Source organism: Corynebacterium intestinale (assembly GCF_023574125.1).
In the GTDB taxonomy this organism is placed as follows: Bacteria; Actinomycetota; Actinomycetes; order Mycobacteriales; family Mycobacteriaceae; genus Corynebacterium; species Corynebacterium hesseae.
This window is the reverse complement of sequence record NZ_JAMKFF010000005.1, coordinates 56375-171717: the sequence shown is the minus strand read 5'-3', so window position 1 is coordinate 171717 and position 115343 is coordinate 56375. Positions and strand designations below refer to the sequence as shown.

Genomic DNA, 115343 nt, shown 5'->3' with positions numbered 1-115343 from the left:
ATCAGAGTCCTTGGACTTATCAACGGTCGGGTCAGACTCATCCTTGTTGGACTTGCCATCACCGTCAGCGTCCTCGTCACCATCATTGATGCCATCACCATCGGTATCCGGGTTATACGGATCGGTACCGGCAGCCTTCTCATCAGAGTTGTTGACGCCATCACCATCGATATCCGGGTCAACGGCATCCGGGATGCCGTCGTTATCGGTGTCGTTGGTCAACGGGCCATCAGTGATGTCAGCCTCGCCGTCCTCCGGATCCTTATCGGTAACACCGGTATCGCCAAGGCCGTCGCCGTCCTTGTCTTCAACCGAGCCCTCCGGAACCTCAGACTCATCTTTGTTCTTCTTACCGTCACCGTCGGTGTCCTCGTCACCATCATTGATGCCGTCACCATCAGTATCCGGGTTCAGCGGATCAAGGCCAGCTTCCTTCTCATCATCATTGGACACACCGTCGCCATCAGCATCCGGGTCCTCAGAGTTCTTGATGCCGTCGCCATCCTTGTCGCCTTCCGGACCATCCTCATCATCCTTGTCGATGATATCCGGGATGCCATCCTTGTCCTTATCGGTGACCTTGTCGGAGTCAGCATCAGACTCTTCCTTGTTCGGCTTACCGTCACCGTCGGTGTCTTCATCACCATCGTTGACGCCATCACCATCAGAATCCGGGTTCTTCGGATCAGTTCCGGCAGCCTCTTCATCCTTATCGTTGACACCATCATTGTCATCATCGGTGTCCTCAGAATCCGGGATGCCATCACCATCAGTATCCGGATCAGCGATCATGTGCTCGGTCACGGTGAGCTTGAACTCATCCGTAGCTTCCTTGCCATCCTTAGTGGCCTTGACCTCAACATCGTAAGAAGTCAAGTCAGCATCCGCAGGAACCTCACCCTCAATGGCCTTAGTCTCCGGGTTGTACTCCAAGAACTCCGGCAAACCAGTAACCGAAACCTCAGAACCCTCAGTGGACTTAACCGGGATAGACACCTTCTCGCCACGCTGAACCTTGGTATCCGGCACAGCATCAACGCTCACGGAAGAATCACCAGGTACCACCGTATCCTCAGTCACCGTGACAGTGACATCAACAGTATCGGTGGACTTATCCGGGTAGGTCACAACAACCGGGACAGTGATCTTCTCACCAGGCTTGGCATCCGTCGGAACCTTAACGGTGACCTCACCGGTGTTCGGATCAACCTTTACATTGTCCTCCGGCAGCGGCTTCTCCTCACCGTTCTTATCGGTGTACTTCGGAGCCTTGTCCTCAGACTCATCCGGAGCATACGTGGCGTCCGGAGTCTCGGTGTCGTTACCCTCGTTGTCCTTGAACGTCGGAGCATCAACCTTGACATCATCACCAGGCTTACCCTCACCAGGCTTGTAACCAGGCTCAAAGGTCTCGTTATCCTTTGCCTCAAGCTTCTCTGAAACCTTCAGAGTCACTTTATCAGTGTGGCCCTCACGTACGGTCTCAAGCACTGGGTTGCCTGCCTCGTCGACAGCAGGCTTTCCTTGCTCATCAACCTTCTGCTTTTGCCAATCATAGGTGATCTTGACGTTGTCTTTAACGTCGTCCGCAGTGGCTGCAGTCGGCTTGCCGGTAATCTTGCCATCTTCAAACTTCAGGCCTTCCGGCAATCCTTCGACCTTAATATTGGTTGGAGTTACGCCTTCCGGCAAGCCTTCAATCGCTTGGGCAACATCAATAGGGCCATAGTCCTTGTCGACTACGCCCGCCTCTAGAGGAGCATCCGTGATCGTTACCGGCAGGTTGTACTTCCGCTCGACGACCTGAGGTTTTTCACCTTCCTTGTCTGCAGGCACAGTGATTGTCTCAGTGACCGGCACTTGGAAGGTACCCGACTTCGTCGGAGTACCAGACAAAGTACCATCCTCAGCCATCGTCAAACCATCCGGCAGCTCCTTGGCTGCAAACTTAGAAGTCACACCTTCCGGAAGGTTTTGCGGAACTTTCTGCTCGTACTTGTCACCAACAGAGCCCGGTTCAACCTTCTTATTCAAGACAGCAATGGAGTCGGACGCAGTTACACGGCCATTAACCTCGAGCTCCACACGAAGTGTCTGCGAATCCATGTCAGCAGGAATGTCAAAGCTGCAAGCATTTGCTTCCTCAATGGTCTTCACATCCTCACAGGTCTTGAGTTCGTTGCCCTTCTCATCGCGCCATACCACGCGTACGGGGTTACGAGGATCAAAGACTCGTGATACGTCAATGTCTGCCTTCTGGCCTGGCAGCGCAACCTCGCCAGCATCCTCACCATCAAGTTTGGTGATCTCGATTTCATCCACAAAGTTCACTGCCAGCGGCTGGTGAACGTTATAAGCCAAGTTACGGTCCGGGTTGGTCGGCAGAGGCTGCTGGAGACTTGGGTTATTCGAGAAGTTCGTCATCGACTGACGCGGGTGCTGGAATACATTTACGCCCCACGGGTTATACGCAGGGTGAACAGTTCCATCCGGATTCTCAACGTACTGGTAGATGTTCTCTAGAGTCTCACGAGTCATCTCCACATCTTGTGGGACATATGCACGGTAAAAACCGTCCTCGTTCGTCTCAGCTACAATCGTTGCCGCAATGAACTTGTCGCGATTCTCCTTTACAGAGAACAAATCCTTCGTCAACTTTGCACGCTCGTCAACGTCCTTATCCTTAAAGGCCTTGACCGCTTGAATACCATCCGGTGTCAACAGCGTGGTAACAACCTTGTAGCCCTCAACGAAGTGCTCACCAGCTGAGTTCGGAGATTGGATCTGGCCCGCAGTTTCCTGAGCTTCAAGCCATGCACGCCCCTCGACGTATCGCAGGTAGCTAGGCTTATCCTTAGTGTAGCCAGGCTCCACCGGAATTCGCTTCTTCTGCTCATCCGTGGAGTAGTCAATCCACTTCTGTGAATCATTCTTGTCTGCGGTCATATAGTCGACTGGCTCTTCGTAGGTGAAAAGGCCCGCAAACTGAAGATATCCAGCTGCACTCACGGCACCATTTGCATCGTTCGAAGGCTTAGTGAAGCCAGGGTACCGACCAGGGAAATTGTAGAGTTGGCGAAGCTCTCCGCCGCTCAAACCAGTTTGACCTTCGGCAACCCAAACTCGGGCCTTCTTAGAAATGCTGTAGGTATGCTTCTTTCCATTCACATCAACCCACGAACCAGGAGCAAACGCAAAAGTACCAGCACCCGCTCCGGCCGAATTACTGCCAGCCGGCAATGTATGCGTCTTTGCCGAATAAATCGGGCTCACGGCGCCGTCACTATCAATCCACTGCATTAGCACCTCAGTGCCTTCCGGCACGTGAGCCTTGAGGTTGCTCTGAGCATTCTGGTAATTAGCACCACCAGACTGATAGGCGTGGCCAATGTATCCGTCGGCACCGCTCTGGTCTTTAATTTTGCCGTATTGACCACCATCTGTGATGTACCCAAGGTCGATTGCATCGGCATTAATTGCTTTTCCAGTCGAAGCCGGAGCATCGGCAGCAGGCTGGGTTTCCTGCGCGTTAGCAACAGCGGCGAAAGAGGATGCGGGAGTTACTGCGTGGACGAAGGGGCCCACCATAGCAATAGAGAGCGCAGCGGCAGCAATGGTAGTGCCGCGGCGGCGTACAGCAGTACGCTTTATTTCCTTCTTGTTCATGGCAAGAAGTCCTTTCCTTAAGACTTGAAAGAATTGATCACGCTAGGGAAACGTGACCGCGTAAGGGGCAAAACCGGCTTACGCAACCGAGAGCCGCTCAACTATTTCTCCCTGAATGAAGGTCAGAGGTTCCAGGGGTGTATGAACAAACTCTTTTTCTATGTTATCTCTGTTCACGAGTTAAAGAAACCGTACGGCTAGCTGAAAACTTCATAAACGCCAATTGCTATCAACAGTGCGACAGAAATTCACTCCCACCTGCCCCTTTCCGCGCAAGCGCGATAAATCTCACATGGTGTTAAATAAATCACATTGTAACACTAGTAACATTTTCTCAGGAATTTACGCCCAAAGGGGGTGTTTTGGACAGTGAGATGCTAGGGAGGGGTTGGATGGGGCGTCGCCAAGCAGGGCATAGTGAACACACAAATATCCTCATAGAAACGCGAAACCGCCCCGCTCCTCCCTGACACGGGAGAAGTTGGGCGGTTGTTGCGCGGCACCATCGCGGTTAGGCGGCGCCTGAGGTTCGTTCGTCTTGGACTGGCTGGTGACTTACTGGTCCTGCATGACGTCGTGGCGCACGATGGTCTGGTCACGGCCAGGGCCGACACCAATGTAGGAAATGCGGCAGCCGGAGAGTTCCTCCAGACGCAGGACGTAATCCTGCGCCTTCTGCGGGAGATCCTCAAAAGTCTTGCAGTCAGTGATGTCCTCGTCCCAAGCCGGCATGGTCTCAAAGATGGGCTCAGCGTGGTGGAACTCAGACTGGGTCAGCGGCATCTCGTCGTAGCGCTTGCCGTCGACGTCATAAGCCACGCAGATGGGGATCTCACCAATGCCGGTGAGCACGTCCAGCTTGGTCAGGAAGTAGTCCGTGAAACCGTTGACGCGGGTGGCGTAGCGAGCCACCACGGAGTCGTACCAACCGCAGCGGCGCTTGCGGCCGGTGTTGACGCCGATTTCGCCGCCGGTGGTCTGCAGGTACTCGCCCCACTTGTCAAAGAGCTCAGTGGGGAAAGGACCAGCGCCCACGCGGGTGGTGTAGGCCTTGATGATGCCCAGGGAGGTCTTAATGCGGGTAGGCCCGATGCCGGAACCGACCGAAGCACCGCCGGCCGACGGGTTCGAGGAGGTCACAAAGGGGTAGGTTCCGTGGTCAACATCCAGCATGGTCGCCTGGCCGCCTTCCATGAGGACGTGCTTGCCAGCATCCAGGGCTTGGTTCAACTCAAGTTCGGCCTCAATAACCATCGGGCGCAGACGATCGCGGTAGCTCAGGAAGTACTCCACAACCTGCTCCGGATCGATGGCCTTGCGGTTGTACATCTTCACCAGCATCTGGTTCTTAATGTCCAAGGCGGACTCGACCTTCTGGCGCAGGATGGACTCATCAAAAATGTCCTGCACGCGGATGCCGATGCGCGCAACCTTGTCGGCGTAGACAGGGCCGATGCCACGGCCGGTGGTACCGATAGCGCGCTTGCCCAAGAAGCGCTCCTGCACGCGGTCCAGGGTCTGGTGGTAGGGCGCCACGAGGTGCGCGTTGGCGGAAATCTTGAGGCGCGAAGCGTTAGCGCCGCGGGCTTCGAGGCCATCGATCTCATCGAACAGGGCCTCCAAGTTAATGACCACGCCGTTGCCCAGGACCGGGGTGGCGTTTTCAGAAAGAATGCCGGCGGGAAGGAGCTTCAGCTCATACTTCTCGCCGCCGACCACGACGGTGTGGCCGGCATTGTTACCGCCGTTGGGCTTCACTACGTAATCGACCTTGCCGCCGAGGATGTCGGTAGCCTTGCCCTTGCCTTCATCGCCCCACTGGGCGCCGACGATGACGATCGCTGCCATGTTGGTGTCACTTCCTATTTATTGAAGTCAAATACGCACCTACTTTACCCGGCATGGCGGTACGACGGTGGGTTTGTGACATGGTCATCAGGAATTGATGCGGTGTCGGTACGGGTGGGCTAGACGTTTTCGGTGTTTTCATCGTCGGTGCTGCCGTCGCCTGAGCCCTCCTCATCGAAGTAGATGGTGTCATTGGTAAACATCAACCGCGACTTGTCCGGGGTGCTGACGATGATGCCGTCATCGACAACAGCGATTTGGGCTTCAACATCACCGATGCCGATTCGGTAGAGCCCGTTGCCCTCGATCTTTGTGCCGTTAGTTGGGATTTCATCGTCATACTGAGTGAACTCAGTACTGCCCTCTAGAGGCAGGAAGGTCACCAGGTTGAATTCCATACCCTCCGGCATTGGGGTCTTACCACCTTTGATGGACCAAGTCCCGCCGTCGCCATGCGCACAATCAATGGCGTTGTTTTCTTCAATGATGCCGCAGACCATGTTCCAGCCATCGGCGGAGATGGTGAAGAGCTCTTCGCCGCGGAGGTCTTCTTCATCCTTAGCCAAATCCGCGGACTCGGTTGGTTCCGAATCCACGTCGATGAAGAAGATGTCCGAATCCACGCCGTCGAAGGAGGTTTCCATGGACGGCGCCTCGGTTCCTGGGCGTTTGTATGCCTTTCCTTCGACGCCAACGACGTCGCCTTCAGTCTTGGACTCAAAAGTGTAGCCTTCGCCGTCTTCCTCCACCTCGAAGGACGTTGACGTGATGTAGAGGGCATCCTCGTCATAGACCTCACCGTTGACGAAGAAGACAGGAACCTTGACGTCCTCCCCATCAAACTCGCCCTCCAGCACCGCGTAGCTGAGGAACTTGCAAGCGTCGTATTCATCTTCGCTGACGCTCACGTCTTCAAGTTTTTCAGTCGAGCCTTTCACGTAGGCTTCTTTATTCTCGAGGACCTTGCTTAACTCGGTGTCCTCGAGTTCTTTCTTCTCGTCGCAGTCAGCGTTGGCGCTAGAGGAGGACGTGCTACTCGATGTCGACGTGGCCTTCGACGAAGTAGGCGCCGCCGAACTCGCCGTGGACTCGGCGGCAGCCTCGGTGAATGCTGGCTCCTCGGCTTCCGTCAGTGCACCGCCGATGAGGCTGCACGAGCTCATCAGGAGCCCGGCGGTGGATACAAGTGCAAGAGTTGTCATGCGAGTGGACATGGTGCTTACCTCCGGCTGTTAGGGGCTTAAGAATTGATTGCTAAGAAGTTGGGCGTTGCCTTGGAGCCTACTGGCGTATTGTGATGTGCACTACTTTTCTGGGGAAAGCTCCACTGTCTGCACGCCGCGCATGGCGTGTTTTAGCGAAGCTCTTTCCACGCTTCTATGCTTCTTGTATGATCTGTGCGCTTGTAGACTGCGGCGGCCACTTCACCGACGCCCATACCACTGCCCTCGTCGAGGCCTCACAGCGCGGAATGCGCGTCGAGCACTTCCGCTTCGCAGAGGTTCCCAGCCGGCAAGAGTTGAAGGCTATTGATGCCCTGGCCAGCGAGATTCTCCCGGAGGATCCCACTCCTTCGCTGGATGAGATTGCCGCACAGCCAGACGTGAGCCACCTCGGCGCACCAGGGCCAGCGCCCCAGGCACCGTTCCTGCGTGAGCCACTGCGCATTGTGGTCATTGGCAGCGATGCCGCACTGAGCGCCGTGCTCACTCGCATGATGCGGGCGGATTACCTGTGGGCCGAGGTGGGCTACGTTCCAACTGGGGAGCACTCCACCGCGGCGATGAATTGGGGCTTAAAAGCTAGCGAAACGGGCCAGGGCCGCCAGGGTCTCGGCGACCAAGGAACAGTGATGGAGGAGGCGCTCTCCTTTGCCATGACCGCACCCGTCAACCCAGTGCCGCTCATCCGCAATGATGCGGGCCTCGCCGTGGCGGGTTCGGCAACGATTGCTGAGTGGTCAAACGAGGAGATCACTGGTGAGATCATCGTTGACGATGCCGTGCTGCTGCGCGCGGACCGCGAGAAGGATGTCTTCGGTGCCAAGCTCGTGCCGATGACGGATGCGCCGGGCATCGTGGCGGCGAAGGCGGTGACAAGTTTTGAGGCGGACGTAGCACCACGCCGTGGGTTCTTCGCGCGCCTGCGCAAGCCTGTCCAGCCAGGGCAACTGGACCCCGCCAGCGTCGTGCAGGGCCGGGCGGTGCAGGCAGGGGGACCGGCGCTCAGCGTCAGCGTCGATGGAGTCCGCGCCAAGAGGCCGGTCAAGCGCGTGACGTTCTACCGTCACCTGCGGGACCTACAGATAGTGCGGCCCTAATCCTCTTCCTCGCCTCCGAGCAACCGCACTCAACTACAGCGCCACTATCCGGGAAAACCAGCACGATTCTCGCGGCGAAGGTAAAACGAAAGGAGGATTCGGCCAGCATTACCTTTTCGGCACTAGGCTCGAAACCGAATCCTCACCGCATGCGCATTGTGCAATGCACCTAGGCGGTCTGCGGAAGACTCTACCACTCTCAGCTCCCGAAAGAACAAGCCCATGCCACTAACGCACAAAATTTCTTGGGTATCTGATGCCAGATTCGCCCCATACCTCGAAGAATGCGGCACGGCGGAAGAGGCATGGAAGCTCTATGAACTCAACGCGCAAATCGCAGCTGCGCTGTCTGAAGTAATTCATCACACAGAAGTCTTGCTTCGAAACGCTATGAGCGATTCACTTGCCGACGCTCACCCATTTGACTTCGGCTGGAACCAAGATTCTTTCGATATTTCAGCGCTATCAACGAAGCTAGCTAAGAAGTACAAGCGTCCTGTCACCAAAGACGACATCATCGCGCATCTGAACATGGGGTACTGGGCTTCACTTCTTTCCACGAAATCCGATGCCAATGAGGAAATCTGGAGAAAATACCTTCGAAACGCATTCCCAGGCCAAGGTAACAGGAAGATAGTTGCAGCCCTGTTGACAGACCTCAATATCCTTCGAAACCGGTGTGCGCATCAGGACTCACTTCTCAACGTGGATCCAACCGTAGAACTAAAGAAAATTCTTAGGCTCGCCAGTTGGATAGACCAAGATGCAAGGCTATGGCTAGAAAACCTCGAACGTGTTACCAAGCTGGCTGCTCAACGCACGCCAAAACTCAACACCGCCATCTTGGGGCATGCCGACAATTCTCTTTTCACCTTTTATCAAAGGGTAGGTGCCGTCATCCTGGAAGCCTCTACGCCTCTTGCACAAGTGGACTACATCGGTTTCTACTTCAGCCAGAGAATCGTCGGAATCTTTCCAAAGGTCTTAGACATTGAAATCGCTTCTAGCTGGAATAAAAAGACTTCAGATGCGCTTAAGAAATCATCCGACCCCGAGGAACAACGTCTCGGGAAAATTATGAGCTACGCACTCTCTAATCCATTCGTTAAGAGCTACCCTCCAGAGAATACGTACAAAGTTTATCACCTCAGTGGGTCTAAGCATCCCTCAACTCTCACTACCGCTGAAAAGCAGGACATCGTGCACGAGGCTAGCGGTCGTGGCTCCGCATTTGTGAAAAGACCTCGGTACTTTCAAAGCAGTTCGCTATTGGCCGCCAGGGTCACTTCTGATTTACCCTCACCGAGCAAATAGCTCGAATTGCCTCCAAAATTCTCACTGCCCGAGTCTCAAGCCCTAGTCCTCTTCCCGCACCTCCGGCGGGTAGGCCGGGTGCTTCGAGGTGGGCACCAGCTGCGCCACGGCGGACTCACGCGACATGCCGCACACCATGAGCAGGTCCACGATGACGGAACGGGTCTGGGCCAGCACAGCATAAGCGGAGAGCACTGCTTCCTCGCCGGCGACGTCCATCGAACAGCGCGCAGCCAACTGGCGCAGGCGTTTGACTATCTCCGGAATAGCATGCGCCTCATCCACGCGGCGCTCATGCGCAGTTTGGTGGGTATAGAGGTCAGAGAGCTCCATCGTGATTTCGGCTAGCTCGTCGATAAGCTCCACTTGCTCGGCTGTGGCCTGGTCGCCGTCCTCGGCGAGCACGAGGGCGCGGCGGGACAGCACGCGGGTGCCGCGGACCACGTTATCGACCGGTGTGAGGATACGCTCCAGTGAGCGGACGTTGCGCTGCGAGCTCCACAGGAAGGGCGAGAGCTTTGCGGTCTCCGCGCCGCCTTTGGTGGCGTTGAGCATGTTGTTGATGTCGTCCTGCGTGCCGCGCACGGCATCGCGGGCCTCCATGATGGTTTCTGGATCATTGTCCGCAAGGCCCCTGGAGACATCGGAGAGGACCGAGGCCGTAATGCCCAGGACCTTCGAGACTTCCGAACGGCCCGCCCGCAGGGGTGAGGAGGGAATCAGCACGATCATCGTGAGGCCGATAACCGCGCCGATGATGGCGTCGATGGCGCGGGAGAGCCCGCCCATTTCTTCCGGCGGAAGAATGGTGGCGATAAGGATGGCGGCGATGACGATCTGGTTGCTCACCAGCTGCGAGCCCGTGACGAAGGAGCCGATCACCAGCGCCAGACCGATGATGATGGTCATGTGGATGGGGCCGGTCCCGAGGGCGTCGACAAGCAGCGTGCCCACCAGCACGCCCACGATGCCGCCGATAGACATGTCGACGGCGCGCTTGAGGCGGTCACTTCCCGAAAGGCCGAGGATGATGATGACGGCCATCGGGGCAAAGAAGGGCTGCTCGTGGCCGAAAAAGTCATGCGCAACATAGAACGCCAAACCGGCACCGAGGGTGCTCTGAATCATGAACACCAGTCGGTTGCGAATGCGCGTGAAGCGCGACTTCAGAGATTTATCCACCAACCGCAGCTGCTCGCGGGTAGTCCTGCGGACGCGTTTGGCTCCCGGTGACGAATTCGACGATGACTCTTGCGCTTCCATGATTCCGGTATTTTACGCGTTCTGCTGATGGGGTTGGGGATGCAAAAGCCACCCCTCAAGGGTGAGGGGTGGCTTGTTGAGATGTGCTGAATCAGCACGGCGTCCAGGAGGAGCCGGCGTCAGCTGGGCGTTGGTTTACTTAGAAACGGTCTTGCCCACGGAGTGCAGGTCGGTGCAGGCCTCAACCACGCGGTCAGCCATGCCCTGCTCAGCCTTCTTCATGTAGGAGCGCGGGTCGTAGACCTTCTTGTTACCAACCTCGCCGTCGATCTTGAAGACGCCGTCGTAGTTAGCAAACATGTGGCGGGCAACCGGGTTGGTGAAGGCGTACTGGGTGTCGGTGTCCACGTTCATCTTGACAACGCCGTAGCCCAGAGCCTGCTCAATCTTCTCCTTCTCGGAGCCGGAGCCGCCGTGGAAGACGAAGTCGAAGGGCTGGGAGCCTTCTTCCAGGCCGAGCTTCTTCACGACGGTCTTCTGGCCCTCATCCAGGACCTCCGGGCGCAGCTTCACGTTGCCCGGCTTGTAGACGCCGTGGACGTTGCCGAAGGTAGCGGCCAGCAGGTAGCGGCCCTTCTCGCCGGTGCCGAGGGCATCGACGGTCTTCTCGAAGTCCTCCGGGGAGGTGTAGAGGTTTGCGCCAGCCTTGGCCTGAACACCGTCCTCTTCACCGCCGACGACGCCAATCTCAACCTCGAGGATGATGTTGGCGTTGTGGGCCTTCTCGAGGAGCTCCTGGGCAATCACGAGGTTCTCATCGATCGGGATAGCGGAGCCATCCCACATGTGGGACTGGAAGAGCGGAAGCTCGCCGCGGTCAACGCGCTCCTGGGAGAAGGCGATCAGCGGGCGCACGTACTCATCCAGGACTTCCTTCTGGCAGTGGTCAGTGTGCAGCGCAACGTTAATGCCGTAGTGCTTTGCAGCCTCGTGAGCGAAGGCAGCCAGTGCCTTGGCGCCGGCAACCTTGTTCTTCACGGACAGGCCGGAACCGAACTCGGCGCCGCCGGTGGAGAACTGGATGATGCCGTCGGACTCAGCCTCGGCGAAGCCGCGGAGTGCGGCGTTGATGGTTTCGGAGGAGGTGCAGTTAATTGCCGGGAATGCGAAGCCGCCCTTCTTGGCGGTATCCAGCATCTGGTTATAAACCTCAGGGGTTGCAATAGGCATGAAATTCCATCCTTTGGAGTTGCTGTGCAGTAAGCCGTGCCGTCCCACATCCAGCGAAACAACACGTTCCAACATCCAAGTATGCCTGTTATTGTGGTTTTCCGCCGCGAGAAGCGGTGTGACCTCACTTAAACCCCGGCTCCCACGGGCTCAAACAGCCCTTTGAGCTGGGCATATTCTGCCGTCAGGCGGATTCTGACTTGTACTTCACAATTCGGGTGCAGGCTTCCAACAACATCCAACCGGACAATTGAACGGACAAATCGCGCTCAGCCACGCGGATAATGCCCACCTTTTGGCCCAAGGAGGAAGGCCCAAAACCGTAATTGTGGGGCAGCTTCGCATCCGCGGTCCAGTCGGAGCCGAAAATGGGCAGACCATCCACCTCAAGGCGGTGTTCCCACACGGATTCCGCCGAGGCCGTCACCAGCCGCGCGGCCAACTTCTTCGTCGCGCGGTTAGCCGGGGAATCACCCGGCAGGCGCACCGCCACGTCAGCCAGGTAGCGGGCAAGGATGCCTTTGAAGAGGCCACCGTCGCCGTCGCCAGTCTGCCAATCAATGACACCCGTATACGTCGCCATTCCCGTGGCCACCGCCTGGACGAGGCCGCGGATCCGGGTGGTGTAGTCCATCATGTCCGCGGCGAGCTCGGCCTCATGAACGGTGTCGATGTCCTCCACGGAGCGCAGGCCCGTCTGCTTCCGCAGCGCCAGCACAATCTCCAAGCAAGCACCGAGCACCACGCCCTGGCAGTAGGGGTGGATATTGCGGACGATTTCCTGCCCGTCCATGCGCATGCGGATGCCGTCCATGACGAAGCCATCGTCATCGATGAGGTGATCGTAGATCCAGTCCACGATGTGGCGGGCCTCATCCACGCGCCCCATGCGGGCGAGCATGATAGCGCCCGGCCCGTTGGAAGGAACGTTGAGGAAGGTCTCGCCCTCGCGCCACGGCAGCACGCCCACCTGGGAATCGATGCCATCGCGGATGTTGTGCTGCAGGGTGCCCAACTTCTTGTAGGGGCGCTGCTTCTTCAGTTCACCGGCACGGGAAATAGCCAGGGCCATCCAGGCCTTGTCGTCGTAGTAGCGGTTCTTCGTCAGCGCGCGGAGGTTGCGCACGTGGATGCCGCGGATGGTATCGGAAATGCGCGCGCGGCGGGCCTTGGTGTTCTTGCGCAAGGCGGCGTCGACAAGACAGTCCAAATAGTGCGCCTGCCACCAATAATGCCAGTGCACAAAGAGCGATTCTTTGGTGGTGGGTGGCCAACTCACCACGGCAAGGTTGGTACGAGGCAAGCCCCACACGGCTTGCGCGTGGCGCTCATTGATGGCTGTCTCCGCGAGGTCAGCGCGGTGGGACCATTTCTCTAACACTGTTGTCTCATCATTCTTAAATGTGAATTCGTTACCTAGATGTAAACACAGTGCGCGGGATCTCACCAAGCTTTTGATAAATCCGCATGCTGGCGAATCCACGCATGCATGGCGATGCCTGCGGCCACGCCCGCGTTGATGGAGCGAGTCGAACCAAATTGCGCGATGGAACAGGTCATCAGCGCCGCATCTTGTGCCTCCGGGCTCACCCCGGGCCCCTCCTGCCCGAAGAGGAGCAGGCAGCGCTCGGGCAATTCCGCGGTCTCCAGTGGAACGCACCCGGGGGTGTTATCGATGGCCACGACGGTGAGGCCTTGGTCGGCGGCCCAGGCCATCAGATCGCTGACGTTCGCGTGGTGCATGAGGTGCTGGTACCTGTCAGTCACCATGGCGCCGCGCCGGTTCCAGCGGCGCCGGCCCACGATGTGGACGGTGTCGACAGCAAAGGCGTTGGCGGTGCGCACCACGGTGCCGATGTTGGAATCGTTCTCGAAGTTCTCGATGGCGATGTGCAGGGCGTGCCGGCGCTTATCGATGTCCTCCCGGATCGCCTCGCGCGTCCAGTAGCGGTAGGCGTCGACGACGTTGCGACGATCCCCTTCCGCGAGCAGCTCGGGATCGTACTTCTCCGCCTCCGGGCCCTGCGGGATCGGGCCCTCCCAAGGGCCGACGCCGTGGCGGCCCTCATTCCATTCGGTAGGGCCCTTGGCTTCCGCTTCGTCCTCAGGCTTAGGCAAGGCCGAGGTCCTCAAGACCCAACAGGTAGCGGTACTCCAAGCCCTCGGCGGCGATGGCATCGCCAGCGCCGGTGTTGCGATCCACCACGGTGGCCACGCCGACGACCTCAGCGCCCGCCTTGCGCAGCGCCTTCACCGCGGTCAGTGGGGAGTTGCCGGTCGTGGTGGTGTCCTCGACGACGAGCACCTTCTGGCCCTCAACGTTAAAGCCCTCGATCTGGCGCTGCATGCCGTGCTTCTTGGCTTCCTTGCGGACGACGAAGGCATCGATATCGCGACCGTCAGCGTGCATGATGGCCAACCCGACCGGGTCCGCGCCCATGGTCAGACCGCCGGCGGCGGCGTAATCCCAGTCGGCGGTGAGCTCACGCAGCAGCGCGCCGATAAGCCGCGAGGCCTCGTGCTGCAGGGTGGCGCGGCGCAGGTCCACGTAGTAATCGGCCTCCTTGCCGGAGGACAACGTGACTTTGCCGTGGACGACGGCCAGCTCCTTCACCAGCTCTGCTAGGCGTTGCTTCTTCTGCTGATCCAGGCTCATCGCTCGCTCCTTAAAATCTGTGGCTTTATAGCCTTGAAAAATCCGCCCTGTAGTTTACCCTCTTGCCGCACGGTTGCCCGCGACTAGTGCTGGTGCCGGGATGGCAGGCCTAGTCGAAGATGGAGGAGCCGCCGTCGAAACGGCGTGGGAGGCGAGCCTGGTTATTTTCGGGGGCGGGGTGTTCGTGGCCGTCGGCAATCGCGTCCACCTCGTCCGCACCCAAGCTGGAATGGTCGATGGTGCCGCGGGCTTCGCTGGTGGTGCGGCTCGGCATGACCACCGGCTCGGTGGGGCGCTGGATGGTCGGGGTGTCGAGGGAATCATCACGATCCGGAACTGCCGTGGGCCCGGTCGGCTCCGGTTGCGGGGGCTCCGGGATATCGCGGCTCGGGTCGAGCTCATCAACGCGCAGCACTTGGGCAGCCTCGGAGCGCGGTGGGAGCACGCGGGCGGAATCGGCGAGCGTGGCCAGTGGCTCGAGCAGCTCTTCCCACTCTGCGCTGCGCGCCTGCCGGGTGGTCTGGGCAAGCGCCCACTCCCCCTCCATCCACACGGCGGTCACCTCGGCGGGAAGGCGGCTCAGCGCGTCGGTGACGCGGGCATCGATGAGGCGCTGTCCCACGCCGGCGTCGGTGGCGAAGACCTCGAAGCCTTCCTCCTCACGCACGTACACCAGATCCTCAGAATGGTTCTCCGCTTCCTCGCCTGCTCGGCGGAAATCCACAACAATGTCGGAGGCCGCGCCGGTGCGCATGGCCATGACGGGGATTGAGCCCATGTCGAAGAGCAGCGTCTCATGGCCGCGGACGCTTCCGGCCACGATATCCCGGGGTTCCTGGCCGCGGGCGGCGGCGCCGCGGGTCCACTCATCGGCCAAGTAGGAATCGTGCTTGATGTATTCCCAGCCGCGCTGCTGGCCAAAGGCCTTGCGCTCGCGGCGGGCGCTGCCCGGCACGAGGTGCCTGGCGCGCTCTGCGCGCTCGGCAAAGCTGTGCGCTGGTGCCGGTTCTGCGCTTGCTTCTACGGCCGGCTCTGCCTCAGGCTCTGGGGTGGTTTCCGGCTCGGTTGCGATGGCGGGCTCTACTGTGGGCTCGGGTTCTTCGGCGTGTACAGGTTCGGCCTCGGGCTCGGCGGCTTCAGGGGCCACGGCATCGGCTGCGCCGTCGGCGGAATCGGTGGCAATAACGTCGGCAGAGGCGTCAGTATCGGTGACGGTGTCGGTTGCTGCGTCACCGGCGGAGTGTGCGGCACGCTGGCGCTGATCCAACCAGAGCACGATGAGACCAGCCGCGAGCGCGAGGGCGGCGAGGGATAAGAGTACGAAAGGCATCATTGACCGACTCTAATCGCCCGGCGCTCCCGATAGGCGCTGGCACGCTGGTCACGCGAGGATTCTAGACGTGGTCGCGGTCGCCGCGCTCCACGGGATTGGCCGGGTTGGCCGACCACTGTGACCAGCCGCCAACGAAGTGGCGCAGGCCGGTAAAGCCCACGTGCTCCAGAACGGCAATGGTGAGCGCGGAGTGGTTGCCGGAACCGGAGTAGATGATGGCGCCGTCCACGTTCTCCTTGGTCACGCCGTGCTGATCAAGGATTTCCAGGATTTCTTCCTTGGACTTCCACACGGTGATGTCCTTCGTGTGGAACAGACGCTCGGGCAGGTTGACCGCGCCCGGGATATGGCCGGCCTTCAAGTCGAGGTTCTCGCGGCGGCCGGCGAAGCGATTGCGCGTGCGAACGTCGAGAAGCAGGCCCTTGTGCTCCTTGACCTCATCGATGGTGGCCGTGGGCATCGAGCCCGGCTTCCCTTTAAGGTTCGAGGTCATGCCCAGGTTGCCCGGACCGGTGAGCGTGGGCATCGCCTGGGCGCGCCAGTTGGACAGGCCGCCGTCGAGAATGCGGACATTCTGGATGCCCGCCCAGCGCAGCGTCCACCACGCGCGGCCGGCGAAGAGGCCGCGGCCTTCGTCGTAGACCACGACCTCGCTATCCTCACGCAGGCCCCAGTGATCGATCCACTCTTGAATCTTCTCGGCCTGTGGGAGTGGGTTGCGCCCGACCTTGGAGCCCGGCAGGCCCACGAAGGCTGACGCGGCGTCCGCGTACTGGGCGGTTGGAATGTGAAGGGAAGAAAAAAGATTGAAGGCCTCGCCTTCCCCTGGAGCCCAGAGGGAAGCGAGGATGGTCGTCTTGTCACCGCGGTAAATCTTCTCACTCAGCTCGTGAGGGGAGATCAAAATGCTCATGCCCCCAGATCATAGGGGCATGAGCGGGTGCTGGCGACCGGTGAGCGCGGTGAGCACTTATCGTGCTCACCGCTTAGTCGGCGGATTACGCGGTGCGGGCAGCCAGGTCGAGGTGCTCGCCGCCGTCGGCAACGTCAACGTGCACGGTATCGCCGTCCACGATGTCACCGGCCAAGAGCTTCTTGGCCAGCTGGTCGCCGATGGCCTGCTGGATCAGGCGGCGCAGCGGGCGGGCACCGTAGGCCGGGTCGTAGCCGCGCTCCGCCAGCCACAGCTTGGCGGCGTCGGACACGTTCAGCGTCAGGCGGCGGCCGGACAGGCGCTCGGCCAAGCCCTTGAGCTGGATGTCCACGATGCCGGTGAGCAAATCCGAAGTCAGCGGCTCAAACATCACGACATCATCGAGACGGTTGATGAACTCCGGCTTGAAGCTGCGCTTGACCGCCTCCATGACCTCTTCCTTGGTGCCGCCGGCACCCAGGTTCGAGGTCAGGATGATGACCGTGTTGCGGAAGTCCACGGTACGGCCCTGGCCATCGGTCAGGCGGCCCTCATCGAGCACCTGGAGCAGCACGTCGAAGACGTCCGGGTGGGCCTTCTCGACTTCGTCGAAAAGCACCAGCGTGTACGGGCGGCGTCGCACCGCCTCGGTGAGCTGGCCGCCGGCGTCGTAGCCAACGTATCCCGGAGGGGCACCGACGAGGCGGGCCACGGAATGCTTCTCACCGAACTCGGACATGTCGATGCGGACCATGGCGGATTCATCGTCAAAGAGGAAGTCCGCCAGAGCCTTCGCCAGCTCCGTCTTACCCACGCCGGTCGGGCCCAGGAAGAGGAAGGAACCGGTCGGGCGGTTCGGGTCAGCCACACCGGCACGCGCGCGGCGCACGGCGTCAGAGACCGCGGTGACGGCCTCCTTCTGGCCCACCACGCGCTCACCCAACACGGCCTCCATGTTGAGCAGCTTCTCGGTCTCACCCTGCAGCATCTTTCCGGCCGGGATGCCTGTCCAAGCGGAGACGACCTCCGCGATGGTATCCGGAGTGACCTCCTCAGTGAGCATGGTGTTGTGCTGCTGCTTCGCCTTCTCCTCGGCCGCAGCCAGCTCCTTCTCCAGCGGTGGCATCTTGCCGTAATTGATCTCGGAGGCCAGGGCTAGGTCACCATCGCGCTCCGCAATCTCGGCCTGGCGGCGCAGATCCTCCAGCTGTTCCTTGATGGTCTGCACGTCATCGATGGCCTTCTTCTCATTGGCCCAGCGGGCCTTGAGCTCGCCGAGCTTCTCGCGCTCATCGGCCAGCTCCTGCTGAAGGGCTGCCAGGCGGTCCTTCGAGGCGGCGTCCGACTCCTTCTTTAGGGCCAGCTCCTCAATTTCGAGGCGGCGGACGATGCGCTCCAGCTCATCGATCTCCTGCGGGGAGGAGTCAATCTCCATGCGCAGGCGAGAGCCGGCCTCATCGACCAAGTCGATGGCCTTATCCGGCAGGAAGCGGTTGGTGATGTAGCGGTGCGAGAGCTCCGCGGCAGAGACCAGGGCTGAGTCCTGGATGCGCACGCCGTGGTGCACCTCGTAGCGCTCCTTGAGTCCACGGAGGATACCGATGGTGTCCTCCACGGAAGGCTCAGCGGCGTAGACCTGCTGGAAGCGGCGCTCCAGGGCGGCGTCCTTCTCGATGTACTTGCGGTACTCGTCGAGAGTGGTAGCACCGACCAGGCGGAGCTCGCCGCGGGCCAGCATGGGCTTAATCATGTTGCCGGCATCCATGGAGCCTTCACCGGTGGCACCGGCGCCGACAATGGTGTGCAGCTCATCGATGAAGGTGATGATCTGCCCATCGGAAGCCTTAATCTCATCGAGCACGGCCTTGAGGCGCTCCTCGAACTCGCCGCGGTACTTCGCGCCGGCGACCATGGAGCCGAGGTCCAAGCTCAGCAGGGTCTTTCCCTTGAGGGATTCCGGGACGTCACCCGCCACGATGCGGCGGGCCAGGCCCTCCACGATGGCGGTCTTACCCACGCCGGGCTCACCGATGAGCACCGGGTTATTCTTCGTGCGGCGGCTAAGAACCTGGACCACGCGGCGGATCTCCTGATCGCGGCCGATGACCGGGTCAATCTTGCCCTCGCGGGCGCGGGCGGTTAAGTCAGTGGCGTACTTCTCCAGTGCCTGGAACTGCTCCTCGGGGTTCTCCGAGGTCACCTTGGCCGCGCCGCGCACGGAGGGGAAAGCGCCCTTGAGTGCGTCATAGGTGGCACCGCGGGAGGTCAGCAGCTCGGCGGCATCCGACTTGGAGCCCGCAATAGCGGCGAGCAGAACCTCGGTGGAGACGAACTCATCACCGAGCTCGCCCGCCAGCTCCTGAGCGCGGGTCAAGACGTTGAGGGCGTCGCGGTTAAAGTTCGGGTTCGCCATGTTGGCGCCCTCGGCCTTTGGGAGGGCGTCGATAAGCTGGCGCGCCTCCTTCAGCACCGTCTCCGGATCCACGCCGGTGGCTTTGAGCACCGGGGCGGCGATGCCGTCCTGCTGCGCGAGGATGGCTGCTAAGAGGTGTGCCGGGCGGATGTCCGGGTTACCGTTGGCGGAGGCCGTCTGCAGCGCTTGCTGCAGGGCCTCCTGAGTTTTAGTGGTGGGGTTAAAAGAACTCATTGTTGTGTTTCTCCGTTTCTACTGTTTGTCCAAACCTTCCCGCGACAACAGTGGCGAAGGAAGCTTCACTGTCTATAACGCCACAGAACTTGAGTCTGTTCCACTCAACTAGAACTTTTTTAAAAACCCGCTTCTACTCCAGGTTGATCGGCACACGCTCAAGTTTTCTTTTCCCTCTGTAATGGCGTGCCTATATTGACACACCGCCTATCCTGGCACGCCGTGGGCACAAGAAAACCGACCCCTCTGCCCTGCTGGATTCAGCAGAACGGAAGAGCCGGTGTTTATCTACGTTTATCTACGATTAAACGGGCTAGATAGTCTGCGGCTGCTTGCCGGGAAGATCGTAGGCAAAGGTCGCTAGGACCACGCCCGTCACAAAGTAATAGATGGACCACTTTTCCTCGAGGTCGATACCACGGAACTCACCCATAGAAGCTAGGTGGCACATGCCGTCAGCACCGGCCCACAGGGTGAAGTTCTTGATATAAACCAGGCGATCCTCCGGTTCGTACCCGGCCTCCCGCAGCGCTTCGCGGGCAAAACGCATCAACAATGCGAAGGACACACCCATCTTGGTCTGTTCCTCGCCATCCGCACTCAGCGGCACCACGGACCCAGAGGCAGCGGCGATGCAGGCGCTATAACGTTCGGGGTAGGTCACCGCGTAATCGAAGTAGGCCACCGCTACGCACAGGAGCTTGTCGACGGCCGATGCATCCTCCGGCAGCTGCTCTAGGAGGTAGAGGCTGCGGGCTTCCAGCTCACAGTCGGTTTCCTGATCCACGGATTCACGCAGCACGAAGTCATTGTCCACCAACGAAGCAATGAACACATCGGAGACCTCGAAGTACTCGGCCACGTTCTCGATGGTCACTGCCTTCAGCCCGTCGCGCGCCGCCAGCTGGATAGCGCGTTCCATGACGGCCATGCGCGCGCGTTCCGCAGGAAGCTTCTGTAAATCCTCAATCGCAGAGATATCGAGAGCTGGATCGCGGTCCGGAACAAAGCCGGCGAGCATCGCACGGTAATCCTGCATAGGATCACGCAGGCTCGACATTTCTAGCGACTCCGCCGCCTTGAACAGCGTTCCGATGAGCGCCTTGCATACCTCGCGCAGGTTGAAGCGCCGCACCACCGAGTGTTGGTGCCGCAGTACGCCGAGAACACTGAGGTGTGCCATGCCATGAACAGTGGCCAAGGTAGCAACGCTGAGCTTTGCCACCGATTCGAAACACACATCGCTTCCAACCTGGATTTTTTCCTCCGTCGCGATGAGCGCGATGGTTTCATAGATCAGGTCCAAGGTCCGGTTATAGGACAAATTGCCCTGCAAGAGAGCCTGCCATTCGTCCTCGAAGACATAGGCCTTCTTTTCAAAGAGGTAGCGAAACAGCTCCGGCTCACGCTCGGCGTACTCGTAATAGGCCTCAGTAAAAGTTGTCAGTTTGGTAAAAAGATCGGCGTAGCCTGGGGCCGCATCGAGCGTTTCCTCAAGAAACTTGACCTTGCGGTCAGTCACATATTCGGGGATCGCCCGCACGATGGCCTCGCGGTCAGGAAACTCCGCAAGCACCTGAGCAGCACTAAGCTCCGCCAGCTTGGCCACGGATTCGACGGAGATGGCCTCATCTCCCTCCGCAGCTCCGATATGAAGCGCAGACTCGAGTACACGCTCACGAAGTGAGTCTTCATAAAGAAAATGCATACGGCTTCCTAAGTTTGCGCTCACATAGAGGAAGAAAGGTAGACACTGGGCGAGCGCCACGCTAATAACTCCTTAATTTTACCCCTATCTTCAGTTAAAGAGCAATGTGTTCAACAAGCTCTCCTTCAGTCAAGTCACACCCTTACCAATAAAACAATCCCCCAGGCCACGACCTGGGGGATTGCGTGCGAAGGGTTTGGCGTCTACTTCGATGAGCCGACGTGCCCGATGCCTTCCTTGAAGATGGTGCCGCGCGGCGGCATCATTCCGGTGAACTTGAACACGAGGTAGATGACCACCGCGATGCCCAGGGAGATCCAGCCAAAGCCAGCGGTGAAGCCGTACATAACGGACAGCGGCGCGATGATGGTCCAGGAAATCTCGAAGGGGCCAAAGCCGATGTAGGCCATGCCGTACTCCGACAGCGTGCCGGACTTGAGCTTGGGGTCCACGATCTTGAGGATCGCAATGCCGGTAGCCACGGTGGCCGTGGCCCAGCCCCAGCCGAAGATGCCGCGCTCAATCCAGCGCTCACCGAAGAACTCGGCGGGGAACCACATCAGGAAGAAGATGCAGTAGATGGTGCCCAGGACGAAGAGCAGCAGGAGGGCCTGCCAGTAGGCTGCGACAGCTGCCGGCACGATGGCCGCCACGCCAAAGGCAATGAGGTAGTCAGTCGCCGCACCGGAGACCGAGCTCACCGTGTCCTTATCCAGGTAGTCCTTAGCACCCACCATGTTCATCACGGCGCGGAAGAGCAGGCCCACGACCATGGACATGGCAAACAGCGGGATGGAGACGTTCTCCCAGATGGAGGCGATGCCCTTGTTAATGCCGTAGGCGGTCATCACGGTCAGGGCGATGAAGCCAACGTGGAGGGTGATGGGCTCGATCGCGGAAGGGTTCGTCGTCGCGCGGCCCAGCGAGGGGCGATCCTCCAGGCGCGAGATATAGCCGCGGCGCAGCTCCTCTGGGAGCTGCTTCGGAACGTGCGAAACCTTGCCCTTGCGGATGCCCCAGTTACCCGCAATGATGCCGCCGACGATGGCGGCCAAGGTACCCACGGTAGCGGAAGTAAAGCCCAGCGAGGAGGCTGCCTCAGCGCCCACACCCTCCAAGGCACCGCCGACGGCCGCGGCGGTACCGAAACCGCCGGTAAAGCCAACGGGCAGCATCATGCCGAACCAGTCGGGCGTGTCGAAAGTAGGCTTAAACAGCAAGAGGCCAAGGATGATGAACAGGCCCCACTGGCCGGTGAACATCATGGTGGAATAGCCCCACATGTTGCGAGCGCCCTTGCCCATGTTGCCGCCCATCTCCATGGAGAAGGCCATGGAAGCGAAGACCACGGCGATGAGCAGCGAAGTGTAATCACCGAGGTTCTCGGAAAAACCGATCCAGCCCAAGACATTGGGCCCCAAGATCAAGCCGAGCAGGCCCGCGGTGATGGGGGCAGGCAGCAGCAAGTCCTGGAATACGAACTTGATCTGGTGGCGCAAAACGTTGCCGATAACCATGAGCAAGGAAATCCAGCCCACGTCGGTCATGATTGTGTACGCAGAGAAATCTTCCATGCGAGATCTTCCTTCCATGCCGCGCATCGCGGCATCCTTGAGACGAGACTCACCCACTTTCGGGAAATGAACCGTAGATTACACTACAACTCCCTCCCCGCTTTGCCACCCCTGACGTATAACCCTAGGGGGTTTTGGCGCTACCCCCAGGCGCTAGGATGGGCGGGCATGAGGGAACTGGGTGAGCACCTGCGCAACCATGCCGAGGACTATCGCGATGCAGTACACAGGCACTTTTTTGCCACCGTGGCCGAATCCCGCCAAGTCTTTGCCCTGTCGATGAAGGACACGCACCCCTCACTGGCCCCCGCGCTGGCGTGGGTGCTGGAGAATGTGGAGGACGGTGGGGTTCGGGGGGACGTCGCCAAGCGCCTAGCGCAGATGGGGCGTGATCATCGCCGCCACGGTTTCCCCCCTGAGGTGTATCCCAAATTCGAGGCTTCCCTGGTGCAGGGGCTTACGGTGCTGGGGCTGACGCCGCACCAGCACGACGTGGCAACGCGCACCATTTCCAGCGTGTGTTCAATCATGCGCAGCGCCGCCCAGGAGGCGGATGCCGCCGGCACTCCCCCTGCTCACAGCGCCCAGGTCGTGGCGGTGGACAAGCCTAACCGGAACACCGCTGTGATCCGTCTGGAATCCGGCATGGCGCTGGACTACCGCGCGGGCCAGCACGTACCGGTGACCTCGCAGCTCACGCCCGGTACCTGGCGCCCCCTGACCCCGGCGGCGCCTTCCGATGATTCAGGGCAGCTGACATTCCACCTTGCGCTGGCGGGTGAGGCCTCCTCGATGCTGGCGAAGGCCCAGCCGGGCGATTGGTGGACGCTGGGCATGCCCGCCGGTGAGCCACCGCAGCTCGATTCCGAGACCACTCTCATTTCCTTCGGCACCGGGTGGGCAGGCGCCCGGGCGCTGCTTCTCGACGCCCTGGGGAGCACCCTCCCCTCCGGGCTCGAGGTCTATGCCGTGGCCCCCTCGCCGGGCGAGCACTATGAAACGGAGTTTCAGGCCAACCTGCAGGCCCTGGTTCCGGAGCTCACTCTGCGGCACATCGTTCGGGATTCGCAGGATCCCTGGCTGCTCGGAGCACGGCCGCTGGCCGCCGGGTTCAACCCAGTGGTGGCCAATGAACCGATGGAACCGGTGCTCGCGGCGGGAACGGACCGCCGCTTCGTGCTCATCGGTCCTGCCGATCGCATCGAACTAGCGCGCGCGGCGCTGCTCGACGGTGGCGTTTCGGAGGAGGCAATCACCACGGATAGCTGGCAGCGTGGCCACGAGTGGGCGGCCTCCGCCGCGGAGCTTGACGGGTGGGGCGATGACTGGGAGGCCTGGGCGGCATGGAAGAAGTCCCAGTGGGCCTAAGCGCTAAAGCGCTTAGGCGTGCACACGGAGCTTAGTCGTGCACACGGAGCTTAGGCGTCCAGAATGGGGAGGGACTCACGAACCTTCGCCACGGTGTCTGGGTCCACCTCGCCGTAGAGGATCTCCGGCTCATAACCAGCCTCGGCGAGGCGCGTGCCATCCGGCGCCACGAGGACGGAGTGCCCGATGCCAGTCGGCCCGGAGGCCTCCCCCGCCTTCGCCTCCCCACCGGGGCGAGCCTGACCCGCGGCCAAAACATAGGTCGTGGAATCGAGCGCGCGCGCCGCGCTGAGCAGGCGCCACTGCTCCAGCTTGCCCGGGCCATCCGCCCAGCTGGTGGGCACGACGATGAGCTGGGCACCCTGGCGGGCAAGCTCCTTGAACTGCTCGGGGAAGCGGATGTCATAGCAAGTGGCGACACCTACGGTAAGCTCCCCGGCGTCGAAGACAACAAGTGACTCACCGGGCCGAACGGTATCGGATTCCTTGTACTTGAAGGCGTCGTAAGTGTGGATCTTTTCGTAGCCGCCGAGCACTCCGGGGCCCGCGATGAGCGCGACGTTGGCCACGCGGTTAATGGTCTTCTCTCCCCGTTGGACGGTATCCGCCGGGGCGAACATTCCCAGCACCACGTACACGCCGAGTTCTTCTGCCAGCGCGCGCACGGCGGTGGCGGTGGGGCCATCGAGACCCTCCGCGTGCGTATCGAGGCGCCCGGAATCAAAGCTCTGGGTGGTAGCTTCCGGCAGGACGATAAGCTGCGCGCCGTTGTCCGCGGCTTCCCGAATCTTGTCGAGGGCTGCGGCGAGGTTGTCCTCAACGTCTCCGGTACTGGTCAATTGAACTGCTGCTACCTTCATGCGGCCCACGGTAGACGAGCCCGGACTAGTTATCCACAGATTTCGCGGATCGCGACGGCCGCCCTTTACGGCAATAGGAGAGCTGGCGCAGTCTCGATGCTATGAACCACCTCGACATTGACCGGGCTGCCCGCGAGCAGATCCGCTACCTCTTCGGCCATGCCTGCCCCGCCGCGTTTCCGTCCTTGCAGGAACCTCCCCGTACCGCCCGCGCCCTTGCGCTCCTCGGCGCCCAATGGGAGGACGCCCGGCGGGCCAGCGAAGAAGCTCGGAGGACGCAATTGGAAGAGCTTGACCATTTCGTGGGGTTGGCCCACGGTCTTGATGCAGAGCTTTCCTCACGTTTGGGAGGAGCGCAATGAGCGCGGCCGGGGCGCTTCGGTTGGAAGCGTTAGGGATGGAACGAAACGCATCTGAGCTGGAACGTTATATAGCTGCGTCGCACCATCATTGGGTAGGTCTAGCGATTTCTGGCGTTGGCGCCGATGCCGCGCGGCGTTCCTTGCACCGCGCCAGCGACAATCTGGTGAATCCCGTGCAGCAGATGCGCCTTGCCGCGCGCATTCTGAGCCTCTACGCACCACTGCAGGAGAGAATTGAACAGCTGCGCGCACGCGCTGTGCGGCTGGCTTCGGTCCTCGCTTTTGCAGAACCCGCCAGCGTGGCGCTGGGGCAGTTGGACGCGCTTGCCGACGTCCTCGATTGGGCCTGCGCCCGCCAACTCACCGCCCTGTGCACTCCGGAGCTGGCCCAACCGCCAAGCCGTTTGGAGGATTTCGGCGACCTCTCGCTGACCGAGTTGCACGAGCTCCAGCTGACCATGGCCAGCGAGGAGGTTCGCTCTCTGGCCGCGGCTAACCCTGATGTCACCGTGCTCGAGGCCAGCCCTGGGCGGCTGGTGGCGCTCGTGGACCCAGAGAACATCGGCACACAGGCCGCCCAGGTCAGCACGTTTGTGGGCGGGGTAGGTTCTTCCGTTACAGCAAGCTGGCCCACTGCGGTGGAGCGCGCACGCGCCATCGCCTGCGCCACCCATGGGCCTACGGTGGCGTGGATTGGCTACTCCGCCCCGCCCACATTGTCCCGCGCGGCACACGAAGACCCGGCGCGCCGCGGGGCCGCCGAGCTAGGCCGCTTCCAACGCGCCTTGCGGCAGCGCTTTCCTCGGGCTCAGCACATCCTCATCGGCTATTCCTATGGCTCGGTGGTTGTAGGTAAGGCCGCGCAGCAGGACTATGTTGCGGATGACGTCGTGCTCGTCGGCAGCCCGGGCGCCTCGGCGGATAGAGCGTCGCAATTGCATGGCAGGATCTGGAGCACGCGGAACACCGAGGATCCCATCACGATTACCACCGGTCCGCATGGTGGCATCCATGGCCCCGATCCCACCTCCCCCGCCTTCGGTGCAACACCTCTGCCAGGTGCTAGCGGACTTCCGGGCGATCATGGCTCCTATTGGAAAGACCCCGCATTCCTGCGGGGTCTGGGCATCATCGCACGACGCTATTAGTAGGCAGCCACGTGGGGTTGCTGCCTTTTAGAAGAGGCCGGCGTGCTCCTCAGAGTAGGACACCAGCATGTTCTTCGTCTCCTGGTAGTGGGACAGCATCATGAGGTGGTTCTCGCGTCCGATGCCAGACTCCTTGTAGCCGCCGAAGGCGCTGTGCGCCGGGTAGACGTGGTAGTGATTCACCCACACGCGGCCGGCCTGGATTTCTCGCCCGGCGCGGTAGCAGGTGTTCTGGTGGCGCGACCACACACCGGCGCCAAGGCCAAAGTTGGTGTCGTTGGCTATCTGGATGGCTTCCTCGAAGTCCTTGAACGTGGCCACGGAGAGCACCGGTCCGAAGATTTCCTCGCGGAAGATGCGCATGTCATTGGTGCCGCGGAAGACGGTCGGCTCAATGTAGTAGCCGTTTTCCAGGCCCTCCACCTTGTTCACGTGGCCGCCGACGAGAGTTTCCGCACCCTCCTTCGGACCCACCTCAAGGTATTCGGTGATCTTGTCCATCTGTTCCTGGGAGGCCTGCGCGCCCATCATCGTTTCGGTATCGAGCGGGTGGCCAATCTTGATTTTCTTTACGCGCTCCACCGCCAGTTCTAGGAATTTGTCCGCGATGTCTTCGTGGATCAATGCGCGGGACGGGCAGGTGCAGACCTCGCCTTGGTTGAGGGCGAACATGACAAAGCCCTCCACGCACTTCTCCAGGTAGGCATCGTCCTTGTCCATGATGTCCGCGAAGAAGATGGACGGTGACTTGCCGCCGAGCTCCAGCGTGACGGGGATGACCTTGTCCGCGGCGGCCTTGTTGATGATCTTGCCCACCGGGGTGGAGCCGGTAAAGGCGATTTTGGCGATGCGCTCCGAGGTGGACAGGGCCACACCCGCCTCTTCGCCGACGCCATTGACGATGTTGAGCACGCCCTTCGGCAAGAGATCCTCAATAATCTCAATGAGCAGCAGAATCGATGCCGGAGTTTGCTCGGCTGGCTTCATCACGATGGTGTTACCTGCAGCCAGCGCCGGGGCAATCTTCCACGCCGCCATCAGCAGCGGGAAGTTCCACGGGATGATCTGTCCCACCACTCCCAGCGGCTCGTGAAAGTGATAAGCCACGGTGTCCTGGTCGATCTGGGACAGGCGGCCCTCCTGTGCGCGGATGGCGCCGGCGAAGTAGCGGAAGTGATCAACAGCCAACGGGATGTCGGCGGCGAGGGTCTCGCGTACGGCCTTGCCGTTTTCCCAGGTTTCCGCGACGGCGATCTTTTCCAGGTTTTCCTCGATGCGGTCCGCGATGCGGTGCAGCAGGAGCGCGCGCTCCGCTGGGGTGGTCTTGCCGAAAGTCTCGAAAGCCTTCTCCGCGGCATCGATGGCCAAGTTGATGTCTGCTTCCTTACCTCGGGCCACCTGGCAGAAAACCTCACCGGTCACCGGGGTGATGTTGTCCATGTACTCACCATCGACCGGCGGTACCCACTCGCCACCGATGTAGTTGTCATAGCGCTCGCGGAAGTTGACGATGGCATCAGGGGTGCCTGGGTTTGCGTACAAAGTCATGTGCCTAGTGCCTTTCTCATGGATTCAGTACCGTCACGGTGGCCGCACGCACACTCGCATCTACACGTGACGGGCGGCACAACGCTGGACGCGAGTGTAGCGATAAGTATTGCCAAACTCACGTTTTCAATGAGGAAAGCTTTTGGGGTCGTTGCCCAAAGGCGCCTTGCTGCCAAAGTTTTAGCCTCTGCCGCAATTTTGAACAAGAACTTTGGCAACAACGGCACTTTTTAGGCGAAGAGCACGCGGCCTCAGGCCGAGCAGGGCTGGCTGGGCCCCAAAACAGGAGAACCCCCTCCCACAAGGGAGGGGGAAGTGCCTAGCTGTCGCGGCGTCGGTTGCGACGCGGCTTCCACATCACCACGGATGTCGAACGCGGTACGTGGACCAGCTCGCCGCGCGATGGCCGCACCTGGCTGCGCAAGCGCTCAACTTCGGCCTGCAACTCATCACGCTCGGCGGCGAGGCGGTCACGCTCCGCGGTCAGCTCGATGATGGACTTGATACCAGCCAAGTTCACACCATCATCCTGCGAGAGCGTCTGGATCTTGCGCAAAAGCTCGATATCGCTCTCGGAATAGCGGCGCCCACCGCCGGAGGTGCGGGCCGGGGAGACCAACCCCATCCGGTCATACGTGCGCAGGGTTTGAGCATGCATGCCAGACAGTTCCGCAGCCACGGAGATGACGTACATCGCCTTGGGCTGCGCCGCATCGCTTCGGTTCATCCTGTCTTTGCTCATCACGCACCTCCTCCTAGCGGGCTACCGTGTTGCCGGCCCAGCCGGCGCGCGGATCGAAGCCCGAGTCCTTCTCCGCCTGCGCGTAATTGCGCAGCGCCGAGGAGGCAGCAGCATCCAGGGTGGAGGGCACCGTAACTTGTACGGTCACCATGAGGTCACCGGCCTTGCCGCCGCGCTTGGCCACACCGCGGCCCTTCACTCGCAACGTGCGGCCGTCGGGAGTGCCCGCCGGTACCTTCACGCGCACGGGTGAATCGAGGGTCGGCACCGTAATGGTGTCGCCCAAGGCCAGCTCCGCGAAGGAGACAGGGACGGTGACGTGTAGGTCATCGCCCTCCCGGGTGAAGACCTTGTCGGGTTTTACCGTGACCGCCACGAAGAGGTCACCAGACGGCGTGCCATTCGGGCCAGCTTCGCCCTGGCCGGCAAGGCGTACCTTCTGGCCATCGATCACGCCTGCGGGGATGCGCACCGTGATCGAGCGGGTGCGGTGCACCGTTCCGGAACCGGAGCAATCAGCGCACGGGTCCTCGGCGCGCTGGCCGGTGCCATCGCAATCCGTGCACGGCGCCGAGAAACCGAAGGTACCGCGCTGCTCAGAGGTGAAACCGGTGCCATCGCACGTCGAGCACGTCGTCAGCTTGCCGCTCTTTGAACCGGAGCCGTGGCACGTGGTGCAGGGAGCTTCGCCGCTGAGCTGCAGCGGGATGGTGGTTCCCTTTGCTGCCTCGCGGAAGTCGAGGGTTATTTGCGTTTCGACGTCGGCCCCCCGCGACGGCCGAGCTGTGTGGCCAGCACCACCGCCGCGGTTGAAAACGCCACCGAAGATATCCCCAAGACCGCCGCCTTGAGACGCTCCTCGAGCGGATCCTCCGAAGATGTCCGAGATGTCAAATTCTTGCGCACCCGGTCCACCCATGTGCGTGGATCGAAACCCGCCGGGAAACCCGGCGCCTCCTCTCCGTCCAAAGCCACCGCCGCGCATCATGGCCTTGAACTGGTCATAGTCCTTGCGGGTCGCTTTATCTGAGAGCACGTCATAGGCCTCAGCCACCTGCTTGAATTTCTCCGCCGCCGCGGGGTTATCCGGGTTGGCATCGGGGTGGTTCTGGCGGGCCAGCTTGCGGTAAGCGTGCTTAATCTCTTCGGCGGTAGCGGATGAGGAGACCCCCAGATCCGCGTAATAATCCTTGTCTGCCCATTCTGGCTTAGCGTTCACTGGGCATCTCCTCCTTTCAGGAGAGTCGATTCATGGTTGGGTTTTAAGATTTTTTGCTAAGTAAAAAGCTAACTAAGTAGAGAAAAGAAGAGTGGCGCCAAGGAACATTGAGCCCTGACGCCACCTGCAATACCTATTCTGCGTTGTCCGAGCTATCCGGACTCTCAGCGGTATCGGCTGACTCTGCAGGGTCGGCGATAATCACCATGGCGGTGCGCACAACGCGCTCCCCCACCGTGTAGCCGCGGCGCAGAACCGTGCCGATGACCTGCTCGTCACCGGTGGACAAGTCCTGGACCGCTTCGTGCACCTCGGGGTCGAAGGCATCGCCCTCGGCGCCGAACGGGGTCAGCTGGTTCTTGGTCAGCACGCCCGTGAGCTTGTCCGCGATGGCCTTGAGCGGGCCCTCGTTGAGGTCACCGTGCTGGCGAGCGAGCTCCATGTCATCAAGGATTGGCAGGAAGTCTGCCAAGACCTTGGCCTTGGTGGTCTCGATCACGGCCTGGCGGTCGCGCTCGGTGCGGCGGCGGTAGTTGGTGTACTCCGCGTTGAGGCGCTGCAGGTCCTCGGTGCGCTCAGCGAGCTGAGCTTCCAAGGAGTTTTCCGCAACGGTCTCCTCACCCGCGGCCGCTTCATCGGTGATGTCGCGGGCGGCGTCCTCTACCGCGGCCTCTGCCTCAGCGGTGTTCGCCGTGGCGTCATCCACGGCGCCGTCGGCAGAAGCGGCCTCGGCGGCGGCAGCCTCCGCAGCCTCAGCGGAGGTTGCCTCAGGGTCGGTATTGGCCGGGTTGCCCGGGTCCTGAGGGGAGGTCATGGTTTACTTCTCCTTGTTCTCGTCGTCCTCGTCGACAACCTCGGCGTCGACGACGTTCGGGTCACCAGCGGCGTCGCCAGCAGCGGCACCCTCGGCGCCCGCCTCAGCAGCCTGTGCCTCGTACAGGGCCTTGCCCAGCTCCTGGGACTCGGTGCCGAGCTTCTCGACGGCCGACTTAATCGCCTCGATGTCATCGCCCTTCAGCGCCTCATCGACGGCATCGGCAGCCTCGGTCACGCGGTTCTTCAAGTCCTCCGGCAGCTTGTCGGAGTTCTCATCCATGAACTTGCGGGTCTGGTAGGAGGTGGACTCGGCCTGGTTGCGGGTCTCCTGCTCCTCGCGGCGCTTCTTGTCTTCCTCGGCGTGTGCCTCGGCGTCCTTGACCATGCGGTCGATCTCTTCCTGGGACAGGCCGGAACCATCCTGAATCTTGATGGTGTTCTCCTTGCCGGTGGCCTTGTCCTTAGCGGAGACGGAGACGATGCCGTTGGCGTCGATGTCGAAGGTGACCTCGATCTGCGGCACGCCACGCGGTGCCGGGGCAATGCCGCCGAGCTCGAAGGAGCCGAGCAGCTTGTTGGCGGAAGCCATCTCGCGCTCGCCCTGGTAGACCTGAATCTGCACGGAAGGCTGGTTGTCATCAGCCGTGGTGAAGGTTTCGGACTTCTTGGTCGGGATGGTGGTGTTGCGCTCGATGAGCTTGGTCATCACGCCACCCTTGGTCTCGATGCCGAGGGAGAGCGGGGTGACGTCGAGAAGCAGCACGTCCTTAACCTCACCGCGCAGCACGCCTGCCTGGAGAGCAGCGCCGACTGCCACGACCTCATCCGGGTTAACGCCCTTGTTCGGGTCCTTGCCGGTCATCTCCTTGACCAGGTCGGACACGGCCGGCATACGGGTGGAACCACCGACGAGGACCACGTGGTCAACCTGGGACAGGGACAGGCCAGCATCCTTGATGACCTGGTTGAACGGCTCCTTGGTGCGGTCCAGCAGATCCTGGGTGATCTTCTGGAACTCGGTGCGGGACAGGGTCTCATCCAAGAAGAGCGGGTTCTTCTCGGAGTCCACCGTGATGTACGGCAGGTTGATGTTGGCGGACTGGGAGGAGGACAGCTCAATCTTGGCCTTCTCAGCAGCCTCACGCAGACGCTGGACAGCGCGCTTATCCTTGGTCAGGTCAACGCCCTGGGAAGCCTTGAACTTATCGACGAGCCAGTCGACAATGCGCTGGTCCCAGTCGTCACCACCGAGCTGGTTGTCACCAGCGGTAGCCATGACCTCAACAACGCCGTCACCGATCTCCAGCAGGGAGACGTCGAAGGTACCGCCACCGAGGTCGAAGACCAGGATGGTCTGCTCCTGCTCGCCCTTCTCCAGGCCATAAGCCAGCGCGGCGGCAGTCGGCTCGTTAACGATACGCAGGACGTTGAGGCCTGCAATCTGGCCGGCCTCCTTGGTGGCCTGGCGCTGGGAATCCTCGAAGTAAGCCGGGACGGTAATGACGGCGTCGGTAACGTCCTCACCCAGGTAAGCCTCGGCGTCGCGCTTCAGCTTCATGAGCGTGCGGGCCGAAATCTCTTGCGGGGTGTACTTCTTGTCATCGATATCGATGGTCCAGTCGGTGCCGATGTGGCGCTTGACGGAGCGAATGGTGCGGTCAACATTGGTGACCGCCTGGTTCTTGGCGGACTGGCCAACGAGAATTTCGCCGTTCTTGGCAAAAGCCACGACGGACGGGGTGGTGCGGGAACCCTCGGAGTTAGCGATAACGGTTGCCTCGCCACCTTCCAGCACGGATACAACCGAGTTGGTGGTACCAAGGTCAATTCCTACTGCGCGTCCCATAATCTTTTCTCCTTGCGTGTTGGGGTTTGTTTTAAGTTGATAGTGCGCGACTCAACTTCTGCCGCGTCCAGTCAGCGACTCTAACAGAAGCGACACTCAAAGTCATCCAAACCTGAGCGCCGGTCACTCAACCTACACAACGCAGGCAAACTCAAAGTTGTTCCCGATCGACTCAACTTTTTTATTTATCGCCAACACGCTGGGAAAACAAACCCGGTTTGGCGGAGACTCACCCTACAGGGACGATTGCCGGCTCACCGTCCACATCTACAACGCGGACTGACAGCCCATAGAGTTCCTCAATAAGGGCAGGGGTAATGACCTCGCGCGGCACGCCCGCGTCCCGCACCGTTCCATCTTTCATCGCCACGACGTGATCCGCATAGCGCAATACATGCGCCAAATCATGAATGACCGCAATAAGGGTTTTGCTTCCTGCCAGCTGCCGCATCAGCCGCATGAAGGAATGCTGGTATCCAATGTCAAGCGCGCTCGTTGGCTCATCCAAGAAGAGCACAGGCGTTTCCTGGGCGAGGGCCATGGCCAACCAAGCACGCTGACGCTGACCGCCAGACAACGCCGCTACCTCGGCCGTCTCCAGTTGTTCAAGGCCCACCTTTGCTAGCGCACGACTAACGGCACGCTCGTCCTCCTGGCTCCTCCACCCCATAAATCCTTGGTGGGCGAATCGCCCGCGCGCAACCAGTTCCCTGACATTGATCCCTTCGGGAGCTATGGATTGCTGCGACATCACGGCGACGCGCCGAGCGTAGCTACGCCGAGAGAATGCGGCTGCATCTTCTTCGCCAATGCACACCGCGCCCGCGTTCGGCATTTCCAACCGCGCCAACACCTTCACCAAAGTGGATTTTCCACAACCATTGGGGCCGATAATGGCAGAAAATTTCCCGGCCGGAAAAGACACATCCACCGAGTCGAGAATTAACGGGGCAGTCCTCCCATAGGACATGCTCACCCCCTCAGCCCGCACGCTCGGCGCACCGTCACATACTTTTAGTTGGTTCACTTTACTGACCTTTCATTCCGGCAGATCGGGATTGCCACAGCAGCAAACCCGCCAGGTAGATGCCACCGGCGCAGACCGTAATAAGACCGGCAGGCAGAGTAATTGGGAAAAACAGCCGCTGCCCTGCTAAATCGGCAGCGAGCAAGAAAAGTGCACCGAGGACTCCAGAGAGCAACACCGGCGTCCTGTCTGGACGCGAGAGCAACCGAGCCATATGTGGGGCCGCGAGGGCAATAAATGAGATTGGGCCCGCTATCGCCGTCGATACAGCGACAAGAACTGTGCCAACCAGAACCATCACCACACGTGCACGACTCACGTTCAACCCCAACGCACTCGCCGTGCTATCCCCCAGGGCAAGCGCGTCACACCAGCCACGCAGCAGCAACCCAGCGACGCACGCCGCGCCTCCCAGCACCCCCAATGGAATAACTCGCGCCCAGGACACAGCATTCAATGTTCCAGCAGCCCAAGTCGCCGCACCTAGGGACTGCTCCAACTCACCACTAAGAATCAACCACTTGTTTATTGCTGAAAGGAAGAACGTCACTCCAATCCCCACCACAACCAGCCTTGCTCCCGTGAGCCTTCCGGCAAATGAAAGCCCCATGATGAGTAACGCAGTGATAGTCCCACCCACCAACGCGCCTAGCGCAATGTTGAATGCGGAGCTAAAGCTCGCCAAGGAGACCGCGATGACACCGGTATAGGCACCGGTATTAAACCCGATAATGTCGGGTGACCCCAGCGGATTGTGGGTGAGGATCTGAAAGATGGCGCCCGCTATGCCCAAACACATTCCTACGACAATCGCGGCAACCACCCGCGGAGCACGCCATTGCCACACGACGGTGGCTGCAAAGTCAGTGCTATTGGGATTCGTAGCCACGGACCACAACGCTGCACTATCCTGCCCGGCACCAGGCGAGAAGAGCGAATAGGCAGCAATAGCCAGCGCGACGATCACAATGCCCGCAAAGGACAAAACACTTCTCACGCTCACAATCACAGCCTCCTTCCAGCGCGATGGGACAGCGCAATCAATACTGGGGCACCAATGAGCGACACCGTGACGCCAGCCGGCAACTCAGCAGCAGTGAGGTAGCGGCCCACAATATCGGCGCCCAATAAAAACAAAGGCCCCACCACGGCAGCGGCGACAAGCTGTGCCCGCTCTTCGTATATCCCGCACAGCCTGACAACATGCGGGATAACTAGTCCAACGAACACAATCACCCCCGCCGCTGCGGTGGCGGTAGCAGCCAACACCGTTACCGCCGCGACAAGCCCCAAACGAGTCAGTTTGAGGTTAATGCCGAGACTCGCCGCAACGTCATCCCCCAGAGCAAGGGGCGGCAAGTGGCGAGCAAAGACAATCAGTAGCACCACGCCTACCACCAGTCCGACGAAGGCAATCACCACTGGCGTCCACGAAGCAACGTCAACGGAGCCCGTCACCCAAGCACGGATTCTTGCAAAGGCGTGAGGATCTATCAGGATCAGCGCGGAGGACAGGCCCTCACATACCGCCCCGATGGCTACGCCTGCAAGAATCAGTCTCAGCGGATCAACATCGCCCGCTCTGCCACGCCCGACCGCGGTGACCAGCAGCATGGTCACTGCCGCACCGATGATGGCTGCGAGCGAAAACGCAAAAGGTGATTGCCACCCCCACCAGCCCAGAGCAATGGCGGCGGCCAAGCTGGCGCCTACGTTAATCCCGAAAACTCCGGTATCTGCCAAAGGGTTGCGCGTCATAATCTGCAGAACTGCACCAGCGAGGGCCAAAGCACAGCCTGCGCAAACAGCAACGAGTGTACGGGGAAGACGCCTCTCCCACACGATCGAGGAAGCTATACCAGGCTGTCCCCGAAGGGCGGCCAACACGTCGCTGAAGGGAATGCTACGCGCGCCCAACGCCAGTGACAGCGCCACGCCGATACAGAGAATGGCAAGGCCAGCAACTACTACCCAACCAAGACGCCGGGTATTTCTCTTTCCGGCGCGCAACCCCTGCTCAATCACCGACACCACCCAAATACCTTCATATGCTCACGTTTCCTTAGCTCGACCTAATTTAGGTTAGGCTACCTTTTATGAACATTCGAAAGAAAATCGCACCCCGCACCCCTCTCCTCCGCCTCACTGCTGTTGGTCTTACCGCAGCGCTAGCGCTCACCGGCTGCGCCAGCCTCGAAAACACCAACTCAAACGCTGACGCTTCTAACCCTGCGTCCTCACCGTCCGGGAAAGAATCAGGAAACTCCAATTCAGCCTCGGGAAATGACTCCGTGGCCACCGGAGGCGAAGGCTTTGCCGGGGCGAGAGAGAAAAGCCAAAGCTTTGGCAGCGATGCAGCCCCTGGTCAATTCCCACGCACGGTCACGCATGCACGCGGAACGACCGAACTCAAAGAAAAGCCACAACGGGTGGTTGTTCTAGAAAGCGGCGAACTCGATTCCGTCCTAGCACTCGGCATGAAGCCAGTCGGCATGACCACGTCCAAGGGCCAGAATCCCGTCCCGGATTACATGGCCGACAAAGCAAGTGACATCGAAACGGTAGGCACGATCAACGAAGTCAATATGGAAAAGATTGCTTCGCTCAACCCCGACCTCATCATCGGCTCGCAGCTGCGCATGGATAAGCACTATGACCAGCTCAATTCCATCGCACCTACCGTTTTCTCGATCCGCCCTGGATACACCTGGAAAGAAAACTTCCGACTCATCGGCGAAGCCCTCGGAGAAGAGGAGCGTACCGAGCAAGTCATGGCCGACTATGACAAGAAAATCGAAGAAGTAAAGAAGGTCATTGAGGACGGACCAACGAGCGAAGACACCACCGTCACCATTCTGCGTTTCATGCCGGGCAAGGTACGCCTCTACGGGCGCCTTTCACTCATTGGAACGGTGCTTGATGACGCCGGCCTCGCCCGCCCCGCCAACCAGGACATCGAAGAGCTCGCTACGGAAATCTCGCCGGAGAACATTGACCAAGCGGACGCCGACTACATCTTCTACTGCAGCTACGGAGATCCCTCCGCCACCGGCCAAGACACCGCCATTTCTACCGCGGCGTTCCAACAGCTTCCTGCGGCCAAAGACGGCCATGCCATCGAGGTCAGCGACGATACGTGGGCACTCGGCTTGGGGCCTCTGGGCGCACAGAAAATCGCGTCAGATCTCGCGGACTATCTCAGCCACTAACACGGGGGTAGCACCCTCCCCTCAAAACAACACCTGTGGGATTGACTCACCCCAACTTAAGGGGCTAGCTTTCATGTAAGCGAGATGGGTTACACGTCTACGATTTCTGTGCGGCGGGCCATATCAAGGTCACCGATTTCTCGCTAATCAGGCCAGGCCGTTGCCTGGCTGCTCCCCACACGCAAGAAGGGTGGTCGCACATGAATGCTCACTTCATTAGGCAGCGTCGTTCTTCCGATCGGCCACCGGTTGTGTACGCCAGCGTTAAATAAGCACCTCTTTTCACACAGACTGAACGGCACGGCGCAGAGTATGCGCCCGTGTTGGACTAGAAAGTCTGCAGTTTCCGCTTTCCGCAAGGCCGCACCAGTGTGCCTTGAGACCCATAAAGGTTGTAATCCATGACTAACGATGCTCACACCCCCGTTCCCGAATCCACCGACATTGACGCCGCGCTGATCGCCGACGCCGCGGCCCAGGCCCACTCCTGGCTCGCCTCCACCGCCGACGAGCAGGATCCGGCCACAGAACAACTCGCAGACTTATTGCGCAACCCGGACGGGGTGGCCTTCACCATGGACTTCGTGGACCGCGTCATGCGCCCCGAGGATGACAAGGTAGCCGCCCACGCGCTGAAGTCCGTCACCACCACCTATGACGCGTCCTTCCTCGGCCTCATCAACGGCTCGCTGGTGGGCCTGGGTGGTTTCTTCGGACCGATCCTGCCCAACCTGGTTATGCCGCTGGCGCGCATGCGCATGCGCCAGATGGTCGGCCACCTGGTCCTCGACGCCGAGAGCGACGCCCTCAACAAGACCTTGGACAAGGCCGCCGAGTCCGGCGAGCAGCTCAACCTCAACCTTCTCGGTGAGGCTGTGCTGGGCGACGACGAGGCGCGCTCCCGCGCCGAGCGCACCCTCAAGCTCATCAAGAACCCGCGCGTGACCTACGTCTCCGTCAAGGCCTCCTCCATGGTGGCCCAGCTCAACCCGTGGGATATCGAGGGCTCCCTGGTCCGCCTCAAGGAGCGCCTGCGCCCGCTCTATGAGGCCGCCGCGCGCCGCCCCGATAAGGTCTTCATCAACCTCGACATGGAGGAATACCACGACCTCCACCTCACGGTGCGCCTGTTCACCGAGCTTCTCAGCGAGCCGGAGTTCACCAACCTCGAGGCTGGCATCGTCCTGCAGGCTTACCTGCCGGATACCTTCGACGCCTTGGCGCACCTGGCAGAATTTGCCAAGCAGCGCGTGGCCGAGGGTGGATCTCACATCAAGATTCGCATCGTCAAGGGCGCAAACCTCTCGATGGAGCACGTCCAGGGTGAAATCCACGGCTGGCCGGCAGCACCTTATGCCACCAAGGATGAGGTGGACGCCAACTACTACCGCCTGCTCGACTACATCCTGCGCCCCGAGTTCGCCGACTGCGTGCGCATCGGCGTGGCCACCCACAACCTCTACACCGCGGCTTTTGCCTACAAGCTGGGCACCAAGCGCGGTGTCATGCGCATGATGGATTCCGAAATGCTCCAGGGCATGTCCCCGGCCCAGCAGGCCGCGGTCCGCGATGCCTTCGAGGGCCGCCAGATCCTCTACACCCCAGTGGTGCACATGGAGGACTTCGATGTCGCGGTCTCCTACCTGGTGCGCCGCTTGGAGGAAAACTCCGCACCACAGAACTTCCTTTACGCCCTCTTCGCCCCGGAGGAGCAGGCGCTTAAGGACCAGGAGCAGGTCTTCCGCGAGGCCGTCGAGCAGCGCTGGGATACCTTCGCCGGCCCGCGCCGCACCCAAAACCGCCTGGAGGAGGCCGAGCAGGCTGCCGGCCGCCAGGCACCGCGCACAGGGCGCTTCGCCAACGAGCCAGACACCGACCCGGCCCTGGAAGCCAACCGCGAGTGGGCGCTCAAGGCCCTGGCCACCGACCCGGGTGAGCATGGCGTGGAGGAGGTGACGGATGCGGGGGTCGTCGACAAGCACGTGGCCCGCGCCGCCGAGCTCGGCGCCGAGTGGGGCGCGCGCCCTGCCGAGGACCGCGCCCGCGCCCTCGAGGCCGTGGCCGATGAGCTGGCCAACCGCCGCGGCGAGTTCATCTCCGTGGCCGCCTACGAGGCCAACAAGACTGTCACGCAGACCGACCCGGAAATCTCCGAGGCCATCGACTTCTGCACCTACTACGCGCAGTCCGCGCGCCTGTTGGAGAGCTACGCCGCCGAGTTCACGCCCCACCGCGTGACCGTGGTGACCCCGCCGTGGAACTTCCCGGTGGCCATCCCCACCGGCGGCATCGCGGCAGCACTCGCTGCGGGTTCGGCCGTCATCATCAAGCCAGCGCCGCAGGTCGTGCACTGCGCAAAGCTCGTCGTGGAGGCCTTCCGCGCCGGCCTCGAGGCACAGGGCCTCGACCCGGATCTGGTCCAGCTCGTCTTCACCGATGAGGGTGACGCCGGCTGCGCGCTCATCTCCCACGACGATGTCGACGCCGTCATCCTCACCGGTGCTTCCGATACCGGCAAGCTCTTCCGTTCCTGGAAGCCGGAGCTCAACATCATGGCGGAGACCTCCGGCAAGAACGCGCTCATCATCACCCCGTCCGCGGACCCGGACCTGGCCATTCAGGATCTCTACCTGTCCGCCTTCGGCCACTCCGGCCAGAAGTGCTCCGCATCCTCCCTGGTCATCTTCGTCGGCGCGGCTGGCGAGTCGCAGCGCCTGCGCTCGCAGCTTGTCGACGCCGTCAAGACCCTCATCACCGGCCCCGGCTACGACATCACCACGACGATGAATGGCCTAGCCGAGGCCCCGGGCGAGAAGCTGCTGCGCGGCCTGACCCAGCTGGAGCCGGGTGAAAAGTGGCTGGTGAAGCCGGAGAAGCTCAACGAGGAGGGCACCCTGTGGTCGCCGGGTATCCGCGATAACGTGCGCCCAGGTTCCTGGTTCCACGTCAACGAGTGCTTCGGCCCGGTGCTTGGCATCATGTATGCGGAGACCCTGGATGAGGCCATCGAGTGGCAGAACTCCACCGGCTACGGCCTGACCGGCGGCATCCACACGCTGGATAACGACGAAATCGATTACTGGCTCGAGCGCGTCGAGGTGGGCAACGCCTACGTCAACCGCGGCATCACGGGCGCGATTGTGCAGCGCCAGTCCTTCGGCGGCTGGAAGAAGTCCGTCATGGGCCCGGGCGCCAAGGCAGGCGGCCCGAACTACGTGACCCAGTTCGGCACCTGGTCCGAGGGTCCGCTGCGCCCCTTCGACGTGGACATCTCGCAGCCGGTGGCAGCCCAGCTGCGTGCCTTTGGCAAGCTGGAGCTCTCGGAAGAGGACACCGCTTGGCTGTGGCGCGCGGCAGAGCTCGATGAACTGGCTTGGCAGCAGGAATTCGGCCGCAAGCACGACCGCGCCGGCCTGGTCTGTGAGGCCAATGTCTTCCGCTACCGCCCGGTGCTCACCCCGCTCCAGGTGCGCATTGGCACTGATGCCGCGCTTCGCGACGTCTCCCGCCTCGCCCTCGCCGCCACCCGCACCGGCTCACCCGTGCGCTTCAGTGCCGCCCCGGAAAAGGCCGCGGAGCTGCGCGAGCTGGGCTTTGACATCGATGCCGTGGAGGCAAGCGCCTTCGCCCGCGAGGTTTCCGGCTTGGAATCCGCGCGCATTCGAACCGTGGGTTCTGTCGAGCCAGGCGTCTTTGAGGCCGCGGTGGAATCCAACTCCGTGGTCCTGGACCAGCCGGTGCTGGCCGATGGCCGCCGTGAGCTCCTTCCCTTCCTCCTCGAGCAGGCGGTCTCGGTGACGATGCACCGCTTCGGCATCATCCGCCAGGTAAGCAGCATCCGCGCATAGTTCGTTTCCGCGGCTCATGTGCAAAGATATAGCGTATGAGTACTACGCACGACGAAGAAAAGCCGCAGGCGGCGGACTCCTCCGATGAGGAGGCCGCTCTCCCGGTGTCGAAGACCGATGACAAGTCTCGCATCTTGGGGCGCGACGCCATCTCCCTGGCCAAGGTGTGCTTGATTTTCATCATCGTGGTCGCGGGCGTCGGCCTGGCCGGCTACCTGTTGAAGTTCATCTGGGTTGGCCTGTTGCCGGTCATCCTGGCCATCCTGGTGTGCACGGTGCTTTTCCCCGTGACCAACTGGTTGCGCGCGCACAAGTTCCCCCGCGCGCTGGCCTCCATCACCACGCTGTTGGGATTCTTAGCCATCATCGGCGGCGTGTTCGCGGCGATGGCCCCGGTGGTGTCCTCCCAAGGTGCCTCCCTGGTCAGCCAGGCCGAAGGCGGCTTAAACAAGCTCGTCGATATGGCCAAGGATCTGCCCTTTGAGATTGATGCGGCGAAGGTCCAGGAAGTCCTCGATGATGCCATCACCTTCATCAAGGGCCAAGCTTCCAACATCGCCACCGGGGTGATTTCCGGTGTATCGATGGCCAGCTCCATCGCCATGGCGCTCGCCATCATGCTCTTCGTAGCCTTCTTCATCCTCAAGGACGGCGATAAATTCCTGCCGTGGCTGCGCACCTACACCGGCTACTCCGCCGGCTGGCACGCCACCGAGCTGCTGACTCGCGTGTGGAACACGTTATCTGGCTTCATTCAGGCGCAAGCAGCCGTCGCGGCCGTCGACGGCATCCTCATCGGCCTCGGCCTCTGGGTTCTCCAGGTACCGCTGGCCCTTGTCATCGGCGTAGTTACGTTCTTCGCCAGCTTCATCCCGGTCATTGGCGCTGTCACTGCGGGCGCTTTGGCCGTCATCATCGCGCTGGTCTCCGATGGGCTGACGAAGGCCTTGCTCGCCTTGGCTCTCATCATCATCGTCCAGCAGGTGGAGGGCAACGTCCTCCAGCCGATGCTGCAATCCAAGGCCATGGGCCTGCACGCGGCAATGGTGCTGCTCTCCGTCACGGTCGGCTCCGCCTTGGCCGGCATCATCGGCGCCTTCCTGGCTGTGCCGGTGGCTGCCACCATTGCCGTGGTCTTCCGCTACCACCAGGAGATGGCCAGCCTGCGTGCCGGCGAAATCGAAGCTAAAAACATTAAGATTTCCACGGCGGAGGGCCATGAGGACGTCATGGAGCTCTACGAGAACCTAGAGGCCAGCGGCGCCCGCTAGCCACACAACCGGTGCATGGCTCTAGCCCTGGCCGTGCAACTGCCCTAGTTGCCAAACTTCTCCCCCACCACCCGCGGCGGGAGCGATGGTTTTGGCAACTAGGGCACTTTCCGTATGTGGGGTCTAATCCGCGGACACCGTGCCGAAGGCGGCGGCCAACTCCTCCGCCGCGCGGTCGAGCACCGAGGCCCACGAGCCATAGGATTCTTCGTTAGCGGTGTCCGAAACCTGCTTGAGAAGCGTGCACGGCACACCAAACTTTCGGCACACCGCAGCGATGGCGTAGCCCTCCATATCGCACAGCGCAGAATCCTGGGCAAGGCGCGTGCGGGTCGGGGTATCCGAAATAAAGGCGTCACCCGTGGCAAGCGTGGCGGTCGGCAGCTTACCGGAGGTCTCTAGCTCGATGACCTCCGGGAGCAGATAGCGGGAGACATCGCTGAGCACCTCCAGGTGAAAGTCGTGCTTGCGTACGTGGGAGATCTCGAAGACGCCTGAGAGATCGTCGCGAAGCGCGCCCGCAGTACCGATGTTGATGACACGCTCCGGCAACACCTCTGCCGACGCCAGCACCGTTGTCAGCTCGATGGCGGCGGGAACCGTACCAATACCCGTGATGAGCAGCGGCGCTCCCTCAGGAACATGCGTGGCTTCGGCATCCACGGCGGCGACGAACAGTGTACGACCAGACAGATTCTCCATGCCTGAGAGACTACCCGCTGACCCGAGGAATGCTCTCCGTAACTCTGGCCGGGGTCTCTGCGGCCTTTGTAGGGTCTGGAACCACACCGAGACCTCAGAAAGGAGAACACAATGTTCACACCACGAGTTTTCGCCGGAGCCGCACTACTTTGCTTCCCCCTCATTGCATGCAGCAGCCCAGAAGAGGTTCAGGCTAGCCCCGTCGCCGAAGTCTGCGAGGCTGGCAATGCCCACGCCGCATTCGCCGACAACATCGCCCAGGTTCCCCAGTGGAATGGACATGAATGGGCACTGGTTGATTCCGCCCACTTCGATCCGTGCGCGGAGCTGAGTTGGCAGACCATTTCCGTCGAAGGCGCAACTGCCTCCTCACCGCACCACATCATGCTCTTCCACTACGGCGAGTACATCGGCACCGCCACCGCCGAGCCCTACGCCTTCTTCCCCAGCGTCGAGCAAGTCAATGGCAGTGAGATTTCCGTGACCTACCACTGGCCGCAAGAAGGCGACGCCAATGCCGCTCCGACGGGCACCACGGAAGCAAACTTCCGCTGGGACGCCGCCCAGAACAAAGTCGTCATGAGCGGTGACGTTCCTCCTCGCTAAAATAAAACTAATCGTGCGCCTCACACGAGGCGCACTTTTTATGGAAGGAAAAATAATGCTCAGGCCTGCCTTTGTGGGCGCTATCCTCATCTGCCTCCCACTCGCTGCTTGTGCGCAAAGCCATCAGGACGAGGCAGAGACCCCTATGTTCAGTGCGGTCCACAACAGCTCGGCGAGCGTTGCCGCCGAAAGCACCACGGAAGAGGAGATAAGCCCTGAGCCGACGAGCAACGAGGCACCTTCCCCTACCCAGAGCGCGGACAAGTCGGAGTCCTGCGAGGATATTGACGCCGACGAGGCCTATCAATCAGGCATTGGCAGCATCGCGCCGTGGAATGACTACGGCTGGCAGCTTTCCTCTTCCGCCGGTTTCGACCCTTGCGCGGCTTTGAGCTGGCAAATTATCACCATCGAGGGTGCCACGGCCTCCTCACCGCACCACATCATGCTCTTCCACAAAGGCGAATACCTTGGCACCGCCACCTTCGAGCCTTATGGTTTCTTCCCCACCGTCGAGCGAGTGAGTGACGCTGAGATCGCCGTGACCTACCACTGGGCCCGCGAGGGCGAAACCACCGCCGGGCGCACCGGCGAAACGCATGCCGGATTCCGCTGGGACGAAGACCAGCAGAAAACAGTCATGAGAGGCGACGTTCCGCCAACGTCTTTGGGCAGTTAAAGACGTAATCAATCCGCCGCTTTTGCTCCCCCTTGTCCTTCTAAGAAGTTCTCGCACGCATTAGGCGCGATTTTTTCCGCTGATGTATTTTCGCACTATGAGCAAACAACAAATTCACCAGCACATCGCAGTTTTTGGTCAGGCTGGAAGCGGAAAGACAGTCCTTCTTTCCTCACTCTTTGGCCGCCTCCACGAGCCATCAGCAATCCGTAAGAACGGGTACAGATTCCTAGCGGAAGACTCCGCGCGCGGAAACAAATTGCTCCAAAAATACTTGGGAATGAAAGAGCAAGCCCAAGCTCCGATGCAGGATAAGTTTGTTTCCTCTCCATTCAGCTTTAGATTCGTCCCCGAGTCCCAACCTTTGGACGCGAAAAAGAAGACTTCGCACATTGGCATTACTTGGCATGACTATCCAGGCGAATGGTTTGAGTCCGAAGTCAACTCTGAAAGCGAAAGAAATGATCGGGCGCATACTTTCCGCCAACTGATCCAATCAGATGTCGCTCTGGTTTTGGTTGACGCACAAAAGCTGCTCGACCACCAAGACGAGGAAGAGCGCTACCTCAAATCACTATTCGGCACCTTCCGGAACACATTGCTGGGCATTAAATCCGACATCATTGCTGACAATGAACGGCTGGAGCAGTTTCCCCGCATCTGGGTTATCGCGCTTTCTAAAGCCGACCTCATGCCGGAGTTGGATGCGCACAGGCTCCATGAACTCGTCGTTCTTCATGCCGCAGATGAACTGAACGCGCTGCGAAGAGTTCTGGCAGATTTCGTCAACGGCGACGAGGCTCTATCCGTCGGAGAAGACTACATCGTCATTTCTTCAGCTGAGTTCAACAACGGCACTATTGATTTAGAAAAGCACAAAGGCGTCGATGCTTTGCTTCCGCTATCTACGATTTTGCCTATCCAACGCTACCAGCGGTGGAATGTATTGCGCCTTCTCCCGGCTGGCCTAGCAGACGAAAAGATCGTAAAGAGGGGGCTTGGCATAGCCCAAACGGCTCTTGCGATGCTTGACAAAGTAAACAAGAAGCCATTCAGTTTTCTAGCGAAGGCTCAAGGTATCGCTGGTCTGGTTGATCCCCTCATGTCTGCGGCCATTCCGGAGATTGCTAAAGCTCGAAAGGATGCGGTGGAAAAGCATGAATTTAGGGAATTGCTACTTACAGATTTCGTCATGAAATTGCGCGAGAGCATTGACAACAACATTCTCGAAAGGTCACCGCGATGGAAATAATCTGGGCTACGCGAGGCAAACATTGGGGCCATAAGTTCTTACTCGATGGCGGCTATAAGGACCCATTGCCGCCATATCTTGAGGCATTTTCGGGCTTTGAAAACTCCCGCCGCGTGTTTGAACGCTGCAATGGGCACTTGGCTTTAAGGTTTCCAGATCCAGAGGAGCGCCACGATGAGTCAGGCCGCTTGATTTACCACGACCTAGTTATCAGCGGCCATGCCATTACCGATGCCCACTCTTACGACGAAGCATGCTCTTTTATGTGGCCTTTGATTGCAGACGAATATAACAAGCTCTGGGATGCAGAAAACTAGAAAAGAATCTGGGCTCGTTAAACAGTTAATAGCCGCCGTGAATATCAAGACCTTATCCCCAGAAAAATGATGAAGATGACTGATGGCTGGAATTCAGCAGAATTCGCGGAGAAGATGAACTACCTGCTTAAGCGATACTACGCAGGAGACAACGGGCTTTCTCCGGCTGCAGTAGAACTTCGGGTGGTGTGGAGAACAGCGGGACTCGCCTACGCAATTTTCACGGTCTCGAATCCGAAAGGGATTGCGTATGTGGGACTGGAAATGACAGTTCTTCCGGGACCTGGGTCTGCCATGTCGGAAGAAGAAACCGCTATAGAAGGCTGGTTAGACCGATTAGCCGGGGATACCCTGGCCAGCACATTGGATTACAACGAAGATGACAAAATCCAATGGAAAGGAAAGGCCGCCGACAACACTCCAGAGTTTTTCTCAGAGCTAGGACCCGCTGTGGGAGAAGTGTTCTTCCCCACCGCCGGGCGCACCGGAGAAACGCATGCCGGATTCCGTTGGGACGAAGACCAGCAGAAAACAATCATGAGCGGTGATGTCCCACCGAATTAAACCCCTTATTGTGAGGGTAAATACGGCTATAGTGTGACACGGCTTCCTGTGAAAGCTGCTGTCTGCCGCCCCCGTTTTAAGGAGTTTTCTGCGTGACTAATAGCAACCCCTGGGCCCCGCCAAGCAACGAGGGCCCGGAACGTCCTGCACGCTCGGGAAGCATCGTGATCATCGCTGTCGTCGTACTCCTTGCGATCATTGCTGGTGTCACGTGGCTGTTAATGTCGCGCTCCTCTTCTGAAACCACAGAGCAGGAGGCCCTCTTTACGCAGGTGGCCCCGAGCACCAGCACAACAAATGCTGAGGCCACCACAACAAGCAGTGAAACCCGCACTACCAGCGTTAAGACGAGCAATGCAAAACCCGTGACGTCTAAAGTCACACCTCAGGATAGGTGCGGTACAGCAGCTGAAAAGACCAGGAATGATATTCCCCGCCCGATGACGCTGTTTTGCAATGACGACTGGCTCTACCTCGCCACAGAAAACAGCTCCTCTTTTTATCTCTATTCCTGGGGCGGCGGAGAATGGGTTCCTTATAAGAACGACGATGTCGATGACACCTCGTCGATCAAGTGCTGGGATTCCAACCGCCTCAGCGCCGACAATGTCCCGAAGCAAATCACGGATGGCATCCCTCTCTGCGAACAGAGCACCGAGGACAGCGCTGAGAGCACACAAGCGCAAGAGACCTGCGATGGCCGCTACATTCTCATCGTGGATTCCCTCCTCGTCCCTTATGGCGAGTCCCCGCAATCCGAAATCGACCGCGTGGAGGCCCACTACGCCGGAGTCAAGATCATGCCGGGAACAGCATGCAGCTCGCTGCGTTCGGAACACGAAGGCAAGCAGGTCTATGCGGCCTACTACGACGCCGGCCACAGCGTGGATGAGGTCTGTAAGCTCAAGGCGCGATACGGTGGCAACGCCCGTTCGCTCAATAACAATGCAGATTTCAGCGATCCCTGCTAACCCCTCGAAAGGACTTTTCGCCTCGTGGCACACTACAACCTCTATAACTCCCTCAACCTTGACCCTTCCGCTGATTCCGCGACCCTGACCTCGGATATCGAGCGCCGCCTCTCCGCGACTGACCCGTCCAACGCCGCGCTTTACGACGAACTCTCCACCGCCCACAGCATCTTCTCCCGCCAGGACCGCCGCGAGCAGTATGACCGAGCACTCGCGGATCCCTTCGGCCCCGAGGTGGACGTCGCCCGCATCCGTGAGATCGCCACGTCTGGCTCGGGCGTGCAGCTCATGCCCCAGCCGTCGACCGCCCAGGCTTCCGGTTCCTCCAACTTCAACGTTGATCTGAGCAACTTCTCCTTCGCCGTGGAGCCCTCCCGCCAGCGCGCCCAGTCGATTCAGTGGTGCATCGTGTGGGGCCTGCTGGCCTTCATGTGGATCATCTCCACTATTCGCGGCCTCGGCGCCCTCGCGGAGGTCGGCAACGCCAGCAGCGTCGAGCTCCTCTACGGCGCCGATGACTACGTCGACGAGGCCAGCTCCGCCGGTGCCTTCTTCTTCATGGTCGCCGGCGGCACCCCCGTCTACCTGATGATTGCGGAGTTCATCTGGTCCCTGCGCAAGACCCTGGGCCGCAAGCAGGCCGAGAAGAACGTTTAAAACGCCGAAACCCGCGGCCATAAAGCCGCGGGTCAGGGGGTATTAGCGCAGACGCTGGCCCACAAATCCTGCTGCCAACGTATTGCCGCTGGACTGATCGATGAGCAGGAAATTGCCCACCGCGCCGCGGGCGGCATAGTCCTCGACGGGAAGCTCCGCCTGCGTTTGGACGGTGATGTAGGCGATGTCATTGAGTGCTGCGGACTCCGGGGCCTCAACATCGGCCACGCCATCCAGGTCGAGGATGCGGTCCACCGATGCCACGCGCGCCTTGACCAATGCTGTGCCATAGCGCAGCTTCACCATCTGTCCCGCGCGCAGCTCCTTGTCTGTGAGGACCACCGCGGTGGCGGCGAATTCGCGCACCTCCTCCGGGCGCTGCGAACCGGCGATGAGGTCGCCGCGGGCCAAGTCGATGTCATCGGCCAGCCTAAGTACCACGGAATCCCCGGCGCGCGCCGCCTCATCGGAGCCAAGCGGGCCGTCGGTGGTATCAATCGCGGTGACCGTCGAGGTCCGCCCGCCCGGCAGCGTCACCTCATCCCCCACCGCCACGTGCCCGGCCTTCACACGCCCGGCATAGCCGCGGTAATCGGAGGCGTGCTCGCGGATGACGTATTGGATCGGGAAACGCAGGTCCAGATCATCGGCGCGGCCGGTGGCCACTGGGACGGTCTCGAGCGTTTCGAGGACCGTCGGGCCCTCGTACCACGGCATGTTCGTGGAGCGTTCCACCACGTTATCGCCCTTCAACGCGGAGATCGGGATGGCCACCGAATCGGTGATACCCAAACGCGCGGCGACCTCGTTGAACTCAGTCTCAATCGCACGGAAGGTGGCCTCGTCGTAGTCCACCAGGTCGATCTTGTTCACGCCCAGAATCACGTGGCGCACGCCCAGCAGCGCGGCGACGTTGAGGTGGCGGCGGGTTTGCTCGACGACGCCATTGCGGGCGTCGACAAGCAGCACCACCACCTGGGAGGTGGACATGCCGGTCACCGTGTTGCGCGTGTACTGCACATGACCGGGCGTATCGGCCAGGATGAGGGTGCTTATCGGTGGCGAAGTAGCGGTAGGCCACGTCGATGGTGATGCCTTGCTCGCGTTCGGCGCGGAGGCCGTCGACAAGCAGCGAGAGGTCCATGCCGTCGAAGCCGCGGTCGGCAGAGGAACGCTCCATGGACTCCACCTGGTCCGCCAGCACGGACTTGGTGTCATAGAGCAGGCGGCCCACGAAGGTGGACTTGCCGTCATCGACGGAACCGGCGGTGCACAGGCGCAGGGTATCGCGCTGTTTGAGCGCGCCGACATTCGGTGCGAGGGTAGTCGTCATCAGAAGTAGCCTTCCTTCTTGCGGTCCTCCATGGCGGACTCGGACAGTTTGTCATCGGCGCGGGTGGCGCCGCGCTCGGACAGGGTGGAAATGGAGATTTCCGCGAGCACCTCATCGGGCGAGGCGGCGGTGGATTCCACGGCACCGGTGCAGGACATATCGCCCACGGTGCGGTAGCGCACGGTGCGGGTCTCCAGCGGCTCACCCTCGCGCGGGCCGCCCCACTCGCCCGGGGTCAGCCACATGCCGTTGCGGTTAAATACCTCGCGCTGGTGAGAGTAGTAAATGGAGGGAAGCTGCAGGTTGCGCGCGCCGATGTACTCCCAAATATCGGACTCGGCCCAGTTAGAGATGGGGAAGACGCGGACGTTTTCGCCGGCCATCTTGCCGCCGTTGTAGAGGTCCCACAGCTCCGGGCGCTGGCGGCGCGGGTCCCAGCCGCCGAAGGAATCGCGGATGGAGAAGATGCGCTCCTTGGCACGGGCGCGTTCCTCGTCGCGGCGGGCACCACCCAGGACGGCGTCGTAGCCGCGCTCGGCGATTGTCTCCACCAGCGGCACGGACTGCAGCGGGTTACGGGTGCCATCGGGGCGCTCCTGGAGGTCACCGCGATCGATCCAGTCCTGGACGTGGGCGACGTGCAGGCGCGCGCCGGTCTCCGCGACGAGCTGATCGCGGAAGTCGATGACCTCCGGGAAGTTGTGGCCGGTATCGACGTGGATGAGCTCGAAAGGCACGGTGGCCGGCGCAAAGGCGCGGCGGGCGAGCTCGAAGACCACGACGGAGTCCTTGCCGCCGGAAAAGAGCAGGCCTACCTTGTCGAATTGCCCGGCGACTTCGCGCAGGATGTGGAGGGATTCGTTCTCTAAGTCTCTAAGGTGTGGTGAAAGAGTCATTATTCGTGCAACCCGCATTCTGTCTTGCCGTCAGCGAAAACGCGCCCGGAGCGCGCATCCTCGCCCTCGCCTACAGGGAAGGTCAACGGCGCGCAGCCGATGGAGCGGTAGCCCTGGAGGGTGAGGGGGTGGATGATGAGGTCGTGTTCCTTGATATAAGCGTCGGTGTCATCGAGGTCCCAGGTAACAATCGGGGAAATCTTCAGCCGGCCCGTGCGGTCCAGGCTCAGCGCCGGGGCGGTGGCGCGGTGCTCGGAATCGGCGCGGCGCAGGCCGGTTACCCATCCGACGTAGGGGTCCATGGCCATGTTGAGCGGCTCCACCTTGCGCATGCGGTTATAGGCCGCGACATCGCGCGCGTACAGGCGCGGGCCATAAATCTTGTCCTGCTCCTCGGGGCTCAGGATAGGCAGGACGCGCACGAGCGTCAGGTCCGCATAGCGCTTGGCGACGTCCCCCGCTACCTCCAACGTCTCCTTAAAGTGCCAGCCGGTGTCGATGAAGAGGAGGTCAGCGTCGAGGTGCGCTTGGTGCGCGAGCTCGGCGAGCACCGTGTTTTCCATGGACATCGTGACGGCAAGCCGGCCCGGCGCGTGCTCGGCGGCCCATTCGGTGATGGTCTCGGCAGAGGCGTCATAAAGCTTGTCGGCCCACTCCTCGACGAGTTCCTGGTTGCGCTGGGCCACGGCAGGCTCGAGCGGCGCGGTGTCGCGGGTGCCTTCGGGGCTAATGCTGGGATCGCGGTAATCGCCGCGGTCCAGCAGGTTTATCGGTTCGGTCATGACACCTCACATTAAAGGGAGGCGGGCGTGTGCGCAGCCCCACAGTGGGGCGCGGGGGCTGTGAGCTTGGGTACTAGGGAGAATAAAAATTAGCCAGAATGAACCGAGCGGACTAGATTTACAGACTAGACAGTCTATTTCTTCCGAACTGAAGGGGTTCTCATGCAGCGTGTCGCAATTGTCGGGGACAGCCCCGCCGCGCTCTCCACCGCCGAACGGCTCATCAGGGCCGGGCTGTGTGTAGACCTCTACTGCGAGCGCCCCGCACCCTTCGGTTTGCTGCGCCGCTTCGCCGGGCTCTCCGGCGCGGAATCCGTTGCTGAGCCGTGCCCGAAGGGGACAACGCCGCGGCTGCGGCTCATCGGCAACGTCCGCGTCGGAGCCGATATTTCCCACGCGGACCTCAACCAGCTCTCCGCCTCCGGGGACCGCCACCTTGTTCTGTTGGAGCTCATGGCCCGCGGCGTGGCCATCACCACGTGGGAGGGCCTGTGCCAGCCCACCGACGACGTCGAGGACTGGGCCGCCGTCACGGCGCGGGCCCAGCGCGCGCCGGTCTGCTTCTAGCGCGCTAGACGCGCTCGCGTCTAGCGGGATAGACTTGCGCGGTCATTGACCTTTGGCCTTTCCAGGCCGCTCACACGAAACGTTGGTCTATGGAACTCCTACGTATCCTCATATCCCGCTCGAAGCCGTATACCGGCTACGTCATCGCGGTGCTGCTTCTCCAAGCACTGTCCACCGCAGCAACGCTTTACCTCCCTTCGCTCAACGCGAAGATCATCGACAAGGGCGTTGCCCAAGTAGACATCGACTACATCTGGCACACCGGCGGCATCATGCTCATCGTGGCCTTCATCCAGGTCAGCGCCGCCATCGCCGCTATCTGGTTCGGCTCCCGCACCGCCATGGGCCTCGGCCGCGACCTGCGCTCCGAAGTCTTCCGCCGCGTCACCCGCTACTCCGCCGAAGACATGAGCAACTTCGGCACCGCCACCCTCATTACCCGCGGCACCAACGATGTCCAGCAGGTCCAGATGGTCTACATGATGATGCTCAACTTCATGGTTGCCGCACCGATCATGTCCATCGGCGGCATCATCATGGCCATCCGCGAAGACGCCGGAATGTCCTGGCTCGTCGCAGTTTCCGTCATCGTGCTGCTGGCCGCCATATCCCTCATCATCGTCCGCCTCATGCCGCTCTTCCGCTCCTGGCAGGAAAAGCTCGACGTCATGAACGGCACGCTGCGCGAGCAAATCGCCGGCATCCGCGTCGTCCGCGCCTTTACCCGCGAGGAGCACGAGGCCGAGCGTTTCCGTACCGCCAACCGTGACATCACCAACCTCTCCCTGAAGGTCGGCCAGCTGTTCATCCTCATGTTCCCCATCATCACCGTCATCCTGAACGTAGCCACGGGCGCGGTCCTGTGGTTCGGCGGCCACCGCGTCGACGATGGCCTCGTGGAAATCGGCTCACTGACCGCCTTTTTGCAGTACCTGCTGCAGATCCTCGCGGCGGTCATGATGGGCACCTTCATGGCCATGATGCTGCCCCGCGCCGTCATTTGCGCGCGCCGCATCACCGACGTCCTCGAGCGCGAGCCCTCCATCGTCGAGCCCGCTAACCCGCTCACCCCGGAGCGCTCCGAGGGTGTGGTCGAGTTCGACAACGTCACCTTCCAGTACGCCGGCGCGGAAGCGCCCGTGCTTCACGACGTCTCCTTCACCGCCACCCCCGGCACCACCACCGCGCTCATCGGCGCGACCGGTTCCGGCAAAACCACCGCACTCTCCCTGATCCCGCGCCTCTACCTCCCGACGAAGGGGCGCGTACTTCTCGACGGCACCGATATCGCCGATATGGCACGAGGGGACGTCGTCAAGCGTGTGGGCCTCGTTCCTCAGAAGCCGTACCTGTTTAGCGGTTCCGTGGCCTCCAACCTGCGCCTCGGCGCCCCGGACGCCACCGACGAGGAGCTGTGGGAAGCGCTGCGCGTGGCCCAGGCAAACTTTGTCGAGGACCTCGACATGCACATCTCCCAGGGCGGCACCAACGTTTCCGGTGGCCAGCGCCAGCGCCTGTCCATCGCGCGCATGCTGGTGGCGCGGCCGCTGGTGTACCTGTTTGATGATTCCTTCTCCGCGCTCGATGTCCTCACGGATGCCGCGGTACGCGACGCCATGCGGGAATACACCGCGGAGGCGACGACCATCATCGTGGCGCAGCGCGTGAGCTCGATCATGGACGCGGATCAGATTCTGGTCATGGACGCCGGGCGCGTTGTGGCCCGCGGCACGCACGAGGAGCTGTTGGAAAGCTCGACGACGTACCGCGAAATTGTGGAATCCCAGGAGGTGGCATAAATGACTGAGCAAGATAACGCGACGTTAGAAGCCGAGATCGAGGAGAAGACCGGCGAGAACGCGCCGCGCAAGGCCAAGAACTTCTGGCCCTCCGCCAAGCGTCTTTTTGGCCTGCTCGCGCCGTTCAAGGCGCAGCTTGTCGCGATTGCCGCGATGAACCTCGTGTGCGTGTTCCTCGCCGTGGCCGCGCCCAAGGTTATGGGCAAGGCCACCGACGTCATCTTCTCCGGCGTCATTTCCCGCCACCTGCCCGCCGGTATGACCAAGGAGCAGGCCATCGCCGCTCTGCGCGCGGGCGGGCAGGATAAGTTCGCGGACATGGCCTCCGCCATGGACTTGAACCCCGGCTTCGGCATTGATTTTTCCAAGCTGGGCACGATTATCGGCATCGTGATTGCGATGTACGTGGTGTCCTCGCTCTTCCAGTGGTGGCAGGGCTACCTTCTGAACTCGCTGGTGATGAAGGTTGTCTTCGATCTGCGCGAGCGCATCGAGGCGAAGATCAACCGGCTGCCGCTGAACTACTTCGATACGCAGTCGCGCGGCGACCTTCTGTCGCGCACCACCAACGATGCCGACAACGTCCAAACGGCCCTGCAGCAGGCCATTTCGCAGCTGTTTTATAACCTGCTCATGGTCATCGGCATCACGGTCATGATGTTCACCGTGTCCTGGCAGCTGGCCCTCGTGGCGCTGCTGGCGCTGCCGCTGACCGGTGTGGTCATCGGGGTCGTCGGCTCGCGCGCGCAAAAGCAGTTCAAGGCGCAGTGGAAAGCCACCGGTGACCTCAACGGGCAGGTCGAGGAAGCCTTCTCCGGCCACGACCTGGCGACCGTCTTCGGACGCATCGATTCCATGACGGAGGACTTTGATAAGCGCAACGAGGAGCTCTTCCGCTCCGCCTCGCTGGCGCAGTTCCTGGCGGGCATGATGATGCCGATCATGCAGTTCATCTCCTACCTGTCCTACGTGGTCATCGCGGTGCTCGGCGCGTTGAAGGTGGCCTCCGGCAACCTCACGCTGGGTGGCGCCCAGGCCTTCATCCAGTACTCCCGCGAGTTCAACCAGCCGCTGGGCCAGCTCGGCGGCATGATGCAGCAGGTGCAGTCGGGCGTAGCCTCGGCCGAGCGCGTCTTCGAGTTCCTCGACGCGGAGGAAGAACCCGCCGAGGAGACCACCTCCCGCCTGGGCGGCCGCGCGAAGGGCCTCGTCGAGTTCGATGACGTGGACTTCGGCTACGATGCCCCGCTCATCCAGGACCTTTCCCTCCGTGTGGAGCCCGGCCAGACCGCGGCCATCGTGGGCCCCACGGGCGCCGGCAAGACCACGCTGGTCAACCTCATCATGCGCTTCTACGACATCGATTCCGGCACCATCCGCCTCGATGGCGTCGACACCGCGCAGATGTCGCGCCACGAGCTGCGCTCGCAGGTGGGCATGGTGCTGCAGGACGCCGTCGTCTTCGAAGGCACCATCATGGACAACATCCGCTACGGCCGCCTCGACGCCACCGACGAGGAAGTCATCGCCGCCGCCAAGGCCACCTACGTGGACCGCTTCGTCCACGCGCTGCCTGAAGGCTATGACACAGTCATCGATCAGGACAATGGCGCGATTTCCTCCGGCGAGCGCCAGCTCATCACCATCGCGCGCGCCTTCCTGGCGCAGCCGGCGCTCCTCATCCTCGACGAAGCGACCTCCTCCGTGGATACCCGCACCGAGGTGCTTGTTCAGGACGCCATGAACGCGCTGCGCGCTGACCGCACCTCCTTCATCATCGCGCACCGCCTGTCCACGATTCGTGACGCCGACATCATCATCGTCATGGAGGAAGGTCGCATCGTGGAGCAGGGCACCCACGCCGAGCTTCTCGACGCCCACGGCGCCTACTGGCGCCTCCACCAGTCCCAGTTCCACGAGGACTAGTCGACGGTCACGGACATCCTCGGGGCCGAGAACGTGTCACCCGTGAGGTTCGCCAGCTCAAGGGTGACGTCGCTTAAGGAAAGGTGCTCCATGAAGGCGTCGGGAAGCTCGGCGTCCGGAGCAGGGGGAATTCCGAGCTGATCGAGGACGGCATTGATATCGCCGCTGGTGAGATCCGCCGTGACGGGCACGGTGCGCGCACCCTCGACGGTAGGCGTGGCGGTCAGCGAGGTCGCCACGATGCGCGCGGGCTCCACGGTGGTTATCGAACCACCGGTGGTGAGCAGGCCATCGCCGGCATTTCCGGGCAAGGTGATGGCCAGGTTGCGCACGGCAAGGCGATCGCCGGTGAGCTCGATAACGCGCACCTCCCCGTCGCGGGTGGGCATCGTGCCCAGCGTGGCTTTCACGTTTCCCGTTAGCGTGACCTCGTCCGCCTTCACGGTGGAAAAGTAGGGCTGCGCCGGGGCGACCTGCGCGCTCACGCCCGTCGCGCTCGCCGCAGCGACCATGGCGGCCACGAACAACACGCTCCGTGAGCGCGAAGGACGGTGCTTAAACATCGGTGGGCTCCCACGCCAGGGTGAGCGCGCCGCCAATGATGCCGAGCAGTGAACCGATGAGGAAGCCTCCCAAGTTAGAGGTAGGCAGCGCAATCACGGCCACGATGATGCCGAGCACTCCCAGATACGTCGAGGTGGCCGGGCGAAACCACGCTCCTAAGCCGAACATGACCAACAGCGCCCCGATGAGCAGCGTGGACACGCCCGACACCGTGGAAATCATGACCAGCAGGTCCGAGATATGCACGGTGAAATACGCAGGCGTGGCGATGACGATTCCCGAAAGTATGAGCAGCAAACCCGGGATGAACGGCCGCCCACCGCGCCACGCCTTAAACCGATCAGCAGCCATTTCCGCGGCCCCGTTCCACGGATACGCCCACGTTTTGTGCTGACAGCGTCTTGGCGCCGATGGAGGTGGCGCGGACGTCGTCGGCAGTCAGCGAAACCTTCTTTGCATACAGGCCCCACGTTCCGGGATCCGCGGTGGTGGACAGCTGGCGCGCATCGATGCCCACGTTCGCGTCCTCCATGACCAACGAGCCCTCGATGTCTGACGCGCCGACCAGCAAGTCGGTGGCCTCCACGCTGTTATCGCCTTTCGCCTTCAGGGCCAGCGTGGCCTCCCCCACCGCGGGCAGGTCCGTCGTGACGTAGAGGCATAAGTCCGAGGCCACCGCGTGCTCCAGCTTCAACCGGGCCGTCGGCACGTCCTCCTCGCCCTTCTTGTCACTATCCACGAATAGCGAGAAAGCCTCGCCCTCCAAGTGCCGCATGTTGACGTTGAAGAACGTTCCCGATAGCGCAAGGTTCGCTGTCAGACCGCCCTGCGCCACCGCAAACCCCGTTACCCCGAAAGCCGCAAAACCTGCGATGAGCCCCACCGCCGCCTTCGGCGCACTGATTCTTCCCATACACGTCAGCTTATTTCTCTGCCTCCGAAAACACTAGCTGAATGCTGACTCACTGATTTAGGGGCCGAGGATTTAAGGTAAGAGGCACACACAGCAGCAATTAAAGGAGCGCGCATGTTCGGCTGGGTTGCCATCGCCGCATCGGTCCCGGTGTGGCTGTACTTTTTCTACCGCCTCACGGCGCTGTTTCGGTTCATCCGCTCCGGCGGCCCCACGCAGCTGAACCGTACCGACCGCCCCGTGGCGCGCCTCGGCCGCGTCCTCACCGAAGTCTTCGGCCATACCCACTTCAAAGGCCGGCCGCTGGTCAACGCCGCGCACTGGCTCGTCATGGTGGGCTTCCTCTTCGGCGCCATCGTCTGGTTCGAGGCCTATATCCAAACCTTCGCACCCGATAAAGGCTGGCCGTGGCTCGGTACGTGGCCCGTGTACCACTTCATCGAAGAGGTCCTCGCGATCGGCACCGTGCTGGGCATCTGCTTCCTCATTGGCGTGCGCCTGAAACTCGGCCACACCGAGCGCGGCAGCCGCTTCTACAATTCGCAGGTCTTCCCCGCACGCCTGGTGGAGGCCATCGTTCTCCTCGAGGGCCTAGGCATGCTCGCCGTCAAGGCCTCCGCCATCGCCACCTATGGCGGAGGCTCCCCGTGGGCTGATTTCTTGACCATGCGTGTGGCGGGGACTATGCAGGCGTCGCCAAGCATGGTGCAGTTCTTTGCCCTAGTGAAGCTGCTGACGGGCCTGGTGTTCATCGCCTGCATCGCGCGCTATTTCCAGTGGGGCGTGATGTGGCACCGTTTCATGGCCTTCTTCAACATCTTCTTCCAGCGCAACGCCACGGGTGAAAAGGCGCTGGGCTCAGTGCCCACACCCGACCTGGAGGACCTTGAGCCGGGGAGCTGGAAGATGCTTCTCGACGCCTCCTCCTGCACCGAATGCGGCCGCTGCCAGGACCTCTGCCCCGCATGGAACACCGAGAAGCCGCTGAGCCCGAAGAAGCTCATGATGGACCTGCGCCAGGGCGCGCTGGATAACTACAACCCGCACGAGGGGCTCAACGTGCTGGCGATGGCGGGCACGATTGATGATGACGTCCTGTGGGCCTGCACCAACTGCGGTGCGTGCGTGGACCAGTGCCCGGTAGACATCGAGCACATCGACCACGTGGCGGACCTGCGCCGGTTTAAGGTACTGGCGGAGTCCGACTTCCCGTCGGAGCTGACCGGGCTGTTCAAGAACATGGAGACGAAGGGCAACCCGTGGGGGCGCAACGCTTCGGAGCGCCGCGCGTGGATCGACGAGGCGCGTGCCGATGGCATTGAGGTGCCGATTATCGGTGAGGACGCGGAAGATTTTTCGGACCTGGAGTACCTGTTCTGGGTCGGTTGCGCGGGTACGTATGACGACAAGGGCCGCGCCACGACGCGCGCGGTGGTGGACATGCTGCACACCGCCGGCGTGAAGTTCGGTGTGTTGGCTACGGGCGAGACCTGCACCGGTGACCCGGCGCGCCGTGCCGGAAATGAGTTCCTGTTCCAGGTGATGGCGGAGCAGAACGTCGCCACGCTTAACGACGCCTTCCGTGGCGTCCCCAAAGGCCAGCGCAAAATCATCACGACGTGCCCGCACTGCTTCAATACGATTCGCAACGAGTACCCCGACTTCGACGGCCACTTCGACGTACTGCACCACACGCAGCTGCTCAACCGTTTGGTGCGGGAGAAGCTGCTCGTGCCGGTGCCGCGCTCCCCGGAGAACCGCAAGCCGGTGACCTACCACGACCCGTGCTTCCTGGGCCGCCACAACAAGGTCTTCGACCCGCCGCGTGAGCTCGTGGAGGCGACCGGTGCGTCGCTGGCGGAGATGGACCACAACCGCGACGAGGCCTTCTGCTGCGGCGCCGGTGGCGCGCGCATGTTCATGGAGGAAAAGCTGGGCAAGCGCATCAACGAGTTCCGCTCGGAGCAGGCCGTGGCAACGGGCGCGGAACAGATCGCGACGGGCTGCCCGTTCTGCAACGTCATGCTCACGGGCGGCGTGAAGTCCATCGCGCCGGAAACTCAGGTCAGCGATGTGGCGCTCATGCTGCGCAGCGCCATCGCCCCCTCCGGCGACCTTCCTGCTCCGCGTGAGAAGGCCTTCCTCGATACGCCTCGCCGCCTGCCCGTGGAAGATTCCGACGCGCCTTCCCCGGAAGGACCCGCTGCGCAATCTGCCCCGACAAGCTCCCCGCAGGCCCCCACCGCTGCGCCGTCCGCACCAAGCGCTCCCTCTGCGCCCCAAGCTCCGTCCGTGCCAACCGTGCCTACTGCTCCAGCGGTTCCTTCCTCCCCTGGAGCTCCGATTGCACCGGCGGCTCCGGCTGCCCCCAGCGCTCCCGCTGCGCCGTCCGCACCAAGCGCCCCGCAAGCACCCGCAGCGCCTAGTGCCCCGGCTGCTCCTTCGGCACTGAAGCCGCCAACCGCGCCCAGCACTCCTGCGGCGCCGTCCGCTCCGACACCACCGGCGGCCCCCAGCGCACCCGCGGCACCAAAGGCTCCAGCCGCGCCCAGCGCACCTCAGGCACCCGCAGCGCCGTCTGCGCCCAGTGCGCCGGCTGCTCCAGCAGCGCCAAGCGCACCAGCCGCACCGAAAGCACCATCTGTGCCAGACGCGCCAGGGGTGCCGAAGGCTCCGGGGGCGTCGGCAAGCAAGGGCGACTAGTGCGACGTCGGCCACACCACCAACGCACGGGGTAGGCGTGCCTGATACCCCACAGGTACGCTCTACCCCATGCAAACTGACGTAACCTACGTCCTCGCCTCGGGCGAGACCAACTACACCAACTCGCTGGTGTCCTTCGCATGGATTATGGCGGTGGCGCTGTTGGCACCGTTGGTATCCCATGCCCTAGGCAAGAAGATGCCGGCCGTGGCGCTGCTCATTTTCTTCGGCATGCTCATCGGCCCATCGATGTTGGGCCTGGCCCATGAAGACCCCGGCATCGGAATGCTCAAGGAGCTTGGCGTTGGCGCGCTGTTCCTGCTTGCGGGTTTTGAAATTGACCTCGCCAGCCTGAAGTCGAAGGAAGCCGCGACGGGGCTGTCCACGTGGCTCATCTGCATGGTGGTGTGTGGCGTCGGCGCGTACTTCCTCATGGATGACATCCCGGGTGCCATCGTCATGGCAATTGCTTTGACGTCGACGGCACTGGGCACCATCACGCCGATGCTCAAGCAGGACAAGCTGCTTGGCACGCGGGTGGGCGATTCCGTGGTCATCCACGGCGCCATCGGTGAGGTTGCGCCGATTACCGCGATGGCGCTCCTTTTGGGAACGCGCTCCACGTGGACCACAATGTTGATTCTTCTGGCCTTCATCGCAATCGCGGTCGCCGTGGCCATCATGCCCTTTGCCATTACGACGCTCATGCCGTGGTTCAAGGACGCATTCATCTCCGGGGCGGGCTCCACTAACCAAACCATCATGCGCCTCATCATTTTGATTCTGGCGATTCTCATGGCGGTCACGGCGGTCTTTGAGCTCGATATCGTGCTGGGCGCCTTCGCAGCGGGCATCATCCTGAACCGCATCGTGCCCGATGAGTTCCATAAGGGCTTGGAGAACCGCCTCGACGTGGTGTTTTATTCCATGCTCATCCCGGTCTTCTTCGTGGTCTCCGGCATGGCGATTGACTGGAAGGTCATCGTGGACGAGCCCCTCAAGGTCCTCGGCATCCCGCTTCTTATCCTGGTGACCCGCGGCCTGCCAGTGTTCCTGCGCGAAAATATCCACCACACGGGCTCCGACGTCGAAACCACCCGCGAGCGCCTCCAAGTGGCTCTCTACGCGGCAACCGGCCTGCCCATCATCGTGGCGGTGATGACGCTTGCGGTGGGTTCGGGCATCGTCGATACAGAAATGGCCTCCATCTTCATCGCCGGTGGCGCGCTCACCGTGGCTATCTTCCCGTTCCTATCCGGCCTCGTGCGCGAAAAGGAGCAAGCTAAATAGGCTGTTAGGATGGCTATTGTGACTAATCCTTTCAGCATGCGGCTTTCCGACGCCGAACGGACCAACGCCGTCAACGACCTCGCCCAAGCCTTGGGTGAAGGCCGTCTATCGATGGACGAGTTTGAGGAGCGCACCGACGCGATAATGGAGGCGACGACCCGCCGCGAGCTGGCGGCCGTCTTCATGGATATCCCCACCAAGGCCAGCACGGAGCTCAAGATTTACTCCCAAGGTGAAATGGAGCGCGCCTACCAGGCTACGAAGAAGCCTCGACTGGCCACGGCCATGGTGGGCACGCTGGGGTTGTTGTTCGGCTCGATTGCATCTTTCGGTGCCATGTCCGGCGTCACCGCCGCGCTGACCGGAACGGGATTGCTCTTCCTCATCCCCGCGCTGTGGATCATGCTGTACGTGGCCAAGGTGGGCCCGGAATCCTGGCACCGCCCGTCGCCGCGCCAGATCGAGCGCCAGCGCATGCGCGAGCTCAAGGCCGCGGGCGCGGAGGAACGCGCGCAGATGCGGGCGTTGGAGCAGGCGCAGTGGGCGGAGAGGCGTCGTCAAGCAAGCGAAATCACCGGCGATGCGATGAATCTGGCCAAACGCAAGCTGGAGCAGTGGAACCAGAAGTAACATATCCGGCATGACACACAACCGGATTTTTGATCAATCCACCAAACTACAAGGCGTTGCCTACGATATTCGCGGCGAGGTTTCCACGGAGGCCGAGCGCATGGAGCTCGACGGGCACAGCATTTTGAAGCTCAACACCGGCAACCCGGCAGTGTTTGGTTTCGATGCGCCGGACGTCATCATGCGCGACATGATTGCGGCGCTGCCGACCTCCCAGGGCTACTCCACGTCAAAGGGCATTATCCCGGCGCGTCGCGCGATTGTGACGCGCTATGAACTGGAGGATTTCCCCAGCTTCGACGTCAATGACGTGTACCTGGGAAACGGCGTCTCCGAACTGATTTCGATGGTCACGCAGGCGCTGCTTGACGACGGCGATGAGGTTCTCATCCCCGCCCCTGACTACCCCCTGTGGACGGCGGCGACGTCGCTGGCGGGTGGCACGCCCGTACACTATTTGTGCGATGAGGAGGATGATTGGAATCCGTCCATTGAGGATATTCGCGCAAAAGTAACGGAGAAGACCAAGGCAATTGTGGTCATTAATCCGAATAACCCGACGGGTGCTGTGTACTCGCGTGAAACGCTGCAGAAAATCGTTGAGGTAGCACGCGAATACAATCTGCTGATTCTGGCGGATGAGATTTATGACCGCATTCTTTATGACGGCGCGAAGCACATTTCGATTGCCTCCCTGGCGCCGGACTTGCTGACGATCACGTTTAATGGCCTGTCGAAGGCCTACCGCGTGGCCGGCTACCGCGCCGGCTGGATGGTGCTGACGGGCCCGAAGTCCCATGCCCGCGGTTTCATTGAGGGTCTGGATTTGCTGGCGGGCACGCGCCTGTGCCCGAATGTACCGGCGCAGCACGCGATTCAGGTCGCACTTGGTGGGCGGCAGTCGATTTATGAGCTCACCGGTGAGGGTGGTCGCTTGCTCAAGCAGCGCAATGTCGCATACGAGAAGCTCAACGAGATTCCAGGCGTATCCGTGACGAAGCCGATGGGCGCGTTGTATTGCTTCCCGCGCTTGGATCCAGAGGTCTACGAGATCCACGATGACGCGAAGCTCATGCTCGACATCCTGCGCGCCGAGAAAATCCTCATGGTGCAGGGCACCGGCTTTAACTGGCCCACGCCGGATCACTTCCGCGTGGTCACGCTGCCGTGGGCTTCGCAGCTGGAGAACGCGATTGAGCGGCTCGGCAACTTCCTGGTGAGCTACCGCCAATAGCCCTGCTTTCCGCGATCGGGCGGGCGCAAAGAGACGCACTCGGCACAAAAGCGTGCGCGTCTCTCCTATCGGTCGGGCGGAGCGGGACTTCCCGGCTCAGAACGTGTGGATGTCGGAGATTCGGCCGGCTTTGCGGTCTGGGCACGACGGCTTGTGCTAGGCCCCGCAACGGTGCTTACTGTGTCTTGACGGTTTTCGTGAATACGCTGGGCGCGTGGTGCGCGGTGCGGATGTACCGGTTCCCGCGGATCGCGGGGGCCGGCTGGCACCCACTTAACTTTGCCGTTTTCCCGCACGATACGGCCACGGCCCGGGAGACCATTGATGGCGTTGTGATACTTGCACAGCGGGGTGAGGTTTTCGGGGTTTGTCTCGCCGCCGTTTCTCCATTCCTTGATGTGGTGTATCTGGCAATAATCAGCCCCACACAAGCAACGGCCCCAGGCACAGGTTGGTTGTTCCCCACTTGCCATGATGCGCTGCTTCTCCGAGGCAACCCGCTGGGTGCGGTGAAGTTCCACGGGGCCTTTGACACGGTCGACGAGCATGACGAGTCCTTCTTCGGCGAACTCGCGCTCGATAAGTTCTTTGCCCGTAATCTTGGCGCCGTTGGATAGCTGAATCACGATATCCCCAAGGTCAGGCGCCGCGGTATCAGCGCCAAGTGTCTCATGGTTGGTGGATTGGGTTGCAGATGACGCTGGCTGGCCGGAAAGAGGAGCGTTCGGGTCCGCAGAATCGGGGCGCGGCGTGGACGGGTCACCCAAGCGGCCCAAAATTCTGGCGTACTCGGGAAGCTCCATGACGGCGAGGGTCTGGGGAACGGGGCGGGCAAGGCGGCCCTCGTGAAACGCAGCCGTAAACGAGCCGACGGGATCGTCTTCATCAATGTTGGGACGCAGGTCCTCGATAAGCGCGGCCGGGGCGGTGAGCGTGAGCTTGGACAGCTCCTTACCCCGGCGAATTGTCACGCCAGGCTTCGGCGCGGGCGGCGGGTTGAGCTCGCGAAGGCGCTCGCGCGCATAGCGAGCCACGGCCTTCTCATCGCCAGAAATCCCGCACAGCTCAATGCGCAGATCCCATGCCTCGCGCTGTTTCTTCAGCCGCCCAGCGAAGCGCTCAATGAGCAGCAGGGTGGGCAGGTCGTGGCCATTATCGCGAGCCGCTGCAATAGCGCGCGCTTGTTTGCGGGTGAAGGAGGTGGAGGCAAAGTAGACGTCGAAAAGCGCCAGCAGAGAACGCGCCACGGACTCTGGACCCCACGCCCGCAGCTGCTCAAAGCTGAGCCCCGCAACGCCGGCGACGAGCTCGATGCCTGCCGCCTGGCTGCGTAGATGCGCTTCAACAAGGTTCATGCCAGCAACGCTAAACAACCCACCCGCGCCTCACAACGGCAAAGCCTCCAGCCTGTGGATAACTTGTTGGACGCATCAACATTAGTTTTCTTTTTCTTGATAACCATTCACAATAGTAGGCATGACTAATCCGTGGCGTACGGGACTTCTCGGTTTCCTGGTACTTGCAGCCCTCGCAACACTCACCGGCCTGCTTATTCTCCGCCCCACCAGCGCGCCGACGGAGCACACCAGCCCGGACTTCGACAAGACCTATGCCCTCAACCAGCCACAGGTAGAGGGCACGGTCGCGACTGTTGATAATCACCTGTGCAGCGACCCGCACACCGGGCGCGCTTTCGACGAGGCCCCGCTCATCCCGGCAGCAGGCGATGACACCTCGTGCACGCGCGCGCTCATCGAGCTGACCACCGGTCAGGATGCGGGCCGCAAGACACAGCTGGTGTTTTATGGAGTCGCCGGCGAGCCAACGCTAGCCGTGGGTGAGGACGTCATGCTCTCCCGCTCAGACGACGGCACCTATGCCTTCGCGGACTACCGCCGCGGCGGCAACCTCACTTTGTGGGCCATCATCGCCGCCATAATCATCATTGGTTTTGCCGCCTGGCACGGCCTGCGCGCGTTGCTCGGCCTGGGTATTAGCCTGGCCATCGTCTTGTTTTATCTCATCCCCTCCCTCGTGGAGGGCCACGCACCGCTACCCCTCGCGCTGGTCACGTGCGCGGCCATCATCTTCATCGTCGTCCCGCTTGTCCACGGCGTGAACTGGAAGTCCGCTTCGGCACTGGGCGGCGCACTGGTGGCGCTGGGTGTTGCGGGGGCGATCGGGTGGGCGTCGATAAGCAGCACAGCGCTTACTGGTGCCAGCTCAGAAGAAAACCTCAAGCTACTGCTGTACATGCCTGGCGTGCCCATTGTGGGCGTGCTGCTGTGCGGGTTCATCGTTGGCGCGCTAGGCAGCCTCAACGACATCGCGGTGGCGCAGGCCTCCACTGTGCGCGAGCTGCATGCCGCCGACCCCACGGCGGGACCTGGTCAACTCTTTGCCTCTGCCATGAAGGTGGGCCGCGACCACATCGCCTCCATGGTGTATACCATCGTGTTGACCTATACCGGCGCGGCGCTGCCGCTGCTCATGCTTATCACGGCGGCGCAGCGCCCGGTGGGCCAGATTCTATCCAGCGACCTTGTGGCTACCGAGGTCATGCGATCCCTGCTCGGCGCCATGGCGCTGACCTTGGCGGTGCCGCTGACCACGGCGATTGCGGCCTTTACGATGCCGGAAGGACGCGGCCGAGTGCTTCCACAGTCCAGCCGGCCGCGCGCCAAGCATCGACGTTGAGAACGTTGCGACCGTCGATGATATGACGGCGGGCCACGAGCTCGCCGGCCTCCGCTGGGTCGAGGTCGCGGAACTCCTGCCACTCGGTGGCAAGGATAACCAGCTCGGAATCCTTAAGAGCCGCGCTTGCCGACGCCACGTAATTCAACGTCGGGAACACCTTCTTCGCGTTCTCCATACCCTGCGGGTCATAAACCGTCACGGCGGCTCCCGCCAGGGAGAGCGAACCGGCCACGGAGAGGGCCGGCGAATCGCGGACGTCGTCCGAGTTGGGCTTGAAAGCACAGCCCAGCACGGTGACGCGGTGTCCCAAAAGAGAGCCGTTGAATGCCTGCTTGGCCAGGTCCACGACGCGGTCGCGGCGGCGCATGTTGATGGCATCGACCTCGCGCAGGAAGGTCAGGGCCTGGTCCGCACCGAGCTCACCAGCGCGCGCCATGAAGGCACGGATATCCTTGGGCAGGCAGCCGCCGCCGAAGCCCAAGCCCGCGCCGAGGAATTTGCGGCCGATGCGTTCGTCGTAGCCGATAGCATCGGCGAGCTTGACCACGTCGGCACCGGCAATCTCGCAGATTTCAGACACGGCGTTGATGAAGGAGATCTTGGTGGCCAGGAAGGCGTTGGCGGAGACCTTGACCAGCTCGGCAGTCTGCAGGTCCGTCACGATGAACGGGGTGTTCTGCGCCAGGGGCTGGGCATAGACCTCGCGGGCAACCTCTTCGGCGTTACTTACACCGTCGGCGAGCCCTGCCTCGCCGACGCCGAGGACGATGCGGTCCGGGGTGATGGTGTCCTTGACGGCGTAGCCCTCGCGGAGGAACTCCGGGTTCCAGGCAATCTCCACGCTGGTGCCCTCCGGGGCGAGTTCATCGGCCATTTTCTGCAGCTCCGCTGCGGTGCCCACTGGGACGGTGGACTTGCCGAAGATGATGTGCTCGCCCTTGAGACGCGGCACGAGCTCCGTGATGACGGACTTCACGTAGGTTAGGTCCGCTGCATAGGAGCCGTGTGCCTGCGGGGTTCCTACGCCGAGGAAGTGCAGGTTGGCGAATTCCGCGGCGTCGTCATAGCTGGTGGAAAAGCCCAGGCGGCCGGACTCGATGTTGCGCTCGAGCACCTCCGGAAGGCCGGGCTCATAGAACGGCACACGGCCGTTCTTGAGGGCTTCAATCTTGCTTTCATCAACATCTACGCCGAGCACCTCGTGGTCGAGTTCCGCCATGCAGGCAGCGTGCGTCGCACCCAGGTAGCCGGTACCAATCACAGTCATACGCATAACCGGGAATTTTAGGCGCGGTTGACCAGAAGCGCGCGGCGAGCACGAAAAGTTTAACGGAAGTTCAGATAGGACTTCGACGGCGTCGGCCCGCGCTGGCCCTGGTACTTCGACCCCAGTGCGCCGGAGCCATACGGGGCCTGCGCCGGCGAGGACATCTGGAAGATAGCCAGCTGGCCCACCTTCATCCCCGGCCACAAGGTAATGGGCAGGTTCGCGGTGTTAGACAACTCGAGCGTGATGTGTCCGGAGAAGCCCGGATCAATGAATCCGGCCGTCGAGTGCGTCAGCAGGCCCAGTCGCCCCAAGGAGGACTTGCCCTCCAAGCGTCCAGCCAAATTCGCGGGCAGGGTGAATTTCTCCAGCGTTGCACCAAGCACAAACTCACCCGGATGCAGCACGAAGGCATCCCCCTCAGCCACCTCTACCTCGCTGGTGAGGTCCGGCATCTCCTGCTTGGGGTCGATGTGCGTGTAACGCGAGTTATTAAACACGCGGAAGAACTTGTCTAGGCGCACATCGATTGAGGAAGGCTGGACCATCGCTGCGTCATAAGGCTCAATGCCCAAGGCATCAGGCCCCTCTGAGTCGATGGCGGCACGAATATCACGATCAGAAAGAAGCACGGCACACAGTCTACCTCTCCACTGGGCCTTTTATGGCCTCGGGCGGCGGCGGTGCTAAGCTTTACAACGATGCACAATCTGCATTGCGCCGACGTAGTTTAGTGGTAGAACATCAGCTTCCCAAGCTGAGAGTGCGGGTTCGATTCCCGTCGTCGGCTCCACGTATTTTCCCAGTTCATGGACTAATTTCATACCTACAGGATGGACCATGACAGCCCCTATCTTCACGCCCAAAACCACAGCGGAGCTTCGCGCTGAACGTGAGCATGTACTTCAAGATCTTGCGCCCCGCACAATCGATGAGCTCCGCGAACAGCGCGCGGTTGATCAAATTTTAGCCATCGACGAGGCCACTCTGAATCGGTATGAAGCCCTGTGCTTCGTTATCGGCGACTAGACAGACACGTTTTCTCTCAGAGCTACATCGTCCCTAGCCTGAGATTCAAAAATTACCCCCACGTCAATACCAGGGCGTGCGGTAACAAACCCCACAGGCAGGACACAATGGGCAAGCACGAACCAGCGGAAATCAGCGACGCACCCAAGAAGAAGGGCGTCAACCCCAACGCCATCATTGCGTTAATTCTGATCCTCGTCGGTCTCGGTGTCTTGCTCTACCCCGTCGTGGCCACGCAGTGGAACAACCACACCCAATCCCGCGCCGCCGAGGAATACGCCAAGCTGGAGAAGCAAGCCCCGCCAGAAGTACTGCACACCGCCTGGGAGGAGGCACAGGCCTACAACGCCCAGCTGGGCCAAATCAGTGTGGAAGACGCTTGGACCACCACCGATGACGAGAACTCTCCCGAGTACCAGCGCTACCGCCAATACCTGTCTGTGTTGTCAGAGACCGATGCCATGGGTCGCATCGTCATCCCCTCCATCAATTCCGATCTGCCCATTTATCACGGCACCTCAGAAAAGGCACTCTCCCGCGGCGCTGGCCACCTCTATGGCACGGACCTACCTGTCGGCGGCGTAGGTGACGGCGAGGGCCGGCACGCAGCACTTTCCGCTCACACGGGCCTACAAAACGCCACGCTGTGGGACAACCTGACCAAGGTCAAGAAGGGTGATGCTTTCTATATCGCCGCCGGCGGCGAGAAGCTCAAATACGAGGTGCACGATATTCGCGTCGTCGAGCCTGCAGACACCAGCTCGCTCCACCGTGAGCCTGGCCAGGACCTCGTTACGCTCATTACCTGCACCCCATACGGCGTAAATACCCACCGCTTGCTCGTCACCGGCCACCGAGTGCCGATGGATCCGGAAGATGAGGCTGCGTTCAACAGCTCGGGTGTTCACTGGCAGTGGTGGATGTGGGCCATCCTGGCTGCCGCTGCCATCATCGTGCTTCTGCTCATCTACTGGTGGCGCAAATATGTCAGCACCGCTAAGGATGCCGTGCTTGACGACGACCCGCAAGAATCCTAACCGCCAATGAAAATGCAATAAGGCCCGCCCTTCCCTGGAAGAGCGGGCCTTTTCTAAAAGTAACCGCAAGCGGTGGTTCTATACCCGGCGGCGTCGCAAAGCGAGGCACCCTGCCGCGACAATTGCGGCGCCAGCGAGAGCCCACAGGCCTACGCCCTCACCACCGGTCTTGGGCAGTGCACCCTTGGTGATGTCAGCGACCTGAAGGACGCCGATCTTCTTCACGCAATTGGCAGCGGTGTCGGACTCTGCGCACCTATTACTCGTGATCGCGGTCTTTCCGGAGAGCACCTTAATGACTGCATTGCCATTCTGATCCCACTCCGTCGAGAACTTGATTGGCGCGGGCAGCAGATTATAGCCGTTCGGCGCCTTCGTCTCGATAAGGTAGTACACGCCAGGAGCATCCAAGCCTTCGAGCTTCACGCGGCCTGTGGTGGTGGTCGTGGACTGCTTCACCACGGGGTTAGCATCAGTGTTGACGCTGCCATCTGTGTTTAGCTTCAGGTTACCGTCAGCGTCAGCGCGGTGAACAGTGAACTGCGCGCCGCCAAGCAACCCGTCGGTTTGGATCTCGTCCGGGTTGTCCGGGTTATAGCTCGCCTTTTCGAGCAGGACGTCCATCGTTTCCTTGGTCTCCAGCGGGATACAGTCAGTATCCTTCCAGCCGCCCATTTCTGCCTCGTTCATGAGTCCAAAGTTGGGCTCGTGCAGGCCATCCTTGATGTAGCAGCGGGTGTTTCCTGCAGGTTGGCTCGGGTACCCGGCGGGTACAGAGGTGCTGTCCAGTTTTGAACGATCCAGCTTGAAACGCACCGTTATCTCATAGACGTGCTGCCCAGTGCTTCCTTCAACACCCTTGGGTTTAATGATCTTCGGAGTGTCATTCTTGTTGAGCTCAAAGGGGCCGGCACCTTGGTACGCACGCGGCTGGCTGGTCTTGTTGAACTCGTCCTTGAAGATCACAGTGGCCCCAGTAACCGTGGCAGCACCAACAAACCTCGGGGTGTCCGTGAGCTTGCCGTAGATCACGTCGTTGGTGTCGAAGCCAGGTGCGTCCGGTGCCTCAACTACGACGTTGTACTTCGCGGTATATTCATTCGCTGCACCAGGAACAGGTTGCGGTGTGCTGTCGACAGCAACCTTATTGAAACAGGCTTCAGTAGCGACGTTGTCATCTTCAGCCGGGCTCGACTCCCCGTCCGTGGCCTGGAAAGCAACCTTGTTCGGACTACACACCGTCTTGAGGTTGCCGTCCTCATCCTTACGAACTGGAGCGGAGACAACGAACTCTACCTTCGCGTGGCCAGGAAGGGTACCAACGTAGCCCATCATGTACCGAGACTCACCAGCTGTAGCTGACGGCAGGGTCATTCCGGCATAAATACCGGTTCCCGGCGCAATCTGGTCAGGTCCTGGCATATGACCGTTAACCTGGGTAGATCCTGCTCCAAATCCCTCGAATTCCGCAGTTGGACCGGAAGCGTTCACACCATAGTGAGTATCCGTTGGTAGGTACTCCCAGAATGTGCCGCCCGAACTGGTGTTATCCGTGGTGTTTTCCACGGAGATGGTCCAGAAAGTACGCACCTCGCCGTTTACCACCTTGGTCTCCGAGCGTTGCTTCTTCACCGCAATGTTTGATTGCAGCCCTGGCGGTGGCGGAACTAGGTCGGAGGCCGCGTCCGTGTTAAATGAAGCAGGCAGGTTGTTCATTATGTTGACCAGCTCGAACGTCGGACTACCGGAATCCGGATTACTGATTTTCAACTCAAAGCCCAGCTGATTCGCATTCGCACTACCCGAGCCAAAGCCCAGGTTTCCATTGGAGTAGGTCCACGCCTTGCCCCAAGAAGCAGAGGGGTTCGAGATCGTGCGCCCATCGAAGGTCTTGATGCCGGTGAGATCCCAGGTCCTGATGTCGCCGGTCTGTGTGTCAATGCGTTCAAGGATAAGCTTGTCGCCTGCCTGAGCCTTACTCTGGAAACCCCACATATACTTCTGGGCTTGCGGGAGCACCGCCCAGTCCTCCGAAAAAGACCGCTGGTTTCCGAACACACGTTCAGCAGTGACTTTGTCGACGTCAACCTTATAAAGGTGCCGAGTACCAGAGGTAGACGTATTGCCCACGAAGAATCCCTCGCTGGTGTACACGCCAGCGTTGAGGACATCCCGGTCGCCGCTCGTTTCAAACGGGGTACCGGTACTTCCGGCCTTTAAAATAGGCCCAAGATTATATACTTCACCGGTTGCCGGATTGATCTGAAGGAGATTTCCTGCCGGGTAGCAAGGATCACCATTTCGGCCGCGACTCTGGCTCACCGCATAGAGCCAGTTATCACTCGAATCAAAGGCTAGAGCATTGTACACCCAGGGAGTGGACTCTCCCACCTGGCGAAAGTCTCGGCCTTGGTTGACTTGACGGCTCAGAATGGAAGTGTCTCGGCGAAGATCCTTAGGTTCACTGGTTACAACGTAGACAGGGCTACCGTCGGCAAATTCAGCTGGGGTGAGATCGCGCTTTGGCTGTCTGCTTGTGACCGGATCTTGGCACTCCTCTTTCGCAGGAACGGTGAAGGAAGCTGTAAACACTGTATTGGCTGGCCCGCGGTGAACACCCTTAAACTGAATCTGTGCGGTGCCACCAATAGTAATCTGCGGCAGGGTGACTTGGTATTCCTTGGCGCTAATCCTTTTGTAGGTCACCTTCGCCTCATACCAACCTCCGTTGGCACCGGTGTAATAGATCGTCAGGTCATCAGGGTTAGTCGATAAATAACTGTTAACGCTGGATTTGAGGGTAACCACCGTGCCTTGCGGAATGGACAGCTGGCCGCCAAAAAGCTCACCGTCCGGAATCTTAAAGTTCGGGATATAGCGGCTTCCCTTGAGCACGTATCCATCGTTTACCATCGTGATGGTGCGGTCGCCTGCAGCGTACGGGGTAATGTTCGGCGCCGCCATCAGACGGGCTGGGGCCGCGTCAACGTCAGCAATATCAAGCGGCTCAGTCACCTCCGAAGGGGCTTCTAAGGCTTCGCTGGATTCAGGTGATGACGTGCTGGTAGTCTCCTCGGCTACTCCACGCACATCAACGGACATTCCACGAAGATCGGATTCCTCTGCGATCGCCGGAGTCGTCAGTGAGAAAGCTGCGCCTGCGGGCACATCGACGTTGAGTCCGGTGACGCGGAAAGCTACTGCATTGCTCGTCGTATCTACAACGAGGTTGTCGCCTTCGCGAACGGGGATCTCCTCACCGTCGATTGTCAGCGTGAATGCCGCGCCTTCGAATTCAAGCTGCGAAACCTTGGCACTGAACTCCAGCTCCTCCACCGTTCCGCCATCGACGAAACGGCCTTCAAATGTAGCGCTGTCGCCAGCGGGAATGCTCAGCTGGTCTGCGGAATCAAGCTCGGCACGCAACGCTGTGGTTTGTGCCTCGGCGACAGCGCCAACGAAACCTGGAAGAGCAGCCGGCGCAGCGACGCTAAAAACTAGGGCCAGCACTGCAGCGAACGCCCCTACGACGCGCCAGCGATACGCTACCGGCTCGACCAGATGAGAATCTGTCCAGGACATTAGCGTCCCTCGCTTTCTGAATTCTTCCTACGGCTAAAGGCAATCATTACGAAACCAGTGGCGATCAACGCCAACGCTGCGGCAACCACGCCGAGTACCTGTGCACCGGTCATCGCCAATGAGCCACCATTGCCTGACGGCACTGCTGGGGTTGAGGTCTTACCGGCACTTGGAGTTCCCGGTGGCGTTGTCTCGGGTTGGTGCGGCGGCTTGCCTGGTTTAGTCGGTGGATAGTTCGGAGGTGTTTGCGGGGTATCCGGGTGTGACGGCGGAGCGCTCGGAGTAGATGACGACGTGGTTGGCGTCGGCGTTTCACCCGGTTTGTGGGTCTTAGCCACGATTACTCCTGGTACCGGATTCGGGTTATCCACCACGGTGTGGAACGGAACCGCCAGCACAAACGGGTTGATCTCTCGGTAGGAATCATCCGGCGCTGTAGACGTCACCACATAGAAGCCATTAGCTAGACCATCAAACGTCACCTCGCCATTGGCATTGGTGACCAGATCCACGTGCACATCGGTGCGCCAATCACGAACCTCGTCGAGATTCGCGTTCCGTACGCGGGCTGCGTCGTCAGCGTTGGTCGGGTCCAAGCCGGCAAGCCGGGCCAGATGTATCGTGACTCCCTGAATCTTTCCTGAAGGTGCCTGACCATCATCATCCGGATTGCCCTGCGTGAGCCGAACAGTCACCGTATCCGAGTCCACGGTCTGCTCCGCACCAGTAGTCTGCTGCCCGGCAACCTGTACCGCTTCCGCAGCAACCATGCCCGGCCCAGCAAATGCAATTGCACACGCTACTCCGACGGCAACCGTTTGGGCCGACCATGCATTTGTCAACCTCTTCATCGCCTTACTCCCGCACGCTACTTTCTTTATTAATAACTTCTTGTGCTCCGGCAGCCGCCTGGTGCCGTCGCAGCCACCACACCAGCCAGCAACCAATGACAATCACTGCAGCCAACAGTACGTACATCCACCATTGCCAACCCGGGCCGTGGGAGCCATCAAATACCGACTCTTCCCCCGGCTCCATGGGAACCTGATGTCCACGTACCAACAAGCGATGTGTGTTGATCCCGTACGGGGTACACGTAATCAGCGTGACGTAATCCTGATCGGCGACTGGCCGTAGGCCATCAACTTCACTCGGCAGAACCACTTGAATGCTGTCGACGACGTACTTCAATTTGTGGCCAGCAACCTGGATGTAGAACACATCTCCCTCGGTGGCAGAGTCGAGGTGATCAAACATCGTCGAATTCGCTAGGCCCGTGTGCCCTGTGATGACGGAATGGGTTGCTGGACCGCCTACTGGCAAATCAGAACCATATAAATGTCCTAGTCCACGCTGCAGTGTCTTATCCGCGGTGCCATGAAACACCGGCAGATCGACGTCTATTGCTGGAAACACGAGGCGAGCCATCGCTTCGGTCTCACCCAACTGTTCCAGGTAAGCCTCATAATCGGGATTATCTACACCGATACGGTTCAGCCACGGATCCAAGATCGGACCCGACGTATGCTCCTCGTTGTATGCATGTGCAGCATCCCACACCGAATCCTGCACCTGCGCCGGTGTCTCTTTATCCAGTCGCGCATATTCCTGCGCCACTCTTGAGGCGTTCCAATTGTTCCATGCGGTCGAGACCACTGGGTATAGCATCACCAACAACCCAACGACAACGATTACCGCCGGAAGGACTAGGCCTCCACGGCGCCTGTGCCGTCGGCCTGCATTTTGGCCTACCACCGTAGTCAACGACCCGCACCACCCAAAACAATGCCCCACGCGCTAGCGCAGCGCGACCGGGATTACAACGAAAGAGAATGAAGGGGACTGAAGTCTATACCTAGCCCAGTCCCCTCACTGGGTCGAGCACCATATTTTGATTACCCGACCCGCAGCGCCGACCATCATGGACAGTCTGCGCCACCGGAACTACGCCCGGCTATTAGTTGCGCGCGGTACGACGAGCGAACCAAGCACCAGCAGCAACAATTGCTGCGCCAATAGCAGCCAGGATGCCCACACCGGCGCCACCGGTCATCGGCAGGTTCGGAGTGTCCTGCTTAATGTTGTCAATCTCGGACACGAGGGTAATCTTGTCGTCACCGTTCAGTTCACCAGTCTTCGCGATGTTGTCGCGGGTGAAGTCAATCTCAGTAACGTTTTTCTTCGGCAGCGCATAGCCGGCCGGAGCCTTGGTCTCCTTCAGGCAGAACTTCTTGGTTGCCGGAGCAACCTCCTTGTTGTCCTCGAAGTCGGTGACATGCAAACCATCGATGGTGATGGTGCCATCCTCACCAGTGGTCCACTTGTTCGCACCGTTAACCGTCAGCGGGTTCTCGAGCTTATCCTGCGCGGAGGCACATCGGTAGAGCTCGAACTCCGCACCTTGCAGGACCTTGCCGACTTCCTTGCCATCCTTCTTCACAACCTTGAGCTTGCCGTGATAGGTCACGACCTCGTTGGTCTTGTTTTTGACCTCATTGCCGGTGTTCGGGTTGTTGAAGATGACGTCAGCCTGGTTCTTCAGCTCAGTGGTGGCACCGACTTCTTTGCGCTTGACGTCGAAAGTCAGGGACAACTTGTCACCGGAGTTGACCTTAGCCAGGCCCTGCTCGGTCAGGGTGACGACGAGCTTGTTACCGTTTTCTGCGGGGTTGTTAACGGTGTAGTCACCGGTCTCAAGAACGGTGTCGCCGGCCTTGACCTCAGTGACCTTCTGGAAGTCAAGGCGCTTGTCCAACTGATCCTCGAAGCGGAAGGCAGTCAGGCTCTTGCCTTCGCCCCACGTCGGAGCGTCGGCGTTAATGGTGTAGGTGTATGCGTCCTGGATGTTCTTATCCGCATCCTTGACGGTCTTTTCAGTCTTGGTCTCAGTGTTCTTCGGGTAGGCCACTACGTCGTAGTTCCAGGCATCGGAAGCCTCATTGACCATCGGCACCGACACGATGAACGGAGCACCAGCAACGATACCAGCCGGGGCCTTCGTCTCTTCTACCAAGTAGATGCCCAAAGGCAGATCAGTGAAGGATGCTTTGCCGTCAGCACCGGTGGTTACCTCCTTGGTGTCCTTGCTTTTATTGGCGTCCGTGACGTCAGCAGCCGACTTCGGGAACTTCGCCCAATCACCGTTCTGCAGGTCGTAATCAAGCTTGGTGATCTTGTAGGTCACACCAGACAGTGCCTCACCCGGGACGCCCGCCATTTCCTTACCAGTGGCCCGATTAGCGGTTTCGGCGCCCTTCTTCTTGTAGAGGGTGATCGAGCCCTTCTTAGTGAAATCGATGTTTGCCTTGTTCACGGCCCCCTGCTCAGCGCCAGGGTTCTCCTGGGCCAGTGCACCCGGAGCGGAAACGCCCAAAGCGAGTCCGGCGATAGCAGCGAAGGCAACTGAACGAGCGGTACGAGAGATCTTGTTCACGGAAACTGGTCCTTTACACGAGTTCTGAAATGAGACACCACGTCTCATTAGCTGTGTGCAATCCATTCCCCACGGTTCACGCACCATGACCTGACCCGTTGCTAAGATTCTTTCGCCTGCCGAGAGCAGTTTTCAGGTGGAAACGCCTACGCAGGCCCCAGACTTAACTTACGATGGCCTGTGGATTACATAACTAGATTCTATACCCAGCACCTGAGGAAAAGTCCCCGACTAAAGCTCCCCCCCCCCCAGAAATTCAGCCAGATCGCTCAAGGTTCCGCCTCATCCACACTAGCGTGAATACCTCTTTCGCAGGTCAACAACCGTTTTTGAAATCTCATATAGGTTCGCGTGTAATTGAACACATTACCCGCTTAAGAGGGTAAACCTATTCGATTTTACACCCGCCACATAGCAACCCCATCACACAGAAGAATGGCTTTCTGGAGAGCACCCTCCAGCGACAGTAAAATAACCATTAATACTGCCAATATCAGCAGACAATCCAGAACTTTCAGCATCCCGACAAAAGGAAGTATCGCCAAGAAGGCCCAGGGGTATTCCGAAACCATTCAGATCCTCAGTTTTCAACAAGCCACACGACTGAAAGTTAATAGCGTTAAGATTCTCTGGAGCAGCTCTCTACGAAGCGTCAGCCTCGGATGCTGCGCGAAGCAGCGCAGCATAGGCACCACCGCGGGCCAGCAGCTCAGCATGGGTGCCGCGCTCGACCACTTCGCCGGCATCGAGGACGACGATCTGCTCCGCATCGCGGATGGTGGACAGGCGGTGCGCGATGACCAGGCGGGTGGCGTCCGCTCCAAGGACCGCCTCCTGGATGGCGCGCTCCGTCTCGTTGTCGAGGGCGGAGGTGGCCTCATCCAAGATGAGCACCCGTGGTTGGCGCAGCAACGTGCGGGCAAGCGAAAGGCGCTGCTGCTCACCGCCGGAGAAGCGGTAGCCGCGCGAGCCCACCACTGTGTCCAGACCTTCCGGCAGCGCGGCGATGACCTCGTCCACGCGCGCGGCGTTAAGCGCCGCCCACATCTGTTCCTCACTCGCATTCGGCTGCGCGAAGAGGAGGTTCTCCCGCACCGTGCCGTGAATCAGGTAGGTCTCCTGGGAGACCACGCCAATGACCTCCGCGCGCTGCTCAGGTGGAATATCGCGCAGGTCGACCCCGCCCAGGTGCACGGTGCCTTCGGTCGGATCGGCAAGGCGCGCAAAAAGTGCGGCCACCGTGGACTTGCCGGACCCGGTATGCCCCACTAGCGCGGTGGTGGTGTGGGCGGGGATGGAAAGGGAGACGTCGGAAAGCGCGTCGGTGTCGGTGCCGGGGTAGCGGTAGGAGACGTGCTGGAGGGTGAGGGAGGCGTCGGCAAGCTGGGCGGGCTGGGTGGCCTCGGTGAGTTCGGGCTCCAGGTCCAGGTACTCGAAGATGCGGCTAAACAGCGCCATCGACGCCACCCACTGCGCGCCCACGTTGAGCAGGCCGGTAATGGGACGGAAGATCTGGGTCTGCAGGGTGGAAAAGGCGATGAGCGTGCCAATCGTAATGCCCGGGCGCAAGCCGGCCGCCAGGTAAATCAGGGCCGGCATCACGCCGAAGATGATTTGCGTCAGCGCCATGCGCCAGCGCCCGGCCAACTGCGATTCCAGCTCCAAACGGATGAGGGAGCGCGAGGTCTTCTCAAACGCGCCATAGACCCGCTCCTGCGCGCCCAGCGTGGCCGCCAGTCGCATGCCGGAGACCGACAGGTTCTCCGAAATGGTCTGCTGCAGCGTCGCCTGCGCGCGGCTGTTTTTCTCCATGAGGCTGCGGCGCAGAACGGCGGCGCGGCGGGTCAGCCACACTGCAGGCGGCAGTACCACCAGGGACAAAAGCGAGAGGGTAGGCGAAAGCGCCACCATCGCCACCAACGTAGCCACAGTCATGGTGAGGTTGCTGGCCACGGATGTCGCGGTTGTGGTCACCATGCCGCGCATCGCCGCGATGTCATTGGTCAGGCGCGACTGAATCTCACCGCCGCGGTTATTGGTAAAGAACTGCAGCGACTGGCGCTGCAGGTTGGCAAAGACCTGCGTGCGCAGCTCGTGCATGATGGTGTGCCCCACCCGCGCCGACAGAAAGGACTGGATAACGCCGATGGCCTGGGAGACCACGGTGATGGCCAGCATGCCGCCCACCAGCCACAACAGCAGTGCGGTGTCGTGGTTGGGAATGGCCTCGTCCACGGTGCGGCGCACCAAGAAAGGCTGCACCACCGTCAGCCCAGACGTCGCGATGATGAGCGCTACCACCACAAGCAGCGTGCCGCGGTGGGCTGCGAAAAGGCCGGCGACGCGACCAAACTTCACTGGGTGCTGGGCCAGCTGATCGACGTCCGCCGGGTCCTTCACCGCGGTGTGCATCGGCCGGGTCATGGCTTAACCGCAGGTAACGATGGGCTGCGGGTCATAGACCGTGGTGGTGGTCTCCCGGGAAATCTCTTTGCCGGAAAGATCCTTAATAATGCGCGTATCGGAGGTGGTAAAGCCCGGCGCGCCGGACGACGGCGAGCAATCCTCGCTCACCGATTTCCGCTGCGGCTCGGTCTTGGCCCAGCGCCCATTGTTGACGGACTCCACGTCCACCGTCTTCACGCCCTTGAAGCGCACGGTGATCTCGTTGCCAAAGCTGGTCTCGATGCGCACCGGGTGGTTGGATGTGTTCTTAAACTGCAGGTCAATCGCACCCTCATACACGGTGGCCTCACGGCCCGCCGGATAGCGCGAGATGTAATAGGAGTGCGGGGTGTGCGCCACGTCTTCCATGCCCGCGAAGTAGGCCGCGTTGTACAAGGTGGTGGCGAACTGGGAAATGCCGCCGCCCACGGCCTTGCCGGCGTGACCATCGATGATGATGCCGGATTCCACGTAGCCCTGCGCGGTACCGCGCGGGCCGGTGTAGCCGTTGAGGGAGAAGGTCTCGCCCGGGTTAACCACGGCACCGTTGACCTGCTGGGCTACCAGCCGGATGTTGGTACCGGATGCCCCGGAGAAACCACCGGTGGAGAACTCGGATACGGTGTCATCGAAGGTAGCCTTCTCCGCCATCTCCGTGGTGAATTCCGCGGGGTCCGGCTTGTAGTCGGCGTCCCATTCGCGGTCATCCTCACTGCTGACACGATCCTCGAAGCCCTCGAGGGTCTTCTCCCAGTCGATGATGGAGCCATCCACCGAGGGCGTGATCTGCTTGTCGTTGCCGCTGAAGGAAATTTTGGCGTTGGTGCCGGGCACCTCGGAGCCTTGCATGCGCTCTTGGAAAAGCTCGCGCGCGCGGTTCTTATCCACCTTGAGGCGTAGCTCGCCATCCTCCGCGGCGATGGAGACGAACTGGGAAATCTCCGGCTTGCGCAAGGTGCCGGTGGTGTTGTTCTCGCCCTTCAGCGTGAGCGGGTTATCCAGCGCGCGGGCGGCATCCCCGGTGCGCATGGCCTCAATCGCCTCATCATTAATCTGAGGCTCCACCACCATCGGCTCGACGTCGACGCCCTCGGGGTCGAGCCAGTGCTTCACGACGCCCTCGTGCAGCACTCCCTCTTCCACCGCCTGGCCGAGCTTGGGTTTGGTCTCTTTGAGGGAGCCGTCGATAAGCTCCAAGTTTCCGTCTTCCGGCTCGATCTTCAGCTCGTTGCCCACGCGCTCGAGTTGGCCGGAGAGCTGGTTCTCATCGATGTCCACAGCCACAGGGATTTCCTGGGTGGGCTTAATGAAGCTGTACAGGCGCGAGAGGGGGTTCAGGGAAGCGTCGGGAATGCCGTCGACGGCTTTCTGATAATTCAGGCTCAGGCCGGAGTCCTGGGGGATAAGCTGCGAGCTTTTCTCCCCGGCGCGGATATCCACGGGCTGGGCCGCGACGTCCCCGAGTTCCTGCTCCAGCTTCTCCACCGCAGCGGTGCGCTCCATGCGGGAGATGTCCACGCCGCCGACCGACGTCGCGCGCGGGACCTTGTGCTGGTTAGCCATGACGTCCCACGCATAGGCGATGCCGGCGATGAGTATCAGGCCGACGAGCACGCCAAGGGTCACCTGGAGCCCCTTGCGTCGCTGTTGGCTGTGTCCGATTGCCTTTTTCACGTGTACGAGATTAACGGCTGCCAGCTAGTTTTTACTAGTCGCCCTCTTGCTGGGCCACCACGTCGGCGGCCGCGTCGATGACCGCGTTGATGTCATCGTCGGTGGACCACAGCGGCATATCGGCCCCGGCGGTGAGGGCTGCGGCCACGGCCTCCGGCACGCTGAAGTTCTCCGAGATGGAGGCCATCCCTCCCAGGTCATCGGTGTAAATCGTGCCCTCGAAACCCAGTTCCTCGCGGGCCAGCTGGTAAGCCCGCGGGTTGAGGGAGGCGGGCTCGTCCCCTAACCCAGGCACCACGAGGTGGCCCATCATGAGGGCCGCTTCCGGGGCTTGCGGGATTGCCGTGTGGAAAGGCACGAACTCGTGTCCGTACAGTTCTTCCAGCGGCGGGGTAACGGCCTCACCCAGGTGTGTGTCCCCGGAGGCACGCCCGTGGCCCGGGAAGTGCTTGAACACGGCCTTCACGCCGGCGGCCTGCAACCCGCGGGCAAAGGCCGCGCCATATTCGCCGGCGGCCTGTGGGTCGGTGGAGAAGGCGCGGTCGCCGACGACCTCCAGGTCTCCCCCATCCACATCGAGCACGGGGGCGAAGTCCACCGTCACGCCGTGGGAACGCAGGCTCTGTCCAATCTCCGTGGCCAGGGCCTCGACCTCCTCCGGGCTATGGCCTTCCGCCATGGCCTGCGGGGAGGGGTAGTCGCCCAAGATTTCGGAGAAGCGCTGCACACGCCCGCCCTCGAAGTCGATGGAGACCTCGAAGTCGCGGCCCATCTCCTCGCGCAGGGCGTTCACTCCCCGCGGGCCATCGCTCAGCAGCTCCGGGTCGGCCCAGCTCGGGATGAAGAGTCCACCCACGCCGGCCTCCAGCTTCGCGCGCGCATCGTCATAGTTCAGCGCAGGCGGCATGAGCTTGGCGGCGGCACGGGCGCGGACATCCTCGGGCGCGGCTTCCTGTGGTGTCGCGTCACCCGACGCGGCGCTCGGGGCCGCGGCGCTGGATTCGGCAGGCGGGGCGTCGGAAAGCTCAGGCTCCGTACTGCACGCGCTCAGCGCGCAGGTTGCGCTCAACAGGAGGGCGGGCATTACTTTTTTCATGCACACCAGTGTGCCTGAAGCACCCGCGCGGGCAACAACCGGTTGTTAGGATGGTCACATGAATAACGGAGAGACCATGCTCATTGCCTATGACGGCTCCGACCGCGCCGACCGCGCCCTCGAGTACGCCGCGCGGCTCCTGCGCCCCACCGACGTCGAAATCCTCACCGCCTGGGAGCCGTCCGCACGCCAGGCCGCCCGCGCGGTCAGCCGCACCGGGCTGCACCAATCCACGGTCTCACCGGACAGCGTGGAGGATGACCCGGCCTATGAAGAGGCCCTCGCCATCTGCCACCGCGGTATTGCCAAGGCCGAGTCTCTTGGCCTGCGCGGCCATGCCCACCTGGTGGAATCGGTGACGACGATTCAGAGCGCGATTGTTGACGCCGCCCACGAACTCGACATCGACGTCATCGTCACCGGAACCCGCGCGCTCACGGGCTTCCGCTCACTGTGGAATAACTCCACTGCGGAGTACATCGTGCGCAACGCGGGCCTGCCGGTGTTCATCGTTCCGCCGGAGAACGATGAAGAGGACGACGACGCCGCGGAGAGCCACTCCTAAAAGGCGGCATCGAGCTGCTAGAATCTGGCGCCATGGCATTCGACAGCGATTCACTCAACAAGCGCACCCTGGGCCCGGCCCTGGGCAGCGCGGTCGTTGGCGTAGCGCTGGGGGTCGTGACCATCCTGGGCATCGCGCAGTTCTCGCAGGCAGATGCCGTGCCGAACGATAATTCCGTCAAGGCCTCCGACGCCGTGATGGGCGGGCCGGAGTACGGCTCCCGCAAGTAGCGTGCGCGCACGTATCGGGGGGCTTTTCTTTTTAGCCCTCGTGGTTCTGGTGCAGCCGTGGGGGCTGACCGCTGCTGATACCAAGCACGATCTGGTGGCCAACCCCGCGCATTTCTTGCGCTGCGCGCTGCATGCTTATACCGATACTTTCACGCTGGGCCAGTTGCAGAACCAGGCCTATGGCTACTTGTTCCCGCAGGGTTTGTTTTTCCTGCTGGCGGACCCACTGCCGGATTGGATAGCGCAACGTGCGTGGTGGTTCCTGGTCTTAGCGGTGGGCTTTCTGGGCTTCTTCCGCGTTGTCCGGACAGTGCTTCCCACCGCGCCGGGCTATGCCGCGCTGATGGGCAGTCTGCTCTATGCGCTCTCCCCGCGCACGCTGACCACGCTGGGTGCGATTTCCTCGGAGACCTGGCCGGTCATGCTCGCGCCCTGGGTGCTGCTTCCCTTCCTGCGGCCGGGCCGGCTGTGCTGGCGGGATGCCGCGCCCTCGGTAGTGGCGGTGGCCTGCATGGGCGCGGTCAACGCCACGGCCACGCTAGCGGCCTGCCTGCCGGCGGGTGTGATTCTGCTGTGGCGGCGCGCGGGCAAGGCCGGCCTGGTGTGGTTGGCCGGATGCGCTGCAGTGTCCGCGTGGTGGATTACCCCGCTGCTCATCCTGGGCCGCTATGCCCCGCCTTTTACGGAATTCATCGAGTCCGCCGGCGTGACCACGCGCTGGCTCAACCTGGCGGAAATCCTGCGCGGCACCACGAGTTGGGCGCCGTTTGTGGATACCGAGCGCGTCGCCGGCAACGAGCTGGCCACCGAGCCGGTCTTCGTGCTTGTCACCGTGGCCGTGGCCGCCCTGGGTCTTATGGGCCTGGCCCGGCTGCCGCGCGAGTGGGCCTTCATGCTGTTAGTGGGCGTGGCCGTACTGGGCACGCATGCCGCGTGGTACCTCGACGCGCTCGATGGCCCGCTGGCCGCGCTGCGCAACGTGCATAAATTCGACCCGCTGGTGCGCATCCCACTGGTACTCGGCGTGGCCGCGATTGCTGCCAGGGTGAGGCTGCCGCGTTCGGTGGACTTGGGGCGTCGTGAAGCAGCGGGCCTTCTGGTGTGCCTCGTGGTGATGGGTGCGACTGCTCCCGCGTGGACAGGCAGGCTGTTGCCCAAGGGCGCGTACGAGGAGGTCCCGGCCTATTGGCACGAGGCCGCCTCCTTCATGAACAGCCTGGATACGCGCGTGCTCATCTACCCACCGGCCTCCTTTGCGCGGCAGGACTGGGGCTGGACGCGCGATGAGCCGGCGCAGCCGCTTCTCGACGTCCCCTGGGCCGTCCGCGACGCCGTCCCCCTCATCCCGCCCGAGGCCATCCGTGGTCTGGACGGTGCGATGGCACAGATTTCCCGCGACCCTGCCACCGCACCCGTGGTGTTGCAGCGCCTTGGGTTCGGGGCAGTTGCGGTGCGCCACGACCTGACTTCTGGTTCTGCAACCCATATTCCGGGCGAGGTCCACACCTTCGGGGAGGTCGACGTCGTCGTCTTCGACCGCGACCTCTCCATGAACTTGGCGCCTGCGGATCCGCCGCGCGTGGCGGGCGGCGGCGAGTCGCTCGCGCTCCTCTCCGGCCCTCACGAGCTCGTCTCCTCCGACGCGGACATCGTCACCGATACGCCTGCGCTGCGCGACCGCAACTACGGCACGCTTTCCGGCCCGGTCTCCGCGCCGCTGGCCCCTGATGACCCTTCCACCGTGCGCAATCGACTGCGCGATTACCCCTCCGCTGGCCCGCTGACCCAGGTGGTGGAGCACGATGGTCGCGTCACCGCGTCCTCCTCTGCCGCGGATGCTTCTGCCTTCGGCGGGGCGAACCCGGCGCGTTCTCTTACAGCGGCCGTCGACGACGAGAACTCCACCGCGTGGTGGCCCGCGCCCGGCGATTCCGGTTGGCTGGAGCTGCACTCCGATTCCACGTGGACCTCGCCCACGCTGCGGCTGATGACCACCGGCACGACTGAGGTCACCATCCACAACGGCGACTCCAAGGTGACGGTCACCATGGAGGCCTACCGCGCCCGCGATATCCGCGTGCCCGGCGCGAAAGCCTCCACCATCCGCATCGAGCCGCAGCACCGCACCGGAATTGCGGAGGCCTCCATCGTGGATCAGCCCACCCCGCGGCGCATCGTCACCGTGCCCGATACCTCGCCCGATGCCGAGCAGTTCCTCTTCCAGCAGGACAACGAGCACATCCTCATCCGCTCCTTTACTACCCCGCGCGACATGACGGTGCGGGTCTCCGGTGAGAAGACAGTGCTTATCGACGGCTCCCCCCACGCCCCCAACTCCACCCTCAACCTGCCCGCCGGTCAGCACCTCCTGCGCACCACCGGCGACTGGGCGGCGCTGACCGATACCGCATCCTCCCTGCCCGCGCCCCTTCCCGCTTCCTCTGACCGCTCTTCAGCCGCAGCCGGGTCTTCCGCCGGCTCAGCCGCCACATCCGGTGCTGACCACGGCTATACCCCGCTCGCTGCCGGTGAGACCATCGAGCCCGCCGACCACGACCGCCTCCTCATCACCGGCCGTGCCTTCAACGAAGGCCTGCGCGGCGAGCTGCGCTCCCCCAGCACAGCTGCGGTCTCGACGCCAGGTTCAGCACAAGACTCAGCGCCGGACTCAACGCCTGCCTCCAGCTCGGAACCACTGCCCCTCGAACCGCGCTCCATCGATGCCGACACGCAGGCCTTCCTCATTCCCGCCGGTGCCGGCGGCACCTTCCACATGTCTTTTGCTGCCGACCGCGCCTATCGCGTCGGCTTGGGCCTCGGCGGCGCGCTCGCCGCGCTGACCACCGCGCTGTGCCTGCTCCTCATGGCCCGCGGTCCGCGCCCTCACCCCGCTTCCCCCGCCTCGCCTTATGCTTCCGCCTCCGCTGCTTCCCAAACGCTCTCGCCCGCCCGTGTTGCCCACTCGTCTAGCTCGGCGCGTGTCCTTCTAGCCCTGCTCATCGCGGCAACGATGGCGCTCGTCGCGGGCCTGCCCGGTGTTGCCGCCGCTGCCGCGGCGTGGGCCATCACCCGCTGGACCACGTTGCGCTCCGACTACTTGGCGGGCGCGCTGACCCTGGCCGCGGGCGCGATGCTCGCCCGCGCACCCTGGCCCACGGACGGCTACGCCGGCGACTCGCTGCTCGTGCAACTGCTCTGCGCCGCGGCCATCACGTGTGCCTGCCTCCCATCCCGCCGCACGTCCTAAGTACCCGGCCCCGCCCCAGATGGTTTCCCTCAAAAGGTACTAGTCAAAAGGTGTCTTTGGGGGCAGGGAAACCATCTGCGGCGATGTAAAAGGTTTGTTTGGGGTCAAGTAAACCGTTTGACTAATGCCTTCTGGAAAATGCCATGTGTGAAGTGCCGTCTACGGCCCCGCCGAACCGGCGGAATCAGTAAAACCGGCGGCGTTGGCAAGGGATCCGGTACCGCCAGAGCTCGCGGAATCGGCGGCGAGGCGCGGCAGCGAACGCGGAATGGTGATGCGGCCGCGGGCGAAGGAGCGGATGAGGTCGCGGCCGGGGACCTCGACAAGCGCGTAGGTCGCAGCAGAAAGCACACAGCTAACGACCACCGTGAAGACCAACACCACCGCGAAATCCCCGGCAGAGCCGGAGAAAGCAGACACGCCCAACAGCGGGAAGGCAATGGCCAGCACCGCTACGTGCCACATGAAAACACCATAAGACCAGCGGCCCAGCGCTCGCATCACCTCGGAAGAAAGCCAGCTTTCCTGCGGGGCCAGCGCCACCGGCACCACGATGCACGCCCCGCACACCGCCCCCGCCGCAATGCGCCGCGCAAACTCACCCGGTTCTGGATGCACCAAGCCCTGCGGGCCGAACCACTCACGGCTGGCCAGCCACACGCAGCCCGCGGCCACCGCCCAGCAAGCGGGCCGCACAACGCGCCCGGTGCGCAGGCGCACGCCAGCTGCCTCCGCCTCCGCGGCCAACATTCCCACCGCAAACCACGAAAAGTACGCCGGCGGCCAAATCTGCGTATTGACATCGCCGGATTCATACCCGGCCACAAATGGCAGGAAGCCCCAGAACAGGCTCAGCACACCAGCAACTGCAATCAGCACCACCCGCCAACGCGCCGAAAACCTATCCAACAACCACGCCAACAGCGGCAACACCGCATAGAAGGCGAACTCCACGCACAGCGACCACAATTGCGTTAACCCGGGAACCAGGCCATCGGCAATATAGAGCTGCGTGCCAGTCAGGTTGGTGATGACTTGCGGGAGGGTTAAGGGGGAAGCGTCGGGAAGCAAGGCGAGCACGACCACCACACACACCACATACAGCGGCGCCAAGCGCGCCACGCGGGAGAGCACGTACTGCCCCGCCGTGTGCGCGTGCCGCCGGCGCCACAACAAGAAACCGCTGAGGACGAAGAAGACCGCCACCCCGTAATCCAGGCGCTCAGCCCAGGCCCAGCCGGTGGCCGTCTGAAAGGACACGTGCGTGACTACAACGGCCAACGCCGCCAGCGCACGCACGCCTTCGAGCTCAGGGAGAAAGCGCATGGCCCACTACGATACTATTTCTGCAGTGAATCCCTCGACCGATCGGAGCTGACGTGTTCCTTCGCTCCCGCCTAGCGCAGGTGACGATTGCCGCCGCGGTGTTCCTCATACTCGGGTCCATCCTTCCGCCGCTGTACAACAACCAATCCCGCCCGCTGCCCAGGGACCTCAACCTAGAAATCCACGCGGAGCACGATGGAGCCACGTTCACCCGCCACACCACCACCGCCCCCGCGATGAAGGATTCCGTGGCCCGCGCGCAGTCCACCGTGGACCTCACCTTCAACGGCGAAACCATCGCGCACATCACCGAGGAATCCCAGCTCAACCGCGAATCTACCTACCCGGTGGCGGGGCCGAACACGACGCAACACATCGAGCTGCCCGCCTTCGACGTACAGGTAGAAGACCGGGTGGAGCGCGACGGTATCAGCTACTTCTTCCCCTCCGGCGCGGAGCAGCGCTCCTATCCATTCTTCGATCCGCTGACCCAGGACACGGAGCCCATCGATTTCCTGCGCGATGAGAAGCTCGACGGCATCCCCACCTACGTCTTCCACCAGGATGTCGCGCCAGTCTCGCTCGGGGAGGTCTTCGCCTTCGAAGCCCACCGCTCCGGCCCTGCGGGCGATTTCTACTCCGCGGAGTCCCTAGAGCGCTACGACCTCAAGCCGAAATCACACGTCATCCTCGAGCCTTTCTACGCCGTGAGCCGCACGGTGTGGGTGGAGCCCACGACCGGCACCATCGTCAACGAGGAGGAGCACCCGCGCATCTTCTGGGCCACGGACGCGCGCCAGGCCCAGGCCATGGTCGACGCCGATGACACACACGAGCGTGCGCTTCTCGACGTCCCCCTCTCCTGGTCCGATTCCACCCGCACCGAACGCCTCGACTCTGTTCGCCGGGTCATCGACACGGTCAAGATCTTGAGCCTCATCGGCTGGCTGGGCAAGGCCATCGGCGTGGCGTTGTTGGCGGTGGCGGCCGCGATGTTCATGCGCCGCCATGCAGCGCAGAGCGCGTAGGCGCCCGTGATTGTGTCCCGAGCATCCCTTGCGGTGCGCATCGCCCTCTGCGCGTGGGGCGTGGCACTCGTTCTCGCAGTGTGTTGGCCCTTCGTGCTGCCCGGCGAGTTCCTGTGGCGCGACATGGTGCTGCTTGACCGCCCAGCCCTGAGCGCCGCCGCCTTCGGCGCCGGTGACCTTCCCGCCCGTAATGCACCGCAGGACGGGGTACTTGCCTTATTCGGCGGGGCGTGGCTGGCCAGGGTCTTCATCCTTGCTGCCGCGAGCGCCTCGGCGTGGGTGGCGGGCCGGTGGGCGCGCGAGTCCGGCCCGTGGGCGGCAGCCGCGGCGATGGCGTGCGCGGTGGCCAATCCTTTTATCATCGAGCGCCTCTTGCAGGGCCAGTGGTCGTTGGCGGTCGCCGCCTGGTTAGCGCCCGTGATCGCGTGGGGTTGCCTCCATGCGCGCCCGCGCGTGGCGTGGTTGGCGCTGTGGGCCGCGTCCTTGACGCCCACCGGCGGCCTCTTCGGGGGCCTCATCGCGGTTGTCTGTGAGCGCGAAGGGCGAAGAAGATGGCTCTTCGCTGGCGGCTCAGTTTTGTTGTGGTTGCCGTGGCTAGTTCCAAGCCTCGTGGCCGGTTCGCCTACCACCCACGGCGACCCCGCCGTCCAGGCCGCGGCCTTTGCCCCGCGCGCGGAGGCCTACGTGGGTGCGGTCGGCTCGCTGCTCGGCTTCGGTGGCATCTGGAATGCCGCAGCAGTACCGGCTTCCCGCGAGCAGGGCTTCGCCCTGGCGGGACTTGCCGTCGCCGCCCTCGCTGTCCTGGGCGCTGCCCGCCTTCCCCGGCGCGAGCTGCGCCCGCTCGCGGCCCTGGCGGTTCTCGGCATGGGCCTGGCCATCCTCGGCGCACTCGCCCCCGGTCTCATCGCCTTCGCCGTGGAGCACATCCCCGGCGCGGGCCTTGTGCGTGATTCCTCCAAGCTCACCTTGCTCGCCCTACCGCTGGCCGTGGCGGGTATCGCGTCCCTGCGCCAGCTTCCCGCAGCACTCGCGCTGTGCGCCTGCCTGCTGCAGGCCCCCGATGCACCGCGGGAGCTCGCCGTGTTACGCCCACGCGAAACGGGCATCGACCGCCAGCTCGTCGAAGAGCTCGACGGCCGCCTGACCTTCTTCGCCGACCGCCCAGCCATGGTGCCGCTTGACGGCGGCATTGCCCTCGACCCCTATTCCAAGGCCGCCAACAAGCTCGACTCCGGCGAGCTCACCGTCGACGGCGTGCCCGTCGACGAACCTTCGCCGCGCTACCTGACGGCCACCGAAGCCTGGAACACGCGCGACCTCGACCGGCTGGAGGAGCTCGGTGTGGGCGCGGTCGTCGAGGACGGCCGCATCGTCGCCACCACCAACGCGCAACCGGCACCCGCCCCGTGGGGGCTTAGCGCCGCCTGGTGCGCACTTCCGCTTCTAGCAGTTCTTCGAAGCGCGCGCCGGTTTTCTCCCACGAAAAAGTAGCCGCCAATTCGTGCGCCGCGTTGCCTAAACGGTGGCGGAGGGACGGATCGTCGACAAGCGTGCGCACCGCCGGCGCGAACTCTTCTTCGCGCTGCACCAGCACACCGGTCTTGCCGTTGATAACGCTGTCTTGCAGGCCAAACGCATAACCCACCGTGGGCACCCCATGTTGGGCCGCCTCCATGACTGCCAAACCCCAGCCTTCTTTTCGAGACGGCATGAGATGGACATCAGCGCGAGCGAGCAGCGCATGCTTATAATCCTCCGTCACCTGACCACGGAAGCGCACGCGCTCCTCCACCCCGTTGGCGCGCGCATACTCGCGCAGGTGGGATTCCCACCAGCCGGAACCGATGACGTCGAGAAGCGCGCCCGGAATCCGCGCCACGGTGTCCATGGCATGCTCAATCTGCTTGTGCGGCACCAGGCGCGACAGCGTCACCAGGTGGATATCGGCCTCGCGCTCCAAGGTAGGCACGTGCGACGGCAGGGGGTCCACGCCATTCTCAATGATGTGCGCGCCGTGAATCCCCAGCTTCTCCAGGTCGCGCTTCGAAGCCTCCGAGACCGTCACCCACGTGTTCTCGCGATAGAGCGCGGGCACCACGCGGGATTCCAGGAACCACCCCAGCCGCGCCAGCACGGGCCCGGCCACCGGCCACTGCTCGCGGTGACAGTGATGCGTCAGGATCACCACGGGCGCGCGAGTGGCCAGGCGCGCGAAGAAGGGGATGCCGTTGTGGGTATCCACCACAACGTCAGCGCCGCGCAAAGCGCGGCGCCCCAATAAAATCGACAACAGTGCGCGCGGATACACGCTGAACTTGGCCCCGGCGCGCGAATAGAGCACGCCGTTGCGGCGCTCGCGCTTAGCGGCGTTCATGTGGCGCGCGGTGCGGAAGACCACCTCGTGGCCCTGGGCAGCGAGGTATTCCCCGACGCGCTCGAGGTAGCGCTCGGAGCCGCCACCTTGCGGGTGGGTGGAATCGCGCCAGCACAAAAGAAGGATTTTCATGACGATGCTTTAGCCTAGTGGGTTATGAAACGCACCCGTGCCTTGGCCACACTGCGCCGCTCCTGGCGGCTGCTGCGCTCCTTCCGCTTTGAGCAGTCAGCGCCCGCGATCTTTTATGGCGGTCTGGCTGAGGACACCGCCGCGCTTGTCGACGCCCTCTCCCGCGACCATTCTTTGTCCCTCACCGGCGCGCGCGTGCTCGACGTCGGGGGCGGGCCCGGCTATTTCGCTTCGGCCTTTGCCCAGCGCGGGGCCAGCTATGTCGGGCTGGAGCCGGACGTGGGCGAGATGGCCGCCGCCGGCATCGAGGTGGCCCAAGCCGTGCGCGGCGACGGCACTAGCTTGCCCTTCGCAGATGACACCTTCGACATCACGTATTCCTCCAACGTGGCCGAGCACATCCCCAACCCGTGGGACATGGGTGAAGAGATGCTGCGCGTAACCAAGCCCGGCGGGCTGGTGGTCTTGAGCTACACGGTGTGGCTGGGGCCTTTTGGCGGGCATGAAACCGGCTTGTGGGAGCACTACGTGGGCGGCGAGTTTGCCCGCGACCGCTATACCCGCCGCCACGGCCACCCGCCGAAGAACGTCTTCGGCACCTCGCTCTTTGCGCTCTCCGCCCGCGAGGGCTTGGACTGGGCGCGCAGCGTGGCTCCGCCTAGTCCACAGGGCGCAGAGTTCCTCGCGGCCTTCCCGCGCTACCACCCTGCCTGGGCCTGGTGGGTGCTCAAGGTGCCGGTGCTGCGCGAATTCCTTACCTCCAACCTGGTCCTCGTCCTGCGCGCTTAAGCCCCTAAAACGACGAAAGCTCCCCCGCAGGGGAGCATCCGTTTAACGGCGAAGATTAGGAGGCAGACTCAACGCGCTCCTTGAGCGCGGTGAACTGATCCCACACCTCAGACGGAACGCGGGAGCCCAAGAAGGTCAGGTACTCCTTGTTGTCTTCCATGTCGCCAGCCCAGTCAGCCGGGTTCACGGCAAGCGCCTCGCGGACGTCCTCGATGTCGAAGTCGATACCGGTGAGGTCGATATCCTCCGGGCGGGCGGTGTGGCCCACGACGGTCTCAACGGCGTCGACATTGCCCTCGATGCGGTCCACAATCCACTTGAGAACGCGGGAGTTCTCGCCGAAGCCCGGCCACAGGAAGCGGCGGTCCTCACCGCGGCGGAACCAGTTCACCAGGAAGATGGCCGGCATACGGTCGCCGCCCTTTTCACCCATATCTACCCAGTGCTGCAGGTAGTCACCGGCGTTGTAGCCCATGAACGGCAGCATGGCCATCGGGTCGTGGCGCAGGGCACCAACCTTGCCCTCAGCGGCAGCGGTCTGACCGGAGGAGAGCAGGGCGCCAATCATGGTGCCGTGGTTCCAGTCGAAGGCCTGGGTCACCAGCGGGACGGTATCCGCGCGGCGGCCGCCGAAGAGGATGGCGTCAATCTTGACGCCCTTCCAGTCATCGAATTCCGGCGCAGCGGAGGGGCACTGCGTAATCGGCACGCAGTAGCGGGAGTTCGGGTGCGCAGCCTTGGTCGTCGACGCCGGAGTCCAGTCGTTGCCGTGCCAATCGATGAGGTGCTCTGGGGCCTCGCCCATTTCCTCCCACCAGACATCGCCGTCGTCGGTCAGCGCGACGTTGGTGAACAGGGTGTTGCCCGGCTCCATCGTCTTCATGGCAATCGGGTTGGAATCGTAGTTAGTACCCGGTGCCACACCGAAGAAGCCGTTCTCCGGGTTGACGGCGTACAGGCCGTCCTCGCGCAGCTTCATCCAGGCGATGTCATCGCCCACGACCTCAGCCTTCCAGCCCGGGATGGTCGGGGTGATCATGGCCAGGTTGGTCTTACCGCAGGCGGACGGGAAGGCGGCCGCGATGTGGTACTTCTTGCCCTCCGGGTTGGTGAGCTTCAGGATGAGCATGTGCTCTGCCATCCAGCCCTCTTCCTTCGCCATGACGGAAGCGATGCGCAGCGCGTAGCACTTCTTGGCCAGGATGGCGTTTCCGCCGTAGCCGGAACCGTAGGACCAAATCTCCTTGGTCTCCGGGAACTGCGTGATGTACTTCTTGTCATTGCACGGCCAGGCGACATCCTCCTGGCCCGGCTCCAGCGGGGCGCCCACGGAGTGCAGAGCGTGGACAAAGTCGCCATTGTCCCCGATCTTGTCCAGGGCCTGCTGGCCCATGCGGGTCATAATGCGCATGGAGAGCACAACATAAGCCGAGTCGGTGAGCTGCACGCCGAGCTTCGGGTCCGGATCACTAATCGGGCCCATGCAGAACGGCACGACGTACATGGTGCGGCCCTTCATGGAGCCGCGGAAGGCCTCGGTCATCTCTTCCTTCATGGCTGCCGGCGGGGCCCAGTTATTGGTCGGGCCAGCGTCCTCAGCAGTCTCGGTGCAGATGAAGGTGCGGGACTCCACGCGGGCAACATCCGAAGGATTCGAGCGAGCCAGGTAGGAGTTCGGGTGCTTCTCCTCGTTGAGCTTAATCAGGGTGCCCTTTTCCACTAGCTCGGCGGCGAGGCGGTCAGCCTCCTCCTGGGAGCCGTCTACGAAGACGACCTCTTCCGGCTGGAAGAGCTCGACGCTCTCACTGATCCACGAAATAAGCTTCTCGTTCTTCGTGGGCAGTTCACCTACAAGGCCCTTAATAGTTGCGGTCATCTCACATTCTCCTGTGGTCGGTGTGGCCAGGGTGCTTTATTTCGCCGAAGGTTCCCCCAACGACGTTTCACCAACCAGAGTACGGACACTGGTGATGACAGAATGTGTAATGCCCGCCACCCCGGTTATATCCACCCAGTTCATATCGACTATGTCGAGGACAGCGGAGTGTGAAATGTGGCACCCACCGCCCTCAATCGCCCCCATACGGGGGCTTCGTTTCTGTGGATCACCCATCCCGTACGCCCGTCCCGCTACCCCCACGGCGTCCTGTGTGGCCTCCACCGAGGCGCCCCTCCACCCTCCACGGCGCGGCACGTTGCCCCTCACCCCTGCTTAAGGGAACAATGTCAACTGATGAATAGCGCAGACTCTTCCCAGAATCCCGCCGCGCAGATGCCTCACGGCCGCGGCCTCCAGACGGATTTCAACGCCGAGTTCAACAATGATTTGGACTACCCACGCCTCGGCAACGTGACCTTCCGTCGCGGCACCCTCACCGACAACCAGAACGCCCTCTTCGAGGAGCACTGGCCACGGTTGGGGCGCCTGCTTGCCGACGAACCCCTCGACATACCCGCCTGGTTCGGCCGCGAGGGGGCGAAGACCATCGTCGAGATCGGCTCCGGCACCGGTACCTCAACCGCAGCCATGGCGCCACTCGAGCAGGACACCAATATCATCGCCGTCGAGCTCTACAAGCCGGGCCTGGCCAAGCTGCTAGGTTCCATCGTGCGCAACGATATTGAGAACATCCGCATGGTCCGCGGCGATGGCATCGAGGTTCTCATGCGCATGTTCGCGCCCGAGTCCCTCGACGGTATCCGCATCTTCTTCCCGGATCCGTGGCCCAAGGCCCGCCATCACAAGCGGCGCATCATCCAATCCGGCACGCTCAATCTTTTTGCTTCCCGCCTGAAACCCGGCGGCGTGCTCCACGTGGCCACCGACCACGCCGGCTACGCCGAGTGGATTAATGAGCTCGTCGAGGTCGAGCCTTCCCTCGACTACAAGGGCTGGCCCTGGCCGGAGTGCCCCATCCTCACCGACCGCCAGGTCATCACCAAGTTTGAGGGCAAAGGCCTGGATAAGGAACACGTCATCACCGAGTACCTGTGGGAGAAGAAGTAATGGCCGGAACCTACCTTCTGGTGTGGGACGCACCCAACATGGACATGGGGCTCGGCGCCATCCTCGGCGGGCGCCCCACCGCCGCCTACCGCCCGCGCTTCGACGCCATCGGCCGCTGGCTGGTGGAGCTGGCCTTTGACAACGACGCCACCCCCGAAGCCGCCGTCTTCACCAACGTCACCCCCGGCGGCGCCGACGTCATCCGCCCCTGGGTGGAGGCCATCCGCAACGTCGGCTTCGCCGTCTTCGCCAAGCCAAAGCTTCACGACGACGATGATGTCGACCCCGACATGGTCGAATACATCAAGGCCAACCGCGAGAACCTCTCCGGTGTCATCGTGGCCTCTGCTGACGGCCAGAACTTCCAGCACCTGCTGGAGCAGCTCACGGCTTCCGGTCTGCCCACCTGTGTGCTCGGCTTCCACGAGCACGCCTCCTGGGCGCTGACCCACCCCGACATCGAATTCGTCGACCTCGAAGACATCGACGGCGTCTTCCGCGAACCGCTGCCCCGCGTTAACCTGGACAACCTGCCTCCAGGCGGCGCCTGGCTGCAGCCTTTCCGCCCGCTGTCCGCGCTGCTTCCGGACCGCGCGCCCGAGCACAATTAGGAGCCGCATGTTTTATTCCTGGGGCCGTTTTTCCTATGCCCACCGCAAGGTCATCCCGCTTATCATCGTCGGGCTCATCCTCGGCCTCTTCTTCGGCTTCGGCACGCGCCTGGAGGAGCGCATGAGTCAGGAGGGCTGGGAGGACCCGGGGGCGGCGTCGACAAGCGCGGCACAGATCGAGCTGGAGACCTTCGGCCGTGACAATTCCGGCGACGTCATCCTGCTTTTCGATGACCCCGATGCCCACGCCGCCGAAGCCAAGGACTTCCTGGATGAGCTCAAGGCGCAGCACCCGGAGCAGATCGACTCCGTGACCAGCTACTTTGATAAGCGCAACCCGAACCTCATCACGCAGGATCACTCCACGGCCTTCGCCGCCATCGGTCTGAAGGGCGACGGCGAGCAGACTCTCAAGGACTTCCGCGTCATCGAGGATTCGCTGCACGCTGCCGACGTCCCCGTGCAGGTCGCGGGCGCCACCGCCGTGGCTGACGCGCTGGATGAGGGCATGGCCAAGGACATCTCCCGCGCGGAGAAGGCCGCCTTGCCGCTCGTCGGGCTGCTGCTGCTGATCGTCTTCGGCTCCGTCGTCGCGGCCTTCATGCCGCTCGTCGTGGGCGGCCTGTCCATCCTGGGTTCCCTGGGCATCCTCTCGATCCTGGCTGGCTTCCAGCAGGTCAACGTGTTTGCGCAGGCCGTCGTCACGCTGCTGGGCTTGGGCTTGGCCATCGACTATGGCCTGTTCATGGTTTCGCGCTTCCGCGAGGAGCTGGACAAGGGCCGCGATACCAAGGAGGCCGTGGCGATCACCACCGCCACCGCCGGCCAGACCGTGGTCTTTTCCGCCGCGATGGTGGCCGTGTCCCTCTCCGGGCTTTTCCTCTTCCCGCAGGCCTTCCTCAAGTCCGTGGCCTATGGTTCCATCTCCGCGGTGGGCCTCGCCGCACTCCTGTCGGTCATGGTGCTGCCCTCGTTGTTTGGCATGCTGGGTCACAATATCGACAAGTGGACCGTGCGCAAGACCTCACGCCGCGGGCGCCGCATCGAGGACACGTGGTGGTACCGGATGCCGCGCTGGGCCATGGGCCGCGCGGGTCTAATGACCACCGCCATCTGCGCCCTGCTCATCGCGCTGGCCCTGCCGGTGCTGGGCGTGAAATTCGGCGGTATCAACGAGACCTACCTGCCGCCCAACCAAGACGCGCGCGTGGCGCAGGATCAGTTCAACGAGCAGTTCCCCTCCTTCCGCACCGAGCCGGTCAAGCTGGTGGTGAAGAACGCGACGAATGAGCAGCTTGTCGACGTCGTCATGCAAGCCCGCTCCATCCAAGGCCTTACCGAGCCAATGGGCCCGAAGACCGCGACCGTCGACGGCACCACCGTCCTCGGCGCCGGTATCCAGGACCGCGAGGACTACGCACGCATCGTCCACGAGCTCGAGAACATTGAGGCACCCGACGGCGTGGAGCTTTATGTAGGCGGCACCCCGGCCATGGAGGTCGAGTCCCTCGACGCGCTCTTCGACACGCTGCCCTGGATGGCCCTCTACGTGGTGCTGGCCACCTTCATCCTCATGGCGCTGGTCTTCGGCTCGTTCATCCTGCCGCTCAAGGCCATCATCATGACGCTGCTCTCGCTAGGTGCGACGCTGGGCATTTTGACGCTCATGTTCGTCGATGGCCTCGGCTCCGGCCTGCTCAACTACACCGCCGGCCCGCTGATGAGCCCGATTCTGGTGCTCATCATCGCCATCGTCTTTGGCCTGTCCACGGACTATGAGGTCTTCCTGGTCTCGCGCATGGTGGAAGCCCGCCGCCGGGGTGCGTCCACGGACGAGGCCATCGCTGCGGGTACCGCGCACACCGGCGGCATCATCACGGCGGCCGCGCTCATCATGATCGTGGTCGCAGGCGCCTTCGGCTTCTCCGACATCGTGATGATGAAGTACATCGCCTTCGGCATGATTTTTGCACTGCTTATCGACGCCACCATCGTCCGCATGCTCCTCGTCCCCGCCGTCATGCACCTGCTGCGCGAGGACAACTGGTGGGCACCGCGCTTCCTCACCCGCCTGACCCACCGCCTCGGCGGCGACAACGCTCCGGTTGCCGAGCCGGCCCTGGCCACCGCATCCGCGGCCGAGCCGACGCCCACCGCCCCAGCGCCGAGCGACGCAGAAGGCGCGCCTTCCGAGCAGGCAGAGCCGCACCCTTCCCCCGCGACTCCGACAGAACAGGTTGAGGAGGCGTCGCCAAGCGATGCTCCTGTACGCGGGGACCGCAGCGCCGACACCGACACCGAGCTCATCCCCTTCTCCGAGCTGGTCAAGCGCCTTAAGTCCACGGATGATCGATGAAGAAGAACTGGCTGACCTGGATAATCTCCCTGCTGATTCTGGCCGCGCTGGCGTGGTTCTTCCGCGACCAGCTGGACTTCATCTCCGAGGGGCTGCGCCGCCTGCGCCACGCCGAACCTTTCCCTGTGGTGCTGGTGGTATTCTTCGCACTGCTGTCCATCGCGGGCATGGCGGAAGTGATGAAGCGGCTCATCGGCGCGGGCGGCGTTGAGGTCCCGCTGCGGGAGACCTATGCCATCACGTTGGCCTCCAATGCCTGGTCCACGACTCTGCCGGCGGGCCCTGCCTTTTCCGCCTTGCTCACCTTCCAGGTGCAACGCCGCTGGGGCGCGTCGGTGGCGCTGTGCAGCTACTTCCTGTTTCTGTCCTCGATTATTAGCTCGATGTTCCTCGCGCTCATTGGGCTCGGCGGGGTGTTTTTCCTCAACGCGGATATGGCTCTGGGATCGCTTATCACCACGGTTGTCCTCATGCTCGCGGCGCTCGGCGGCATCTTCTGGCTGACCTCGCACCCGGTGACCCTTGAGAGCTGGCTGCGCAAGCTTCGGCCCGGGCCGAAGCGGGACCGCGCGATTCAGGAAGTCCGCAACCTGGGCGAGGTCCACCTTTCGCGTGGCCCCTTTGCTGTGGTTGCTGGGGCGTCGCTGGTTCACCGCCTGGCCGATATGGGCGCGTTGTGGGCCTCCGTGTGGGCGGTAACCGGGGAGATTCCGTGGCTGCGTGCCGACGCCGACCACACCACCCTGGCCGGTGTGGCCCTGGCCTTCCTCGCCGCAAAGCTGGCCGGCTCCGCGCAGGTCACCCCGGGTGGCGTGGGTACGGTGGAGGCCGCTCTTATCGCTCCACTAGTGGCGACAGGTCTGACCGTGGTGCATGCCACCTCCGCCGCTATCATCTACCGGCTTATTTCCTTTGCGCTCATCACTATCATTGGATGGGTCATTTACTTCGCCCACTACGCCCGCGATGGCTTCACCTACGCGGCGCTCAACCGGAAGGAATCCTAAATGCGCGTTGCCCCGCTTATCGACGTCCTCGCCCTCGTCCTCTTCGCCATCCTCGCCCGCCTGGCACACGGTGGTCTGAGCTTCAGCTCGTGGGTTGATGCCTTCTGGCCGTGGACCGTGGGCGCGCTCGTGGGCTGGGTCATCATCATGGCGACGAAGCTGAGCGGCCTGTGGAAGGAGGGCGCCGTCGTGTGGCTCAGCGCCGTCATCGGCGGCATGGCTTTGTGGATGCTGGTCAACGGGCGCCTACCGCACTGGTCCTTCCTCCTGGTGGCTACCGTGATGTCGGCGCTGTTCTTCTTTGGTTGGCGCGCCATCGCGGCCTTTGCGTCCCAGCGTTCCTAATCGCTCACGGTAATCCGCAACTTACCCATTGCGCGATCCAGAATATCTTCCGGGTCTTCTCCACTGCAGGCATGCGCTACGAGGCAACCGAGTCGCTCTGTTGAGGAGCTCGCACTCTCCACCCTTACACCAGGTTCTGCTGCGCAATAGCCGGCGAGGATTCCTGGTTCCGATAGCGCCTCCTCGACCCCACTAACGGCTGTGATGGTGCCGGAAGGGACTTGGATATAGCGAACAGCGCTACTGTGACCATCGCGCCGTTGAGGAAAGACAAATCCATCGTTAAGAGCGTTTTTTCTACCGTGCTGGCGCAACGCATCTGCAATGAGAGGATCAAAAATGTTTGCACCATGTACAGAACTGACAAGTAGGTGAATGAAGTCGCCGCCTGGGCGCACATGCCCTTCACCTAGAACCACCCCCTGGCCGTCCACCCACCAGCCCTCGACATGAAAGAGCCCCGCGTTCAGTCCCCATGTGTTTAGGGCAGAAATGACAGATGCGGCTATCTCTTCTTCATGATCGGAGAGAAGGACGCTAGGGTAACGGTGGCCGATTTCCACCACGCCCTCAAGCCTCTTATCAGTGATACCAACCACGACGGGTTCGGAGGCATAGAAGTATCCCTCCGCTGAAAACTCAGTGCCTTGGACGAATGTTTCGACGAAGCCGTCCGACAGTGTTCGGAGTGCCTCCCTCGCACTCTCGAGATCAGTGTGAACACTCACTCCAGCACTACCCGATCCGCTGCGGGGCTTCACGACCCAAGGACCTGGTATGTCTCTCGGATCCTTTGCCGTCGCTGGTTGTTCGAAGCCAGCATCGCGCAAGCATTGACGAGCCTCATCCTTCCGCTTCAATCTAGCTACGTACTCTGGAGCGTTACCAGAATCGTCGAGAAGCGCGGTCTGATATGTGTAGTCTTCGCGGAAGCATACGTAACCTTCACAGTCACTGTATCCAGTTGATTCCTTCCGAGCGAGCGCTTCGTCGAGGTTCTTTCCGTCTAATTCGATGAGCTCTACACCTTGGCGAGCAGCGGCATCTCGAAGCATGCCTAGCTGATGATGACCGTGCGGCATCCGTGGGAATGCCCCGACCAAGCCTATTCGTTGCTTATTCAACGACTACCTCCACTTCCCGAAGCCTCGATTCAAAAGCTTCAATCTCTCTCCGGGACGCCGCAACTACTACAACTTCCGCAAGGATTGAACTCAATGTGTCGGCAGGGGGTTGCGTAATCACATCGCCGACATGCACGTGTTGTTGGGATTCTACGACGATAGGAGCAGTAGGAAGCTGACCCATAGATTTAAGCACTCCCTCTTTTTCAGTATGTAGCTTGAATGTTGCCGCCACATAGCCATCGCGGGGCACCGCAAATGAAGGTCTCTGCCCCGTTGCAATGCGTACCAAATCGCGAGCGAAGGATACACCGGTTACCTGCGGTACCAAGTGGGAGGCAATGTAGTCTCCACCTGGTCGAGCAGCAATCTCGACCAATTTAGCTGTTGATGTTCTAGCATCAAAGAAGAATTCCATGTGGAACGCACAATTATTGATTCCGAGGGCTTTAATTGTCGCCTGTAGAAGCGGCTTCACCGCATCCTGAATTCCCTCTACGGCCGATGGAAAAACCTGTCCAATTTCCAATCGAAACTCAGGTGTAGTCGTTTTATCTGTCACGCCTATGAGATGAACTTCCCCTTCGTACACATATCCCTCAGCGCTGTGTTCGCTTCCGGTCAGTAACTCCTCCACTACCATCGGGCCGCCCCATCGGGACACTGCAGCCGAAACTTCCTCCGCCGTATGACACAGGGAAAACCCTCGAGATCCAGAAGCATCCACTGGCTTAACCACACACGGGACCGTGATTCCTGCACCCTCCATTACCGATTGCGCATTATCCCCCGGCTCAATAAACGAAAATGAAGGAACCATCTGCGGTGCGATACTCTGTACGGCCTTTCGCATCTCAAATTTGTTCCGTGCCTTCAGAGCAGCGGTCTGCGATGGTGCAGGAAGGTCGAGTTTATCGGCAAGCAAGGACACGGTCTCTACATCACGGTCGCTGAAAGTGACAACTCCACGGATGTCGTAGCGGGATGACAATTCATCCACTGCTGCAATGACAGCGTCTTGGTCATTGGTATCGAGCTGCACTGTCTCTACGATTCCAGCAGGTCGAACTTCCTTGTCAGTGAGAAGCACCGCACCATCAGATGCTTCGAACGCTGGTGTCCATTCCGCGGCAGTTCGCCGGTGGTTGAGATAGAGAACTACATCGTTGGCCATCTTGAAACGAACCTGCGATGCGTGGCGAACTGCGTCCGCGTGCGTATCAGCTTCCACGAAACCTACTCTGTCCCACGAGCATGCTAGTTCGGACACCCAGGTATTCGGTTCAACTGTGATAACGCAGTGTCCCGTTGGATCTTCAACGCTCCGTACCAAACCCTGCGGCGCATGAATGAAGCGAATAGCTGCTGAAGAACTAGGTTGTTGTGGCACTGAAACCGAATATTGGCACATAGCACGTGCCCACTGCTCATAGAGATTTACTCCCCACGCCCGTTCAATGAGAAGCATGATTCGGTCGCCTGGTGGGCGGCCTGCGCATTCGATGGGTGTGGTGCCCTTGAATTCGGCATGCAGTAGAGCAGTCTGCACCCCCAACTTCGACACCAGGTCCCGCATGGCCTCCTCGACCCCAGGATTGTGCTGTCCTACTTCGTGTCCTAATTCCACGGCACCGCTAGTCTCTTTGCTCGTAATGTTCAGGAACACCACATCACCGTCGACTACGAGGCATTCGGCCGACGACTCATCTCCTTCGAGCAAGCTCTCGCAAATGTAGCGAGTATCCCATGGTCGGCCCGCTTCTTGGCGAGGTTCGCGTGCGGTCGACGTATGAGTCCACGCCGATGAAACCTCTTCAGATGAACGAATGATTGAGACACCAAGTGAGGCTTGACGGTTCGCTGGCTTAATCACGCAGGGAGGCTCGAAGATGTCGCTTTCGCTCTTGATTTCAGTCCATTGGACTCCTCCCACACGACGACGGAAAGCAATCTTATCTCGCAAGGGAGCGTCTTCCCCTGCATGCGGCAGACCCACTGCGCGTGCTGCAGCATTGGCAGCACCTACGGCATACTCCAAGCCCGGGACGATGCCATCGACGTGCGTATCCTTTAAAAGCTCACGGATGCATTCAACAGCTGCATCAGAGTTGTTCTGATACTCGCACCATTCCCACCGTGAAAGAACAGATCGAATTCGAGGATCAGCAGATCGCTTTTCGAGTCCCTTCTTTTCATACAGTGAACGCTCCTCCACCACAATGACGCAGAATTCTGTGTCTGCCTCGGCAAGAGCGCAAAGGGCCTCGTGATTATAGCCAAACATCACTAGCGTCAGCGTTCGAGAAGAACTGCCGGAACCATCTGCAAAGCGGTCGTTCAATTTCATATTCATCGCCTTTTCATTGATCTGTTTGTTGTTTTTCGGTTTCGATCTCAATAGTCTCACTCACAACTTCTAGCCGAGGATGAAACCTTGTCGCATTGTTTAGCGTCATGTTTTCCACTCATTAAGCGCGCGACAAAGCAGCAGCCAATAAGCACAGCAGCAGAAAGTGCAATCCATTGAGGAGCAATAATGACACCGAGCCCCAGTCCGATTCCTTCCCCAGTGGCAACCACTAACTGTCGCGCCTGAACTGCTTCTAAAGAACCAGACATTGGTAATGAGAGAAGCGCTGCGTCCACCAGCGGAATAAAAAGAGTCTCCGCGAAGGAAAAAATGAATATCCCAAGAAATGGGTTAATCTTCACCGCGACCAGTGCAATTACAAAAACTAAAGGAGAAACCAGAATTAGAGTCTGATTCGATAGCCCGCTATCTCGTGCTTTCTTAATCGATCGCATGCCCAGAGGCTGAAGCACCACCACCGAAAGGGCATTCACCGCAAATACTGATCCTCGGATGACCGGCGACGTGTAATGCGCACTAACCGCTACTGCTATGGAAGAAAAAAGCTGGCTATAAAGCATGTATCCAACCACCACACCGAGAACGGTCCAACGCACAGGTGCCTTACCTAGCGGCTGAATTACCCTACGCACAAAGGAACCCCCGACATCAGCCTTCCGAGGTCTGATCTTGTACGACAGTGTCAGCGCAGGTACAACTGCGGCTGCCAAGTAACACGCAGCGGTATAAAAAAAGATGGCATTCGAAGTCGATGAAAACAAAACATTGCCGATGACTGGCCCCAACGCTGCCGACACATTCACCGCAATATTGATAGAACCAAAAATCTCCAACTTAGTCGTCTCAGATACTTTGGATTCTACGAGGTAGTGCCGAATACTCGATCCATTCATGTTTATCCCTGCTCCGGCCAAGAGCAAGGCAACGATCAGCAGTGGCGCATTAGGCTGGAGACCGATGACAAAGAAAGAAGCCGACGCCGCAACAAGGCCGATCTGCATGGCCGCAGCGAAGGGAAGCAACCGTAGGAGTCTCCCCATCACCAAGGTTGATGCTCTTACCGAAATGCCAAACGCAGCCATCGCACAACCAGCGATGAACGGAGAAACCTTATCGGGCAGCCAGAGCGCCAGAATCGGCATCACCGCAAAGTAGCCGAGATGCGACAGAAAATAGTCAAATACAAAACTATATCGAGCCAGCCGTGTCACACGTGCGTCAACAACCATTTGCTATCCGATCGCCCAAGGATTCAGGTAAACGACTACTTTCAGCCGAACACTCAGTCACAGATGATTGCTCCAACAGTGCACTAAGGTATTCCCCCATTCGGCGCGAAGCCGTGACGCAATTCATGAGGTCCTCATCGGTATAGCGCTCTCCGGATTGTCGCATTGCTCTAATATCACCGAAACCAAGAAGCTGTTCTCCTCCATGGCTCAGAGAATAGGGGGCTCGAATCGCATGCCTTACGGAGTACCGAATGTGTCCAGTATGGTGAAAGTCCAGGTTAGACGAAATATCTGGCAGAATAGCTGGGTGATACCTCATTGGACGCATTTCCGCCGGCGAAGTGCTTCCCCAAGGCTGAAGATGCCACGAGTTGTATCGCATTCGAGACGAGATTGCGTGTAGCTCGTCCTCAGTATGCCGATCCCCGCCTAGTACCCAACAGTAATGTGAGTACATGTCAAAGTCGGAAAGCTCTTCAACCTTCCCTTCTACTAGTGCCTCCCTTAGAGCTCCGATCTCCCTAAATCCCCTTGTCATAACAACATCGCTTCGCGTCTGGTACTTTATCCGTTCAATGGTTTTAGAGGCCAGCTCGACAAAACCCGCGAGCGTAAATTCTCCGGCTTCACAGAGCTTCGAGGGATTCGTGCCGCCCTCGGGAGAGCTAGTAGCTTCCACTACCGACACAATCTTGCGACGGGTAACCCCCTCGATTCGTCGACACTGCTCATTTTCTAAGTCTTGTTGAGGCCGAAGCTTCGTTATGCTCCCAAGGTCTTGGCCGTTGAGAGTTTCGAGCGAATTCGGACCTCCAGCTTTCAAGAGCTCACAGGCCCAGAAGAAATATAAGACTCGTACAGTAACCGGGCCGAGAACCTCCTCTTCCGTAAAGTCTAAGGTGTGAGCTGAGCAGTCTTGCTGACTTGGTAGAGACCTAGGCTCCCTGAAATTCTGAACAGCTTCGCCATTCCAATAGCAACAAACCGGCGGGATTTCCCGGAGCGCTTGATTCACACTTCGAACCCTTACGGCAAGTTCTCCTCGTTGATGATATTCCTCGATCGCAAGAGATGCGCGACGACTCAAGGAAATCGAACTGCTCTGACAGTTCTCCAATTCACGTTCAACCGCTTGGGGTAGATCAGGGCAAAATACAGTTCGACATCCAATTTCGTCCTCGCGGAGGTAATCTGCTTTCTCCTCAGTTGGGGAAATCTCTAGCTTGACCTTTCCGTGTACTAGCAGGGAGACTCGTAGCATGACCTGATTACTGTTTTCATCGCAAGGGTTCCAATCAGAATCGCGAAACAATCGTCGTAAGACCTTCTCACGCGGGGAAAGACTGATCAACGCCTCACTTCTGGTCAAACGCCCGTCAAATGAAAGCAGTTTGTCCACCCAGCGAGAGACCTCAATTCCCTCACCCACCTGACGTTCCATTGCAATCCAGAGTGAATGAAAGCTCGACTCAACGTCCAAACAGTTCGGTCTTGAGCCCCCTGCTTCCACACCTTTTCGACTTGGAAGCCGGCTAAAATGCTTCTTCACGTTGCTCTACCTTTTTCCAAAGCCCTTCAGGGGTACCGTTACGCTGTCCCTCCAAATCCTCATATATGCAATCCATTGGGCATGCTTTCACACACTGCGGACAACCTGAGCAGAGTTCGGGGATGATTACAGGTCCATGATCTAGAACCACGATTGCTGCAAAAGCAGCTGGGCAACGCCTAACACATTCTTGACAATTTATACACTCGCCCCCCGCAATAAAACGCGGAGGGCGTTTCCAGCGCGGATCAGGTTTTCGCTGCTGAATACGAGCAGTCAAGTCTAACGCCATGAGGCATTCTCCTAGTCTCTCCCAAAATATCTTTGATAGTGAGATACCTTACATAGCGCTGCAGTTAGTGTCCACCGTTACACGCGATTTGTATTATTTATCTTGAGCGAAACCACGGATTGAGCTTCTTCAAAGGACAAAATAGCACCCAACAACCTCCGATTTGTTCGGAATTCGCCCGCCAATCAAGCGCAAAACGAAACCCCTCTGCACGGCCCGAATAGGCCGTGCAGAGGGGTGCTGTTCGCGTAAGGCTTACTTCGAGCTCAGGGCGGAAACGTCTACGCCGGCCTGGTTGAGCAGCATAATGACGAGGTTGATGATGTCACCGCTGAGGTCAAGAACGCTAGAGAGCATTGGGTTTCTCCTTTGATTGAATTCCTAGTCTTTAGGCTTATCGGATAAAACAGGCTCACATGTTACGCCGAGACACAAAATTCAGCGCGATCCGCAGGCCTTCTTCGCCCGCTGCCGGTCTTAAACGACGCTAGAGCGGGGAGATGGTGTGCTTCTTGGGCAGGTCCTTCTCTTGCTTATCGGCAAGCTGGCGCAGCGCGCGGCGCAGGGCCAAGCGCGACTCGGAGGGCTTAATCATGCCATCGAGGTAGCCGCGCTCCGCGGCGACATAAGGCGCGGTCATGGTCTCGTCGTAGAAGTCCATGAACATCTTCTTCGTCATGGCGCGCTGCTCCGGGGTCTCGGCAGCCTCGAGCTGCTTGCCCGCAATCATGACCACGGCGGCGGCCGAGCCCATCACGGCAATCTGGGCCGTCGGCCACGCCAGGTTGATATCACCGGTCAGGTTCTTCGAACCCATCACGGCATACGCGCCGCCATAAGCCTTGCGCACAATCAGCGAGACCTTCGGCACGGTGGCCTCTACCACCGCAAACGCGAACTTCGCGCCGCGGTGAATCAAGCCCGCCTTCTCCTGGTCCACGCCTGGCAGGTAACCCGGCGTATCCACCACGAAGACCAGCGGGATGTTGTAGGCATCGCAAATACGGATAAAGCGTGCGCCCTTATCGGCGGCATCCGCGTCGATACAGCCCGCCGAGTGCATCGGGTTATTCGCCACAAAGCCCACGGCCTTGCCATCAATGCGACCAAAAGCGGTGATGACGTTGGGGGCGTAGTTCTCCTGGATTTCGATGAGATCGTCATCGTCGCCAAGCTGCGTCAGCAGGTCCATCATGTCGTAGCCGGCGTTCGTGTCATCCGGCATGAAGGAATCCAGCTCAGTGTCCTGGGCTACCTCCTCATCAGAAGGCGCATCGAAGACCGGGGATTCGTCGAAGCAGGTCAGAGGCAAATGATCCAGCAAGTCACGAACTAGGTCGAAGGCCTCATCCTCCGAGGGCACCACGACAGACACGTTGCCGTTGAGCTCCTGCTGGCGCGCGGAGCCCAAGTCGTGGGAGGAAATTTCCTCGCCCGTGACCTCCTTGATCACGTTCGGGCCCGTCACGTACATCTCCGCCTCACCATCGACGGCGATGATGAAGTCCGTGGTCACCGGCGCATACACCGCACCACCGGCGGACTTGCCCATCATGATGGAAATCTGCGGGCTGCGGCCGGACAGCGGCAGCTGGCGGCGGGCAATCTCCGAGTACATGGCCAGCGACGTCACCGCGTCCTGGATACGCGCGCCGCCGGAATCCTGGATGCCGATAACCGGGCAGCCAATCTTGATGGCCAAATCCATGATGTCCGTGACCTTCTTGCCAAAGGTCACGCCCACGGAACCGCCGTAGACAGTCTTATCGTGCGCGTAGATGCACACCGGGCGGCCGTTGATGCGGCCGTGGCCGGTGACCACGCCGTCGGAGTAAATCGCATCCGGGTCGCCGGGGGTCTTGCCCAGGGCGCCGGTTTCGACGAAAGAGCCTTCGTCGAGAAGCGCGGCGATGCGTTGGCGCGGAGTCGAACGCCCAGCTTCGTCGCGGCGTGCCCGGGAGCGCTCGCTGCCGGGGTCCTGGGCACGCTCGAGGCGCTCGCGTAGGTCCGCTAGCTTGTCAGCGGTGCTAGTCACTTCCGAATCTTCTCCTCGATCCATTCCTCCATGTGCTTGCCCACGATACCGATTGCGGGCTCGTCGGGAACCGCCAGGTGGTCGCCCGGCAGCTGCACAATCTCCAGATCCTTCACGATAACGCCCCAACCGCCGTCCGGGTTAACTTCGGCATAGGCCGGCTCGAGCTCGATGGCGCCGTCATGCATGCGCTCGGAGCGGAACAGGATGACGGGCACGCTTACCGACGCCCACCGTCCCATATCCAGGGAGCCCAGAATCTGGTTGTCCACGAAGGATGCGCGCTGGTGCTCCAGCACACCGGCGGACAGGCCGTGTTCGGAGGCGTCGGTGGAGCTGAGGAATTCCGCGAGCATGGCCATGAGTGCATCCTCGCCCACGGTCTCCAGCATCTCGTAGGGCGGCTCGAAGTCGAGGCCGTAGGTCTTCTTGGCAAAGGCGGCGTAGCGGCCCCAGCGTGCCTTGGTTTCCTCGAGCGTCTTCGGGGCCGGGTGGGCCGGCTGGGTGGTATCCAGCAGAGCGATGAAGGCAACCTCCGCAGTGTCCTCACCGCGGGCTGCGCGCTCCTGCAGCTGGTAGGCCACCTCATAGGCCAGCGCGCCACCGAAGGACCAGCCGCCGAGCACGACCTTGCGGCCGCGCGCGTAGTGCAGGATGTCCTCGATGTAGGCGGCGGCACGATCCTCCAGGCTGCCCTCGAGGCGCTCCACGCCGTAGACGGCGACGTCGGCAGGCAGGCGGCGGGTCAGCGGCTGGTAGACCACGGTGGTGCCGCCGGCCGGGTGGAACATGAAGACGGCGGGACCATCGGCCTCGCGCAGGACACGAATATTGCCCTCGACCTCAGTCTCCAGGCCCTCGCGGACGAGGTCCGCCAGGTTCTCCAGCGCTTCGGCCTCGTGGACTTGTTGCGCGGTGACCTCGATGCCGGCGCGCTCGGTGAGGCGCTCGGCAATCTTTTCCGCCACCTCATCGCTGACCTGGGGCAGCGCGGACGTCACACCGGCCGCGGCCTTACCCGTGAAGGTGGCCCAGGTGCCGAAGACCATGCGTTCGGAGGCATCGCGCGGTGCGACGCCCACGCCTTCGCCGCCCTTCGCGCTCACCGCGGAGGCGTCTGGGGTGATGTCGTCGCTCTCGGTGAGCGCGGAGGGTGCGTCGGCAGCCGCGTCGGCGCTTGCGGTTGCGGCATCGGGCTGCTCGGACACGGCCTCTTCGACCATGGTGATGACGTCGGCGAGGGAGGCGTCGCGAAGCGCCTGCACCTGCAGCGGCGGAATCTGGAAGTCATTCTCCACCCGGTTCTTGATGCGCATGCCCATGAGCGAATCCAGGCCCAGATCAATGAGCGGCAGCTCGCGCGGGAGATCAGAGACGTCGTAGCCCATGGACTCCGACACGATGAGCGCCAAGCGCTCCTCCACGCTCTCCTTCTCCGGGTCCCAGCGCACCGCATCTACTCCCACGTCAGGGTCAGCAAACTGCGGCGCGGTCACGGCCTGCGGCAGGCTCGGCTCCGCCGTCGGGGTGGGTTCTGCAAGGTTGAGAGTTGAGGCAAAACCTTCCGCCACAAGCTTGGTAGTCGCTCCATCCACGTAGTGCACCGCCACAGACAGCCCGCCCAGCGTGCGGCGAACAATCGTGGTGACCTCGCCCTTCGCGGGCAGGTCGAGGTGCTCCTCGCTCGCCGCGATGTGCGCGCCCGGGGTGACGGCCTCGGCGGCGGCCTCCAGGATGGCCAGCGCGCTCGGCGCCTGGTCAGCGTTCGTGGAGAACGCCACCGCGCCCTCCGGCAGCGTCACGCGCGCGCCCGGCAGGCCGGACACGCCCGACGAGGGACGAGCGTTGGTCCAGAAACGCTGGCGGCGGAAGCGGGTGTGCGGGGCGGCAACAAGCGCTCCCGAGCCAAAGACCTTGGTGTAGTTCACCGGAGTTCCCGCGACGTAGAGCTTGCCCAGCAGATCCAGCAGCGACTCGGTGGGGTCCACCTTGCGCTTCAGGCTGTAGAGCAGCTGCGCATCCGCCTTGCCCGCGGCAAAGGCGGTGGACATCAGGCCCATGAGCGCAATCGGGTTCGGGGAAATCTCGACGATCTGCATGTGGCCCGCCGCAAAGGCTGCCTCCGCTGCGTCCTGCAGGTAGACGGGCTTGCGGGTCATGCGGATCCAGTAGTCCTCATCGTGCAGGACCGTACCGGGGCGGTAGACCTTGCCGCGGTCCACGGAGGAGAAGAGCGTCGTGTGCAGCGGGCGGGTCTCGATGCCGGCAATTTCCGCATAGAGCTCACCCAGGAGCGGGTCAACGGCGGAGGTGTGGCCCGCGCCCTTGACGTTGAGCGCACGGGCAAACTTACCCTCGCCTTCGAGGCGCTCCACCAGCGCGAGGACCTCCTCGCGCGGGCCACCGACGGTGGTCATGCCCGGGCCGGTGTAGACGGCGGGTTCGATGGAACCTGGAAGGGCGTCAATCTCCTCGGCGGAGAGCTCGACGACGGCCATGGCGCCCTGCTGATCGTCGGGAAGCGAGGCCTCGCCCTCACCCATCAGGCGCGCGCGGTGGCAGGCGATGAGCATGGCATCGGCCGCCGTAATGCCGCCCGCTGCATAGGCCGCGCCGATCTCACCCATGGACATGCCGATAACGCCTGCCGGACGCACGCCGAAGGCGGCGAGCAGATCCGTCAGCGCGATCTGGATGGCGGTGATAGCCACCTGCGCGGTTTCGGTGTTGTAGGTCTGGGCGTCGTCGTGCACCAGCTCCAGGATGGACCAGCCGGATTCGCGCTGCACGATGGCGTCGAGCTCCTCCAGGCGCTCCTTGAACAGCGGCGAAATCTCAATCATGTCCTTGGCCATCTTGCGGTGCTGGGAGCCAAAGCCGGAGTACATGAAGACGGGGCCGTGGACGGAGGGAGAATCCGCCGCGGCGATGCCGACGGAGACGGTTCCCTCGGAAACCTGGCGCAGGCGCTTGACAGCTTCCTCGCTTGACGACGCCACCACTACCGCACGCGAGCGCCCATGGTTGCGGCGCGCAAGGGTACGGGCCAGGGAAAGCAGGTTCGGGTTCTCTGCCTCGATATAGTCCGCCAAGTCGGAAGCCGCTGCGGCGCGGCGGGAGGGCAGCAGGCCGGAGACCGGCAGGGCCACTGGCTGCCCCTCGCCGATGGCGACCTGCGGGGTGTCCTGGTGGGTCAGCCCGCGGTAGTCAGTCAGCACAACGTGCGCATTGGTGCCGCCGAAGCCGAAGCCGGAAACACCCGCGACCTTCTGGCCGGAATATTCGGGCCATTCGCGCGGGTCCTCGACCACTTCGAGGTGCTCGGCGTCGAAATCGATATAGCGGTTGGGGGCCGCGTAGTTGATATTCGGCGGGATGACGCCGTGGCGCATTCCTTCGATGACCTTGATGAGGCCCACCACGCCGGCGGCGGACTCGGAGTGGCCGATGTTGGTCTTGGCAGAACCCAGCAGAGTCGGGTTCGCGGCCTGTCGGCCCGGGCCTAGCACGCGGCCCAGCGCGGTGGCCTCGATGGGGTCACCGAGGATGGTGCCGGTGCCGTGGGCCTCAACGTAGTCCACGTCTTGTGGGCGGATACCGGCGTCGGCATAGGCGCGCTCGAGGACATCGACCTGTGCCTCCGGGTTGGGAGCGGTCAGGCCGTTGGAGTGGCCGTCGGAGTTGACCGCGGTGCCCTTGATGACGGCGTGAATGGTGTCGCCATCGCGCTCGGCGTCCTCGAGGCGCTTGAGCACGAGCACGCCCGCGGCATCCGCGCGGACGATGCCATCGGCATCATCGGAAAAGGCGTGGATGGCGCTGGTGGGCGAGGTAACTCCCAGCTCGCTAAAGCCAATAGAGGCGTGCGGCGAGGCCAAGATGTTCACGCCGCCGGCGAGTGCCGTATCAGCCGCCCCCACGCGCAGGTCCTTGACCGCCTGGTTGACCGCCACGAGGGAGGCGGAGCACGCGGTGTCCACGTTGATGGAAGGGCCGCGCAGATCGAAGGCGTAGGACAGACGGTTGGCAATAATCGCCGAGGACGTACCCGTCATGGCATAGGGATGCATCTCGGCCGGATCGGCGGTAATGAGCATGCCGTAGTCATTGTTGGTGGAGCCCATGTAGACACCGGTGGCCGTGCCGCGCAGCTGGTTGGCGGGTACGCCGGCGTCCTCGAGGGCCTCCCACGAGACCTCCATGAGGATGCGCTGCTGCGGGTCCATGTTGGCCGCCTCCAGCGGGGAGAGACCAAAGAACTCGGGGTCGAAGGAAGCGATGTCCTCGATATAGCCACCGTCGGTGTTCTGCTGCTCAATCTTCTCGCTGGTAATGGGATCGGAAGAGTATTCCGACCAGCGTCCGACAGGCAGCGGGCCGGTGCCAGCGCGGCCTTCGACGAGCATGGTCCAGAACTCATCAACGTTCTTAGCGCCCGGGAAGCGGCCAGCGTAACCGATGACGGCGATGTCACCGCCCGCGATGGTGGCCGGGCGTGGCGACGCCTCCTTCGGTGTGCTCTCCCCTGCAGCGGCTGCACCGTTGACCAGGCGCTCAGCCAGCTGCGCGATGGTGGGGTACTCGTAGGCCACGGTGGGCTCGAGCTTAATGCCGAGGAGGTTTTCTAACTCGCCGGAAAGGACCACTGCGTCACGCGAGGACAGCCCAAAATTCTCCAGCGGTTTGGTGTCCGTGATTTCCTCTGCCGACAGGCCGGTGGTCTGCGCAACCCAGGTGCGCAACCAGCCACGAAGCTCTTCAACGGTCATAAATCTCTAGCTTTCTTACGCGGACTAAAAAATATCTAACTCTGCATTCGATTTTGCGCAGCACAAAAGCGCGCACGTCGAAGCGTACATAGGGGTTATCGACCAATTATCTCACTTTGTTAACTTGGGTTTCATAACCGACATGCCCACAGGCAGCAGCAACCCCCGCCCCCGCAGTAGCGCGGGAACGGGGGTTTAAGCGTCGTGGGCTTAGGAAGCGAGGTAGCTCTTCTTGGCCACGCGGCGGGCAATCTTGCCCGAGGAGGTGCGCTTGATCTCGTTTGCGTTAAACCACTGGATGACCGCCGGGGTCACGCCGTGGTTCGCGGAGACCGCGGAGCGGATGGCTTCGGACGCGGCGGCGTCATCGGCCGGGTTGGCGCCATCGGCGCGCTCGATGAGCAAGACGAGCTCCTCGGTGCTGCCGCCCTCCACGGAGAAGGCCGCGATGGAGTCCGCACGCACGTGACCCGAGGCCTCCTGCACGGTGCCCTCGATGTCCTGCGGGTAGTGGTTGCGGCCTGCGACCACGATGAGGTCCTTGAGGCGGCCAGTGATGTAGAGCTGGTTATCCACGATTGCCGCGAGGTCACCGGTGGCCAACCAGTTATTGTCCTCCGGGGCATTCGGCACGCGGGTGCTCTCCGCCAAGCGCTCCCCCAGCGTGTTGTGGAAGGTCGAGGCGGTTTCCTCCGCGCGGTCCAGGTAGCCGGCGGCTCGGTTCTCGCCGTGTAGCCAGATTTCGCCCACGCGGCCATCCGGCAGCTCGGTCTTGGTCTCCGGGTCCACGATGGTCAGGTGCTGGGCCACGACGCTCTGGCCACAGGAGGCATAGGCCACGGAGTCCGCGGACTTCTCCACGATGACCGCCTCACCCTCAGCCAAGCGGTCGCGGTCGAAGTGGGAAATGACCGGGCGCTCCGGAGTCTGCGGCGTGGTGACAATCAACGAAGCCTCCGCCATGCCATAGGACGGGCGCAGAGCATCGCGGCGCAGGCCAAACTCTTCCTTGCCGAAAGTCTCCCAGAAGGAATTCACCGCAGACTCGGTCACCGGCTCCGAGCCGATCACGATGCCATCGACGTTGCTGAAGTCCAGCTTCTCCCCCTCCGCCGGGGCGCCGTAGCGCGCAGCGAGCTCGAGGGCGAAGTTCGGAACCACGGCATAGGTACCTTGCAGCTGCTCATCGATGGGCTGGCGCTTGAGCTGATCAATCCAGCGCTTGGGCTGCTGCACGAAGTCACGCGGCGTCATGATTTCCAGGTTGAGACCCAGAATCGTCACGAAGACCGCCAGGATGATGCCCATATCGTGGTGCATCGGCAGCCAGGACACCACGCGCGCCGGCAGCTTGATCTGCACCGCGGTGAAGATCTGCAGAACGTTGGTCATGATGTTGCGGTTAGTCAGCAGCACGCCCGCAGGTGTCCGGGTGGAGCCGGAGGTGTACTGCAGGAAGGCCGGGTGGTCCACCGGCGCGGTCTGCAGCGCGGCCAGGGCCGCCTTGCCCTCCTCCGTCTCCAGTGGGTTCACCCAGCTCTGCGCCAGGGAATCCGGCAGGGAGTCGATGGAGATGATGCGCGGGCGCTCGGCCGCCGGGCGGTCCGAGAAGTATGCGCGGTTCGCCGCAGCCGAGATGTTATTGGTCAGCACGATCGACGGGTTCGCGTCACCAAAGACCGCCCGCAGGTGGTCGGTGTGGCCGGGCTCGTTCGGATCATAGAGCGGGATCGGGGTCATGCCCGCGTACATCGCACCGAGGAAGCCGAAGATGTACTCGGGCGAGTTGCCCGCCAGGATCGCCACGCGGTCCCCCATCTTGCCCACCTGCTGCAGGCGCGCAGCCACTGCCTTGATGCGGGTATTGACCTGGGAACGGGTGACATCGCGCGGCGTTCCCTCCGGGTTATCGCTATAGACCCATTGGCGCATGACCGGGCGGTCCGGGATACCCGCCTGCTGCTCCGCGGCATAGACGTGTTCGGCAAGGCCCGCCAACGTGAGGTGGGGTGGCAGGGCGATGTTGCCCTTCTCGTCGAAGAACTGGCCGATCAAGGCTTTCAGGTCCATGTGGGAAAGCTCCTTCGTAGGGTAGAGCGGGGCACATACCCCTGCATCACGTACTTTTGACATTAAAAATATCAGAAGGACTACGCCGACCGTTACATGGCGCGCGGTGGAGGTGGGGTGCGGGGGCGTCGCCAAGCACTACTGCGCGTCGATGGTGTCCTTAGCCCACTGCGTGACCCACTGGTTGGCGGTGGTGCCTTCGATAACGTCCGGATTGTAGGCATACAGTGCGTGGACGCCGTTGGCGTCGATGAGATCGCGGGCGCGTTCGAGGCCGTTGCTAACGTCCAGAGGTGCATCACAGATGGAGTCATTCGGCGCGCAAATCTGGAAGGTGCGGTCCGCTAGCGCCCCGAAACCGTTGGCGCGCTCACCGCGCATCGTGGCACCCGGGACGATGCCCTGAATCAACGTCGAGACCGGCTGCAGGGCAATCTCCGCGCCCACGCCGCCGACGTGCGCGCCCGGGTTAATGCCCACGCCGTCCTGGCGCCGCCCGTCCGCGATGAGTGCAACGCCCGCCACGCTCTCTGCGGGCACGGGCCCGTTGCCGCCGCCGATTCGGTCCGCCACATCACCCGCGATGACCGCGCCCTGCGAAAAGCCGCTCAGGATGAACTTCGTGTTCGGGCAGGTCTCGTGCATGTAGGTCAGCTCGCCCTCCAGGCGCGAGGTGCCCTCGTTGCGGGAATCGTCGTAGCTCATCTCGTGCTGCGCGTTAATGTTCTTGAACTGCGCGGTGTACGGCAGCGTCCACACCTTAACGTCCTCGGGAACGTAGGCCTCCTTCAGCGGATTCGTAATCGACAGCATGAAGGAGTTCGGGTTCGCCCCCGGGTTGATCGGATCATCGTCCGCAGCGGATTCCCACGTTCCCGGCGCGGAGATGAACTCCACGCGCGGGCACCAATCCGGCTGCTCGGGGGTTGCGTTTTCTTCGCCCTCCCCCTGGGAGGGGGCGGGCTCCGCAAGGTTTCCTTGCTCTCCTTCCTCGCGGGTGTTGAGAAAGTGGACCGCTCCCCCGCCAATCACGGCGAGGAGAACAACGACGGCAAGGACGGTAAGTGTTTTACGCATGAAGAAATTTCTACCTCGAGAAGGCACGGGATTGTCTGGAAAATCCCTGCCACGTTACTGAGCGCAGAGCTTGCGACCCTGCTCGGTGATGAGCCGGACTAGTTCCTCGTGGCTAAGCTCGGTGCGACCCTGCTCAATGAGCTGTCCGGCCACTGCCGGTGCGGTGACGGCATCGCCCTGGCAGGAGGCCTGCGCGGCACCCACCACTTGGTCTTCCACGCCGTCGACGTTGACGCCGGCCTTCGCCACCGCAGCCAGGAAGTCCTGTTCTGGGCCTTGCGCGGGAGCGGGGGCGGGGATCTCGGAGATCTCTCGTGCGCCGCGGTCTTCCGGCTCCCCGTCCTGTTCCTCTTCGGTGCGCGACGCCGACGAAGAGCTTTCCGACGCCCCACTAGCTGACGCCGAGCTTGCCGACGCCCCGCCGCTCGCCGCGGAGGAACGCTCCAACGGCGCCACGGAGGTGTCGGTGGCCTCGCCCTCCTCGACGGTGGCGGAACCGCAACCGCTCAACAGGGCACCGGCGGCGAGCAGCATGGCCGCGCCGGCTGCCGCGGCGGGACGCGCGGAGAAAAGACGCATGGCGGTTCTCCTACTTCTTATCCGCCTGGACCTGGCCCATGACCTCACGGATGACGCCATGCTGGAAGGACTGGGTCAGCCCACCGGCCGGAATGGAGGTGTAGTCCTCCGTCGGCCAGCCAAACTCGCCCTGCTCCCAGCCGTGCTTGCCCCACTCGTCGAAGATCTTGCCCTTGAGGATGTAGTGCGCGCCGGAGTCCATGGACCAGTAGATGTTGCCGTGCTCGAATTCCTGGAAGAAGCCGCCGTTGACGGCCTTTTCCTCACCAACCGGGAAGCCCAGCTCGGACTCAGCAGCCTTCAGCTCCTTGTACTTCGCGCCGATGGCGCCGTGGACGATGTGGAAGGAACCGTCCGGGTTGCGGGTCAGCACGCCGTCCTCGAAGTCCTGGACCTGGCCGTCGCCGACCTTGCGTGCCTCGGCAACCGGGTACTTGAGGTCGCCGCCCTCGAAGCCGTTCTTGCCCCATGCATCGAAGAAGTCCTTCGGGATGGGCCAAGCGCCGGTCTCCGGGGTCCAGTAGATGGAGCCGTGCTCGAAGTGGACGTAGCGGCCGCGGCCGTCGGGGGTCTTTTCCTCGCCGGTCGTCGGGAAGCCCAGCCAGGAGGTCGGGCCACCAAGCTCGGAGTAGCGAGCGCCGATGCGGCCGATCACGGCGTGTGCGCCGGTCTCCGGGGACCAGTAGGCGGTACCAGCCTGGAAGTCCTGGGCCTTGCCGCGCTCGGCGACGTCATACTCGTTGTTCACGCAGTTACCGATGATGCCGGACTTGGTGGCCTCCGCAATGGCGCCGACCGGGGTGCAGTCCGCGCCGCGGTCGCTCTTGTCCAGGCCGAGGGAATCAGCGATGTAGGGCCATGCCTCGGTCATCTCAAACTGCCAGTATTCCCAGCTGTGAACGCC

Annotated in this window: 87 protein-coding genes, 1 tRNA gene and 1 pseudogene (2 of these 89 running past the window's edge); 37 read left to right on the top strand and 52 right to left on the bottom strand. The window is 61.7% G+C overall.

Features of this window, described 5'->3' with window-relative positions; all coding sequences use genetic code 11:
• The 3 genes from M5J06_RS07575 to M5J06_RS12520 all read right to left on the bottom strand — a co-directional run.
• Window positions 1-3666: the 5' portion of a YPDG domain-containing protein gene (locus M5J06_RS07575; protein WP_250224348.1), read on the bottom strand. The gene continues 1071 nt to the left of window position 1, outside the view; only the first 3666 of its 4737 coding nucleotides appear in the window; its start codon is at window positions 3664-3666; its stop codon lies off the left edge, out of view.
• A 555-nt stretch (window positions 3667-4221) separates the two neighbouring features.
• Window positions 4222-5514 carry an adenylosuccinate synthase gene (locus M5J06_RS07570; protein WP_070523587.1) on the bottom strand — a complete coding sequence of 431 codons (1293 nt, stop codon included), beginning with the start codon at window positions 5512-5514 and terminating at the stop codon, window positions 4222-4224.
• 119 nt (window positions 5515-5633) lie between these two features.
• Window positions 5634-6728 carry a hypothetical protein gene (locus tag M5J06_RS12520; protein ID WP_250224347.1) on the bottom strand — a complete coding sequence of 365 codons (1095 nt, stop codon included), beginning with the start codon at window positions 6726-6728 and terminating at the stop codon, window positions 5634-5636.
• Window positions 6729-6904: 176 nt separating this feature from the next.
• Between M5J06_RS12520 and M5J06_RS07560 the strand changes: the two genes are divergently transcribed.
• Window positions 6905-7834 (top strand): hypothetical protein, encoded by a 930-nt coding sequence (locus tag M5J06_RS07560; RefSeq protein WP_250224346.1) that lies wholly within the window; start codon window positions 6905-6907, stop codon window positions 7832-7834.
• A 222-nt stretch (window positions 7835-8056) separates the two neighbouring features.
• Window positions 8057-9148, top strand: coding sequence for an Abi family protein (locus tag M5J06_RS07555; RefSeq protein WP_250224345.1), 1092 nt, complete (start codon window positions 8057-8059; stop codon window positions 9146-9148).
• A gap of 42 nt (window positions 9149-9190) precedes the next feature.
• Here M5J06_RS07555 and M5J06_RS07550 read toward each other — a convergent pair whose 3' ends face one another.
• From M5J06_RS07550 to M5J06_RS07505, 10 genes are all read right to left on the bottom strand, one after another.
• On the bottom strand, window positions 9191-10411 hold the full coding sequence (locus tag M5J06_RS07550; RefSeq protein ID WP_070564041.1) for an FUSC family protein: 1221 nt from the start codon (window positions 10409-10411) through the stop codon (window positions 9191-9193).
• A 135-nt stretch (window positions 10412-10546) separates the two neighbouring features.
• The gene (gene fbaA, locus M5J06_RS07545; RefSeq protein WP_070523601.1) at window positions 10547-11581 is read right to left on the bottom strand and encodes a class II fructose-bisphosphate aldolase; all 1035 of its coding nucleotides are present in this window, start codon (window positions 11579-11581) and stop codon (window positions 10547-10549) included.
• A gap of 184 nt (window positions 11582-11765) precedes the next feature.
• A complete protein-coding gene (locus M5J06_RS07540; RefSeq protein ID WP_250224344.1) occupies window positions 11766-12962 on the bottom strand; it encodes a glycoside hydrolase family 76 protein in 1197 nt (398 codons plus the stop codon).
• Between the two features lie 62 nt (window positions 12963-13024).
• On the bottom strand, window positions 13025-13699 hold the full coding sequence (locus M5J06_RS07535; RefSeq protein ID WP_070523608.1) for a TrmH family RNA methyltransferase: 675 nt from the start codon (window positions 13697-13699) through the stop codon (window positions 13025-13027).
• Window positions 13692-14237, bottom strand: coding sequence for an orotate phosphoribosyltransferase (gene pyrE / locus M5J06_RS07530; RefSeq protein WP_070523611.1), 546 nt, complete (start codon window positions 14235-14237; stop codon window positions 13692-13694). The genes M5J06_RS07535 and pyrE overlap by 8 nt, the downstream gene beginning before the upstream one ends.
• Window positions 14238-14346: 109 nt before the next feature.
• Window positions 14347-15570: a TtfA family protein gene (locus tag M5J06_RS07525; RefSeq protein ID WP_250224343.1), complete on the bottom strand. Its 1224-nt coding sequence runs from the start codon at window positions 15568-15570 to the stop codon at window positions 14347-14349.
• A 61-nt stretch (window positions 15571-15631) separates the two neighbouring features.
• On the bottom strand, window positions 15632-16483 hold the full coding sequence (locus M5J06_RS07520) for a sulfurtransferase (RefSeq protein WP_250224342.1): 852 nt from the start codon (window positions 16481-16483) through the stop codon (window positions 15632-15634).
• A gap of 85 nt (window positions 16484-16568) precedes the next feature.
• A complete protein-coding gene (clpB, locus tag M5J06_RS07515) occupies window positions 16569-19130 on the bottom strand; it encodes an ATP-dependent chaperone ClpB (protein WP_070683618.1) in 2562 nt (853 codons plus the stop codon).
• Window positions 19131-19443: 313 nt separating this feature from the next.
• On the bottom strand, window positions 19444-20838 hold the full coding sequence (locus M5J06_RS07510; protein ID WP_070532094.1) for a TetR/AcrR family transcriptional regulator: 1395 nt from the start codon (window positions 20836-20838) through the stop codon (window positions 19444-19446).
• Window positions 20839-21041: 203 nt separating this feature from the next.
• Entirely contained in the window at window positions 21042-22412 is a 1371-nt protein-coding gene (locus tag M5J06_RS07505; RefSeq protein WP_070523626.1) for a sodium/glutamate symporter, read from the bottom strand.
• A 168-nt stretch (window positions 22413-22580) separates the two neighbouring features.
• Here M5J06_RS07505 and M5J06_RS07500 point away from each other — a divergent pair, with 168 nt between their 5' ends.
• Window positions 22581-23780, top strand: coding sequence for an FAD-binding oxidoreductase (locus M5J06_RS07500; protein ID WP_101736093.1), 1200 nt, complete (start codon window positions 22581-22583; stop codon window positions 23778-23780).
• Window positions 23781-23830: 50 nt separating this feature from the next.
• Here M5J06_RS07500 and M5J06_RS07495 read toward each other — a convergent pair whose 3' ends face one another.
• The gene (locus M5J06_RS07495) at window positions 23831-24640 is read right to left on the bottom strand and encodes a carbon-nitrogen hydrolase family protein (RefSeq protein WP_250224341.1); all 810 of its coding nucleotides are present in this window, start codon (window positions 24638-24640) and stop codon (window positions 23831-23833) included.
• 101 nt (window positions 24641-24741) lie between these two features.
• Here M5J06_RS07495 and M5J06_RS07490 point away from each other — a divergent pair, with 101 nt between their 5' ends.
• Window positions 24742-25002: a hypothetical protein gene (locus tag M5J06_RS07490; protein ID WP_070523635.1), complete on the top strand. Its 261-nt coding sequence runs from the start codon at window positions 24742-24744 to the stop codon at window positions 25000-25002.
• A gap of 35 nt (window positions 25003-25037) precedes the next feature.
• Complete coding sequence (locus M5J06_RS07485; protein ID WP_250224340.1) at window positions 25038-26150, top strand: alpha/beta hydrolase; 1113 nt, start codon at window positions 25038-25040, stop codon at window positions 26148-26150.
• Between the two features lie 27 nt (window positions 26151-26177).
• Here the strand turns inward: M5J06_RS07485 and exaC are convergent, their stop codons facing one another.
• The 8 genes from exaC to M5J06_RS07445 all read right to left on the bottom strand — a co-directional run bounded on the left by exaC (window position 26178) and on the right by M5J06_RS07445 (window position 35283).
• Complete coding sequence (gene exaC, locus M5J06_RS07480; RefSeq protein ID WP_070532076.1) at window positions 26178-27698, bottom strand: acetaldehyde dehydrogenase ExaC; 1521 nt, start codon at window positions 27696-27698, stop codon at window positions 26178-26180.
• Between the two features lie 319 nt (window positions 27699-28017).
• A complete protein-coding gene (locus M5J06_RS07475) occupies window positions 28018-28440 on the bottom strand; it encodes a heat shock protein transcriptional repressor HspR (RefSeq protein ID WP_070523924.1) in 423 nt (140 codons plus the stop codon).
• Between the two features lie 13 nt (window positions 28441-28453).
• Window positions 28454-29659 carry a molecular chaperone DnaJ gene (dnaJ, locus tag M5J06_RS07470; RefSeq protein WP_070624194.1) on the bottom strand — a complete coding sequence of 402 codons (1206 nt, stop codon included), beginning with the start codon at window positions 29657-29659 and terminating at the stop codon, window positions 28454-28456.
• 133 nt (window positions 29660-29792) lie between these two features.
• Complete coding sequence (gene grpE / locus M5J06_RS07465; RefSeq protein WP_070532063.1) at window positions 29793-30473, bottom strand: nucleotide exchange factor GrpE; 681 nt, start codon at window positions 30471-30473, stop codon at window positions 29793-29795.
• Between the two features lie 3 nt (window positions 30474-30476).
• The gene (dnaK, locus tag M5J06_RS07460; protein ID WP_070523650.1) at window positions 30477-32321 is read right to left on the bottom strand and encodes a molecular chaperone DnaK; all 1845 of its coding nucleotides are present in this window, start codon (window positions 32319-32321) and stop codon (window positions 30477-30479) included.
• 229 nt (window positions 32322-32550) lie between these two features.
• The gene (locus M5J06_RS07455; protein ID WP_232748483.1) at window positions 32551-33252 is read right to left on the bottom strand and encodes an ABC transporter ATP-binding protein; all 702 of its coding nucleotides are present in this window, start codon (window positions 33250-33252) and stop codon (window positions 32551-32553) included.
• 97 nt (window positions 33253-33349) lie between these two features.
• A complete protein-coding gene (locus M5J06_RS07450; protein ID WP_168162993.1) occupies window positions 33350-34351 on the bottom strand; it encodes a FecCD family ABC transporter permease in 1002 nt (333 codons plus the stop codon).
• A 2-nt stretch (window positions 34352-34353) separates the two neighbouring features.
• On the bottom strand, window positions 34354-35283 hold the full coding sequence (locus M5J06_RS07445) for a FecCD family ABC transporter permease (protein WP_367615197.1): 930 nt from the start codon (window positions 35281-35283) through the stop codon (window positions 34354-34356).
• A gap of 161 nt (window positions 35284-35444) precedes the next feature.
• Here M5J06_RS07445 and M5J06_RS07440 point away from each other — a divergent pair, with 161 nt between their 5' ends.
• From M5J06_RS07440 to M5J06_RS07430, 3 genes are all read left to right on the top strand, one after another.
• Window positions 35445-36557: an ABC transporter substrate-binding protein gene (locus M5J06_RS07440; RefSeq protein WP_250224339.1), complete on the top strand. Its 1113-nt coding sequence runs from the start codon at window positions 35445-35447 to the stop codon at window positions 36555-36557.
• A 401-nt stretch (window positions 36558-36958) separates the two neighbouring features.
• Window positions 36959-40405: a bifunctional proline dehydrogenase/L-glutamate gamma-semialdehyde dehydrogenase gene (locus M5J06_RS07435; RefSeq protein WP_250224338.1), complete on the top strand. Its 3447-nt coding sequence runs from the start codon at window positions 36959-36961 to the stop codon at window positions 40403-40405.
• 35 nt (window positions 40406-40440) lie between these two features.
• Complete coding sequence (locus tag M5J06_RS07430) at window positions 40441-41676, top strand: AI-2E family transporter (RefSeq protein ID WP_070523662.1); 1236 nt, start codon at window positions 40441-40443, stop codon at window positions 41674-41676.
• A 123-nt stretch (window positions 41677-41799) separates the two neighbouring features.
• On the opposite strand, the gene M5J06_RS07425 is transcribed toward M5J06_RS07430, so the two are convergent.
• The gene (locus M5J06_RS07425) at window positions 41800-42378 is read right to left on the bottom strand and encodes a nucleosidase (protein ID WP_070523666.1); all 579 of its coding nucleotides are present in this window, start codon (window positions 42376-42378) and stop codon (window positions 41800-41802) included.
• 111 nt (window positions 42379-42489) lie between these two features.
• Between M5J06_RS07425 and M5J06_RS07420 the strand changes: the two genes are divergently transcribed.
• From M5J06_RS07420 to M5J06_RS07390, 7 genes are all read left to right on the top strand, one after another.
• The gene (locus M5J06_RS07420) at window positions 42490-42984 is read left to right on the top strand and encodes an LppP/LprE family lipoprotein (protein WP_070523669.1); all 495 of its coding nucleotides are present in this window, start codon (window positions 42490-42492) and stop codon (window positions 42982-42984) included.
• A 55-nt stretch (window positions 42985-43039) separates the two neighbouring features.
• Entirely contained in the window at window positions 43040-43663 is a 624-nt protein-coding gene (locus M5J06_RS07415) for an LppP/LprE family lipoprotein (RefSeq protein ID WP_070532057.1), read from the top strand.
• A gap of 97 nt (window positions 43664-43760) precedes the next feature.
• Window positions 43761-44915, top strand: coding sequence for a TRAFAC clade GTPase domain-containing protein (locus M5J06_RS07410; protein ID WP_250224337.1), 1155 nt, complete (start codon window positions 43761-43763; stop codon window positions 44913-44915).
• Complete coding sequence (locus M5J06_RS07405; protein WP_193634721.1) at window positions 44906-45232, top strand: hypothetical protein; 327 nt, start codon at window positions 44906-44908, stop codon at window positions 45230-45232. The genes M5J06_RS07410 and M5J06_RS07405 overlap by 10 nt, the downstream gene beginning before the upstream one ends.
• A gap of 75 nt (window positions 45233-45307) precedes the next feature.
• Complete coding sequence (locus M5J06_RS07400; RefSeq protein WP_227485907.1) at window positions 45308-45796, top strand: hypothetical protein; 489 nt, start codon at window positions 45308-45310, stop codon at window positions 45794-45796.
• 92 nt (window positions 45797-45888) lie between these two features.
• Window positions 45889-46767, top strand: coding sequence for a flagellar basal body-associated FliL family protein (locus M5J06_RS07395; protein WP_250224336.1), 879 nt, complete (start codon window positions 45889-45891; stop codon window positions 46765-46767).
• A gap of 24 nt (window positions 46768-46791) precedes the next feature.
• Window positions 46792-47424 carry a hypothetical protein gene (locus tag M5J06_RS07390; RefSeq protein WP_250224335.1) on the top strand — a complete coding sequence of 211 codons (633 nt, stop codon included), beginning with the start codon at window positions 46792-46794 and terminating at the stop codon, window positions 47422-47424.
• Window positions 47425-47466: 42 nt separating this feature from the next.
• Here the strand turns inward: M5J06_RS07390 and M5J06_RS07385 are convergent.
• The 3 genes and pseudogenes from M5J06_RS07385 to M5J06_RS07375 form a co-directional block, all read right to left on the bottom strand.
• Window positions 47467-48757, bottom strand: a pseudogene (locus M5J06_RS07385) (sulfate adenylyltransferase subunit 1).
• Entirely contained in the window at window positions 48757-49653 is an 897-nt protein-coding gene (cysD, locus tag M5J06_RS07380) for a sulfate adenylyltransferase subunit CysD (RefSeq protein ID WP_250224334.1), read from the bottom strand. The pseudogene M5J06_RS07385 and the gene cysD overlap by 1 nt, the downstream one beginning before the upstream one ends.
• On the bottom strand, window positions 49653-50435 hold the full coding sequence (locus tag M5J06_RS07375; protein ID WP_250224333.1) for a phosphoadenylyl-sulfate reductase: 783 nt from the start codon (window positions 50433-50435) through the stop codon (window positions 49653-49655). The genes cysD and M5J06_RS07375 overlap by 1 nt, the downstream gene beginning before the upstream one ends.
• 162 nt (window positions 50436-50597) lie before the next feature.
• Between M5J06_RS07375 and M5J06_RS07370 the strand changes: the two genes are divergently transcribed.
• The 3 genes from M5J06_RS07370 to M5J06_RS07360 all read left to right on the top strand — a co-directional run bounded on the left by M5J06_RS07370 (window position 50598) and on the right by M5J06_RS07360 (window position 54727).
• A complete protein-coding gene (locus M5J06_RS07370) occupies window positions 50598-51002 on the top strand; it encodes a methylenetetrahydrofolate--tRNA-(uracil-5-)-methyltransferase (RefSeq protein WP_250224332.1) in 405 nt (134 codons plus the stop codon).
• 89 nt (window positions 51003-51091) lie between these two features.
• Window positions 51092-52801, top strand: a complete 1710-nt coding sequence (locus M5J06_RS07365; RefSeq protein ID WP_250224331.1) for an ABC transporter ATP-binding protein — start codon at window positions 51092-51094, stop codon at window positions 52799-52801.
• Complete coding sequence (locus tag M5J06_RS07360) at window positions 52802-54727, top strand: ABC transporter ATP-binding protein (protein ID WP_250224330.1); 1926 nt, start codon at window positions 52802-52804, stop codon at window positions 54725-54727. It abuts the gene before it with no gap.
• Here M5J06_RS07360 and M5J06_RS07355 read toward each other — a convergent pair.
• Genes M5J06_RS07355 through M5J06_RS07345 form a run of 3 tightly spaced genes read right to left on the bottom strand, consistent with a single transcriptional unit; the run spans window position 54724 to window position 56204 of the window.
• On the bottom strand, window positions 54724-55290 hold the full coding sequence (locus M5J06_RS07355) for a hypothetical protein (RefSeq protein ID WP_250224329.1): 567 nt from the start codon (window positions 55288-55290) through the stop codon (window positions 54724-54726). The two genes, M5J06_RS07360 and M5J06_RS07355, sit on opposite strands and share 4 nt — an antisense overlap.
• Complete coding sequence (locus M5J06_RS07350; RefSeq protein ID WP_070596987.1) at window positions 55283-55642, bottom strand: DUF6114 domain-containing protein; 360 nt, start codon at window positions 55640-55642, stop codon at window positions 55283-55285. The genes M5J06_RS07355 and M5J06_RS07350 overlap by 8 nt, the downstream gene beginning before the upstream one ends.
• A complete protein-coding gene (locus tag M5J06_RS07345) occupies window positions 55632-56204 on the bottom strand; it encodes a DUF6230 family protein (protein ID WP_154736608.1) in 573 nt (190 codons plus the stop codon). The genes M5J06_RS07350 and M5J06_RS07345 overlap by 11 nt, the downstream gene beginning before the upstream one ends.
• A 114-nt stretch (window positions 56205-56318) precedes the next feature.
• Between M5J06_RS07345 and M5J06_RS07340 the strand changes: the two genes are divergently transcribed.
• The 4 genes from M5J06_RS07340 (at window position 56319) to M5J06_RS07325 (ending at window position 62061) form a co-directional block, all read left to right on the top strand.
• A complete protein-coding gene (locus tag M5J06_RS07340; RefSeq protein ID WP_250224328.1) occupies window positions 56319-58907 on the top strand; it encodes a (Fe-S)-binding protein in 2589 nt (862 codons plus the stop codon).
• Window positions 58908-58976: 69 nt separating this feature from the next.
• Entirely contained in the window at window positions 58977-60197 is a 1221-nt protein-coding gene (locus tag M5J06_RS07335; protein WP_070523707.1) for a cation:proton antiporter, read from the top strand.
• 9 nt (window positions 60198-60206) lie between these two features.
• Window positions 60207-60827: a DUF1707 SHOCT-like domain-containing protein gene (locus M5J06_RS07330; protein ID WP_425458770.1), complete on the top strand. Its 621-nt coding sequence runs from the start codon at window positions 60207-60209 to the stop codon at window positions 60825-60827.
• A 10-nt stretch (window positions 60828-60837) separates the two neighbouring features.
• Window positions 60838-62061 carry a pyridoxal phosphate-dependent aminotransferase gene (locus M5J06_RS07325; protein WP_101736112.1) on the top strand — a complete coding sequence of 408 codons (1224 nt, stop codon included), beginning with the start codon at window positions 60838-60840 and terminating at the stop codon, window positions 62059-62061.
• A 65-nt stretch (window positions 62062-62126) separates the two neighbouring features.
• Here the strand turns inward: M5J06_RS07325 and M5J06_RS07320 are convergent, their stop codons facing one another.
• The gene (locus tag M5J06_RS07320) at window positions 62127-63416 is read right to left on the bottom strand and encodes an HNH endonuclease signature motif containing protein (RefSeq protein ID WP_070597037.1); all 1290 of its coding nucleotides are present in this window, start codon (window positions 63414-63416) and stop codon (window positions 62127-62129) included.
• 121 nt (window positions 63417-63537) lie between these two features.
• Between M5J06_RS07320 and M5J06_RS07315 the strand changes: the two genes are divergently transcribed.
• A complete protein-coding gene (locus M5J06_RS07315) occupies window positions 63538-64758 on the top strand; it encodes a YibE/F family protein (RefSeq protein WP_250224326.1) in 1221 nt (406 codons plus the stop codon).
• Here the strand turns inward: M5J06_RS07315 and M5J06_RS07310 are convergent.
• Together M5J06_RS07310 and dcd are read right to left on the bottom strand one after the other, a co-directional pair.
• Entirely contained in the window at window positions 64688-66028 is a 1341-nt protein-coding gene (locus M5J06_RS07310; RefSeq protein WP_250224350.1) for a UDP-glucose dehydrogenase family protein, read from the bottom strand. The two genes, M5J06_RS07315 and M5J06_RS07310, sit on opposite strands and share 71 nt — an antisense overlap.
• Before the next feature lie 59 nt (window positions 66029-66087).
• The gene (gene dcd / locus M5J06_RS07305; protein WP_250224325.1) at window positions 66088-66660 is read right to left on the bottom strand and encodes a dCTP deaminase; all 573 of its coding nucleotides are present in this window, start codon (window positions 66658-66660) and stop codon (window positions 66088-66090) included.
• An 87-nt stretch (window positions 66661-66747) separates the two neighbouring features.
• Here dcd and M5J06_RS07300 point away from each other — a divergent pair.
• The 3 genes from M5J06_RS07300 to M5J06_RS07290 all read left to right on the top strand — a co-directional run bounded on the left by M5J06_RS07300 (window position 66748) and on the right by M5J06_RS07290 (window position 68094).
• Window positions 66748-66821, top strand: a tRNA-Gly gene (locus M5J06_RS07300).
• A 47-nt stretch (window positions 66822-66868) separates the two neighbouring features.
• Window positions 66869-67057 (top strand): hypothetical protein, encoded by a 189-nt coding sequence (locus M5J06_RS07295; protein WP_070448130.1) that lies wholly within the window; start codon window positions 66869-66871, stop codon window positions 67055-67057.
• 107 nt (window positions 67058-67164) lie between these two features.
• A complete protein-coding gene (locus tag M5J06_RS07290) occupies window positions 67165-68094 on the top strand; it encodes a class C sortase (RefSeq protein ID WP_250224324.1) in 930 nt (309 codons plus the stop codon).
• A gap of 78 nt (window positions 68095-68172) precedes the next feature.
• Here the strand turns inward: M5J06_RS07290 and M5J06_RS07285 are convergent, their stop codons facing one another.
• The 7 genes from M5J06_RS07285 to M5J06_RS07255 all read right to left on the bottom strand — a co-directional run bounded on the left by M5J06_RS07285 (window position 68173) and on the right by M5J06_RS07255 (window position 80324).
• On the bottom strand, window positions 68173-71676 hold the full coding sequence (locus tag M5J06_RS07285; RefSeq protein WP_250224323.1) for a prealbumin-like fold domain-containing protein: 3504 nt from the start codon (window positions 71674-71676) through the stop codon (window positions 68173-68175).
• Window positions 71676-72527 (bottom strand): isopeptide-forming domain-containing protein, encoded by an 852-nt coding sequence (locus M5J06_RS07280; RefSeq protein WP_250224322.1) that lies wholly within the window; start codon window positions 72525-72527, stop codon window positions 71676-71678. Before M5J06_RS07280 ends, M5J06_RS07285 begins: the two co-directional genes overlap by 1 nt.
• A gap of 4 nt (window positions 72528-72531) precedes the next feature.
• Window positions 72532-73440, bottom strand: coding sequence for a class C sortase (locus M5J06_RS07275; protein ID WP_284150875.1), 909 nt, complete (start codon window positions 73438-73440; stop codon window positions 72532-72534).
• Between the two features lie 193 nt (window positions 73441-73633).
• The gene (locus M5J06_RS07270; protein ID WP_250224321.1) at window positions 73634-75109 is read right to left on the bottom strand and encodes a SpaH/EbpB family LPXTG-anchored major pilin; all 1476 of its coding nucleotides are present in this window, start codon (window positions 75107-75109) and stop codon (window positions 73634-73636) included.
• A 642-nt stretch (window positions 75110-75751) separates the two neighbouring features.
• A complete protein-coding gene (locus M5J06_RS07265) occupies window positions 75752-77533 on the bottom strand; it encodes an ABC transporter ATP-binding protein (protein WP_250224320.1) in 1782 nt (593 codons plus the stop codon).
• 3 nt (window positions 77534-77536) lie between these two features.
• Window positions 77537-79228: a VanW family protein gene (locus M5J06_RS07260; RefSeq protein ID WP_250224319.1), complete on the bottom strand. Its 1692-nt coding sequence runs from the start codon at window positions 79226-79228 to the stop codon at window positions 77537-77539.
• Window positions 79229-79262: 34 nt separating this feature from the next.
• Window positions 79263-80324, bottom strand: a complete 1062-nt coding sequence (locus M5J06_RS07255; RefSeq protein ID WP_250224318.1) for a glycoside hydrolase family 3 N-terminal domain-containing protein — start codon at window positions 80322-80324, stop codon at window positions 79263-79265.
• A 58-nt stretch (window positions 80325-80382) separates the two neighbouring features.
• On the opposite strand from M5J06_RS07255, the gene M5J06_RS07250 reads away from it, so the two are divergent.
• From M5J06_RS07250 to M5J06_RS07240, 3 genes are read left to right on the top strand one after another with little or no spacing between them, the layout of a single operon-like run.
• Window positions 80383-80889 (top strand): universal stress protein, encoded by a 507-nt coding sequence (locus M5J06_RS07250; RefSeq protein ID WP_070525873.1) that lies wholly within the window; start codon window positions 80383-80385, stop codon window positions 80887-80889.
• 32 nt (window positions 80890-80921) lie between these two features.
• Window positions 80922-81119 (top strand): DUF2613 domain-containing protein, encoded by a 198-nt coding sequence (locus M5J06_RS07245; protein WP_070531932.1) that lies wholly within the window; start codon window positions 80922-80924, stop codon window positions 81117-81119.
• A 1-nt stretch (window position 81120) separates the two neighbouring features.
• A complete protein-coding gene (locus tag M5J06_RS07240; RefSeq protein ID WP_250224317.1) occupies window positions 81121-84366 on the top strand; it encodes an alpha-(1->3)-arabinofuranosyltransferase domain-containing protein in 3246 nt (1081 codons plus the stop codon).
• A 159-nt stretch (window positions 84367-84525) separates the two neighbouring features.
• On the opposite strand, the gene M5J06_RS07235 is transcribed toward M5J06_RS07240, so the two are convergent.
• Complete coding sequence (locus M5J06_RS07235; protein ID WP_250224316.1) at window positions 84526-85692, bottom strand: acyltransferase family protein; 1167 nt, start codon at window positions 85690-85692, stop codon at window positions 84526-84528.
• Between the two features lie 53 nt (window positions 85693-85745).
• Here M5J06_RS07235 and M5J06_RS07230 point away from each other — a divergent pair, with 53 nt between their 5' ends.
• Entirely contained in the window at window positions 85746-86720 is a 975-nt protein-coding gene (locus tag M5J06_RS07230) for a PorA family protein (protein WP_250224315.1), read from the top strand.
• A 12-nt stretch (window positions 86721-86732) separates the two neighbouring features.
• Entirely contained in the window at window positions 86733-88211 is a 1479-nt protein-coding gene (locus M5J06_RS07225; protein ID WP_250224314.1) for an MmpA family trehalose lipid delivery protein, read from the top strand.
• Here M5J06_RS07225 and M5J06_RS07220 read toward each other — a convergent pair.
• On the bottom strand, window positions 88135-89226 hold the full coding sequence (locus M5J06_RS07220) for a glycosyltransferase family 4 protein (protein WP_250224313.1): 1092 nt from the start codon (window positions 89224-89226) through the stop codon (window positions 88135-88137). The two genes, M5J06_RS07225 and M5J06_RS07220, sit on opposite strands and share 77 nt — an antisense overlap.
• 24 nt (window positions 89227-89250) lie before the next feature.
• Between M5J06_RS07220 and M5J06_RS07215 the strand changes: the two genes are divergently transcribed.
• Window positions 89251-90015 carry a class I SAM-dependent methyltransferase gene (locus tag M5J06_RS07215; RefSeq protein WP_250224312.1) on the top strand — a complete coding sequence of 255 codons (765 nt, stop codon included), beginning with the start codon at window positions 89251-89253 and terminating at the stop codon, window positions 90013-90015.
• A 55-nt stretch (window positions 90016-90070) separates the two neighbouring features.
• Here the strand turns inward: M5J06_RS07215 and M5J06_RS07210 are convergent, their stop codons facing one another.
• Window positions 90071-91891 (bottom strand): phosphoenolpyruvate carboxykinase (GTP), encoded by a 1821-nt coding sequence (locus tag M5J06_RS07210; RefSeq protein WP_250224311.1) that lies wholly within the window; start codon window positions 91889-91891, stop codon window positions 90071-90073.
• 357 nt (window positions 91892-92248) lie between these two features.
• On the opposite strand from M5J06_RS07210, the gene trmB reads away from it, so the two are divergent.
• Genes trmB through M5J06_RS07185 form a run of 5 tightly spaced genes read left to right on the top strand, consistent with a single transcriptional unit; the run spans window position 92249 to window position 97341 of the window.
• Window positions 92249-93022 carry a tRNA (guanosine(46)-N7)-methyltransferase TrmB gene (gene trmB, locus M5J06_RS07205; RefSeq protein WP_070531906.1) on the top strand — a complete coding sequence of 258 codons (774 nt, stop codon included), beginning with the start codon at window positions 92249-92251 and terminating at the stop codon, window positions 93020-93022.
• On the top strand, window positions 93022-93633 hold the full coding sequence (locus tag M5J06_RS07200) for an NYN domain-containing protein (protein WP_250224310.1): 612 nt from the start codon (window positions 93022-93024) through the stop codon (window positions 93631-93633). Before trmB ends, M5J06_RS07200 begins: the two co-directional genes overlap by 1 nt.
• 7 nt (window positions 93634-93640) lie before the next feature.
• Window positions 93641-95989, top strand: a complete 2349-nt coding sequence (locus M5J06_RS07195) for an MMPL family transporter (protein ID WP_250224309.1) — start codon at window positions 93641-93643, stop codon at window positions 95987-95989.
• Window positions 95986-96996 carry a lysylphosphatidylglycerol synthase transmembrane domain-containing protein gene (locus M5J06_RS07190; protein ID WP_250224308.1) on the top strand — a complete coding sequence of 337 codons (1011 nt, stop codon included), beginning with the start codon at window positions 95986-95988 and terminating at the stop codon, window positions 96994-96996. The genes M5J06_RS07195 and M5J06_RS07190 overlap by 4 nt, the downstream gene beginning before the upstream one ends.
• Window positions 96997-97341, top strand: coding sequence for a DUF3054 domain-containing protein (locus tag M5J06_RS07185; protein ID WP_250224307.1), 345 nt, complete (start codon window positions 96997-96999; stop codon window positions 97339-97341).
• Here the strand turns inward: M5J06_RS07185 and M5J06_RS07180 are convergent.
• From M5J06_RS07180 to M5J06_RS07140, 10 genes are all read right to left on the bottom strand, one after another.
• Window positions 97338-98396 (bottom strand): ATP-grasp domain-containing protein, encoded by a 1059-nt coding sequence (locus M5J06_RS07180; protein ID WP_250224306.1) that lies wholly within the window; start codon window positions 98394-98396, stop codon window positions 97338-97340. The genes M5J06_RS07185 and M5J06_RS07180 overlap by 4 nt on opposite strands.
• A 61-nt stretch (window positions 98397-98457) precedes the next feature.
• Complete coding sequence (locus tag M5J06_RS07175; protein ID WP_250224305.1) at window positions 98458-100812, bottom strand: ATP-grasp domain-containing protein; 2355 nt, start codon at window positions 100810-100812, stop codon at window positions 98458-98460.
• Window positions 100813-100868: 56 nt separating this feature from the next.
• The gene (locus tag M5J06_RS07170; protein WP_250224304.1) at window positions 100869-102065 is read right to left on the bottom strand and encodes an MFS transporter; all 1197 of its coding nucleotides are present in this window, start codon (window positions 102063-102065) and stop codon (window positions 100869-100871) included.
• A 1535-nt stretch (window positions 102066-103600) separates the two neighbouring features.
• Window positions 103601-103909, bottom strand: a complete 309-nt coding sequence (locus M5J06_RS12470) for a DUF362 domain-containing protein (protein WP_154762407.1) — start codon at window positions 103907-103909, stop codon at window positions 103601-103603.
• A gap of 487 nt (window positions 103910-104396) precedes the next feature.
• Complete coding sequence (locus tag M5J06_RS07165; protein ID WP_070443300.1) at window positions 104397-105968, bottom strand: acyl-CoA carboxylase subunit beta; 1572 nt, start codon at window positions 105966-105968, stop codon at window positions 104397-104399.
• Window positions 105941-110713: a type I polyketide synthase gene (locus tag M5J06_RS07160; RefSeq protein WP_250224303.1), complete on the bottom strand. Its 4773-nt coding sequence runs from the start codon at window positions 110711-110713 to the stop codon at window positions 105941-105943. Before M5J06_RS07160 ends, M5J06_RS07165 begins: the two co-directional genes overlap by 28 nt.
• A gap of 210 nt (window positions 110714-110923) precedes the next feature.
• Window positions 110924-112783 (bottom strand): FadD32-like long-chain-fatty-acid--AMP ligase, encoded by a 1860-nt coding sequence (locus M5J06_RS07155; protein WP_250224302.1) that lies wholly within the window; start codon window positions 112781-112783, stop codon window positions 110924-110926.
• Between the two features lie 138 nt (window positions 112784-112921).
• On the bottom strand, window positions 112922-113860 hold the full coding sequence (locus M5J06_RS07150) for a cutinase family protein (RefSeq protein ID WP_102233448.1): 939 nt from the start codon (window positions 113858-113860) through the stop codon (window positions 112922-112924).
• 54 nt (window positions 113861-113914) lie between these two features.
• The gene (locus tag M5J06_RS07145; protein WP_154762404.1) at window positions 113915-114439 is read right to left on the bottom strand and encodes a hypothetical protein; all 525 of its coding nucleotides are present in this window, start codon (window positions 114437-114439) and stop codon (window positions 113915-113917) included.
• 10 nt (window positions 114440-114449) lie between these two features.
• Window positions 114450-115343, bottom strand: partial view of an alpha/beta hydrolase-fold protein gene (locus tag M5J06_RS07140; protein WP_369815760.1) — the end only. The gene runs 1020 nt beyond the window's last position; the window shows 894 of its 1914 coding nt (coding positions 1021-1914); its start codon lies beyond the right edge, outside the window; it ends in the stop codon at window positions 114450-114452.

Excerpts from the sequence above, each read along its gene's own strand:
- M5J06_RS07570 (WP_070523587.1), bottom strand. The coding sequence starts at position 5,514 with ATGGCAGCGATCGTCATCGTCGGCGCCCAGTGGGGCGATGAAGGCAAG.
- M5J06_RS12520 (WP_250224347.1), bottom strand. The coding sequence starts at position 6,728 with ATGTCCACTCGCATGACAACTCTTGCACTTGTATCCACCGCCGGGCTC.
- M5J06_RS07560 (WP_250224346.1), top strand. The coding sequence starts at position 6,905 with ATGATCTGTGCGCTTGTAGACTGCGGCGGCCACTTCACCGACGCCCAT.
- M5J06_RS07555 (WP_250224345.1), top strand. The coding sequence starts at position 8,057 with ATGCCACTAACGCACAAAATTTCTTGGGTATCTGATGCCAGATTCGCC.
- M5J06_RS07550 (WP_070564041.1), bottom strand. The coding sequence starts at position 10,411 with ATGGAAGCGCAAGAGTCATCGTCGAATTCGTCACCGGGAGCCAAACGC.
- fbaA (WP_070523601.1), bottom strand. The coding sequence starts at position 11,581 with ATGCCTATTGCAACCCCTGAGGTTTATAACCAGATGCTGGATACCGCC.
- pyrE (WP_070523611.1), bottom strand. The coding sequence starts at position 14,237 with ATGAGCCTGGATCAGCAGAAGAAGCAACGCCTAGCAGAGCTGGTGAAG.
- M5J06_RS07525 (WP_250224343.1), bottom strand. The coding sequence starts at position 15,570 with ATGATGCCTTTCGTACTCTTATCCCTCGCCGCCCTCGCGCTCGCGGCT.
- M5J06_RS07520 (WP_250224342.1), bottom strand. The coding sequence starts at position 16,483 with ATGAGCATTTTGATCTCCCCTCACGAGCTGAGTGAGAAGATTTACCGC.
- clpB (WP_070683618.1), bottom strand. The coding sequence starts at position 19,130 with ATGAGTTCTTTTAACCCCACCACTAAAACTCAGGAGGCCCTGCAGCAA.
- M5J06_RS07510 (WP_070532094.1), bottom strand. The coding sequence starts at position 20,838 with ATGCATTTTCTTTATGAAGACTCACTTCGTGAGCGTGTACTCGAGTCT.
- M5J06_RS07505 (WP_070523626.1), bottom strand. The coding sequence starts at position 22,412 with ATGGAAGATTTCTCTGCGTACACAATCATGACCGACGTGGGCTGGATT.
- M5J06_RS07500 (WP_101736093.1), top strand. The coding sequence starts at position 22,581 with ATGAGGGAACTGGGTGAGCACCTGCGCAACCATGCCGAGGACTATCGC.
- M5J06_RS07495 (WP_250224341.1), bottom strand. The coding sequence starts at position 24,640 with ATGAAGGTAGCAGCAGTTCAATTGACCAGTACCGGAGACGTTGAGGAC.
- M5J06_RS07490 (WP_070523635.1), top strand. The coding sequence starts at position 24,742 with ATGAACCACCTCGACATTGACCGGGCTGCCCGCGAGCAGATCCGCTAC.
- M5J06_RS07485 (WP_250224340.1), top strand. The coding sequence starts at position 25,038 with ATGGAACGAAACGCATCTGAGCTGGAACGTTATATAGCTGCGTCGCAC.
- exaC (WP_070532076.1), bottom strand. The coding sequence starts at position 27,698 with ATGACTTTGTACGCAAACCCAGGCACCCCTGATGCCATCGTCAACTTC.
- M5J06_RS07475 (WP_070523924.1), bottom strand. The coding sequence starts at position 28,440 with ATGAGCAAAGACAGGATGAACCGAAGCGATGCGGCGCAGCCCAAGGCG.
- grpE (WP_070532063.1), bottom strand. The coding sequence starts at position 30,473 with ATGACCTCCCCTCAGGACCCGGGCAACCCGGCCAATACCGACCCTGAG.
- dnaK (WP_070523650.1), bottom strand. The coding sequence starts at position 32,321 with ATGGGACGCGCAGTAGGAATTGACCTTGGTACCACCAACTCGGTTGTA.
- M5J06_RS07440 (WP_250224339.1), top strand. The coding sequence starts at position 35,445 with ATGAACATTCGAAAGAAAATCGCACCCCGCACCCCTCTCCTCCGCCTC.
- M5J06_RS07435 (WP_250224338.1), top strand. The coding sequence starts at position 36,959 with ATGACTAACGATGCTCACACCCCCGTTCCCGAATCCACCGACATTGAC.
- M5J06_RS07430 (WP_070523662.1), top strand. The coding sequence starts at position 40,441 with ATGAGTACTACGCACGACGAAGAAAAGCCGCAGGCGGCGGACTCCTCC.
- M5J06_RS07425 (WP_070523666.1), bottom strand. The coding sequence starts at position 42,378 with ATGGAGAATCTGTCTGGTCGTACACTGTTCGTCGCCGCCGTGGATGCC.
- M5J06_RS07420 (WP_070523669.1), top strand. The coding sequence starts at position 42,490 with ATGTTCACACCACGAGTTTTCGCCGGAGCCGCACTACTTTGCTTCCCC.
- M5J06_RS07415 (WP_070532057.1), top strand. The coding sequence starts at position 43,040 with ATGCTCAGGCCTGCCTTTGTGGGCGCTATCCTCATCTGCCTCCCACTC.
- M5J06_RS07410 (WP_250224337.1), top strand. The coding sequence starts at position 43,761 with ATGAGCAAACAACAAATTCACCAGCACATCGCAGTTTTTGGTCAGGCT.
- M5J06_RS07405 (WP_193634721.1), top strand. The coding sequence starts at position 44,906 with ATGGAAATAATCTGGGCTACGCGAGGCAAACATTGGGGCCATAAGTTC.
- M5J06_RS07400 (WP_227485907.1), top strand. The coding sequence starts at position 45,308 with ATGACTGATGGCTGGAATTCAGCAGAATTCGCGGAGAAGATGAACTAC.
- cysD (WP_250224334.1), bottom strand. The coding sequence starts at position 49,653 with ATGACTCTTTCACCACACCTTAGAGACTTAGAGAACGAATCCCTCCAC.
- M5J06_RS07375 (WP_250224333.1), bottom strand. The coding sequence starts at position 50,435 with ATGACCGAACCGATAAACCTGCTGGACCGCGGCGATTACCGCGATCCC.
- M5J06_RS07370 (WP_250224332.1), top strand. The coding sequence starts at position 50,598 with ATGCAGCGTGTCGCAATTGTCGGGGACAGCCCCGCCGCGCTCTCCACC.
- M5J06_RS07365 (WP_250224331.1), top strand. The coding sequence starts at position 51,092 with ATGGAACTCCTACGTATCCTCATATCCCGCTCGAAGCCGTATACCGGC.
- M5J06_RS07360 (WP_250224330.1), top strand. The coding sequence starts at position 52,802 with ATGACTGAGCAAGATAACGCGACGTTAGAAGCCGAGATCGAGGAGAAG.
- M5J06_RS07355 (WP_250224329.1), bottom strand. The coding sequence starts at position 55,290 with ATGTTTAAGCACCGTCCTTCGCGCTCACGGAGCGTGTTGTTCGTGGCC.
- M5J06_RS07350 (WP_070596987.1), bottom strand. The coding sequence starts at position 55,642 with ATGGCTGCTGATCGGTTTAAGGCGTGGCGCGGTGGGCGGCCGTTCATC.
- M5J06_RS07345 (WP_154736608.1), bottom strand. The coding sequence starts at position 56,204 with ATGGGAAGAATCAGTGCGCCGAAGGCGGCGGTGGGGCTCATCGCAGGT.
- M5J06_RS07340 (WP_250224328.1), top strand. The coding sequence starts at position 56,319 with ATGTTCGGCTGGGTTGCCATCGCCGCATCGGTCCCGGTGTGGCTGTAC.
- M5J06_RS07335 (WP_070523707.1), top strand. The coding sequence starts at position 58,977 with ATGCAAACTGACGTAACCTACGTCCTCGCCTCGGGCGAGACCAACTAC.
- M5J06_RS07330 (WP_425458770.1), top strand. The coding sequence starts at position 60,207 with ATGGCTATTGTGACTAATCCTTTCAGCATGCGGCTTTCCGACGCCGAA.
- M5J06_RS07325 (WP_101736112.1), top strand. The coding sequence starts at position 60,838 with ATGACACACAACCGGATTTTTGATCAATCCACCAAACTACAAGGCGTT.
- M5J06_RS07320 (WP_070597037.1), bottom strand. The coding sequence starts at position 63,416 with ATGAACCTTGTTGAAGCGCATCTACGCAGCCAGGCGGCAGGCATCGAG.
- M5J06_RS07315 (WP_250224326.1), top strand. The coding sequence starts at position 63,538 with ATGACTAATCCGTGGCGTACGGGACTTCTCGGTTTCCTGGTACTTGCA.
- M5J06_RS07310 (WP_250224350.1), bottom strand. The coding sequence starts at position 66,028 with ATGACTGTGATTGGTACCGGCTACCTGGGTGCGACGCACGCTGCCTGC.
- M5J06_RS07295 (WP_070448130.1), top strand. The coding sequence starts at position 66,869 with ATGACAGCCCCTATCTTCACGCCCAAAACCACAGCGGAGCTTCGCGCT.
- M5J06_RS07290 (WP_250224324.1), top strand. The coding sequence starts at position 67,165 with ATGGGCAAGCACGAACCAGCGGAAATCAGCGACGCACCCAAGAAGAAG.
- M5J06_RS07285 (WP_250224323.1), bottom strand. The coding sequence starts at position 71,676 with ATGTCCTGGACAGATTCTCATCTGGTCGAGCCGGTAGCGTATCGCTGG.
- M5J06_RS07280 (WP_250224322.1), bottom strand. The coding sequence starts at position 72,527 with ATGAAGAGGTTGACAAATGCATGGTCGGCCCAAACGGTTGCCGTCGGA.
- M5J06_RS07265 (WP_250224320.1), bottom strand. The coding sequence starts at position 77,533 with ATGACCCGGCCGATGCACACCGCGGTGAAGGACCCGGCGGACGTCGAT.
- M5J06_RS07255 (WP_250224318.1), bottom strand. The coding sequence starts at position 80,324 with ATGAAAAAAGTAATGCCCGCCCTCCTGTTGAGCGCAACCTGCGCGCTG.
- M5J06_RS07250 (WP_070525873.1), top strand. The coding sequence starts at position 80,383 with ATGAATAACGGAGAGACCATGCTCATTGCCTATGACGGCTCCGACCGC.
- M5J06_RS07245 (WP_070531932.1), top strand. The coding sequence starts at position 80,922 with ATGGCATTCGACAGCGATTCACTCAACAAGCGCACCCTGGGCCCGGCC.
- M5J06_RS07235 (WP_250224316.1), bottom strand. The coding sequence starts at position 85,692 with ATGCGCTTTCTCCCTGAGCTCGAAGGCGTGCGTGCGCTGGCGGCGTTG.
- M5J06_RS07220 (WP_250224313.1), bottom strand. The coding sequence starts at position 89,226 with ATGAAAATCCTTCTTTTGTGCTGGCGCGATTCCACCCACCCGCAAGGT.
- M5J06_RS07215 (WP_250224312.1), top strand. The coding sequence starts at position 89,251 with ATGAAACGCACCCGTGCCTTGGCCACACTGCGCCGCTCCTGGCGGCTG.
- M5J06_RS07210 (WP_250224311.1), bottom strand. The coding sequence starts at position 91,891 with ATGACCGCAACTATTAAGGGCCTTGTAGGTGAACTGCCCACGAAGAAC.
- trmB (WP_070531906.1), top strand. The coding sequence starts at position 92,249 with ATGAATAGCGCAGACTCTTCCCAGAATCCCGCCGCGCAGATGCCTCAC.
- M5J06_RS07200 (WP_250224310.1), top strand. The coding sequence starts at position 93,022 with ATGGCCGGAACCTACCTTCTGGTGTGGGACGCACCCAACATGGACATG.
- M5J06_RS07195 (WP_250224309.1), top strand. The coding sequence starts at position 93,641 with ATGTTTTATTCCTGGGGCCGTTTTTCCTATGCCCACCGCAAGGTCATC.
- M5J06_RS07190 (WP_250224308.1), top strand. The coding sequence starts at position 95,986 with ATGAAGAAGAACTGGCTGACCTGGATAATCTCCCTGCTGATTCTGGCC.
- M5J06_RS07185 (WP_250224307.1), top strand. The coding sequence starts at position 96,997 with ATGCGCGTTGCCCCGCTTATCGACGTCCTCGCCCTCGTCCTCTTCGCC.
- M5J06_RS07180 (WP_250224306.1), bottom strand. The coding sequence starts at position 98,396 with ATGCTTCGAGATGCCGCTGCTCGCCAAGGTGTAGAGCTCATCGAATTA.
- M5J06_RS07175 (WP_250224305.1), bottom strand. The coding sequence starts at position 100,812 with ATGAAATTGAACGACCGCTTTGCAGATGGTTCCGGCAGTTCTTCTCGA.
- M5J06_RS07170 (WP_250224304.1), bottom strand. The coding sequence starts at position 102,065 with ATGGTTGTTGACGCACGTGTGACACGGCTGGCTCGATATAGTTTTGTA.
- M5J06_RS12470 (WP_154762407.1), bottom strand. The coding sequence starts at position 103,909 with ATGGCGTTAGACTTGACTGCTCGTATTCAGCAGCGAAAACCTGATCCG.
- M5J06_RS07165 (WP_070443300.1), bottom strand. The coding sequence starts at position 105,968 with ATGGATCGAGGAGAAGATTCGGAAGTGACTAGCACCGCTGACAAGCTA.
- M5J06_RS07160 (WP_250224303.1), bottom strand. The coding sequence starts at position 110,713 with ATGACCGTTGAAGAGCTTCGTGGCTGGTTGCGCACCTGGGTTGCGCAG.
- M5J06_RS07155 (WP_250224302.1), bottom strand. The coding sequence starts at position 112,783 with ATGGACCTGAAAGCCTTGATCGGCCAGTTCTTCGACGAGAAGGGCAAC.
- M5J06_RS07150 (WP_102233448.1), bottom strand. The coding sequence starts at position 113,860 with ATGCGTAAAACACTTACCGTCCTTGCCGTCGTTGTTCTCCTCGCCGTG.
- M5J06_RS07145 (WP_154762404.1), bottom strand. The coding sequence starts at position 114,439 with ATGCGTCTTTTCTCCGCGCGTCCCGCCGCGGCAGCCGGCGCGGCCATG.